General features: G+C 66.4%; 133 protein-coding genes, 2 tRNA genes and 1 other RNA gene (2 of these 136 running past the window's edge). 55 read left to right on the top strand and 81 right to left on the bottom strand.

The genetic code is table 11. The features are described 5' to 3' along the window. From J3A72_RS15810 to J3A72_RS15910, 21 genes are all read right to left on the bottom strand, one after another. Positions 1 to 390, bottom strand: the 5' end (the start) of a protein-coding gene (locus J3A72_RS15810; protein ID WP_088475845.1) for a hypothetical protein. The gene continues 597 nt to the left of window position 1, outside the view; only the first 390 of its 987 coding nucleotides appear in the window; it begins with the start codon at positions 388 to 390; its stop codon lies beyond the left edge, outside the window. Next, positions 377 to 2548, bottom strand: coding sequence for a hypothetical protein (locus tag J3A72_RS15815; protein WP_088475846.1), 2172 nt, complete (start codon positions 2546 to 2548; stop codon positions 377 to 379). Before J3A72_RS15815 ends, J3A72_RS15810 begins: the two co-directional genes overlap by 14 nt. Then, positions 2548 to 3021 carry a hypothetical protein gene (locus J3A72_RS15820; RefSeq protein ID WP_088475847.1) on the bottom strand — a complete coding sequence of 158 codons (474 nt, stop codon included), beginning with the start codon at positions 3019 to 3021 and terminating at the stop codon, positions 2548 to 2550. The genes J3A72_RS15815 and J3A72_RS15820 overlap by 1 nt, the downstream gene beginning before the upstream one ends. After that, entirely contained in the window at positions 3018 to 3206 is a 189-nt protein-coding gene (locus tag J3A72_RS15825; protein ID WP_088475848.1) for a hypothetical protein, read from the bottom strand. Before J3A72_RS15825 ends, J3A72_RS15820 begins: the two co-directional genes overlap by 4 nt. Before the next feature lies 1 nt (position 3207). Continuing rightward, complete coding sequence (locus tag J3A72_RS15830; RefSeq protein WP_032977712.1) at positions 3208 to 3486, bottom strand: hypothetical protein; 279 nt, start codon at positions 3484 to 3486, stop codon at positions 3208 to 3210. After that, entirely contained in the window at positions 3483 to 5036 is a 1554-nt protein-coding gene (locus J3A72_RS15835; RefSeq protein WP_088475849.1) for a DNA packaging protein, read from the bottom strand. The genes J3A72_RS15830 and J3A72_RS15835 overlap by 4 nt, the downstream gene beginning before the upstream one ends. Positions 5037 to 5039: 3 nt before the next feature. Next, the gene (locus tag J3A72_RS15840; protein ID WP_088475850.1) at positions 5040 to 5648 is read right to left on the bottom strand and encodes a terminase small subunit; all 609 of its coding nucleotides are present in this window, start codon (positions 5646 to 5648) and stop codon (positions 5040 to 5042) included. A 24-nt stretch (positions 5649 to 5672) separates the two neighbouring features. After that, on the bottom strand, positions 5673 to 6137 hold the full coding sequence (locus tag J3A72_RS15845; RefSeq protein WP_088475851.1) for a hypothetical protein: 465 nt from the start codon (positions 6135 to 6137) through the stop codon (positions 5673 to 5675). A gap of 1 nt (position 6138) precedes the next feature. After that, positions 6139 to 7215: a hypothetical protein gene (locus tag J3A72_RS15850; protein ID WP_088475852.1), complete on the bottom strand. Its 1077-nt coding sequence runs from the start codon at positions 7213 to 7215 to the stop codon at positions 6139 to 6141. Further along, entirely contained in the window at positions 7215 to 7418 is a 204-nt protein-coding gene (locus J3A72_RS15855; protein ID WP_088475853.1) for a hypothetical protein, read from the bottom strand. Before J3A72_RS15855 ends, J3A72_RS15850 begins: the two co-directional genes overlap by 1 nt. A 1-nt stretch (position 7419) precedes the next feature. Beyond that, positions 7420 to 7947, bottom strand: a complete 528-nt coding sequence (locus J3A72_RS15860) for a hypothetical protein (RefSeq protein ID WP_088475854.1) — start codon at positions 7945 to 7947, stop codon at positions 7420 to 7422. Positions 7948 to 7951: 4 nt separating this feature from the next. Then, the gene (locus tag J3A72_RS15865; protein ID WP_088475855.1) at positions 7952 to 8491 is read right to left on the bottom strand and encodes a hypothetical protein; all 540 of its coding nucleotides are present in this window, start codon (positions 8489 to 8491) and stop codon (positions 7952 to 7954) included. Next, the gene (locus J3A72_RS15870; protein WP_049407760.1) at positions 8491 to 8895 is read right to left on the bottom strand and encodes a hypothetical protein; all 405 of its coding nucleotides are present in this window, start codon (positions 8893 to 8895) and stop codon (positions 8491 to 8493) included. The genes J3A72_RS15865 and J3A72_RS15870 overlap by 1 nt, the downstream gene beginning before the upstream one ends. Beyond that, positions 8892 to 9176: a hypothetical protein gene (locus J3A72_RS15875; RefSeq protein WP_088475856.1), complete on the bottom strand. Its 285-nt coding sequence runs from the start codon at positions 9174 to 9176 to the stop codon at positions 8892 to 8894. The genes J3A72_RS15870 and J3A72_RS15875 overlap by 4 nt, the downstream gene beginning before the upstream one ends. 29 nt (positions 9177 to 9205) lie before the next feature. Beyond that, entirely contained in the window at positions 9206 to 9502 is a 297-nt protein-coding gene (locus J3A72_RS15880; protein ID WP_088475857.1) for a hypothetical protein, read from the bottom strand. A 4-nt stretch (positions 9503 to 9506) separates the two neighbouring features. After that, positions 9507 to 9836 (bottom strand): hypothetical protein, encoded by a 330-nt coding sequence (locus tag J3A72_RS15885; protein WP_088475858.1) that lies wholly within the window; start codon positions 9834 to 9836, stop codon positions 9507 to 9509. Beyond that, complete coding sequence (locus J3A72_RS15890) at positions 9833 to 10150, bottom strand: hypothetical protein (protein WP_141098681.1); 318 nt, start codon at positions 10148 to 10150, stop codon at positions 9833 to 9835. The genes J3A72_RS15885 and J3A72_RS15890 overlap by 4 nt, the downstream gene beginning before the upstream one ends. Before the next feature lie 53 nt (positions 10151 to 10203). Next, positions 10204 to 10746: a lysozyme gene (locus J3A72_RS15895; protein WP_088475860.1), complete on the bottom strand. Its 543-nt coding sequence runs from the start codon at positions 10744 to 10746 to the stop codon at positions 10204 to 10206. After that, on the bottom strand, positions 10739 to 10993 hold the full coding sequence (locus tag J3A72_RS15900; RefSeq protein WP_254918035.1) for a hypothetical protein: 255 nt from the start codon (positions 10991 to 10993) through the stop codon (positions 10739 to 10741). The genes J3A72_RS15895 and J3A72_RS15900 overlap by 8 nt, the downstream gene beginning before the upstream one ends. 132 nt (positions 10994 to 11125) lie before the next feature. Beyond that, positions 11126 to 11202 (bottom strand) — tRNA-Met (locus tag J3A72_RS15905). A gap of 192 nt (positions 11203 to 11394) precedes the next feature. After that, positions 11395 to 11742, bottom strand: a complete 348-nt coding sequence (locus tag J3A72_RS15910) for a hypothetical protein (RefSeq protein ID WP_032977745.1) — start codon at positions 11740 to 11742, stop codon at positions 11395 to 11397. A 72-nt stretch (positions 11743 to 11814) separates the two neighbouring features. Here J3A72_RS15910 and J3A72_RS15915 point away from each other — a divergent pair, with 72 nt between their 5' ends. Next, positions 11815 to 12282, top strand: coding sequence for a hypothetical protein (locus tag J3A72_RS15915; RefSeq protein WP_088475862.1), 468 nt, complete (start codon positions 11815 to 11817; stop codon positions 12280 to 12282). Here the strand turns inward: J3A72_RS15915 and J3A72_RS15920 are convergent. From J3A72_RS15920 to J3A72_RS15960, 9 genes are read right to left on the bottom strand one after another with little or no spacing between them, the layout of a single operon-like run. Further along, the gene (locus J3A72_RS15920; protein ID WP_088475863.1) at positions 12266 to 13213 is read right to left on the bottom strand and encodes a hypothetical protein; all 948 of its coding nucleotides are present in this window, start codon (positions 13211 to 13213) and stop codon (positions 12266 to 12268) included. The genes J3A72_RS15915 and J3A72_RS15920 overlap by 17 nt on opposite strands. Then, entirely contained in the window at positions 13210 to 14037 is an 828-nt protein-coding gene (locus J3A72_RS15925; RefSeq protein WP_088475864.1) for a hypothetical protein, read from the bottom strand. The genes J3A72_RS15920 and J3A72_RS15925 overlap by 4 nt, the downstream gene beginning before the upstream one ends. Next, positions 14034 to 14357, bottom strand: coding sequence for a hypothetical protein (locus tag J3A72_RS15930; protein ID WP_088475865.1), 324 nt, complete (start codon positions 14355 to 14357; stop codon positions 14034 to 14036). Before J3A72_RS15930 ends, J3A72_RS15925 begins: the two co-directional genes overlap by 4 nt. After that, positions 14354 to 14887, bottom strand: coding sequence for an NUMOD4 motif-containing HNH endonuclease (locus tag J3A72_RS15935; protein WP_176422001.1), 534 nt, complete (start codon positions 14885 to 14887; stop codon positions 14354 to 14356). Before J3A72_RS15935 ends, J3A72_RS15930 begins: the two co-directional genes overlap by 4 nt. Before the next feature lie 14 nt (positions 14888 to 14901). Next, positions 14902 to 15390: a DUF1064 domain-containing protein gene (locus J3A72_RS23120; protein WP_245336376.1), complete on the bottom strand. Its 489-nt coding sequence runs from the start codon at positions 15388 to 15390 to the stop codon at positions 14902 to 14904. Beyond that, on the bottom strand, positions 15387 to 15926 hold the full coding sequence (locus J3A72_RS15945) for a hypothetical protein (protein WP_088475867.1): 540 nt from the start codon (positions 15924 to 15926) through the stop codon (positions 15387 to 15389). The genes J3A72_RS23120 and J3A72_RS15945 overlap by 4 nt, the downstream gene beginning before the upstream one ends. Next, positions 15923 to 16477 carry a hypothetical protein gene (locus J3A72_RS15950; protein ID WP_088475868.1) on the bottom strand — a complete coding sequence of 185 codons (555 nt, stop codon included), beginning with the start codon at positions 16475 to 16477 and terminating at the stop codon, positions 15923 to 15925. Before J3A72_RS15950 ends, J3A72_RS15945 begins: the two co-directional genes overlap by 4 nt. Continuing rightward, the gene (locus J3A72_RS15955; RefSeq protein ID WP_088475869.1) at positions 16470 to 17516 is read right to left on the bottom strand and encodes a helix-turn-helix domain-containing protein; all 1047 of its coding nucleotides are present in this window, start codon (positions 17514 to 17516) and stop codon (positions 16470 to 16472) included. Before J3A72_RS15955 ends, J3A72_RS15950 begins: the two co-directional genes overlap by 8 nt. Positions 17517 to 17533: 17 nt before the next feature. Beyond that, on the bottom strand, positions 17534 to 18061 hold the full coding sequence (locus tag J3A72_RS15960) for a hypothetical protein (protein WP_088475870.1): 528 nt from the start codon (positions 18059 to 18061) through the stop codon (positions 17534 to 17536). An 82-nt stretch (positions 18062 to 18143) separates the two neighbouring features. Between J3A72_RS15960 and J3A72_RS15965 the strand changes: the two genes are divergently transcribed. Next, positions 18144 to 18449 (top strand): hypothetical protein, encoded by a 306-nt coding sequence (locus J3A72_RS15965; RefSeq protein WP_088475871.1) that lies wholly within the window; start codon positions 18144 to 18146, stop codon positions 18447 to 18449. A gap of 229 nt (positions 18450 to 18678) precedes the next feature. Then, positions 18679 to 19020 carry a hypothetical protein gene (locus J3A72_RS15970; RefSeq protein ID WP_088435592.1) on the top strand — a complete coding sequence of 114 codons (342 nt, stop codon included), beginning with the start codon at positions 18679 to 18681 and terminating at the stop codon, positions 19018 to 19020. Positions 19021 to 19152: 132 nt separating this feature from the next. On the opposite strand, the gene J3A72_RS15975 is transcribed toward J3A72_RS15970, so the two are convergent. Next, positions 19153 to 19392, bottom strand: a complete 240-nt coding sequence (locus J3A72_RS15975; protein WP_088475872.1) for a hypothetical protein — start codon at positions 19390 to 19392, stop codon at positions 19153 to 19155. Further along, positions 19392 to 19712: a hypothetical protein gene (locus J3A72_RS15980; protein ID WP_088475873.1), complete on the bottom strand. Its 321-nt coding sequence runs from the start codon at positions 19710 to 19712 to the stop codon at positions 19392 to 19394. The genes J3A72_RS15975 and J3A72_RS15980 overlap by 1 nt, the downstream gene beginning before the upstream one ends. Between J3A72_RS15980 and J3A72_RS15985 the strand changes: the two genes are divergently transcribed. The 26 genes from J3A72_RS15985 (at position 19711) to ssrA (ending at position 31980) form a co-directional block, all read left to right on the top strand. Next, the gene (locus J3A72_RS15985; RefSeq protein WP_141098682.1) at positions 19711 to 20166 is read left to right on the top strand and encodes a helix-turn-helix transcriptional regulator; all 456 of its coding nucleotides are present in this window, start codon (positions 19711 to 19713) and stop codon (positions 20164 to 20166) included. The genes J3A72_RS15980 and J3A72_RS15985 overlap by 2 nt on opposite strands. Before the next feature lie 418 nt (positions 20167 to 20584). Continuing rightward, a complete protein-coding gene (locus J3A72_RS15990; RefSeq protein WP_245336377.1) occupies positions 20585 to 21076 on the top strand; it encodes a hypothetical protein in 492 nt (163 codons plus the stop codon). Beyond that, positions 21076 to 21495, top strand: coding sequence for a helix-turn-helix domain-containing protein (locus J3A72_RS15995; RefSeq protein WP_088475877.1), 420 nt, complete (start codon positions 21076 to 21078; stop codon positions 21493 to 21495). The genes J3A72_RS15990 and J3A72_RS15995 overlap by 1 nt, the downstream gene beginning before the upstream one ends. Then, positions 21492 to 21755 carry a hypothetical protein gene (locus J3A72_RS16000; protein WP_088475878.1) on the top strand — a complete coding sequence of 88 codons (264 nt, stop codon included), beginning with the start codon at positions 21492 to 21494 and terminating at the stop codon, positions 21753 to 21755. The genes J3A72_RS15995 and J3A72_RS16000 overlap by 4 nt, the downstream gene beginning before the upstream one ends. After that, entirely contained in the window at positions 21752 to 22165 is a 414-nt protein-coding gene (locus tag J3A72_RS16005; protein WP_088475879.1) for a hypothetical protein, read from the top strand. The genes J3A72_RS16000 and J3A72_RS16005 overlap by 4 nt, the downstream gene beginning before the upstream one ends. Further along, positions 22162 to 22290 carry a hypothetical protein gene (locus tag J3A72_RS23185; protein WP_254918036.1) on the top strand — a complete coding sequence of 43 codons (129 nt, stop codon included), beginning with the start codon at positions 22162 to 22164 and terminating at the stop codon, positions 22288 to 22290. Before J3A72_RS16005 ends, J3A72_RS23185 begins: the two co-directional genes overlap by 4 nt. Next, positions 22287 to 22535, top strand: a complete 249-nt coding sequence (locus tag J3A72_RS16010; RefSeq protein WP_141098683.1) for a hypothetical protein — start codon at positions 22287 to 22289, stop codon at positions 22533 to 22535. The genes J3A72_RS23185 and J3A72_RS16010 overlap by 4 nt, the downstream gene beginning before the upstream one ends. Beyond that, positions 22532 to 22795, top strand: coding sequence for a hypothetical protein (locus J3A72_RS16015; RefSeq protein ID WP_088475881.1), 264 nt, complete (start codon positions 22532 to 22534; stop codon positions 22793 to 22795). The genes J3A72_RS16010 and J3A72_RS16015 overlap by 4 nt, the downstream gene beginning before the upstream one ends. After that, positions 22792 to 22950 (top strand): hypothetical protein, encoded by a 159-nt coding sequence (locus J3A72_RS16020; RefSeq protein WP_154344339.1) that lies wholly within the window; start codon positions 22792 to 22794, stop codon positions 22948 to 22950. The genes J3A72_RS16015 and J3A72_RS16020 overlap by 4 nt, the downstream gene beginning before the upstream one ends. Then, positions 22950 to 23852, top strand: coding sequence for a recombination-associated protein RdgC (locus J3A72_RS16025; RefSeq protein ID WP_088475882.1), 903 nt, complete (start codon positions 22950 to 22952; stop codon positions 23850 to 23852). Before J3A72_RS16020 ends, J3A72_RS16025 begins: the two co-directional genes overlap by 1 nt. Positions 23853 to 23859: 7 nt before the next feature. After that, positions 23860 to 24105 carry a hypothetical protein gene (locus J3A72_RS16030; protein WP_065195855.1) on the top strand — a complete coding sequence of 82 codons (246 nt, stop codon included), beginning with the start codon at positions 23860 to 23862 and terminating at the stop codon, positions 24103 to 24105. Further along, positions 24102 to 24818, top strand: a complete 717-nt coding sequence (locus J3A72_RS16035) for a hypothetical protein (RefSeq protein ID WP_254918037.1) — start codon at positions 24102 to 24104, stop codon at positions 24816 to 24818. Before J3A72_RS16030 ends, J3A72_RS16035 begins: the two co-directional genes overlap by 4 nt. Positions 24819 to 24821: 3 nt before the next feature. Continuing rightward, the gene (locus J3A72_RS16040; RefSeq protein WP_088475883.1) at positions 24822 to 25544 is read left to right on the top strand and encodes an HNH endonuclease; all 723 of its coding nucleotides are present in this window, start codon (positions 24822 to 24824) and stop codon (positions 25542 to 25544) included. Then, a complete protein-coding gene (locus J3A72_RS16045) occupies positions 25525 to 25782 on the top strand; it encodes a hypothetical protein (protein ID WP_049406742.1) in 258 nt (85 codons plus the stop codon). The genes J3A72_RS16040 and J3A72_RS16045 overlap by 20 nt, the downstream gene beginning before the upstream one ends. A 2-nt stretch (positions 25783 to 25784) precedes the next feature. Further along, positions 25785 to 26093 carry a hypothetical protein gene (locus J3A72_RS16050; RefSeq protein ID WP_088475884.1) on the top strand — a complete coding sequence of 103 codons (309 nt, stop codon included), beginning with the start codon at positions 25785 to 25787 and terminating at the stop codon, positions 26091 to 26093. Continuing rightward, positions 26080 to 26820 (top strand): hypothetical protein, encoded by a 741-nt coding sequence (locus J3A72_RS16055; protein WP_088475885.1) that lies wholly within the window; start codon positions 26080 to 26082, stop codon positions 26818 to 26820. Before J3A72_RS16050 ends, J3A72_RS16055 begins: the two co-directional genes overlap by 14 nt. Continuing rightward, the gene (locus J3A72_RS16060; protein WP_088475886.1) at positions 26813 to 27433 is read left to right on the top strand and encodes a hypothetical protein; all 621 of its coding nucleotides are present in this window, start codon (positions 26813 to 26815) and stop codon (positions 27431 to 27433) included. Before J3A72_RS16055 ends, J3A72_RS16060 begins: the two co-directional genes overlap by 8 nt. After that, complete coding sequence (locus tag J3A72_RS16065) at positions 27430 to 28422, top strand: hypothetical protein (protein WP_088475887.1); 993 nt, start codon at positions 27430 to 27432, stop codon at positions 28420 to 28422. Before J3A72_RS16060 ends, J3A72_RS16065 begins: the two co-directional genes overlap by 4 nt. After that, positions 28419 to 28868, top strand: a complete 450-nt coding sequence (locus tag J3A72_RS16070; RefSeq protein WP_088475888.1) for a hypothetical protein — start codon at positions 28419 to 28421, stop codon at positions 28866 to 28868. Before J3A72_RS16065 ends, J3A72_RS16070 begins: the two co-directional genes overlap by 4 nt. Next, the gene (locus tag J3A72_RS16075; protein WP_176422002.1) at positions 28861 to 29037 is read left to right on the top strand and encodes a hypothetical protein; all 177 of its coding nucleotides are present in this window, start codon (positions 28861 to 28863) and stop codon (positions 29035 to 29037) included. Before J3A72_RS16070 ends, J3A72_RS16075 begins: the two co-directional genes overlap by 8 nt. Next, positions 29030 to 29590, top strand: coding sequence for a hypothetical protein (locus J3A72_RS16080; protein ID WP_088475889.1), 561 nt, complete (start codon positions 29030 to 29032; stop codon positions 29588 to 29590). The genes J3A72_RS16075 and J3A72_RS16080 overlap by 8 nt, the downstream gene beginning before the upstream one ends. Further along, positions 29587 to 29856 carry a hypothetical protein gene (locus J3A72_RS16085; protein WP_088475890.1) on the top strand — a complete coding sequence of 90 codons (270 nt, stop codon included), beginning with the start codon at positions 29587 to 29589 and terminating at the stop codon, positions 29854 to 29856. The genes J3A72_RS16080 and J3A72_RS16085 overlap by 4 nt, the downstream gene beginning before the upstream one ends. Continuing rightward, a complete protein-coding gene (locus tag J3A72_RS16090) occupies positions 29849 to 30079 on the top strand; it encodes a winged helix-turn-helix domain-containing protein (RefSeq protein ID WP_088475891.1) in 231 nt (76 codons plus the stop codon). Before J3A72_RS16085 ends, J3A72_RS16090 begins: the two co-directional genes overlap by 8 nt. After that, on the top strand, positions 30072 to 30320 hold the full coding sequence (locus J3A72_RS16095) for an excisionase (RefSeq protein WP_088475892.1): 249 nt from the start codon (positions 30072 to 30074) through the stop codon (positions 30318 to 30320). The genes J3A72_RS16090 and J3A72_RS16095 overlap by 8 nt, the downstream gene beginning before the upstream one ends. Next, positions 30317 to 31492, top strand: a complete 1176-nt coding sequence (locus tag J3A72_RS16100) for a site-specific integrase (protein ID WP_254918038.1) — start codon at positions 30317 to 30319, stop codon at positions 31490 to 31492. Before J3A72_RS16095 ends, J3A72_RS16100 begins: the two co-directional genes overlap by 4 nt. Positions 31493 to 31626: 134 nt before the next feature. Further along, positions 31627 to 31980: a transfer-messenger RNA gene (gene ssrA / locus J3A72_RS16105) on the top strand. Positions 31981 to 32155: 175 nt separating this feature from the next. On the opposite strand, the gene J3A72_RS16110 is transcribed toward ssrA, so the two are convergent. Next, a complete protein-coding gene (locus tag J3A72_RS16110) occupies positions 32156 to 32572 on the bottom strand; it encodes a hypothetical protein (RefSeq protein ID WP_075076050.1) in 417 nt (138 codons plus the stop codon). Positions 32573 to 32775: 203 nt separating this feature from the next. On the opposite strand from J3A72_RS16110, the gene J3A72_RS16115 reads away from it, so the two are divergent. Together J3A72_RS16115 and J3A72_RS16120 are read left to right on the top strand one after the other, a co-directional pair. Continuing rightward, on the top strand, positions 32776 to 33222 hold the full coding sequence (locus J3A72_RS16115; protein ID WP_075076051.1) for a lipoprotein: 447 nt from the start codon (positions 32776 to 32778) through the stop codon (positions 33220 to 33222). A gap of 27 nt (positions 33223 to 33249) precedes the next feature. Next, complete coding sequence (locus tag J3A72_RS16120) at positions 33250 to 33732, top strand: hypothetical protein (protein WP_075076052.1); 483 nt, start codon at positions 33250 to 33252, stop codon at positions 33730 to 33732. Positions 33733 to 33746: 14 nt separating this feature from the next. On the opposite strand, the gene J3A72_RS16125 is transcribed toward J3A72_RS16120, so the two are convergent. Then, positions 33747 to 34208, bottom strand: coding sequence for an isoprenylcysteine carboxylmethyltransferase family protein (locus tag J3A72_RS16125; RefSeq protein WP_049420521.1), 462 nt, complete (start codon positions 34206 to 34208; stop codon positions 33747 to 33749). Between the two features lie 146 nt (positions 34209 to 34354). Between J3A72_RS16125 and J3A72_RS16130 the strand changes: the two genes are divergently transcribed. Next, positions 34355 to 36376, top strand: coding sequence for an alpha/beta fold hydrolase (locus tag J3A72_RS16130; RefSeq protein WP_049439207.1), 2022 nt, complete (start codon positions 34355 to 34357; stop codon positions 36374 to 36376). Between the two features lie 18 nt (positions 36377 to 36394). On the opposite strand, the gene J3A72_RS16135 is transcribed toward J3A72_RS16130, so the two are convergent. Then, positions 36395 to 37618: a cytochrome P450 gene (locus tag J3A72_RS16135; protein WP_075076053.1), complete on the bottom strand. Its 1224-nt coding sequence runs from the start codon at positions 37616 to 37618 to the stop codon at positions 36395 to 36397. Between the two features lie 379 nt (positions 37619 to 37997). On the opposite strand from J3A72_RS16135, the gene hchA reads away from it, so the two are divergent. Together hchA and J3A72_RS16145 are read left to right on the top strand one after the other, a co-directional pair. Further along, on the top strand, positions 37998 to 38870 hold the full coding sequence (gene hchA / locus J3A72_RS16140) for a glyoxalase III HchA (RefSeq protein ID WP_049404683.1): 873 nt from the start codon (positions 37998 to 38000) through the stop codon (positions 38868 to 38870). Between the two features lie 4 nt (positions 38871 to 38874). Beyond that, positions 38875 to 39579, top strand: coding sequence for a PA1136 family autoinducer-binding transcriptional regulator (locus J3A72_RS16145; RefSeq protein WP_075076054.1), 705 nt, complete (start codon positions 38875 to 38877; stop codon positions 39577 to 39579). A gap of 20 nt (positions 39580 to 39599) precedes the next feature. On the opposite strand, the gene J3A72_RS16150 is transcribed toward J3A72_RS16145, so the two are convergent. Beyond that, positions 39600 to 40826 carry a cytochrome P450 gene (locus J3A72_RS16150; protein WP_075076055.1) on the bottom strand — a complete coding sequence of 409 codons (1227 nt, stop codon included), beginning with the start codon at positions 40824 to 40826 and terminating at the stop codon, positions 39600 to 39602. A 401-nt stretch (positions 40827 to 41227) separates the two neighbouring features. On the opposite strand from J3A72_RS16150, the gene J3A72_RS16155 reads away from it, so the two are divergent. Next, on the top strand, positions 41228 to 42085 hold the full coding sequence (locus J3A72_RS16155) for an endonuclease/exonuclease/phosphatase family protein (RefSeq protein WP_075076056.1): 858 nt from the start codon (positions 41228 to 41230) through the stop codon (positions 42083 to 42085). Between the two features lie 19 nt (positions 42086 to 42104). Here the strand turns inward: J3A72_RS16155 and J3A72_RS16160 are convergent, their stop codons facing one another. Further along, the gene (locus J3A72_RS16160; RefSeq protein WP_032959134.1) at positions 42105 to 42368 is read right to left on the bottom strand and encodes a hypothetical protein; all 264 of its coding nucleotides are present in this window, start codon (positions 42366 to 42368) and stop codon (positions 42105 to 42107) included. A 140-nt stretch (positions 42369 to 42508) separates the two neighbouring features. Here J3A72_RS16160 and J3A72_RS16165 point away from each other — a divergent pair, with 140 nt between their 5' ends. Beyond that, positions 42509 to 42886 carry a VOC family protein gene (locus J3A72_RS16165; RefSeq protein ID WP_014646791.1) on the top strand — a complete coding sequence of 126 codons (378 nt, stop codon included), beginning with the start codon at positions 42509 to 42511 and terminating at the stop codon, positions 42884 to 42886. 40 nt (positions 42887 to 42926) lie between these two features. Here the strand turns inward: J3A72_RS16165 and J3A72_RS16170 are convergent, their stop codons facing one another. From J3A72_RS16170 to J3A72_RS16195, 6 genes are all read right to left on the bottom strand, one after another. Next, positions 42927 to 44348: an efflux transporter outer membrane subunit gene (locus J3A72_RS16170; protein WP_014646790.1), complete on the bottom strand. Its 1422-nt coding sequence runs from the start codon at positions 44346 to 44348 to the stop codon at positions 42927 to 42929. Beyond that, complete coding sequence (locus tag J3A72_RS16175; protein ID WP_014646789.1) at positions 44342 to 45079, bottom strand: SDR family oxidoreductase; 738 nt, start codon at positions 45077 to 45079, stop codon at positions 44342 to 44344. Before J3A72_RS16175 ends, J3A72_RS16170 begins: the two co-directional genes overlap by 7 nt. 64 nt (positions 45080 to 45143) lie before the next feature. Then, positions 45144 to 48314, bottom strand: coding sequence for a multidrug efflux RND transporter permease subunit (locus J3A72_RS16180; RefSeq protein WP_053495139.1), 3171 nt, complete (start codon positions 48312 to 48314; stop codon positions 45144 to 45146). Positions 48315 to 48441: 127 nt separating this feature from the next. Beyond that, positions 48442 to 49665 carry an efflux RND transporter periplasmic adaptor subunit gene (locus tag J3A72_RS16185; protein ID WP_075077054.1) on the bottom strand — a complete coding sequence of 408 codons (1224 nt, stop codon included), beginning with the start codon at positions 49663 to 49665 and terminating at the stop codon, positions 48442 to 48444. Positions 49666 to 49756: 91 nt separating this feature from the next. Continuing rightward, positions 49757 to 50527: an SDR family NAD(P)-dependent oxidoreductase gene (locus J3A72_RS16190; protein ID WP_075077055.1), complete on the bottom strand. Its 771-nt coding sequence runs from the start codon at positions 50525 to 50527 to the stop codon at positions 49757 to 49759. After that, positions 50524 to 50751, bottom strand: a complete 228-nt coding sequence (locus tag J3A72_RS16195; protein ID WP_041863314.1) for a hypothetical protein — start codon at positions 50749 to 50751, stop codon at positions 50524 to 50526. Before J3A72_RS16195 ends, J3A72_RS16190 begins: the two co-directional genes overlap by 4 nt. A gap of 147 nt (positions 50752 to 50898) precedes the next feature. Between J3A72_RS16195 and J3A72_RS16200 the strand changes: the two genes are divergently transcribed. Continuing rightward, positions 50899 to 51930, top strand: coding sequence for a LysR family transcriptional regulator (locus tag J3A72_RS16200; protein WP_005416157.1), 1032 nt, complete (start codon positions 50899 to 50901; stop codon positions 51928 to 51930). A gap of 264 nt (positions 51931 to 52194) precedes the next feature. Here the strand turns inward: J3A72_RS16200 and J3A72_RS16205 are convergent, their stop codons facing one another. The 6 genes from J3A72_RS16205 to J3A72_RS16230 form a co-directional block, all read right to left on the bottom strand. Continuing rightward, complete coding sequence (locus tag J3A72_RS16205; protein ID WP_014646784.1) at positions 52195 to 52890, bottom strand: OmpA family protein; 696 nt, start codon at positions 52888 to 52890, stop codon at positions 52195 to 52197. A 140-nt stretch (positions 52891 to 53030) separates the two neighbouring features. Further along, entirely contained in the window at positions 53031 to 54446 is a 1416-nt protein-coding gene (locus J3A72_RS16210) for a deoxyribodipyrimidine photo-lyase (protein ID WP_075077056.1), read from the bottom strand. Positions 54447 to 54535: 89 nt separating this feature from the next. After that, a complete protein-coding gene (locus tag J3A72_RS16215) occupies positions 54536 to 55150 on the bottom strand; it encodes an inorganic diphosphatase (RefSeq protein WP_014646782.1) in 615 nt (204 codons plus the stop codon). Between the two features lie 10 nt (positions 55151 to 55160). Continuing rightward, entirely contained in the window at positions 55161 to 56528 is a 1368-nt protein-coding gene (locus J3A72_RS16220; RefSeq protein WP_053496001.1) for a metallophosphoesterase family protein, read from the bottom strand. After that, positions 56525 to 57640 (bottom strand): phytase, encoded by a 1116-nt coding sequence (locus tag J3A72_RS16225; protein ID WP_075077057.1) that lies wholly within the window; start codon positions 57638 to 57640, stop codon positions 56525 to 56527. The genes J3A72_RS16220 and J3A72_RS16225 overlap by 4 nt, the downstream gene beginning before the upstream one ends. Next, positions 57640 to 60201: a TonB-dependent receptor gene (locus J3A72_RS16230; RefSeq protein ID WP_075077058.1), complete on the bottom strand. Its 2562-nt coding sequence runs from the start codon at positions 60199 to 60201 to the stop codon at positions 57640 to 57642. The genes J3A72_RS16225 and J3A72_RS16230 overlap by 1 nt, the downstream gene beginning before the upstream one ends. A gap of 169 nt (positions 60202 to 60370) precedes the next feature. Here J3A72_RS16230 and upp point away from each other — a divergent pair, with 169 nt between their 5' ends. Beyond that, a complete protein-coding gene (upp, locus tag J3A72_RS16235; protein ID WP_005409099.1) occupies positions 60371 to 61003 on the top strand; it encodes a uracil phosphoribosyltransferase in 633 nt (210 codons plus the stop codon). Positions 61004 to 61117: 114 nt separating this feature from the next. Here the strand turns inward: upp and J3A72_RS16240 are convergent, their stop codons facing one another. Then, positions 61118 to 61597, bottom strand: a complete 480-nt coding sequence (locus J3A72_RS16240) for an SRPBCC family protein (RefSeq protein WP_075077059.1) — start codon at positions 61595 to 61597, stop codon at positions 61118 to 61120. Continuing rightward, on the bottom strand, positions 61578 to 62003 hold the full coding sequence (locus J3A72_RS16245; protein WP_230374613.1) for a metalloregulator ArsR/SmtB family transcription factor: 426 nt from the start codon (positions 62001 to 62003) through the stop codon (positions 61578 to 61580). The genes J3A72_RS16240 and J3A72_RS16245 overlap by 20 nt, the downstream gene beginning before the upstream one ends. A gap of 57 nt (positions 62004 to 62060) precedes the next feature. On the opposite strand from J3A72_RS16245, the gene J3A72_RS16250 reads away from it, so the two are divergent. Beyond that, positions 62061 to 62354, top strand: a complete 294-nt coding sequence (locus J3A72_RS16250; RefSeq protein WP_046430010.1) for a PsiF family protein — start codon at positions 62061 to 62063, stop codon at positions 62352 to 62354. Positions 62355 to 62439: 85 nt separating this feature from the next. On the opposite strand, the gene J3A72_RS16255 is transcribed toward J3A72_RS16250, so the two are convergent. From J3A72_RS16255 to rsmD, 6 genes are all read right to left on the bottom strand, one after another. Continuing rightward, complete coding sequence (locus tag J3A72_RS16255) at positions 62440 to 63327, bottom strand: MBL fold metallo-hydrolase (RefSeq protein ID WP_019338337.1); 888 nt, start codon at positions 63325 to 63327, stop codon at positions 62440 to 62442. Positions 63328 to 63447: 120 nt separating this feature from the next. Beyond that, complete coding sequence (ggt, locus tag J3A72_RS16260; protein WP_014646774.1) at positions 63448 to 65178, bottom strand: gamma-glutamyltransferase; 1731 nt, start codon at positions 65176 to 65178, stop codon at positions 63448 to 63450. Next, positions 65175 to 65456 (bottom strand): YfhL family 4Fe-4S dicluster ferredoxin, encoded by a 282-nt coding sequence (locus J3A72_RS16265; RefSeq protein ID WP_004153175.1) that lies wholly within the window; start codon positions 65454 to 65456, stop codon positions 65175 to 65177. The genes ggt and J3A72_RS16265 overlap by 4 nt, the downstream gene beginning before the upstream one ends. 132 nt (positions 65457 to 65588) lie before the next feature. Next, complete coding sequence (locus J3A72_RS16270; protein WP_075077061.1) at positions 65589 to 66080, bottom strand: hypothetical protein; 492 nt, start codon at positions 66078 to 66080, stop codon at positions 65589 to 65591. A gap of 60 nt (positions 66081 to 66140) precedes the next feature. Beyond that, on the bottom strand, positions 66141 to 66650 hold the full coding sequence (gene coaD, locus J3A72_RS16275) for a pantetheine-phosphate adenylyltransferase (RefSeq protein WP_014036814.1): 510 nt from the start codon (positions 66648 to 66650) through the stop codon (positions 66141 to 66143). A 26-nt stretch (positions 66651 to 66676) separates the two neighbouring features. Beyond that, positions 66677 to 67255, bottom strand: a complete 579-nt coding sequence (gene rsmD, locus J3A72_RS16280) for a 16S rRNA (guanine(966)-N(2))-methyltransferase RsmD (protein WP_014646773.1) — start codon at positions 67253 to 67255, stop codon at positions 66677 to 66679. A gap of 824 nt (positions 67256 to 68079) precedes the next feature. Here rsmD and htpG point away from each other — a divergent pair. Further along, positions 68080 to 69972, top strand: a complete 1893-nt coding sequence (htpG, locus tag J3A72_RS16285) for a molecular chaperone HtpG (protein ID WP_075075796.1) — start codon at positions 68080 to 68082, stop codon at positions 69970 to 69972. 217 nt (positions 69973 to 70189) lie between these two features. Here the strand turns inward: htpG and J3A72_RS16290 are convergent, their stop codons facing one another. Continuing rightward, a complete protein-coding gene (locus J3A72_RS16290; protein ID WP_075075795.1) occupies positions 70190 to 70489 on the bottom strand; it encodes a hypothetical protein in 300 nt (99 codons plus the stop codon). Between the two features lie 129 nt (positions 70490 to 70618). On the opposite strand from J3A72_RS16290, the gene ftsY reads away from it, so the two are divergent. From ftsY to J3A72_RS16305, 3 genes are all read left to right on the top strand, one after another. Continuing rightward, positions 70619 to 71935: a signal recognition particle-docking protein FtsY gene (ftsY, locus tag J3A72_RS16295; protein WP_075075794.1), complete on the top strand. Its 1317-nt coding sequence runs from the start codon at positions 70619 to 70621 to the stop codon at positions 71933 to 71935. Between the two features lie 82 nt (positions 71936 to 72017). Then, the gene (gene mutY, locus J3A72_RS16300; RefSeq protein WP_075075793.1) at positions 72018 to 73142 is read left to right on the top strand and encodes an A/G-specific adenine glycosylase; all 1125 of its coding nucleotides are present in this window, start codon (positions 72018 to 72020) and stop codon (positions 73140 to 73142) included. 5 nt (positions 73143 to 73147) lie between these two features. Next, entirely contained in the window at positions 73148 to 73417 is a 270-nt protein-coding gene (locus J3A72_RS16305; RefSeq protein WP_032958626.1) for an oxidative damage protection protein, read from the top strand. Between the two features lie 73 nt (positions 73418 to 73490). Here J3A72_RS16305 and J3A72_RS16310 read toward each other — a convergent pair whose 3' ends face one another. The 10 genes from J3A72_RS16310 to J3A72_RS23190 form a co-directional block, all read right to left on the bottom strand. Further along, positions 73491 to 73940, bottom strand: coding sequence for a DUF6491 family protein (locus J3A72_RS16310; RefSeq protein ID WP_075075792.1), 450 nt, complete (start codon positions 73938 to 73940; stop codon positions 73491 to 73493). 107 nt (positions 73941 to 74047) lie between these two features. After that, on the bottom strand, positions 74048 to 74761 hold the full coding sequence (gene lolD / locus J3A72_RS16315; RefSeq protein ID WP_075075791.1) for a lipoprotein-releasing ABC transporter ATP-binding protein LolD: 714 nt from the start codon (positions 74759 to 74761) through the stop codon (positions 74048 to 74050). Then, complete coding sequence (locus J3A72_RS16320) at positions 74754 to 75995, bottom strand: lipoprotein-releasing ABC transporter permease subunit (RefSeq protein ID WP_014646767.1); 1242 nt, start codon at positions 75993 to 75995, stop codon at positions 74754 to 74756. The genes lolD and J3A72_RS16320 overlap by 8 nt, the downstream gene beginning before the upstream one ends. A 23-nt stretch (positions 75996 to 76018) precedes the next feature. Further along, positions 76019 to 76468 carry a hypothetical protein gene (locus tag J3A72_RS16325; RefSeq protein WP_041863309.1) on the bottom strand — a complete coding sequence of 150 codons (450 nt, stop codon included), beginning with the start codon at positions 76466 to 76468 and terminating at the stop codon, positions 76019 to 76021. Then, complete coding sequence (locus J3A72_RS16330; protein ID WP_005409080.1) at positions 76419 to 76667, bottom strand: succinate dehydrogenase assembly factor 2; 249 nt, start codon at positions 76665 to 76667, stop codon at positions 76419 to 76421. Before J3A72_RS16330 ends, J3A72_RS16325 begins: the two co-directional genes overlap by 50 nt. Before the next feature lie 98 nt (positions 76668 to 76765). After that, positions 76766 to 77551: a succinate dehydrogenase iron-sulfur subunit gene (locus tag J3A72_RS16335; protein ID WP_005409079.1), complete on the bottom strand. Its 786-nt coding sequence runs from the start codon at positions 77549 to 77551 to the stop codon at positions 76766 to 76768. A gap of 66 nt (positions 77552 to 77617) precedes the next feature. Beyond that, the gene (sdhA, locus tag J3A72_RS16340) at positions 77618 to 79408 is read right to left on the bottom strand and encodes a succinate dehydrogenase flavoprotein subunit (protein WP_014646765.1); all 1791 of its coding nucleotides are present in this window, start codon (positions 79406 to 79408) and stop codon (positions 77618 to 77620) included. A gap of 31 nt (positions 79409 to 79439) precedes the next feature. Beyond that, the gene (sdhD, locus tag J3A72_RS16345; protein WP_005409077.1) at positions 79440 to 79826 is read right to left on the bottom strand and encodes a succinate dehydrogenase, hydrophobic membrane anchor protein; all 387 of its coding nucleotides are present in this window, start codon (positions 79824 to 79826) and stop codon (positions 79440 to 79442) included. Beyond that, complete coding sequence (gene sdhC, locus J3A72_RS16350; protein ID WP_024958620.1) at positions 79823 to 80215, bottom strand: succinate dehydrogenase, cytochrome b556 subunit; 393 nt, start codon at positions 80213 to 80215, stop codon at positions 79823 to 79825. The genes sdhD and sdhC overlap by 4 nt, the downstream gene beginning before the upstream one ends. 56 nt (positions 80216 to 80271) lie before the next feature. Beyond that, on the bottom strand, positions 80272 to 80442 hold the full coding sequence (locus J3A72_RS23190; RefSeq protein ID WP_005409075.1) for a DUF1674 domain-containing protein: 171 nt from the start codon (positions 80440 to 80442) through the stop codon (positions 80272 to 80274). A gap of 39 nt (positions 80443 to 80481) precedes the next feature. Between J3A72_RS23190 and J3A72_RS16360 the strand changes: the two genes are divergently transcribed. Beyond that, the gene (locus J3A72_RS16360) at positions 80482 to 81357 is read left to right on the top strand and encodes a folate-binding protein YgfZ (protein ID WP_209572052.1); all 876 of its coding nucleotides are present in this window, start codon (positions 80482 to 80484) and stop codon (positions 81355 to 81357) included. Between the two features lie 103 nt (positions 81358 to 81460). Here J3A72_RS16360 and ugpC read toward each other — a convergent pair whose 3' ends face one another. Then, positions 81461 to 82543, bottom strand: a complete 1083-nt coding sequence (ugpC, locus tag J3A72_RS16365; RefSeq protein WP_014646762.1) for a sn-glycerol-3-phosphate ABC transporter ATP-binding protein UgpC — start codon at positions 82541 to 82543, stop codon at positions 81461 to 81463. A gap of 352 nt (positions 82544 to 82895) precedes the next feature. Here ugpC and zwf point away from each other — a divergent pair, with 352 nt between their 5' ends. The 5 genes from zwf to J3A72_RS16390 all read left to right on the top strand — a co-directional run bounded on the left by zwf (position 82896) and on the right by J3A72_RS16390 (position 88809). Further along, a complete protein-coding gene (zwf, locus tag J3A72_RS16370) occupies positions 82896 to 84332 on the top strand; it encodes a glucose-6-phosphate dehydrogenase (protein WP_075075790.1) in 1437 nt (478 codons plus the stop codon). Then, the gene (gene glk, locus J3A72_RS16375; protein WP_014646760.1) at positions 84329 to 85336 is read left to right on the top strand and encodes a glucokinase; all 1008 of its coding nucleotides are present in this window, start codon (positions 84329 to 84331) and stop codon (positions 85334 to 85336) included. The genes zwf and glk overlap by 4 nt, the downstream gene beginning before the upstream one ends. Further along, positions 85333 to 86058: a 6-phosphogluconolactonase gene (gene pgl / locus J3A72_RS16380; protein WP_014646759.1), complete on the top strand. Its 726-nt coding sequence runs from the start codon at positions 85333 to 85335 to the stop codon at positions 86056 to 86058. The genes glk and pgl overlap by 4 nt, the downstream gene beginning before the upstream one ends. A 58-nt stretch (positions 86059 to 86116) precedes the next feature. Next, positions 86117 to 88033 carry a phosphogluconate dehydratase gene (gene edd, locus J3A72_RS16385; RefSeq protein WP_075075789.1) on the top strand — a complete coding sequence of 639 codons (1917 nt, stop codon included), beginning with the start codon at positions 86117 to 86119 and terminating at the stop codon, positions 88031 to 88033. Between the two features lie 116 nt (positions 88034 to 88149). Beyond that, positions 88150 to 88809 carry a bifunctional 4-hydroxy-2-oxoglutarate aldolase/2-dehydro-3-deoxy-phosphogluconate aldolase gene (locus J3A72_RS16390; protein ID WP_014646757.1) on the top strand — a complete coding sequence of 220 codons (660 nt, stop codon included), beginning with the start codon at positions 88150 to 88152 and terminating at the stop codon, positions 88807 to 88809. A gap of 159 nt (positions 88810 to 88968) precedes the next feature. Here J3A72_RS16390 and J3A72_RS16395 read toward each other — a convergent pair whose 3' ends face one another. Further along, entirely contained in the window at positions 88969 to 89616 is a 648-nt protein-coding gene (locus J3A72_RS16395) for a response regulator (RefSeq protein ID WP_075075788.1), read from the bottom strand. A gap of 104 nt (positions 89617 to 89720) precedes the next feature. Between J3A72_RS16395 and J3A72_RS16400 the strand changes: the two genes are divergently transcribed. Further along, on the top strand, positions 89721 to 90701 hold the full coding sequence (locus tag J3A72_RS16400) for an IS5 family transposase (protein WP_075076136.1): 981 nt from the start codon (positions 89721 to 89723) through the stop codon (positions 90699 to 90701). A gap of 278 nt (positions 90702 to 90979) precedes the next feature. Here J3A72_RS16400 and J3A72_RS16405 read toward each other — a convergent pair whose 3' ends face one another. After that, entirely contained in the window at positions 90980 to 91729 is a 750-nt protein-coding gene (locus J3A72_RS16405; RefSeq protein WP_032958602.1) for a phosphatase PAP2 family protein, read from the bottom strand. Then, the gene (ispG, locus tag J3A72_RS16410) at positions 91710 to 92975 is read right to left on the bottom strand and encodes a flavodoxin-dependent (E)-4-hydroxy-3-methylbut-2-enyl-diphosphate synthase (protein WP_041863307.1); all 1266 of its coding nucleotides are present in this window, start codon (positions 92973 to 92975) and stop codon (positions 91710 to 91712) included. Before ispG ends, J3A72_RS16405 begins: the two co-directional genes overlap by 20 nt. A gap of 114 nt (positions 92976 to 93089) precedes the next feature. Here ispG and J3A72_RS16415 point away from each other — a divergent pair, with 114 nt between their 5' ends. Together J3A72_RS16415 and J3A72_RS16420 are read left to right on the top strand one after the other, a co-directional pair. Next, entirely contained in the window at positions 93090 to 94316 is a 1227-nt protein-coding gene (locus J3A72_RS16415) for an ATP-binding protein (RefSeq protein WP_032960817.1), read from the top strand. Continuing rightward, complete coding sequence (locus J3A72_RS16420) at positions 94313 to 94882, top strand: response regulator transcription factor (RefSeq protein WP_012510702.1); 570 nt, start codon at positions 94313 to 94315, stop codon at positions 94880 to 94882. Before J3A72_RS16415 ends, J3A72_RS16420 begins: the two co-directional genes overlap by 4 nt. A gap of 235 nt (positions 94883 to 95117) precedes the next feature. Here the strand turns inward: J3A72_RS16420 and pgi are convergent, their stop codons facing one another. The 6 genes from pgi to pcnB all read right to left on the bottom strand — a co-directional run bounded on the left by pgi (position 95118) and on the right by pcnB (position 100725). Continuing rightward, entirely contained in the window at positions 95118 to 96632 is a 1515-nt protein-coding gene (gene pgi / locus J3A72_RS16425) for a glucose-6-phosphate isomerase (protein WP_075077234.1), read from the bottom strand. Continuing rightward, the gene (gene panD, locus J3A72_RS16430) at positions 96629 to 97009 is read right to left on the bottom strand and encodes an aspartate 1-decarboxylase (RefSeq protein ID WP_014646751.1); all 381 of its coding nucleotides are present in this window, start codon (positions 97007 to 97009) and stop codon (positions 96629 to 96631) included. Before panD ends, pgi begins: the two co-directional genes overlap by 4 nt. A gap of 161 nt (positions 97010 to 97170) precedes the next feature. Then, positions 97171 to 98010, bottom strand: coding sequence for a pantoate--beta-alanine ligase (gene panC, locus J3A72_RS16435; RefSeq protein WP_075077235.1), 840 nt, complete (start codon positions 98008 to 98010; stop codon positions 97171 to 97173). Continuing rightward, on the bottom strand, positions 98007 to 98822 hold the full coding sequence (panB, locus tag J3A72_RS16440; RefSeq protein WP_014646749.1) for a 3-methyl-2-oxobutanoate hydroxymethyltransferase: 816 nt from the start codon (positions 98820 to 98822) through the stop codon (positions 98007 to 98009). Before panB ends, panC begins: the two co-directional genes overlap by 4 nt. Before the next feature lie 34 nt (positions 98823 to 98856). Then, the gene (gene folK, locus J3A72_RS16445) at positions 98857 to 99342 is read right to left on the bottom strand and encodes a 2-amino-4-hydroxy-6-hydroxymethyldihydropteridine diphosphokinase (RefSeq protein ID WP_032960824.1); all 486 of its coding nucleotides are present in this window, start codon (positions 99340 to 99342) and stop codon (positions 98857 to 98859) included. Between the two features lie 3 nt (positions 99343 to 99345). Continuing rightward, the gene (pcnB, locus tag J3A72_RS16450; protein WP_032960826.1) at positions 99346 to 100725 is read right to left on the bottom strand and encodes a polynucleotide adenylyltransferase PcnB; all 1380 of its coding nucleotides are present in this window, start codon (positions 100723 to 100725) and stop codon (positions 99346 to 99348) included. 52 nt (positions 100726 to 100777) lie between these two features. On the opposite strand from pcnB, the gene J3A72_RS16455 reads away from it, so the two are divergent. Both J3A72_RS16455 and J3A72_RS16460 read left to right on the top strand, forming a co-directional pair. Next, positions 100778 to 100850 (top strand) — tRNA-Glu (locus J3A72_RS16455). Between the two features lie 56 nt (positions 100851 to 100906). Next, positions 100907 to 101887, top strand: a complete 981-nt coding sequence (locus tag J3A72_RS16460) for an IS5 family transposase (protein WP_075076136.1) — start codon at positions 100907 to 100909, stop codon at positions 101885 to 101887. A gap of 498 nt (positions 101888 to 102385) precedes the next feature. On the opposite strand, the gene J3A72_RS16465 is transcribed toward J3A72_RS16460, so the two are convergent. Beyond that, positions 102386 to 103810 (bottom strand): sugar porter family MFS transporter, encoded by a 1425-nt coding sequence (locus J3A72_RS16465; RefSeq protein WP_075077236.1) that lies wholly within the window; start codon positions 103808 to 103810, stop codon positions 102386 to 102388. 180 nt (positions 103811 to 103990) lie between these two features. On the opposite strand from J3A72_RS16465, the gene fdxA reads away from it, so the two are divergent. Continuing rightward, complete coding sequence (gene fdxA, locus J3A72_RS16470) at positions 103991 to 104314, top strand: ferredoxin FdxA (protein ID WP_005409054.1); 324 nt, start codon at positions 103991 to 103993, stop codon at positions 104312 to 104314. A 255-nt stretch (positions 104315 to 104569) separates the two neighbouring features. On the opposite strand, the gene J3A72_RS16475 is transcribed toward fdxA, so the two are convergent. Further along, positions 104570 to 105085, bottom strand: coding sequence for a hypothetical protein (locus J3A72_RS16475; protein ID WP_032960832.1), 516 nt, complete (start codon positions 105083 to 105085; stop codon positions 104570 to 104572). 32 nt (positions 105086 to 105117) lie between these two features. Beyond that, positions 105118 to 105510 carry the 3' end of a 4-hydroxy-tetrahydrodipicolinate synthase gene (gene dapA, locus J3A72_RS16480; RefSeq protein WP_014646744.1) on the bottom strand. It continues 501 nt past the right edge of the window, so the window shows 393 of its 894 coding nt (coding positions 502–894); the start codon falls outside the window, past its right edge — the gene reads right to left on this strand; the stop codon is at positions 105118 to 105120.

The raw sequence follows: 105510 nt of genomic DNA on the forward strand, positions 1-105510 counted from the left end.
CAGGGCCTGCAGCTTGCCGTTGATGTCCCCGATTTCCTTGCCGTAGTCGCGCTCGTCGGCCGCGTACGTGGGAACGAACGGCGTCGCAGGGGCCGGCTCGGATACTGCAGCCGGTGCTGCCGGCGCGCCTTCTGCTGCGCCTCCAGCGGCTGCAGCCGCCGGCGCATCAGGCGGGGTCGCTCCTTCAACGGGAGCGGCAGCAGCTGAGGCGCCAGCTGCCGGCGTCGCTGCACCGCCAGCGGCGGCGGTCGGGTCGGCCGCGCCGGTTGCCGCGGCTGCGGCGCCAGGGGCGGTCTCGTCAGCGCTGGCCAGCGCCGCGCGCTCGCCCTCGGTCATTTCCAGTTCGTTCGCTGCCAGCGACTGCTGGCCCGCGTTGTCAGGCTGCTGCATGAGCGGTTTCCTCGGGGGGCTGTTGGGTGCTCAGGAGGCGGTCTGCCGCCGGAGCGAGGGGGAGCAGGATCTCGATCAGCTCGGCGACGTTCAGCGCGTCGCCCTTGGTCTTGATTTGCAGGGCCTTGGCCTTGGCCATGACTTCTTCGCGCTTGGCTTCATCCAGGCCCACCTTCGCCATGCGCTCGCGCAGGGCCACGTCTCGCTCCTGCGATTCCTGCTGCTGGCGGGCCTGCGCCTCGGGACTGTCGACGTCCTGGTCGTTGTCCGACTGGCCGGTGATCTTCCGGATGCGCTGCACAACCTCGTCCTTGCCGGGCATGTCGATCATGTCGAAGGCGAGGTCCAGCAGCTGGATGGACATATCCGGTGGCAGCTTGCCCAGCATGTCGAAGAACTGCTCGGCGAAAGCCTGGCGCATGGATTCGCGGAAGTCCTGCTGGTCCACGATGAAGTCGGCCTGGTTGCGGCTGATGTCGTTGTCGACCACCCAGACGTTGTTGAGCGTGTCCAGGCGCAGCTGGTTGATCACCCGCCAGTCCAGACCCTTGCGTTCGCCGACGATCCGGAACTGCCGTTCCTCGGTCATGAACTGCTCGGTCAGCGACAGCTGCTTTTCGCCGCTGAGCTGGATTCCCAAGCGGTAGTTGTCAAACAGCTCCGCAGTGCCCACCGCGCCTTCCTGCTGCTTGGCAAGGATTGCACGGCCGCTGGCCGCGTTGGTCTCGCGGCCCAAGAGCTCGCGGTTCACGCCGGTACCATCGTGGATGTGAGCGGCGTCCAACTCGAGCAGCTGGATCTGCGCCTCGGCCACATCGAGGTTTCGCTCCACCTTGATTTTTTTCAGACCGCCAGTGTTCAGTGCAATCACACCGTTGGGCTTGGCGATCTCGCGTTTCACTTCCTCGATGCGGTCCTCATCGATGGCGCCATCCTCATAGAACAGCTGGTTCGTGCTCAGGGCCCACAACAGCTTGCTCATCCGCTTGTTCAGATCTTCCTGCGAGTCGCGCACACCGCGGACCAGGCCGTACTCCATGCCGTCCCGGTTGCGGCGATAGCACCAGTACGGGGTGTAGGGGAACTTCCCGTGTCGGAACGGGCTGCGCTTGAGTTGCAGCAGGCCGCCCTCGGTGAAGATCGCGCACCACATTTCCTCGACCACGGCGTCGGACAGGGAGTAGACCGGCGCAGCTTCGCTCTTCATCGCCGCCAGTGCCTGCTGGTGCTGGGCGTTGCTCGGGTCGAAGCGATCGCCGCGGTACTCGCCACCCCACAGCCTCTTATGCGCTACGGGGCGTTTGAACCAGCACTCGATCAGACGCACCCGCAGCCGGCAGCGGCTGTCCAGGGACGCCCGGCCTGTGATGCGACGGCCGGTAACCGTGTGACCACGGCTGTCGTAGCGGCGGAATACCTGCGGCAGGTCCAGTTCCTCGTCGAACGCACCGTTGTCGCCGTCGTAGTGGTCCTGGGCTGCTCGATTCACCAGCTCGACCCGGTCGGGGAACATGGCCTCCGCATAGTCCAGGTCTGCGAACTTCTCCCGCAGCAGGAAGCGGCAGTCGCTCAGATCGAGGGCGCGGCTTACCGGGTCTCGACGCATCTGGCGCCACGGGATATGCCCGATCATCACCGGCTCTTCAGCACGGTCCGTCCGGATCGATTCCTCGGTCCACCCGCAGCCGGCGATCGCGGCGTCTTTGAACGCCTGGCTGCGCGCCCAGGGCACACGGTTGGTGTCGCTGAGGTATTTCATCAGCTCCGACTTGACCGCGGCGATATCGACATCGTCCTCGGCTCGCGGATGTACCACTCCGTCGATGCGGGTGCGGCGTTCCGTGCCGATGACCCAGTCGATGGCCATCTTGATCTTGTTGTAGGTCAGCGGCGCCTGGTGCCGGGCTGCCAGCACAGCGCGGTCTTCCTCCGACCACTGGATGTGGTCGTAGAAGTCGTAGTCGAGCATTTGCTCGATGCGGTTGTCGTAGAACGCATCGAGGGCGGTGTACCAGTAGTCCAGCACCTTCGCGTGGAGGCGGCGGTTCTCCAGGCTGTCGAGCGGGTGTCCTTCCACATCGGGCGGTGCCGCGCTGGCCAGGTCTACGGCACCAGGATCGTAGGCCGGCTCGCTGCGCAAGTTCTCGATCGTCTGCATCAGTTCACCTTCTGCCCATTGATCTTGATCTGGATCCCCATGCTGGCCATCTCGCCAAGCCACTGCTCGCGGCTTTGCTCCGCCGGCGGGCGCAGGTTCTTCACGTCGTCGCAGAATTCGAGGATGGCGTCGTGGATGCGGTGCCGGTAGGCCGGAACGTCCAGGCCATAGAGCGCGACCGAGGCGTTCTGCAGGCGGGCAACCATGTCGCCGATGTGGTGATGCCGGCCACGGTCCTTGTCTTCCGGCCGGAAGATCCAGAAGTCGCGGAACGGCACCAGGTATGCTGGGCTGCCGTAGGCGATCGCCCCGGTCACCGGGTTCACGCCCTCGACCCGGCGGTTCTCGTTGCGGATGTAGAGGGCGGCATCGTCGTCGCCGTCGCGCACGATGTGGGTCAGGTAGAGGGTGAGATCCCCCTTCTTGCCGCACCACACGAAGCCATCCGGGGCGAGCTCGACCTCGGTGCTCATGCCTCAGCTCCCAGCAGCTGCAGTGCGGCGTCCAGTTCTTCCACCACGGCCGCGGCGGCCTGGTCGGGCGACAGGACATGGTCCTCGACAACGGTGCCGTGGTTCTCGCCACCTGGCAGGTAGCGCGCGTAGCTGCGGGCCTGCTGCAGGTGGATGGCCAGCTGCTCGACCGTGCGATTGTTCACGTCAGTTCGCCTTCCTACCGAGATCGGAGTGGATCTGGGCGGCGATCGCCGGGTGGGTGCCCGCTACGTCCTGGGCAATGCGCTGCAGGACCGTTCGGGCCGTAAGCTCGCTCAGCTCGTGGCTGCCCCGGTAGTCGACCATCGTGTCGCCGGACGGCGAGCGCAGCATGAATGCAATGCTGACCAGCTGCCCCTCGTCTGCGGCGGCGACCAGCAGTGACAGCAGGTCGACCAGCTCGACCGCCGTGGGGGTGTTCCGCTCGCGCGGGGAAACGTTCATGCAGTTCTCCAGTTGTCGTTGGCCGTGCCGCGCGACTCGCCGACGCGACGGCCGCTGCTGCTGACGTAGCCCTGAGCCGCCTGCCGGATCGCGTCGGCGGGATTGCTGGCCCAGTTGTGGAATGGGAGGTCGGAGTACGTTTCAGTCTTGTCGTTCCAGACCTTGGTGTAACGGCGCAGGGCCTCCAGCCCGCCTCGGCCCTCGCCCGCCTTGGGCGGACCGCAGCGAACCCTGTCGAACCTGCAGCGCGGCAGCATGTTGCGGACCATGTCGATGCCCTCGGTGATGTCGTTGATCCGGGGCACGACGACAACTGGCTTGACCCCCAGCTTGCCGGCGACCTGCACGCGGTTCTCGTTGGCCGACCAGTCCTCGTTGGCACCGTCATGCGGCCAGTAGTGCTTGCCGTATAGGTAGCCGCGCTCCTTCAGCACCTTGGCGTAGTGCGCCACGCCGAAGCCAGAGTTTTCGTAGAAGTCGACGAAGTCCAGCCAGGGCCCGTTCTCCTGCATGAACCAGATGCTCGTTGCATCGCTGCGACCGATGTCCCAGAAGGTGTGGATCGGTACCTGCGGGTTGATCGGGAGGTCGGTGATCCGCCCGCTGCTGTCGGCGGCGGCCATTTCCTTGCCGTAGTAGGCACCTTCCGTGCTCGCCTGGAATGCCTCTTCCGGCGTGCTGGGGTGTTCCCGCTTCATCTTGTCGCGCTGCTCGGCCGCCTTCTTGACGTACCAGGCCTTCTGCTCGGGCCGCAGCGTGTAGTTCATCTCCGCCTCGACCTTGGCGAAGTAGGCCTCGTCCTCGGCGGTCAGGGTGACGCCGTCCGGGTCGAGCTCGTTGATCGGATCCCGGAACCACGGATAGAAGTGGAAGCGGTAATCCATCGCCGTCAGCTTGGCGGTGCCGGCGCGGATCTGCCGGTCCAGCTCGATCGCCGTCTGGCAGCGCTCGTAGAAGTCGCCGGCGGCGCCATAGGCGGTCGACTCGATCACCACGATGTTGCCGGAGGCGATCGCATTCAGCGCGCCGGAGGCCACCTCCCCTGCCCGCTCCGGGTACATGGCGCACATCGGGCCGTACTCGGAGATATGCAGGAACGTGAGCGTTCCGCCACGGTGGGACACCGAGACCTCGATGCTGGAGCCATTGGCCAGCTCCAGGACGCCGTCGCGCATGTCGCGCCGGACTGCCGGTCGGATCTTCTTCAGCCAGTCCGGCAAGTTGTCGTAGGCGTAGAGCACCTTGCTGCGGAAGAACTTGGCGGCATCGCCGGCGGTATGGGCGACCACACCGGCCTTGGTGTTCTTCTTGAACAGCGCCATGTCCAGGGCGCGGATGCAGGCCCAGGTCGTGATGCCGTGCTGGCGCGACTTCAGTGCAAGGTTCAACGTGTGCAGGTTGTCGTCGAGGTCCGCCTGCACCTCGTTCAGCTTGAACTGCACCCGTCGACCGAACTTGTCGGTGATGTAGTACAGGTTGTTCAGCCGCCACCACCGATCGCCCAGCTTCTCGATGATTCGGCTGGCGTCCTGGTCGCTCAGTTCCTCCACGGCTTACTTGCTCCGTGAGCTCGAAGGACCGGGGCCGGTGTCGGAGCCATCGATGAGATCCATCACATCGCCCAGGATCCGGGTCTGGCTCTCGATCGGGCCACCGTTCTTGCCGGTGTGCTCGACCTTCTTGGCGAACATGCCGAAGTGAGTGCCCAGGGTCTTCACCGCATCGAGGCGGCTTACCAGCTTGACCTTCTTGGTCAGGCCAACCGCGCGCCGCTCGTCGCCTCGCCCCTCCCACTCTTCAAAGACCTCCACGCCCTGGACGAGGCTGGCCTCTTCCACCGTGAGCTCGCTCATCGGCTTCAGGTTGCCGTGCTGGTCGAACAAGGTGCGGATGTCACCCAGCGCCATGAACGCCAGCCGGGCCAGCACCGCTTCCTGATCGACCCGCTGCGACAGCAGCAACTCTTCCTTCCTGCTGGCCAGGTAGGTCTGCACCTTGGGGTTGGCCAACAGCCTCGCGGCGGCAGCGCTGGCCGCGGCGCCGGTGGCCTTGTAGCCCGCGCGCACGTAGGCCGCGGTGCCATTGAAGTCGACCAGGTACTCGTCCGCGAACCGCCGTTGCTGGTCCTGCAGGCCCGTCGCCGGGTCAATCTTTCCGGCCACAGGCTGGGTTCCTCGGAGGTGGTGTCAAAGCAGAACTGCGGGGCCGTCACCTACCCCAAGGGGGAGCTCTACGCTGGACGGCCAATTGAACTTGGAGGGTTGCGGCAGCAGCGGACGCACCTGTTCCCAGGTCTCGATGTTGGCTGGCGGGCTTACCACCAGCGCCTCCAACGCCTGATTCACAGCGTCGCGCCACGCGACCATTGCGCGGGCTTCGAGGCGGTAGCGCTCCACACCGCTGTCGAAGTAGCTGCAACAGCTCTCGATCGTGTCGTAGCGCCGTTCCTGCACGAACTCTGTCATCCACTTCCACGCGTACGCGCGGATGGCGCGGTAGTGCTCAGGCGTGTGCAGCTCGTAGGGCGGCGGGATCGGCAGCGGCGTGTTCGTCTTCAGCCACTCGGTCGGCCACAGATAGTGGCCGCGCGGAATGAAAGCGCCGGTTTCGATGCAGCGAAGAATGTCAGGATCATTGGTAAGGCGGTACAAATCAAATCTCCGCGTCCGCAACCCAGTGGAACCATGCGCCAAACTTACCGGCTTGATTGCTCCATGCAACCTGGACACCGTAGCTACCAGCGTTCTCGACCGCTGCACCTGTAATAGATCCATCATTCTGCGCAACGTTACCGGGGCTTCCGCCGCTGGTGTTCGCCGGATAGATAGTGACGGCCGGCGTCGTGCGCTTTCGCTGAGAAAACCGCACAGTCGCCCAGCCGGTATTCGCTTGGACGCCGGTGTACGCGTGCGCCTCGCGGCCTTGGTTCACGCTAGCGCCTGGAGTATCCGACAGGTTGTAGGATTTCTCGTAGTAACGCTGACACATCACAAGCTCGATGGCCGGATGCCGCCTTTCAAAACCTGTTGCAGTAGAGCCGGATTCCAGCTGCACTTGCGTGAAATGTACGTCGCCAGTTTGCGACCCAAGGCTACCCGAACGGGTGTTCCAGTTGGACCCAGCCGACACCCAAAACGTGCAGGCAAGGGAATTGTTCGCTCCGGCCGTTTTGCCTGAAACCGACGGCAGCGTAAAGGTGTGCGTGCAGAAGTTCAGGCCCGCAGCCAGTGTGAACTTCTTGACCCCGAGGCTGTCGACGGTGGAGGAACCGCCGACGCCGAAGCCCTGCCGGAACTCCACGGAAATCTGTCGCCCTGCCGCTCCGCTGTTATAGACGTAAAACTGCATCGACACGGTTTCGGCAGCGAAGGTGCTCACGTCTTCGATAAGCTGCTCGAACACCACGAAGTGCGCGGCGGCGTCCGTGATAGCGCCGTAGCTCACGCGCGCCAACGCAGGTGCGTTCACGCCGGGGAATTGCTGCGGGGTCATAGTGTTTCGCCACACATTCGGCGACGCAACTCCACCAGCATTGAACGTCCAGCGGTCGGCCGTATAGCCTGGGGCAGTAAAGTTCGTGCCTCGCTGCCAGATACTGAAGTCGCCGTTTATGAGCGCGTTTTTGCCGGTGTAGCCTTCAACGAACGTGCCAGGGATGATGTCGCCTACGGACAACTCTTCGACCCGGGCCGTGACCTGGTTGAGGATCAGTGGAGTTCGGGTAGCCATCAGGTGGTCGCCTGTACGTTGAACGTGCCACCTGCGCGCAGGCCGATCGTCATCGCGTAGGTCGAGGTCAGGGCGACGTTGAACACCCCGCCAGCCCGGAGTCCGACCGCGAGCTGCAGCGGAACACCGATCAAGATGTCACCGGCGGGCAGCTCCCTGGTGCGGTTGCTCGCATCGAGAACAAGCGGACGGCGCGCTGCCATATCAGGCCCGGACCACCGGATAGCCGATCTCGGCGTTGATCTCTCCCACGTCGGTGGCCACGCCCAGGATCTGCAGGATGTGGCCCGCCGTCGTGGTGCCAGACGCCAGCGGCACAACACCGCCTGGCGTGGTGTGGCTCAGCACGTAGGTCGCGCCTGGAGTCAGGCCCGAAAGCGAGCTGTTCGGCCCTTCGAAGTACACGGTGGCGTCGCTGCCGATGGTGCCCACGCCGGCGCGCACGAAGCCATGGGCTCGCTTCCCAGCGTTCGCGGCGCTGGCATCAGCCTTGCGCACCTTGGCCGTGCCGGCGTCGTCCCAGATGTTCACGTAGTCGCCGGCGGCCAGCACCTCGCTGGCCGGGTAGATCTTGGTGTCCGCACCGATGCCAGCAGGCAGCAGCGAGTCATCGAAGCGGCCATCAGGGCCGAGGGCCGCGATCTTGCCTGCGTCGGAAGCGCCCGCCGAGGCGGTGACGCCTTCGACCTCGGTGGTGATGTTGTTCTTGAGCTGCAGGGTCTTGTCGGCCATGGGTTCAGATCCGAGCGATGGGTGAGTCGAAGTCGATCATCAGGGTGGTGGCGTTGAGCGCGCGGCCGACGCACAGCAGCCATCCGGTAGTGCCTGGGTTCTGCGTCGGCGCGCCGTCGACGCCGCACCACACCGCGCCTTCGGTCCAGGTCCAGCTGGCTTCCACGATCGTGCCGGCCAGGCGCACGGCGACTTCGCCGGTGTTGGCCGACTGCAGGGCGATGCCGATGCAGGCCTGCGCGTGTTCCAGCACGGCTGTGTCGGGGTGGTAGGCCTTGCCGTTGTCCAGGCGGACCACGCGGTGCCCATGGATCGGCTGGCCAACTGGGTACGTCGCTTCTGGCGAGGTGCCGGCCGGACCGGCCGGGCCTTGCGCGCCGCGCGCTGCAACCTCAACTGTCCGCGTATCTGCCTGGATTGCCTCGACATGCGTCGGCCGGGCCGTAGCGACAATCGGCGTGCGGGGGTCGCGGATGGCGACGGCGCCGCGGCGCTCGACCACGATCACGCGTGCCGCGCCCTCGCTGGCTCGGATCACAGGCATCAGCGTGTCGTCTCGCCCTGGACAGTGACCTTGCCGGCCACGAGCGGGATCACGTACTCAGGATCCGCGCCTGCGGGCTTGAACAGCTCCAGGCTGTAGCAGTGCTTCACCTTGCGCGCATTCGCCGGGTTCAGCACTTCGGTGGCTGCCGCCGGCACCGTGATCGCGACCACGCCGTTCTCTGGCTCCGCGATGACGAGCGAGCCGGCCGCAGTGCTGAGCTCCAGCACCAGGGTGTCGGCCTGGGTCAGCCCGAATTGGCCCGCCAGCGTCCGCACCTGCATCCGCGCCTGGTAGCCGGTCAAGTCGAACGGGCTCCCATCCGGGTTGGTGTAGGTGAAGTCGTCCTCCCACGTCGCGCCACGCACGACCGTGAGGCTGAAGCTGGCGGGTGTCCGGCTCACAGGGTCAGCTGGGCGTGCAGTGCGTTGACGGCGGCGAGGGTCTGCGCAGCTGCGTCTCGCCTCTGGAACAGGTCTTCGAGCAACGGGGACGCGCCGACGGCACGTCCGGTGGATGCCGCCGAGTCGGGCTTCGCCTCTGCCAGCACTGGCGCAAGACGCCGCGCAAGCTGCTCGACAGCGATGTGCAGATCCTGCTGCGCCCGGGTCAAGTCATTCGTGGCGGATTCGATCGGGGTCTGCGGCTCCGCCAGTGGGGTTGTGCCGGCTTGCTGGTTCAACATGCTGCTCTCCTATGGCGCCGGGATGGCGCTCAAAGCTGGATTACGTTCTTGGCGTCGAGCCGGCGCAGGCACTGTTCGCAAGCCTTTCGCCGCGCGTCGCAGGTACGGAGCTTGTCGGCCAGCTGGCCGACCACGTCCCCGCCGATGTTGTCCCAGGCGTCAGCGGCGGCAGGATCTGCAGTCACACGCACGCCGGTGTCTTCACCTGCATCGACGCACGGGCGGAAGCACATCGCGTCGCACTGGGCCGGCACGCGCTGCAGGTGCTGTGCGCAGCCGGCCAGTACCATCAGTGCCGCGATCGCGAGAGCGTGGCGCAGCTGCATGACGTCAGCGCTGCGGCCAGTTCCAGCGACCGGGGTGGCTGCCGGATTCGTCGCTGGCCTCGTCCCGGCTGGTGACCCACAGCACGTCATTGCCATCCAGGAACACCTGGGCGTTGATCTGGCCATTCGGCTGGACCGCCACAACCATTGCGGGCAGCACGTCGCCGGCGGCGGCCTTGTTACCAATGTGCGGCTGGGCACCCACTGGCCAGGTGTTGTCGAGCAGGCGTTCCTGGATGGCCGGGCCATCGGTACGGCGCGCATTGATGCGGAGCGCGTCGGTATCGCTCAGGGTGTAGTGGACGATCCGCCCGGTCGATGGTTGCTGGGTCACTTCGCGGTCCCGCTGGTCGGCCCGAGGGCCTGGTTGATGGCATCGACCCGGACCTGACCCGGGGCGCAGTTGGCTGGCAACGGCTGCGCTGCAGCTGCTGCTCGGTAAATCGTTCTGGTTCGCTCGCCGCGTGCGGCGATCGTCTCGAGCCGCTGCAGCAGCTGGGCGTTGTCGGTCTGAGCCTGGCGCGCGATCTCCGCCGTCACCCCGAGCGTGTCTTCGAGGGTGGCGGCGCGCGCTGCAGCTGCAGTCTCGCGGCGATCGCCGTACTGCCTGACGTTGAGCCACAGCGACAGGACCAGCAGGCCGGCCAAGATGGCCACCCACTTCCAGGCTGCCCACCAGGCACTGACCGCCGCCCTGGTGATCACTGCAGGCGGCCCTGGCAGGTGGCCATTTCCCATTGCCGGCGATCGATGATTCCGCCGCACTTCGAGCTCCACTGCGGCAGCGCGCAGTCACGTTTCGCGCCGCCGATGGTGACGTACCTCCACTTCCACATTTCGGCGCAAGCAGGCTGGCGCTCGCCGGCGTTGAGCCGTTTCGCCGCGGTGCTGGCGCAGAAGGCCGGTGTGCCGATGTTGTAGGCGAAGTGGCCCCAGGCCTTGATCTCGTGGAATTCGAACTCGCCGCGGACGCACTGCCCCATGTGGCCAAGCATGGTGCGCACGTAGGCCGTCTCCAACCGGGTGCACTCGTCGTCGGTGTAACGCTTGCCCTTCACCACCGCCGGGCCCGTGATGCCTGCGCAGACAGTCAGGATGCCGGCCGAGTCGTAGTACGGCGTGTAGCGGCGTCCTTCGTGCGCCGAGTCGTTCGTGCCAAGGGCGGCCACCAACGCGCCGATCAGCGCCAGCGGTGCGGCGGCGAAGCCGATCCGCTGCTTGGTGCTGAGCGTGCTGTCAGCCACGGCGGCGGATCCACGCCCAGAAGCGCCTGGCATTGCCCATGCGCGCGGACCACCAGGCTGACCAGTCGCCCCAGTTCTTCACCATGACGGTGAACGTCTGGACGATGGTGAAGATGATCGTGCCGATCAGGGCCCAGTCGCTCAGGGTGTAGCCCGGCGAGTACGTCGCTGCGGTGACGCTGGCTGCCGCTCCGATCTTCGAACCCGCGACCGCCAGGTCCGTAGTGATCTGCTCTTTGATGCCCACCGCGGTTCCCCCAATGAAAGGAGGCCGGCATGGCCCACCACTACCGCGGTTGCAAGGTCGCGCGGACACCAGCAGCGCGTCTCACGACGGCCTATGTGCTGGCTTGAGTGGTGGCCATGACTACCGGCCGTTTGGTAGCGGGAGGTGGATTCGAACCACCGACCTCGTGGTTATGAGCCACGCGAGCTGCCGGACTGCTCTACCCCGCAAACAAGAAGGCCGCTGATCGACCAGTGGACTCCCACGTCCTGGTCAATCAACGGCCTTTGAATTGAGGCGCCCACAAGAACGCCCACTGTAGGAATTCAAACCTACTTTCGGTTCCCGAGGCAACTGCGGTTCCTCATGAGGAAGAAATCCTCCTCATGAGGAACAAGTGAGGTCAGGTAGGTGAACGTTTGTCAGGCGCCGCGGCTGCCTTCGACCAGCGCCACGACTAGGCCACCGATCATCGTCGTGTAGATAACCGACGTGCCAATGGCCACGAATGCCGCCGTGCGCCGGTGGGCGAATGTTCCCCCTAGGCTCCACCCCGCACCAATGCATATCCTCAACGCCAGAAAGGCAACGGCAATCGCTACGACGTAGTTCAGTCCTGGAATTGGGAACAACCGAGCCGGAGCAGCGAACATTGCACCGGCTGCGGTCACCAGGCCCGCAGTGATGGCCAGGGCCTCACCAAACTCGTACCACTTGTCCTTTCCGCTCAACGATCTACCCCTCTCGGCGCAAGCAATGGGCGCAGCCATGGGTCTGTCCATCAGCCCCTAACAAACCTTAACAAATGTGATAATCCCGGCCAATACAGGGAGGGTGTCGCAATGGTTGAGACGGTTTGGGGAATGACGGACCTACAGATCAAGCTTTTCACCGCGATCGGGCAGATCCTTGTCGCGATAGCTGTCGGTTTCATTGCATGGCGCCAATGGAGCACCGCCAGAAACAAGCTGAAGGCGGACCTGTTCGACCGTCGCTACTCGCTCTATGTCGATTTCCTGCGAGCACTGAACCGCCTTCATGGCGGTGACGCAGACGCAATGCGCGAAGTGCAGCGGATCCTTGCAGAATCGAGGTGGCTATACGGCGAAAAGGTTGCCGATAAGCTGCGAAAGGAGGTCGCCAACCCATTCCAGGAGTTGGTTGCCTCAATGGACGCAAGACGGAAGCAAGCTGCAGCCGGGAATGAGGAAGAACTGAAGGCAAGGTATCAGGCAGCTCTTGGGGCCGCCTCGAAGGCTACTCTGGTGCTTCCAACCATCGTTGCGCCGCACCTCACTCTGCAGCACTAGAGTAGCTTTCTCCTGCCCACATCGCCTGCCGGAATCCCCGTCTGCCTCCGTGCAGCGCCTCCTGCAGGACGGCGGTGGCGCACTTGTGCGCCTTGATGTAGTTGCCCTTTCGCATTTTGGCCGACTTGGCCAGGCCGGCGAATGGCTGCCGCCGCTCCGGCCAAACCAGCTCGTGGGCTGCGTCGTAGATCACCAGGCGAAGGCGCCAGCGATCGGCGGGCTTGCCGAGGTCCAGCGGCCGCGGCCGCATTGCACGCACGTCCTTGGCCACCTGACGATAGGCAGCGAGGGAGAGCCGTGCGATCGCGGCGGGGCCCATCCTCGTCGCTACGGCTAGCGCGGTGTGCTTCTCCAGCGGATTGCGCATATAGCCGACCGCGCCGGCGATGTCGCTGCTGCCCAGCGGCGCCAAGGTGCTGCGGCCTTCAACGGGCATGCGGTAGCTCCCGCCGACCAGTAGGCGCGACAGCAGCTCCAGGACGTCGCCCTTGCCCTCGTCATCGAATCCATCCGGCGCTGCGCCGCGGCGCCGCTGGCCTGCACTGTCGTCCGCCGCCGCTGGAAGAACCGGTGCACGGCGGCACCAGGCATCCAGCGCCGCCGCCAGAGCACCGGCAGGATCCTGGCCAACGAACACTGCTGAGGATGCCCCGCAGCTGCAGCACTGAATCTGCGCGCCGCGCGGGAACAGGCCGGTCGGGGCGTCACCACAGCGGCCGCATTGGACTGGCGCGCTGCTGTCGAAGATGGCTCCGCGCGGCCCACAGTGTCGGCATTGGAGCTGCACAAGCTGCGACTCGCGGCCAGGCCAGCACACCCTCGCCTTGCCGTTGCAGTTGGCGCAGGACGGGATCTTCTTCCCCTTGAGGAACGCCACTTCGAGCTCGCGCGCGGCAGCGAGCGCATTGGTACCGACTGCAGTTTCGTTCATGGCGTCTGTACCTGGGTCTTCGTTGGTGCCGCTGCAGCGCGCGCGGCGCGCGCCTGGGCCAGCACCCGGGCATAGGCCTCGGGGTGCTGGTCCTCGAAAGCAGGGAGGGTTCCGCGGGCCCATTTCCCGCCGCCCAGTTGCTTCAGCCATCCATCTGTTGCACAGAAGCGGCGCGGATCCACGCCATGGGCCCGGACACCCTTCGCCGTCGTGAATCCATCGAGCTCGAGATCGGCCAGCACCTTCAGCGCGCCCACCTTCCAGGGCGTCAACTGCAGCGGCGCCGGCACGCCTGCGGCCACCTTCGGCACAAACTCAGGCAATTCACAGCGTTTGGTGGGGTTCCAGTCGAACCATGCTGTGGGTCCCCACTCGCGGAGATCGCCGGATGCGCAGTCCCATGGGGCGGCCTGGTGCAGGCCATGCCGATGCACCACGCGCTGAATCTGCTGCCCGGGCTCCGTCTTCCACCGGGCGGTGCAGCTGTCCGGGACCAGGACCTGTACGCCCAGCGCATCGAGCATCCGTGCGATGCCGTAGTTGGCTGCCGTCGTGCAGGGCACCAGCACGGCCCTGAAGTCCGGGCCCCGCTGGTCGGCGTTGCTCCAGTGCGCCGGCAGGATCTGATCGGCCACCTTGGCGTTGAGCTGCAGCTTTGCCTCAATGCCGAGCTGGTGCCCGGTGGCCTTCCACACAGCCAGGATGTCGAAGCCGGCCGTCTCAGGGTATATCTCCCAGCCTGCCGCCGCGGTCAGGCAGTCGATCAGGCACGTGCACAGGGCAGCCTCGGTTGGGAACCGCGCCTTGAGCTCTGCAGGTTTCATTGACCCTTCCTCGCGAATGCCTTGGCCATGCCGTCGTACTTGACGACGTCGGCAACCAGTTGGGAGTCCTGAGCGGAACGAGCAGCGCGCTCAGCCTCGCAGGCTGGGACTGGCAGCGCGCGGAGCTCCGCGAGGCGGGCACGTGCCTGGTTGACCTTGTCCTGGGCCCAGAGCGCCTTTGTCGCGAACGGCCGTTCCTTGGCCGGCCGATCAACTTTGGGCGGTCCGGCAGCCGAACACCGGCGCTCGATTTCCTGCAGCAGGGCGGTGGTGGACACCGCGCTGAGGTCGACGCGGGTGCCGGGCCTCCAACTGCTCATTGGGTTCCCTCAACGCTTCCCGGTGCCCGCCAGGTCACGCCGCTGACCGCATCACGCATCGTTTCCTCGGCAACGCAACATAGGCGGCTAAGTGACCGGATGCTGACCCCATTCGCTGCGCACCTTCTTGCTTCCTCAACCTGAACGGAGGTCAGCTTCGCCCAAGGCGTGGCCTCTCCCCTTCGAAATCTTCCCGTGTCCCGGTTCAGTTGGTTCTCGCTTGGCGTGACCCAGCGGAGATTCTTTACCGCGTTGTTGGATGGATTGCGATCGATGTGATCCGGGACCATTCCCTCCGGTTTTTCTCCAACGAATACCTCAAGGACTAAGCGATGCACGAACAGCCTCTCCTGGCGCTCTCCATGCTTGAGGTGGACTCTCGCGTACCCGCCTTTAGAGTGATCAGGGGACAGCGTGCGAGTTTTCAATCGACCAAGCGTGTCGACGCCAACACGCCGCACTGATCCGCGATCACTAACCTCGTAGCAGCCTTCCCAGCCCGGCACCGACGCCCATCGTTCTTCGTTCATGCGTTCCACCATAGTCAAAACAGTTCCTCCCTCCAGACACCGCCGGCGCCAGGCCACACGACCTTCACGCGCCAGAACGGGAAGGACTCAGCTGCGAACTTCACTTTCAGCTTCGCATCCTCTTCTGCCCAGTACCGTTCCCCCTTTCGACCCTTCACCTCATGGAGCTCGATGTGACCGTCCACATATCGCACGACGAAGTCGACCGTGAACCATGCACGCTTCGCCAGTCGTAGCTTTACTGACTCGAATGCCCACCAATCGACTTCACCAGCTGTCTTCAACGCGTCCAAGTACTGTGCGTATCGAGCCTCGGTTTTGTTCATTTCTCCTGCCGAGTGTTTCGCATGCCTGTCTAATCCAGGCCGCTTCTCCACCGGTGAGTGTTCCTGGTGCTCGGCCGGCCCGCGCTTAAGCGCGACTTGGCCAGCCTTGTGCACCAGCTGCTGCATGCCCTGCGGCATGTCCTCGATGCGGTTGTAGCGAAGTCCGCGATTGCTCATTGACCACCGTCCCGCGGCAGACCGAGCAGCCGTGCAGCGCGCGCTTCGAACGCCTCCAGCTGGTTTCGAACCCGGAGCTCGAACGCCGCATGTTCCTTTGTCACGTCCGCCAGCAGCGCGGCGCACTCGGCCTGCAGGAATGCCAGGCGCTGATCAATGGTGATCTGGCGGAGCTGAGTGCCCTGCCCCGCCATCGGTGACGCGGCAGCCATCGCGGCCGTGCCCCTGCCCGGAGCCGACGGCTGCAGGACCCGCGCCTGGCCAGCAGCGATCGACCAGGTCGGCTCGGCACGCCCGTAACGACGATTTGTCCTGTCGCCACCCTGGGTGACCAGTTGCTCGCCAAGCATGCCGCGCAGAATCCCGGCCACAGCCGCTGGGGTGATCGCCGCGCATTCCCGAGGGTGACCCATGGCCAGCGCCAAGGTTGTCATGCCTTCGTGCACTTCCGAAGCCGTCATCGGCTCGCTCGCCTGCTGCAGGGCATACAGCACCTGCTGCCGGTGGTAGTTGCGCAGTTGCTCCTGGTCGATCATCGATCCAGTCCTGCTGCTGCCATCTTGCCCGTCGCCGGCGGGTGGTCATCATTGCCGGGCTCTGCAGATCCCTTGCCGAAGATCTCCGCGATCTCGCGCTCAGCACGGCGGAGGGCTTCAGGGCTGGCCGGTACCGGCGTGGCCACCACGGCCTGGCCGAGGACCGCCACCGGCTCTTCCGGCAGCTTCCCGCCGCGCATCACGTATTCGCGCGCCTGGTCGTAGGCCTCGCGCAACAGGCGATCGCCCTTGTCGGCGCTCGACGTGCGGTAGCGATGGCCATCCAGGTACTGCCACACCAGGCGCGTGAAGCCATCCTGGCGGCCGGTGTCGTTGCGGACGGCGGCGAAGCTCGGCACGCCGAGGCAGCGCAGACGGAATTCCGGCAGGGTCGGTGGCCACGGGTCAGCCGAGGCGATGCTCGAGCCCAGGCCCGCAGCCAGCTGCTCACCGGTGAGCCCGGCAAGCCCCTTCGCCCACGTCGCGGCGGCGCCGCCGCTGGGATCCTCGCCGTAGGCGCTGGTCCAGCGGTAGCCGTAGATCTCAGCCATGCGCACCCACAGCGTTCGCGTAGCCCGGGCCGTCAAGGGCGCCTGCTGCGCCGGCGGCTGCGTCTGCCTCTGCAGCGGCGTCACGGAGCTCGTCCTCTTCTGCTCGACGTCGGACGCGTTCGGCAGCAGAGCCTGAATTGTTGGCATGATCGGTCCCCTCGGGTTTCGGTGTTACGGGCAGTGCCAGACCTGCAGCCATCGTCTGGCGCAGGGAGCGGTTGAGGTCGTGGCCGTCGGCGGCGAGCTGGCGGAATCGCGGCTGCAGCTCCAGCCAGCTGCTGATCGTCATCGGCTTGCCCAGCACACGGCGGTGCCGCACGAACCTGGCCAGGACTTGCGGGTCCAGACCCGCCGGCAAACGGGGGATGCCCATCAGCTCGCGCTTGACCTCGTCGGCGCTGAGCTGCGGCATCACCGCGTCGTCGTCGCGCGCCTGCGCGTTTGACGATTCAATGACCTTTACTGACCTTTCATGACCTTTAGGGTCCGTCTCGCGGACCGGTTGAGTACGCGAGACGGACCGGTCAGGTCCGCCAGACGTACCGGTCGAGTCCGCGAGACGTACCGGTCGTTCTTGCGTACCGGTATTTCCCGCGTACCGGTCGGCGCCTTCAGTCTCTTCCGACCCGTCCGCGACGCGTACCGGTTCGGCATCCGTACCGGTGTTCGTGGCGGACCGGTCAACCCCTTCGCCGCTCTCAGACCGGTCCGTCTGCCGCACCGGTTTGGATGGGCGCCGGGGCTTCGACGCGAATGCGTTCTTGTCCAGGCGGCTGAGGTTGAGGCTGTACCGGTTGCTGTACTTCGTCCCGCCGGCGTCGCTGCCGCCGCGGCGAATGGTCAGCACTTGGTTGTCTTCCAGCCACGCGATCGCGCTGAGCAGTGCTGTCTTGCTCAGGCAGGTCTTCTCGATCAGCGTGGTGAAGCCCGGGAAGGCCATGCCGAAGTCGTCTGCGTGCCACGCGATCGCCATCAGCACCGCCTTTGCGGGCGGCGGCATCTGCAGTGGCCAGCAGAGCTTCGTGATTTCGTTGCTCATTACGCAGGCCTATCCCGTTACGGGCAGCCCACGCTTTGGACGGCGTTGCCCCTGGTGGGCGCGCTCCAATCGCTCGGGCTGGTGCTGAAATGCGCGCGACCCTGTCCATGGACGGCACCTGGGCGCGGCTCCGGCGCCGGCGTGTTGAGGCGTTCCAGCTGGCCTGCGACGCGCTCCGTGGCGGCGGCACACTGCACCTGGGCGTCGAGCAGCTGCTGCATCAGCTCCTGCCGGCGATGCTCGGTAGGGATCGGGCGGACCTCGTAGCCGAGATCCGCGGCCATGGCCAGGAAGAGCTGGTGGCGGCCGAAGCGGCGCATCAGCGCCCACAGTTCGCCGATCTTGAAGAACTCGGCCTTGTTCGGATTGAGGCAGCTGTTGAACTTGGCAACAGCGCTGGTCCAGTCCTTCAGTTTCTCTTGGTCCCAGAAGCCGTTGTCCAGCAGGAACTGAATCATCGCGTTGCGGGTGTGTGCGTCGACCTCGCACGTGGCCTTCAGGGCCGCCAGTGCGTCCTGCAGCCAGGTTTCATCGATCCAGGGCATGGGAGTCCTCGGTAGTAAGGGCGGGTCCTCCGGCTGGCAGAATGGCGGTGCAACCCAACCCAAACACCAACCGGAGACACCCATGGCAGATTTGCAGCAACTTGCAATTGACTTTGACGGCTTCCAGCACCGCGTCCGCGGACAGTTCGAGGCGGTCGCTCAGGACATGCACGTACTCCATGGTGAGAAGGCAGCCATGGACCTATGGATTCATGCGCTGATCGCTACTCATCCAAACCCAGCCGCTCTGAAGGCTCGGGTCCAAGACCTTGTCGGACAGGTAGAGAAAGCGGGTACGCCAGACTGGGCGGTTCAGAGACGAGATTCCCTGACCCGGATGCTTCAGCGGTATGGCGCCTTCTTCGATCAGATTCATCCGGGGGTCTGATTTCCCCGGAGTTGTCGTCGAAAACCGGCGCCCAATGCCCTGGTCGACTCGGATCTCGAGTTTCGGCGGTAAACACCAGGTCCGATGCGCCGACATGCTTGTCGGCCATCGGCTTGCAATCGCCAGACATCACTCGGCACCTCCAGATGAACGTGGCACACCCTTGTTCGTAGGCATCAGTTGCCGACTACTGACAGAATCGACCCCCGCCCAAAGGACAATCTCCCCCATGACCCCATCCGAGCTGGAAGCCCGGTTCGCCCAATACGACGAACGAATCGCCGCCTTGGAGGCTGAAAAGCAGGCGAACAGCTGGTTCACGCTGGCCGTCATTGGCAGTCATCCCGACACAGAAATGCTGCTGGAGGTGGTTCGCGCCGCCATCCAAACACTGCGCGGCAAAACCTCGCCCGAAGCCCCAGCCGGCGTGGCCGCTGCGACCGTGCTTCGCCTGTTGGAGATCGAGCGTCAGATCCTGAAGGCGCAGCAGAGCCGCCAGGAGCTGGCGGAGGCGGCGGAAGCGGAGCGGCTGTTGGAACAGCAGCGCGCTGGTTCTGAGCAGGAACGCTAGACGCCGGCTGCCGCTGCTCCAGCGCGCGCACTCGGCGCTCCAGCGCTCCGATGCGCTTCAGCGCCGCGGTCATGACGGTCGGCGTGCTCGCAGGCAGCGCGTTCGACCGGCCTGCGGTATTGCGGCCGCTGTTCATCGCGCCCCCTTACCGAACACCACCAGAAGGCGGCCCCAGAATCCGACCGGCGGCGGCGGCGCTTTCGTCGCGGTCCGCATGGAATCTTCGTGCTGCTGGACGCGCCAAGCGCTGAGGTCGTCGACCTGGCGCTGGAGGTCCCGGACCTGGTTGCGCAGCGCGCGCAGCTCACGGATCTCACGCCCGTGGCCTTGGCCCTCCCCTTCGCGAGGATTGCTGAGGTGTCGACGGGCCATCAGGCTGTCTCCAGCGGAACGATGCGGCCGGCGTCCACGTCGCCGCTCGGTTCGGCGCGCAGTTCCATAACCGGATCCATAACCGGATCGGCCTGCGCCACCAGTTCGGCCGGGCCGCCCCGCTCCAAGCCTTCGAAGGCATTCAGCGCCTCGATCAGCTGCTGCAGGCTGGCGATCGTCGGGTTCGTGATCTGCCCGTGCGCCAGCTTCGTCAGCCACGAATAGCCGATGTCCGGGTTCTGCCGGGCGATCTCGGCGTACTTCCCTTCATGCGCACGCAGGCGCACCACGGTTTGATGCAAGAGGGTATCGGCGTCCATGAGTGAAGAAATAGCAAACTTTTGCTCATATTGGAAGCAATACTTTGCGAGCGGCGCTGAATACTCTGCTTGGATGGGTACCGATTCAAATTTGATCCTGGCCGATAACGTCCGTCGCCTCATGGAGGCTACCGGCGATTCTCAGGTGAAGGTCGCCAAGCGCGCAGGTCTGTCGCAGCGAAATGTGGGCAACGTGATGACCTATGGGACTACGCACGAGACGTCGCCAACGGTGAGGACTGTGGACGGGTTGGCTGCGGCCTTCGGAATCCCAGCTTGGCTTCTGTTCGTACCCGACGTCCCGCTAGAGCTTCTGGTGTCACCGCGGCTCTCCACTCTGATCAGCACCTACGTGAAGATCAGCGAGACGGGGCGGGAAACCGTTGATCGCGTAGCAAGCGCAGAGGAACGGTTCTCAGAGATCAGTAGCCCGCAGGGCAAGAAGTCCGCCTAACCTCTCCTTCCGACAAGGAACTGTCGTGTCAATCAAGTGCACCCTAGGATTGGTCGCCTGCCTCACATACGGAGGCGCATCCGTTACCGCCCAGGATGCAGTGGACGTGCTGGATAGCTGCGAGCTGGTCCGTAGCGCGCCGCGGGACTCCCTCATTGAGTCGATCGCCGACTCGATTGCGGCGAAGACGGGCAAGCGAATCACATGGCCCGCGGGGTCAGGAACTCCCGTCAAGCGCCAGGCAATCTTGCGGGAATGCGCTGCCTTTTCCCGGAAGTTCAACGACGACACCGCGTGGAAGAACCTCGATAAGTGGCCCTTCTGAGTAGCCCTCCCGAGGATTAAGCAAACTTTTGCTTGACACGTTAATTATTGCGCAATACTTTGCTCAACATCCCAAGCACGGATGGTTGAGCACATGTCTGCACTGTCTTCGTCGCTGTACCTGGCACTGGGGGCTCTTGGAGCCACCGGCGTCGGCGCCCTCTTCTCCCCATCGTCCCCTTCCACAGACGATCCCGGCCAGGCCGTCCGGGCACCAGCTGCACTGGTGATCACCAGCCCGCGCATCTGCGCGGCGCTGGAGGTCTACACCCTGGCCAACGAGAACGACTGGGGCCTGCGTACCACCATCGCGCAGGCCGTGCTCAACGGCTTCAACGAGGCCGGCCGCGTGCCGGACTGCGCCGCCGGCGTGTCAGCCGCGCTGGCCAAGGACTTCTCCCCCTACCGCTGGCAGCTCGCGCTTGACGCTGTCGACGCCGTTGTCGGCGGTACCTATTCCGTTTCCCCCGACGCCTGCGCCCGGGCCAATACCGTCGTCCCCCTGTCGACGGGTGAAGCCACCTCCCCTGTGGTGGCCCGGGCGCAGTGCGTCATCTATGACCTGGCTTTCCTGGAGGTGCACTGATGGCCTTCACCGAACGCCGCTGCCGCATCTGCGGCTGCACCGAGCTGCAGGCCTGCCGCGGCGGCTGCTCCTGGATCGACAAGGATCTCTGCAGAAGCTGCGGCGAGGCTGCCAGCCACACCGCGCCCGTCGTCATGGGGCAGCGCCTGCTGATCGCCGGCAGGGCCATCAAGCTGAGCCGCACCGAGACGCTGGTCATGCAGACGCTGATCTCGGCGTCGGACCGCCTGGTCGAGATCGGCACGCTGCATGCCGCGATGTATCCGGACAGCAAGCCACCGTCGCGTGAATCCAACGTCCTGCAGGTGCTGGTGTCGCGCGTGCGCCGCAAGCTCGCCGCCGAGGGATTCCAGCACGCGATCGAGACCATCCGCCTGCGCGGCTACCGCTTCGTGATGCCTCAAGGGGGTGCCGCATGAGCGCCGCTGCTGAAGTGCTGGCGGCGAAGCTGGCCGGCCGCTGTGCAAACGGCCTCGAGCGGGGACAGGGCACCAACCTGCACGCGATCCCGTCCTCGCAGGTGCGGCGCCATGGCGGACATGTCGAAGCCACCGGCAAGGCGCTGTGCGGAGCAGCACCAGGCCGCCGATCCGTGGGCTGGACCGCCTGCGAATCGCATCCTGTGACCTGCCCTCGCTGCCAACGCGCCCTCGCGCGCGGCAAAGGCGGTGCCGCATGAGCCGCAGCGGATACAGCGACGACTGCGACTCCTGGCCGCTCATTTGCTGGCGCGGCGCGGTTGCTTCCGCACTTCGGGGCAGGCGGGGTCAGCAGTTCCTGGTGGAGCTGCGAGAAGCACTCGACGCGATGCCAGAAAAGCGACTGATCGCCGAACAGCTGCAGGACAACACCGGCTGCCACTGCGCGCTTGGGGTGATCGGTTCCAAGCGTGGCCTGGATATGACCGGCCTAGACCCCGACGACCGCGCGGCAGTGAGCAAGGCGTTCGGTATCGCCGAAGCAATGGCAGCGGAGATCGTTCATGAGAACGACGGCGAGTGGCGATGGGACAACGAAACGCCTGAGCAGCGATGGACGCGCATGCGCGCGTGGGTCGACCAGCACATCACTGAATCGGAGGCCGCATGAACGCGGAAGACATCATCGCCGAGGCCACGGCAGTGCTGTTCCGGCGGGTGCTGGCCATTGGTGGCACGGCCGGCTTCTTGGTGGGCGTGGCAGTAGGGTTCGGATCCCGGGCGGTGCTGTCATGAACCTGGTGACCATGAACGTCGACGCGGAGATCGACCTCGATGACCTGGTCGGGAACCTGGGGCCTCTCAGCAGGGACTACCTGGCCCGCCTCCTGAAGGTTGAAGGCGAAGCCGCGCGCGCGCCAGATGGCCGCAGCTTCGAACAGATCATCGAAGCTGCGTTCTATGAGACGCGGGCAATGCCCTCAGTACCGCGGGCACTGGCCGACCTCTTCTGGGTGGTGCACGGGAGGGCCATGTCATGACGGCAGACCTGCACCTGCTGGGCCACGGCCTCGACGCGATCCTGCAGCACGACCTGGACCGCATGCCGCCGGCGATCACCCCCGCAGCGCGCGTGCAGCGCTACCAGCGCGCGGTCTCCATCGCACCGCCGGACCAGTGGCGCGCGCTGCGGATCCGCTTCGGCACGATCTTCCAGATCGCCTGGCGCGCGGGGATGAAGCCCGACCTGGCCACCTGGGCGCGGAAGTTCCAGCGCATCGCCGAGGCCTGCCGTCCATGAGGCTCTTCCACGTCCACATCCCGGGCGTGGCTGGACCGCACAGCGTCATCGCAGAAGCCGAGCAGGCCGCGATCGACGACGCGCTCTACACCCTGGGCCTTTCCGAGCTGCCCGAAGGCAGCAGCGTCACCTCTGAACAGACCGGAGACACCTGATGTTCTTCCGCAACCTCACGATGTTCACCTACCCGCAGCTGCAGATGTTCGACTGGCAGGACGGCCTGAAGGCGAGCGCTCTGAAGCCGGTAGGCCCCCTGGAAATGTGCTCCGCCGGCTTCATTTCGCCGTTCGGCCGCGAAGAGAAAGAGCTGCTGTCGCACGAGATCGGCCGCTGCATGTGGATGGCCATCGGCGCCGAAGAGAAGATCCTGCCGCCGGCGGTGGTGAACAACCTGCTCGAGCTCAAGCTGCTGGAGATCGAGGAACGCGACGGGCGCCGCCCCGGCGGCCGTGAGCGGAAACGCATCAAGGACGACCTGCTGCACGAGCTGCTGCCGCGGGCCTTCGTCCGCCCGTCCCGCACGGATCTCTACCTGGACCACCAGCGCGGCGTGGTGTTCGTCGACACCAGCAGCCGCAAGACCGGCGAGGCCGCCATGAGCCAGCTGCGCAACGTGGTCGGCAGCTTCCCCGCCCTGCCCCTGAACGCCGAGGTTTCGCCACGGGCGATTCTGACCGGTTGGGTTGCCGGTGAGCCCCTGCCCGACGGCCTCAGCCTGGGCGAGGAATGCGAGCTGCGCGATCCGGTCGAGGGCGGCGCAATCGTTCGCTGCCAGCACCACGAACTGCGCTGCGACGAGGTCGACCTGCACCTGGAGACAGGCAAGCAGGTCACCAAGCTCGCCCTGGTGCTGGAGGACCACCTCTCCTTCGTCCTCGGTGACGACCTGATCGTCCGAAAGCTCCGCTTCCTTGACGGCGCCGTGGAGCAGTTGCAGCACGGGGATGAAGACGGCCGGCGCGCCGAGTTCGATGCCCGCTTCGCCCTGCAGATCGGCGAAGTCGGCCGGCTCTACGACCTGGTCCGCGAGCACTTCCGCCTTACCACCTACGCATGAGGTCTCCATGAATCCGCATCTTCTCGGCACTGGCCGCTTCTCCCTCGACGTCCTGCTGCCCGCCCTGCTGGCCCAGCCGAAGCGCGCTGCGAGCGCTGTCCCTGTCCGTCGCATGCCGGCACGCCACCGCACCACCTGGGCACCGGCCGGCGGTGGCCGGGCCGAACGTGCTCGCCGCCTGCGTCAGATCGAAGCCGGCACCTTGACCACTGCCGGCGGCTTGGTCCCGACCTACAGGGGCGAGCAGCCGTGAGCCGCGTGCGCGCCTTCATCTGCGCCCTGTTCGGCTGCGCCCGTGACTGGCCGGATATGGAATCGTGCGGGCGCTGCGGCAGCTACATGGATCTGCAGGCGCCGCCGCGCACCATGGGCCGCCGCGTATTGGATCGGCTGGCCACCGCACTGATCCAGCGCGGCACCCGCACCCCCTACTTCCACCTGGCCAACGCCGACGGCACGCCGTACATGGATCGATTCTGGCTGCTGCGCATCGGCCGCGCCGGCGTCGACGACCGTGGCCAGCCCCGGCCTTGGCTGGCCCTGCGCCTGCACCACATCCGCAGCAGCGACCACGGCGGCATCTTCCATGATCACCCCTGGTCATTCTTCAGCCTGATTCTGCGCGGTGGGTACTTCGAGCATCGGCCCTTCGACGGGCCGCTGCCGGCGGTACCGGACGCGGTGCCGTCGGCGATCGCAGAGGAACCGTATTCGTCGACCTGGTACGGCGCTGGCCAGCTGCTGTTCCGGCGCGCCGAGGGCTGGCATCGCATTGCCCTTGTCGAGGACCTGCAGGCCGAAGGCACCTGGACCCTGGTGCTGACGCTGCCGCCGCGCGCCTTCAGCTGGGGCTTCCGCGTCCGCGGCCAGAAGATCGAGCACCGCGAGTACTTCCGGAAGGAAGCCGTTCGGCAGCGCGCGCGGCAGCAGATCCACGCACCGAAGCGCTCGGAATGGAATCCATGAGCCATGCCGCGGAAGTCACACCCCAACGCGCGTCGGCCCTGGACGGCCGACGAGGACGAGACGCTGCGGCTGAACTGGCCGCGGTTCCCCGCCTTCCTGATCGCCCATGTGCTGAAAAGGCCGAAGACCGCGGTGTATCGACGGGCATCGGCGCTTGGCCTGCAGAAGGCAGACGACTTCCACACACAGCCACTGGCGTCTCTATGGAACGGGACACAGGAACCGGGATCGATCGCGGCGCGCTTCAAGCCCGGCTATGTGGCGCCGAACAAAGGGCTGCGCCGACCTGGTTGGTACGCCGGCCGAATGCGCGAAACCCAGTTCAAGAAGGGTCGGCCGGCGAGCGAGGCGCGCAACTACGTGCCGATCGGGACCGAGAAGGTGGATCCGAAACGGAAGGTGCTGATGCGCAAGGTCACCGACGATCCAGCCATCTTCCCGACCCAACGCTGGCGCCCAGTGCACGTCCTGGTCTGGGAGGTGGCAAACGGCCGGGTACCGGAGGGACACATTGTGGTGTTCCGGCCCGGGATGAAAACGCTGGTCGCCGCCGAGATCACTGCTGATCGCCTCGAGGCCGTAACCCTCGCAGAGAACATGCGGCGCAACAGCTACCACAACCGGTACCCGCCGGAACTGAAAGAACTTGTCCACCTGAAGGCGCGAATCACCCGCCGGGTCAGGAGGCGAACCAAGGAGCAAGAAGATGAAGAACAAGGTCAGTGACGTCCGCGATCACCTGGTCGCCATGCTCGAACGCCTGGGCGACGACGATCTGAGTGCCGAACAGATGGGCCAGGTCATCGAGCGCGCCAAGGCCTCGACCATTGTGGCCACCACCTACATCGGCGCGGTGAAGGTCGAGCTCGACGCAATCCGGTTGGCCCATGAAACCGGAAACCTGACCGCGGCAGTTGCCGAGCCCCAGCAGCTCCCCACGTTGCCACCCGGCCAGAGGCGCTGACGATGACCGCCAAACGACCCACACCGACCATCGGCTGTGACATGGCAACGGGCCCTGACCTCACCTCCGTCGCGGAGATCGTGGACGGCAAGGTCATTAACGTCCGCCATCTGCCTCGCCAAGACCCGCTCACAAAAAAGTCGGAGGTGCTCCAGGTGCTGCAGGCCGGCGGCCGCATCGCCGCGGGCCACCGGCCCGGCCTGTTGCAGCTGCTTGGCGCCGACGACAGCCCAATACCCGCGTGGCAAACCGCCCTGAAGGCCGCCCAGGCCTCGACCGCACAGTCCGGAGATCACCATGAACCGCAGTGACGTCCTCCCCCGCTTCCTCGCCGATACGGCCAGCCACGAGCTCCGGATCGTGGTCAACGATGGCGTGCACCGGCACCTGCAGTTCCGTCGCCCGGGAACCTATTGCTACGGCTTCGACATCGTCACCTGGCCCGGGCACCTGGCGATCTCCGGCGACATGGGCACGGCCGTCTTCAGCCGCCTGCACGACATGTTCGAGTTCTTCCGCGCCAAGCCGGCGGAGCACGAAAAGGCCGGCGGCCTGTTCGTGAACGATGGCTACTGGGCCGAGAAGTGCGTGGCCAACGACGGCGCGAAGCAGGAATTCAGCGCGCGCCTCTTCCGTGACCTGGTGACGCGACTGTTCAAGGAACACGTCGAGGAACGCGTGGACCCAGACGACCTGGCGGATCCGGACACGTCGGCGCCGGAATGGGTGGCCCGGCTGTGGCAGGAGCTCGAGCTCGAGGTGCTGAGTGAGTCGGAAGACCACGATGCCCTGAGCAACGCTATCAGCTCGATGTCGGACTTCAAGCCGAGCGACCCCGACTACAGCGACTTTCAGATCACCGACGCCTGGGAGTACGCATCGTCCCTGCAGCAGTACACGTTCCACTTCGTATGGCGCCTGTACGCGATCGCTCGAGCGGTCCGCGCCTACGACGATGCTGCCGGCGCTGCCGAGCCAACCGGCCTGCCCAGCGACATTGCCGCGCCGGCACCGCTCGCGGAGGCCGCACATGCGTGAGCGTCCCATCCATTTCACCGACCCCATGGTGCGCGCGCTCGTGGCCGGCACGAAGACGCAGGCGCGACGGGTCTGCAGACACCAGCCTCATGTGACGGTCACTGATACCTACGGCGTCGCATGGCCAGACGGCAACGGCACCGATACGATCACCGCGGGAGGCGCTCCGGGCTGCTACCTCGATCGATCGCCCTATCGGGTAGGCGACCGCCTATGGGTTCGCGAGGCGTTCTACCCAGTCCACTCGACCACAGATGGGCGAATCATCGAGGTGGACTATCGCGCGGACTACAGCCGCGGATCCCGTATGGGCGATTACCTCGGCCTCGAAAGGAAGTGGCAGCCCGGCGTCCGCATGCCTCGTGAGGCTTGCCGCCTCACGTTGGAGATAGCCGCAGTCCGCGTGGAGCGGCTGCAGGAAATCAGCTACCAGGACGCCTACGCCGAAGGTATGCGACGCCCGCCCGGACTGCGCGAATGGAGCGCGGGCGATGGAAGCGGCTTGCACGCCACACCACAACTGGCCTTCGCCCACCTGCGGAACACGGCCTGCGGCGACTGGAACAGCAACCCCTGGGTCTGGGCCATCACCTTCAAGAGGATCGAAGCATGAACGACGTCAACAAGGCCTGCTCCTGCCCGAGCGGTGACGGCTCCCTGCGTCACCCGTGTCCGGTCCATCCGCCCCTGGCGGATGTGCAGCCCGGTGGGAGGGTGAGGCTGGGGGATCAGGCCGAGCGGGCGCCGTGGCGCTCGATGGACACGTGCCCGCGCGACGGAACCGTGGTTCGTCTGCGGTGGGGTGAAGACCATGTATCGCCAGGCTGGTGGTCTGCGCCGGTGGCGCCGGTGCAGAACGACGATGGAACCTGGCCGACCGATACGGGTGGATTCCCCTGGGCATTCATTGATTTCAACAACGGATCCGCGTTCATCAACCATGCCGTAGACACTCAGTGTGGGCCGACGCATTGGGCTCCCTATGTCGCCCTATCCGCCCAGCCCTCCCAGGGTGGTCAGGGGGATGCGCTTTTGGAATCGCTGGTCGCCCGCTGGCGCAGGGACGCCGACGAGATTGGAATCAGCGACAACACGCTCTGCCAGAAGATCGCGAACTGCACCATGCGACACGCGGCCGAACTGCAGGCCGCCCTCGGCGCCCGCCAGCCGGTGGCTGGACTCTCATGGGCTGACTACTGGTTGGAGCGCGGACAACCCGACGTGGCCCACGACTTCGACGCGTTTTCTCGCGCTGAGGCTTGGGCGCTCCAGCGCTTCCCAAGCGCCGGCCAACCGGTGGGGCAGCTCTCCGATGCCGAGATCGACGCGCGCCTCAACACCCTGTACCGCGACTTGGTAGCCAGCGGCCAGCACAACGGCGGCATGTCGGGCGTTGCGTGGGACCGGTCCGTCTATCGCATGGCATCGAGCCAGCCCGCGCCGGCAGTGGACCTCGGGGAGTTCCTCCCAGCCGTGCGCATGCTGGTAGTGAGCGCCCGCACCTCGGGTGGCACCGCTGGGCGTGACGCTCACCTGTGTGAAGCGCTCGACCGCGTAGAGGCGCTGTTGCCGAACGTCGACAGCCAGGCGGTGGGCAAATGAGCCTCCCCTACGAGAACGCAACCAGCGGCAACAACGCGATCAATGACATCCAGAAGATGCTGCGGTCCTTCGGGTGCCAGCGCTTCGCCACCGGTGAGGACTACGAGACCGGCGAACTGTTCATCCAGTTCGAGCACCGCGGGCGACAGGTGCAGCTCAAGGCCAGCGCGCGGGGCTACGCAGCCGCCTGGTTGCGCGAGCACCCTTACGGCCCCCGGATCCGGGCCACTCGAGCCGAACACGAAGCCAAGGCGCTCAAGATCGGCGGCGTGGCCGTCTACTCGATCCTGCGCGACTGGGTGAAGGGCCAGGTCACGGCAATCGAGATCGGCATGCTGACGTTCGAGGCCGCATTCCTGTCGCACATCCTGCTGTCAAGCGGCCAGACGGTGATCGAGCACGTGCAGCAGCAGAAACTCCTGCCCCAAGAGGCCGATCATGGCTGACCCCATCAAGGTAACTGTCACCGACCCCACTACGGGCGAAGTCCTGCAGGAGCGGATCCTCGTGAACGACTATGCGGTGATCTGCGCCGGCGACCGGTACGTCAAGAGCGTTCAGATCATGGGTTCCACGCACATGATCGCCGTCGCGAAGGAGAAGCCCAATGGCTGACCCAGCAGCGCGCGCCAACGCCACCGACCACAACATCCACCCAGATCTGGCCATGGAATTACGCGCGATCGCGGCGGTACCCATGGATCTCCGCCGGCCGGCGCTGCGGCGCCTGGCCGCGCGGATCGGCACCCGCGCTATGGCCGACCTGTTCGGCGAGTTCATTGGCCTGGCCAACCAGGTCGCTCGCAACGCCCGCGAGCAGGCCGAGGACCTGCTGGTGCTGCAGGGCCACGTGTGGCCGCACGAGGCCGAGCGCGTCAACATGCCCTGCATCCTGGGCGCGCTCAACGGCATTGTGCTGGCCGCCGGCATCGACCCTGGCCCGCTCTGCGGGGGCTGTGCGTTCCGTGCCGGCACCGTGGCCAACCAGTGCCTCCCGACCACGGAGGACGCCGACTACTGCTCCACCCCGGGCGAGCGCCCCTTCCTCTGCCACGAAGCCGTCGACGAGCACGGCAACGCCATCAGCGCCTGCCGCGGCTTCGCCCAGCGGCGTGCCGCCTTGAATGCTGCCGAGCGCAGCACCGAACACCAGGAGCCCGACGCATGAATACCTTTGACCGCGTTCCCGTGCACTACCACGTGCACCTGGACGTCGCCGGCGCACTGATCAACATGACCGACCGGGATCTGGACGGACTTTTCCAGCGCAATCCGTCTGGGGAGCCACTGACTGCCGCTGAAGCTCGTCGGGTGCTGACCGACCACCTGGCCAACGGCCGCCACGTCATCCCCCTCGCTCCCTGTGAGGGTTTCGACTACAGCGGTACCGGCTGCCCGGGCCACCTGGCAGAAGCTGAGGCAGACCATGGCTGATACAGGCACTGCCGACGGCACTGCCACCCGGATCCTGCAGCTGCTGCAGGAGGGGCCGGGCCTGGCCGGCGAGCTGGCCGCCGAACTGCAGCTGCCTTCGAACCGGGTCAGCAGCTACCTGCACCAACTGGCCAAGACCGGCCGCGTGCGACGCGCGCCCTTCCACGGCCCTGACGAACGCCCGTCAGTCCTCTGGAGCCTGCAGGCGGTGTCCCATGAGTAGCCACGCCCCCTCAGCGCGAGGATTGTCGAGGGGCGCATCCCCCGCGAATCTGCGCCCGGTCCGATTCGTCACGCTCAAGCAGTTCGAGACGCTGACCGGCTACACGGTCGACGCGGTCAACTCGAAGATCAAGCGTGGTGACTGGCTGGAGGGCGCCGTGTTCCACAAGGCGCCAGATGGAAGAAACCTGATCGATTTGGAGGGGTACGAAACGTGGGTAATGCACGGCAAGGCGGGGTGAGGCCAATCACCAAGGTCAGCATCGAGATTGACTTCCGGTACCGCGGCAAGCGCTGCCGGGAGCGCATCAAGCTGGCTCCCACACCGCGGAACCTGCGGTACTGCGAAAACCTGCTTGGCCAGATCAAGATCGAGATCGAGAAAGGCACCTTTGACTACGCCGCACACTTCCCCGACAGCAAGCGGGCGGTGCAGGTGGTGGCCAAGCCGGCCGCCCTGGACACACTGGAGCAGGTGCTGAAACGTTGGCTGGCGCTGAAGGAGCCGGAGCTCGAGCACAGCAGCATGATCGGGTACCGCCGGATCGTGAACAACATTCTGGTGCCGCGCTGCGGCGCGATCGCCTTGCGCGACTTCGACCGCCTGGCGGTAAAAGACCTGGTGGCTACCTTCGACGAGTCGACCTCGGCCAAGCGCATCAACAACGTGCTGGGCCCCCTGCGCGGCGCCCTGGACGAGGCGGTGGCCGACGACCTGATCGCTACCAACCCGCTCGACGGGTTCAAGGTGAAGCGCCGTGCAAAGGCAAACGCCCGGGAAGAGGTGGATCCGTTCACCCCGCTCGAGGTGCAGGCGATCCTGGCCGCGTGCCGCGAAGACCAGGTGCGCAACTACTGCCAGTTCAACTTCGCCACGGGCCTGCGCACTTCGGAAATGATCGGTCTCTGCTGGTCGGACATCGACTTCCGCAGCGGCAAGGTGAAGATCCGTCGGGCCTGGGTGATGGGGCAGATGAAGGCCCCCAAGACCGAGTCCGGCGTGCGCGAGGTGCAGCTGCTGCAGCCGGCGATTGATGCCCTGAAAGCCCAGCGTGCCCATACCGCCACTGCCGGCGAGTTCGTCTTCCACGATCCCAGGACGAACGCACGGTGGGGGTCGGATCAGAGCATCCGCGCCGGTGAATGGCAGCGCGCGCTGCGCAAGGCCGGGGTCCGGTACCGGTACCCGTATCAGATGCGCCACACCTTCGCCTCCCAGGCGCTCAGCGCCGGCGAGAACGTCATGTGGGTGGCGAGGCAGATGGGCCACCGCGACTGGACGATCACCGCCAAGAAATACGGCCGGTGGATCCCATCGATGGTCCCCGATGCCGGCGCCAAGGCCGCCGCGGTCTGGAGCCCGCTCACGGCCCCCCTGCCCCGCAGCCTGCTGCTGGATGGCAGCGGCGACTGAACCGATTCGCTGGCAACCCTGGCCACGCGTGACTGTTCAGGAAGATTGCCGTAACATTCGCGTCGTTGGGCAGGGTCCTTTGCCAGCTTTTGGTCAGCTTTGGACCCCAAAGCCTTGCAGCACTTGAAGAAACCGGGGGTGCATTGGTTTCGACGGGGGTTGTGAAGTCGCCTGGCGCATGCCGAGGGGGTAGCTTTCCTCGTAAATCCAGCTGCAAAACTCTAGTTGCCAACGACGACAACTACGCTCTGGCCGCTTAAGGCCTAAGCCTCGAAACCGCTTGTGTCCATGCTCGCGGTGTAGAGTCACTATCATGGAATCGCGCTGGATGGCTGCCTGTCAGTCCGGCACTAGAACACAACAGGCTGGTTCCCGGATGCGCTTTGCGCACCGTGCTGTTCGGGGACGAGATCCAACGGTGAGCTAAGCATGTAGTGCTGGGGATGGAGTGCCTTCGGACGGCGGTTCAATTCCGCCCACCTCCACCATTTGCCGGTCCAGTCGGGACCAAAACGAAGCCGGAACCCGAGGAAATCAAGGGTCTCCGGCTTTTTTTTGTCCAATGTTGCCCAGGTTCCCATTGCAGGCCGTACGACCTCGGGGCACATCCAGCGCCTGGAATGCGTCGCTTAGAAGTACTGCAAATCTTAGAGGAGAGGCAGCCTATTGCCGCTCCATCGTTGGCCGTCCACCGGCAGGCCAGGCGATGCGATAGGCCAAGACATCGCCAGCAGCGACCGTCAAGTTCTGGAACGTTGAGACGTTCTGGCAAAGACCGCCACCGGCTTCAAGCTTCAGGAAGTAAGTTCCAGGCACCACGTGCATGCTGACCGATTCGCCTGGCTTCAACGCAACGACCTTCTGGTTGTCTATCAGGATGTCGAACGAGCAGCCACCGCCCGCAAATCCTTTATCACGAGTCACGTTGATTGTGGCAGAGCGATCGGGACTGCTTTCAAGGTAACTGGCGTCGTACAACCGACCGGCTGACACAGCCTTCGCTGTCCCCGGGGCTACTGCCGTTGAGGAACATCCGGTGGCGAGTAGGACCAAGAACCCCAGAGCCGAAACCTTCTTCATGCGTCCTCCCTGTAGGCCTGCGAGTCTACCCGGCCGACAAGTTCAAGGAAAATCTGCCCGTCCGAGGCAAGAAGCCGGATCCCGTTACGACCGGGGTTCCGGCCATCTTCGTCCCTGCACGCCTGGAAGGCTGTAACTCCAGGCCCTTTTCATTGCATCATTCCGGCCATCGAGACCCCGATCTCCGCCAAGGAAGAACTGTGATGAAGAAGCTGCTCGTCCCTGCCCTGCTGATTGCCGCATTGTCCGGCTGCATGCCGACCAAGCAGGCGTCGCCCGAGCAGATCAAGGACGCTCCGGCCGCGCGCATTTTCCCGATCGATGCCCAGGGTGAACCCACGGGCACCATCACGGTCACCCGCGATGTCGGATTCGTAGGCAGCGGCTGCTACATGGGCGTCATGGTCGACGGCAAGATGGCCGCACATCTCGACCCCGCCGAGCGCCTGTCCCTTGTCCTGGCCGAGGGGCGCCACGTACTGACCGCCACGCCTGTCCAGGGGCGGGGCCTGTGCGGCGTGCTGCAATCGGAGAAGACCAACAACTCCCGTCGGCGCTCGACCGAAATCAACGTCCGTGCCGGTGCCACGCAGGCGTATCGCCTCTACTCCTCCGCTGAAGAGTTCCCGGTAATCGAACCGGCGTTCTGATTCCTGCTCCCATCAGAAGGATCTGCCATGAAAGCTGCCCTAACGGTTTCCCTGCTCCTCACTGCCCTCGCCGCAGTTCCAGTCGCGCACGCTGCGGCGCCGGCCATCGCGCCCCCCGGCACCGCCACGCTGGAAGCGCTGCTGGCCTGCAAGGCCGGCTCGAACTTCAGTGCGGCCGACGCCATCGATGCGCTGCAGGCCGCCGGCCTGGCCAAGAAACCGGGCGGCACCTTCGAGCCGGAGGACAAGCCGGTCGCGCTGTTTGGCGGCACGGTCACCAGTGCCGATGTAAACGTGGCCGAAGGCGAGAAGAGCCTCTTCGTGTACTTGAACGGCGTCGATTCCAAGCGCCTGGCCAAGGCCTGGTCGGTGACCGAGGTCAACGAGCATGCCAACACCGAAGAGCCGTCGTACGTGAAGCGCATCGACAAGCGCCACACCCTGCACGTGATCGCGGGCGACGACTACGAGGGCTATTCGGCTGCGGTGAAGTGCCAGATCAGCCGCTGATGGCGTAGCCGACGCTACAGCCAGCGCGGCACGCGATGACGGTATTGCGCGTACGCCTCGGGAAAGCGGGCCATCAGTGCCCGCTCCTCCGGCAGGATCTGCAGCCGGGTGATGTACACCAGGAACAGCGGCACCACCAGCAGCGCGATCAGGTTCTGCAGGTACACCATGGCGCCAAGCAGGACCAACGCCTGGCCCAGATACATCGGATTGCGCGTGCGGCGGTAGATTCCGCTGGTAACCAGCGCGCTCGACGCCGAAGGTCGCAGAGGATTGACGGTGGTACCGGCGCGCTGGAAAGACAGCTTGGGCAGCAGATTGAGCACGACACCCAGCGTCACCGTCACGCCTGCGAGCAGAACCGGCACCGGCACCCGAAGGTGGAAACCGGGCCACAGCCAGCGTGCTGCAAAGCCCGCAGCGGCGCACAGCAGCATCACCACGGGCGGGGGAATGCGGGTTTCCAGCCAGGCCATCGCGATCACCGTGTCCCTTCCATTCGCCGCAGTGTCACACGGGAATGGCTGAATCGCCCACGGCGGCCAGGCCCAAACCGACCGTTCGGTCTATTCCGCTTTGACAGGCCGGCCGCTAGAGTGACGCCACCGCGCAGGAGCATCGTATGGCTACCACGGGCATGGGCTTCATCGGCCGCACGACCCTCATCATCACCGTGCTGCTCACCCTGGGGGGCTGCGCGACGCTGCGCCAGTTCGGACCGTCGGTGCAGGTCGCCTCGGTCACGCCCGGCCAGTACATCGCGCTCAAGCGCGGTGACATCCTCACCTCCGGCAAGCTCAGCGCGGCGACCACCGAGACCCTGCGCGTGGCCGGGCTCGATGAGGGCGTCTGTGCCAAGCCCGGCCTGCCCTGCATCGAGGCCATGGAAAGCAGCATCGTGGTGCGCGAGGAAGACAAGCGCTCCAGCCTGGCCGAGTTGTGGCTGCAGCATGCGATGACCCTGCCGGCACCGAAGCGCGAGTACTCGGCATCCGGCCGCGCCAAGACCGCGATCACCGAACTGGATGCCGACTTCCAGCCGCGCCTCGATGCGTGGATGCAGGTCGCGCGCCAGGCCTATGCCTATCTGTTCTTCACCGAGCGCACCGCCAATCAGCGTGGTTTCGAGGACCGCCAGACCCAGGTGCGCGACTACTACAACCTGGCTGTGCAGGAAGCCTCGGTGCAGCTGTACAACGCGTACGCCACCGGGCGCGTGCACAGCCAGGCCAGCCATTTCCAGCTGGGCCGCTGGACCTTCGTGCTGGCCCCTTCAGGCGAAGCATCGCCGCTGGACACGCGCACCCCCACCGAGCTGGTACCGGCGGCCTCGCTGTCGTTCACCGGTACGCTGCGTAGCGTGCATCGCCGCGATGGCTTCGGTGCCGAGCTGGTGGCGGTGATGGACGATCCGGCTGGCAGCACGGCCACCCCGCCTTCGGCAGCGACGCCCGCCGCGCAGGCAAGCACCCCGGCCGCGCAGAGCTGGAGCGAGATGCCCTCGCCTTCGATGACGGTGCTGCTGCGCTTCTCGGGAAAGAACCTGTGGGAAGTGCTGCACGACGACGAGCCGGAACTGGAGATCCACGATCCCTACCAGGTCTCGGAAGTAACCCTGCACGGCCAGCAGGTGCCGTTGGCGGCCAACTTCACTGCGGGCTACGCACTGTGGCTGGCACGCTCCAACTTCAGCCACCAGTCGCTGCGCTCGCTGTTTGGTGGCAAGGGCGGCATCGACGCGCCGCATCTGTACATGATGCAGCCCTACGACCCGAACCGCCGCGTGCTGTTGATGATCCATGGCCTGGCCAGCAGTCCCGAGGCCTGGGTGAACGTGGCCAACGAACTGATGCGCGACGACGAGATCCGCCAGGACTTCCAGGTCTGGCAGTTCTACTACCCGACCAACATGCCCATCGCGATGAGCCACGATGCGATGCGCCACACGCTGGCCGAAGTGCTCAAGCACTTCGACCCCAGCGGCAAGGCGCAGGCCTCGCATGACATGGTGCTGGTCGGGCACAGCATGGGCGGGGTGATCGCGCGGTTGATGGTCTCTTCCTCCGGCGACCACCTGGTCGACACCCTGCTGGCCACCGCGCAGATGACGCCCGCCCAGCGCGAGCTGCTGCGCACCAAGGGCGCGCCAGTACTGACCTTCCTGCCGGAACCGGAAGTATCGCGGGTGGTTTTCATCGCCACACCGCATCGCGGCACCGACGTGGCCGGTACCCGCCTCGGCCGCTGGATCGGCCGCCTGGTACGGCTGCCGCTGACCGTGCTGGAGGACGTGGCGACGCTGGCCAACGACGGCCAGATCGATCGCAACGATGGCAAGCACGGCTACCAGATGAACAGCATCCAGAACCTGGACAAGGACGACCCGTTCGTCCGCGCCGTGGCCGACCTGCCGATGTCACCGAAGGTGCACTACCACTCGATCATCGCCCGCGCCAAGGCCGATGGCCCACTGGAAAAAACCGATGACGGGCTGGTGCCCTACTGGAGCTCGCACCTGCCACACGCCGTTTCGGAGAAGGTGATCGTGTCCGGTCACAGCGTGCAGGAAGCCACGCCGGCCATCGTCGAGCTGCGGCGGATCCTGCATGAGGACATGCAGGAACATGGGCGTACGGCAAAGTAAGCCGCCCGCCCCTGCAGATCAGGCACCGGCCGTATGGCGCGAGAACGTGCCGTGCAGCGCCGCAGGAATCGCGAAGCCTTCCATGCGCACCTCGGGCCGGTAGTCGGCGCTGGGGGTGAAACGGAATTCGCGCGCCAGCAGCGCGCACAGCAATACCAGCTGTGCATTGCCGACCGCCGATCCCACGCAGGAACGCGTGGGGAAGCCGTAAGGCACATAGATGCCGGCGGTGCGCTTGCGCCTTTCGGGCAGCCAGCGATCGGGATCGAACAGCAGCGGGTCATCCCAGTATTTCGCCGAGCGATGCTGGATGAACGAGCTCAGCTCGAACACCGTGCCCTCGGCGATGGCCTGCCCTTCCACCTGCAGATCGCAGGCGGCCACCCGACGGTTGTTGAAGGGCGTGGAATACAGTCGCATCACTTCCTTCAGGAAGCGCATCGTGCAGGGAATCCTGGCCATCGGCAGCGCATGGATCTCCGCATCCGAGAGCGGCGCGAATTCCTCCTCGATGCGCTGGCGCCAGCGCGGATGCATCTGCATCGCCAGCAGCAGGCAGGCGGCCATCATGCCAGGCACGCCGGAAATGGCGATCAGCTGCACGGTGACCAGGTAGGTGACCTTGTCCAGGCCGATGCGCTCGCGCAGGCTCAGCAATGACTGCGCGTAGTCCAGCGCCGAACGTCCGCTGCGGACCCGGCGCTTGAGTTCGGCGGCGATCGCCCGCGATTCGCCGCGACCGATGAGGAAGTTGCGCAGCAGATGACGCCGATGGATGACCTGCTCGACCTGGGTGGTATAGCGCAGATGCAGGGCGCGTTCGATGGCCGCGGTGCCGCGCGCGTCGAGCCCATCGATCACCAGTGGCACCAGCGGATGCGCCATCACCTTCCACACGGCTGGCGTGGCATCCAGCTCGCGCCCGCACAGTGCGTCCAATGCCTGCCGCATGCGCGACTGCAACGCCTCCAGAGTCTGTGCACTGGTGAGCTCAGCACTGCGCGTGGCAATCAGGCTGCGCACTTCGGTCCAGCGCACGCGTTCGTGCCGGCGGAACAGGTCGGCCAGCGACTCGACCACGAACAGGTGCTCGGAATTCTCCTTGTCGACCTTGCCGGCCAGCTCTGGGCAGAACACCCCGATACCGCCGGTTTCCAGTTTCAGCACCGGTCCTTCGCGCTCCACCCGCGCAGCCAAGCGCTCGGCAGCAATGGCACTGCCTTCATTCGACATCCCTTGCATGCAGTGCGTCTCCGGCAGGAAGGGACTCGAAAGACGAGTCCCTTCGTCTTGCTACCGCTCAATGGCGGGGTTGCCCCGCGGGATCAGAACTCGACCCAGAGCGGCCAGGTATTCCACACACTGCTCTTCTCGTTCGGATGGATATTCAGAGTGACGCGCAATGCTCGGGCGAATCTTTTCATTTTCATTCCTTTGCTTGCTGTGTGGTTATGCCGGGATTATCCCGGCACCGGCTAGATAACACGACATAATCCCGCTGTCCAACCGGGCCGGTGGCGCGATGCAGCATCCGGGTGGTGGTCCATTGAGGGGAATCCCTCATCGCGCCTGCGCACGCGGCCTCCTATGCTGGGCTCACTTTCCCCCAACGGAGGTCCGCATGAACACGCAAGAGCCCAGCCGCCAGCCCAGCCCCGATCCGGCCGAGCGCGATGCCTTCTTCCCGTCGCCGTACTCGCTGTCGCAGTTCACCTCGCCCCAGAGCGACCTGTCCGGGGCCGACTATCCGGATGCACGCCGCGACGGCCGCTGGAAGGTGCTGATGATCGCCGCCGACGAGCGTTATCTGCCGACCGCCAATGGCCATCTGTTCTCCACCGGCAACCACCCGGTGGAAACCCTGCTGCCGATGTACCACCTGGACAAGGCCGGCTTCGACATCGACGTGGCGACGCTGTCCGGCAACGCCGTCAAGTTCGAATGGTGGGCCTTCCCGCGCGAGGACCGCGAGATCGGCGCCCTGTACGAACGCTATGAGGCGCGCTTCCGCCAGCCGTTGCAGCTGGATGAGGTGGTGGCCGGCCTGGGAGCCGATTCGGACTATGCCGCCATCTTCATTCCAGGTGGCCACGGCGCACTGATCGGCCTGCCGGAGAGCGCGGCGGTGAAGGCCACGCTGCAGTGGGCCATGGCCGGGCAGCGCCACATCATCACGCTCTGCCATGGCCCGGCGGCGCTGCTGGCGGCGGGCGTCGACGAAGCCGACGGTGGCTCGCTGTTCCGTGGTTACCGCATCTGCGCCTTCCCCGACGCAATGGACCGGCAGACACCGGAGATCGGCTACATGCCGGGGCAGCTGCGTTGGTTCTTCGGTGAACGACTGGCCCAGCAGGGCGTGCAGATCGTCAATGAGGGCATCGATGGCAGCGTGCTGCAGGATCGCCTGCTGCTGACCGGCGACAGTCCGCTGGCCGGCAACGCGTTGGGCAAGCTGGCCGCGCGTACGCTGCTCGATGCACTGGCGGGGCGCTGAGCACATGCCTGCGCTGGTGCCCGCGCTGCTGGAACTGGAACAGGCGCGGTCACTGCCCGCGGTGGGCGGCGTGCTGCGCGCCGCCGCCTCACCCCTGGGCTACGATCGACTGCTGGTGTTTGCCACCGGGACCGGGCTGGAACGCGACGCGCAGCGCGTGTACTGGATCGAGGGTGACTGGTTCGGCGACGGCAGCGATACCGGACTTGCCCGCTACCTGCATGCCTGCCCGGTCAACCGCCATGTACTGGACGGCAATGCACCGTTCTTCTGGAGCAAGCGCCAGGGCGTGCGCGGCGAACGCTATCAGGTGGTGAAGCAGCCGCGCGGCGATGGCCTGCATGGGTTGCAGGTGCCGGTGTTCGGCCCGACCGGCCTGGAGGGTGCGGTCAGTTTCGCCGGCACCTCGATTGATGCATCCGCCAGCGCGCGCCTGCTGCTGGAAATGGTCGGAACGTCAGCCTTCCGTGCGGCGCGCCAGTTCGCCGAGGCGCCTGCGGATATCCCCGCAGGCGCGTTGAGCGCACGCGAACGCGAGGTGCTGCGCTGGGTCGCCGCTGGACGGCGCCAGGCGGAGATCGCGGCCACGCTGGGGCTGTCTGCACGCACGGTGGAGAACCACCTGCGGCGAGCGCGACAACGGCTCCGCGTGGCCACCACCGCGCAGGCGGTGCGCGCGGCAGGCCGCCGTGGCGAGATTGAAGACTGAGCCAGGCAGTACAGATGCTGTCAGGCGCGCCGCGGCGTCAGCGTACCGATGAAATCGACCGGAATGGCAAAGCCTTCCAGCTGCATCCACGGCGTGGGCTCATCCTGTACCGTCAACTCGAAATCGCGGGTCACCAATGCGCAGAACAGCAGCAGCTGCGCGTGGCCGACCGCACTGCCGATGCAGGCCCGCGAGGAAAATCCGAAGGGCACGTAGGCGCCCTTGTTGGCCTGGCGTCGCTCCGGCAGCCAGCGATCAGGATCGAAGCTGTCCGGGTTCTGCCAGTACTCCGGCGAATGATGCTGGAAGTAGGACGACAACTCGTATGCCCCGCCCTTGCGGATGCACACGCCCTCGATATCGATATCATGCGAGGCCGGACGATGCAGGGCGAACAGTCCCGGCCACAGCCGCAGGGTTTCCTTGACGAAACGCGACGTGCACGGCAGCGACTTGATCGGCAGCGCATACAACTGCTCCAGGCTCAGCGCCGAGGTTTCCTCGCGGATGCGCGCCTGCCAGTGCGGAAATCGATGCATCGCGTACAGCAGGCTGGCCGCCGTGATGCCCGGCAGGCCCGACATGCCGGCCAGCACCATCGACACCAGATAGGCCACGCGGTCCACCCCGACCCGCTGCACCAGCGGCAGCAGGGATTGCAGGAAGTCCTCGCGTGGCACGGTCTGGCGCGCACGACGCCGGATGTGCCGCGACACCGTGCGCGCCGCGCGGCGGGAAAGATGGAAGTCGATGATCCGCCGCCAGAACGAGAAGTTCTGCAGCACGATGGCGTTGTATCGGGTCTTCTGCTCACCGATGAGCGCATCGACGTCGGATCGACTGAGGCCGTCGATCAGCATCGGCAACAGCGACTGCGAGATCGTCCACCAGCTCAGTTCGCTGAGGTCATGCGGCCTGTCCGCGCGCTGGGCAAGGAAGCCATGCATGCGCGTGTAGAGGTCGCGCATGTGGCCGGGACTGGCCAGCCGCCCGGCCTGCTCGCTCAGCAACGCCCGCACCTCGCGCCACGCAACGGGGTCCCTGCCACTGCGCAGCCCAAGAAAATCAATCAGTGAATCCGGTACGGTGTGCTGGTCGGTGTTGGCCTTGTCGATCCTGACCGCCAAGGCCGGATCAAAGATGCCGACAACATCATTGTTGAAGCGCAGTACCGGCCCTTCGCGACGCACGCGTTCGAGCAGGTCGTCGATGGAAACCACTTCCGCATCCGCTGCACGCTCATCCATGCCCTGCCTCCAATGCCAGGGAAGATCATCGACCTTCCCTGGCGATGTCATCGAATACGTGGAGTCCTTCCGGTCAGAAGATATTCCAGTAGCGATACTTGGAACGGATGCACTGCGTGGAATTGTCCGAACGCAGGTTCAGCGACACCTGCAGGGCGCGAATCAATCGTGTCATGGCACAGCTCCTTGTGGTTCCGTTGATGGTTGCTGCGGTGCCGGGTTCAGTGGCCGGCAGCGCCGTTCTAGCACGCAGGCCCGCGCGGGCGGGTCAATGCGCTGTCAAAGGCCCTGCTGAATACGCCGCGGCGACCGGCGGATACCGCCAGCGCGCGCACAGCCATGAACAGGCAATCCGTGCGATGCTCCATGAAACCGTTTTCATGGAATGGAGGGATTCCACGATGTTGTCGCGTTTCCGTCGCCCTGTACTGTCTGCGCTGCTGGCGCTTGCCCTGCCTGCGACCAGCGCCTGGGCCGCAGCCCCCGCGCCGTTGAAGGTGATGTCGTTCAATGTGCGCACCCCGGCCGATACCGAGCCGGGCAAGCGCTGGCCCGACCGTCGCGACGCGATGGTGAAGGTCATCCTCGATGCGCACCCGGCGGTGATCGGCACCCAGGAACTGGTGCAGGAGCAGGCCGAGTACCTGGCAGGACACCTCCCCGGCTACCGTTGGTTCGGCGAGGGCCGCCGCGGCGGCAGCGGCGACGAGCACATGGGCGTGTTCTACGACAGCAAGGTGCTGGCGATCGAGGAATCAGGCAACTTCTGGTTGTCCGATACGCCCGATGTGCCCGGCAGCATCACCTGGGGCAACCTGTATCCACGCATGGTCACCTGGGCGCTGTTCCGCCGCATCGACGACGGCCGCCGCTTCTACTTCATGAACACCCACCTGCCCTACCGCGACGAAGACGAGCCGCGGCGGGTCAAGGGTGCCGAACTGATCGGCAAGCGCGTGGCCAACCTGCCGGCCGATCTGCCCGTCGTGCTGACCGGCGACTTCAACAGCGAACCCGGCGGCGACACCTACAAGGCATTCACCCGCGTGCTGCAGGACACCCGTACCCAGGTGAAGGCTCCGCAGGGCCCGCGGCTGACCTTCCACGATTTCACCGGCAAGGCCACCGTGCAGCTGGACTGGGTCCTGGTGCGCGGCTTCCATGCGCGCAGCTTCCTGACCGATGACCGCCGCATCAGTGGCGTGCTGCCATCGGATCATTTCCCGCTGGTGGTCGAACTGGACTGGCCCAGGCACTGAGCAGCCACGGCAGCCGCCGCTACGGCGGTGGCTGCCGCGACAGCAGGCGATACAGCGCCTGATGCTGGTCGCGCGCCTGGCAGATGCGGGCCCCGATCGCCAGGAACACGGCCACGCCAATCAGGCCCAGCCCCAACATCGAATCCTGCAGGCGCAGGAAACCGACCGCCGCCGCCATCGTCGCCAGCACCAGCAGCACCACGACCGCCACTGACAGACCCGCACCGGGTGGACCCGGATCGCCGAACAACATCCGTTGGGTATCCCGCCTTCCATCCGCCATCGCCTGTCCTCCCGAGTGCCTGACCCACTTGTTACACGTCGGGCCGGCATTCCGGCAGAGTCAGAAACGTCACGAAGGTGAAGATGTACGCGGAACGCATCGCGTTACCCTGCCTCCTCCCCCCAACTGCGGAGCAGGACATGGCCCACCAGAGCCGGCTGGCTGGATTCATCATCGACTGCCAGGACCTTCCCGCCGACGCAGGTGCCGGCTTCTGGGCCGCCGCGCTCGGCCTGCAGGCACAGGCGGCGCGTGTCGAAGGGGGCGCCGAGTATGCCGACCTGCTGGGTGCACCGGCGGGCTTGAACGTGGAAGTCCAGCGGGTCGATCACCCGTCACGGGTGCACCTGGACATCGAGAGCGACGACATCGATGCCGAGGCCGACCGCCTGGAGAAGCTCGGCGCGCGCCGGATAGGCTTCGTCAAACGCTGGTGGGTGATGGAAGCACCGACCGGCCATCGCTTCTGCATCGTGCGCATGCGCGAGCGCGAGGTGCCGGCCAATCAGTGGCCCTGAAAGCAGGAGGGGACGGAAGCACTGCCTCCGTCCCCTGCGGTTACTGCACCTGCGCCACGCTCGGTTGCTGCGGTGATTGCCCCCAGCCGCCCAGCGCCTTGTACACGCCCACCACGCTGACATTGACTTCGGACTCGGCCGCCGCCAGGGCGTCATCGGCCGCCAGCTGCGTGCGCTGCGCATCCAGCAGGGTCAGGAAGTCTTCCGAGCCTTCGCGATAGCGGATCTGTGCCAGTGATTCGGCACGCCGTGCGGCCTGTGCCTGCTCGACCACGATCGCCAGCCGTGCCTGCTGCTTGGAATAGCGGGTCAGCGCGTTCTCGGTATCTTCCAGCGCCAGCAGCACGGCCTGCTCGTACTGCGCGGCCACGCCTTCGGCTTCAGCCTTGCTGGCACGCAGGCGTGCACGCACGGTACCGAAGTCGAATGCCGCCCAGCTCAGCGACGGGGTCAGCGACCAGGCCTTGTTGTTGCCATTGACCAGGCCACTGGCATCGCCGCCGAGGAACCCGACGAAGCCGGACAGCGACAACCGCGGGAACAGGTCCGCGGTGGCCACGCCCACGCGTGCGGTCGCAGCGGCCAGGCGACGCTCGGCCACGCGCACGTCGGCGCGCTGGCGCAGCAGTTCGCGGGTATCGCCCAGCGGCAGCGCCTTGGCGAAGGCCGGCACGTCGTGCGGCGCGAGCATGTCGGTCAGCACTTCCGGGCGCTGGCCGAGCAGCACGGCCAGCCGGTTGCGCGACTGCGCCTCGGCCACTTCCAGCAACGGGATGTCGGCCTCGATCGCCTTCAGGCGGGCGCGGCTGCTCTGCACATCCAGCTCGCTTCCCGCGCCCAGTTCCCAGCGCGCCTCGGTCAGCTTCTGCGTATCGCGCAGGTTTTCCAGCGTGTGCTGGGCCACCGCGATGCGCTTCTGCGTTCCGCGCAGCTCGAAGTAATTGCGTGCCACTTCGGCGGCGACCAGTACCTGCGCATCGGCCAGGTTGGCCTGCTCGGCACCGAGGTCGGCGCGTGCGGCCTCAGCGGCACGGCGCTTGCGGCCGAACAGATCCAGCTCCCAGCCGGCGTCGAAGCCGAGCTGGTAGCTTTCACTGAACACCCGCTGCCCACCCAGCTGCGGATCGGGTTGCTTGCGGCGGTCGTAGCTGCCGCCAGCGGTGATGTGCGGCGCCTGGTCGAAACGGCTTTCGACGAACACCGCGCGGGCCTGGCTGACGCGGGCCACGGCCACGCGCAGGTCCAGGTTGTCCGACAGGGCGCCATGCACCAGCTGTTCCAGCACCGGATCATCGAACTGCGCCCACCAGCTGGCCACCGGCGAAACGGTGCTGAAGACCGGCTGCTGTGCGCTCTGCAGGACCACCGGTTCCTGCACCGGGGCCTTGTAGTTCGGGCCGACGCTGACACAGCCTGCCAGCACCAGGCTGGAGACGGCCATCGCCAACGTGCGGATCACCATGGCAGCACCTCGCCCAGGTAGGTGAAGCTGCCGCTGGCACCGGATTCGCCGATCAGCGCCATCTGCACGCTGGAGCGCGCGCCTTCGGCGATTTCGATTTCGCCGTTGCCGCCGTTCATGTCGGTCTTCACGTAACCCGGATGCACGGTATTGACCTTGATCGGGGTGTTGCGCAGCTCGTAGGCCAGGCTCAGGGTCCAACTGTTCACCGCGGCCTTGGACGCGTTGTAGGCGGGAATCTTGAAGTCGTAGATGCCCGATGAGGGATCCGCGTGCAGGGTCTGCGAGCCGAGCATGCTCGACACGTTGACGATGCGCCCGGACTTGGCCTGCTTGACAAGCGGCAGGAATGCCTGGGTTACTGCGACCAGCGCATACACGTTGGTGTCGAAGGTACGCTTCCAGGTGTCGAGCGACTGCTCCGACGGCGCCTGCGCCGGGTTCTCGATCATGATGCCGGCATTGTTGACCAGGATGTCGAGGCGGCCGTGACGCTGGCGCACCTGCTCGACCGCTTCGGCGATGCTGGCCGCGTCGGTCACGTCCAGTTGCAGGGCTTCGACCGGCAGGCCTTCAGCCTGCAGCTTCAGTGCCAGCTCCACCGCCGTATCGCGCTTGCGACCGGCCAGCAGCGTATGCACACCTGCCTGGGCCAGCTGGCGCACGGTTTCCAGGCCGATGCCACGGGTGGCGCCGGTGACCAGCGCGATCTTGTTCTGATGGGTATTCATGGATGCATGCCTTGTGAGGGGAAAGCCGCCGCCGGCCAGTGACCGGCGGCGACGGGGTTCCATGTCAGTGGTGGATGGTCGGCTCGCCGTGCTGCACCAGCTGGCCACCGCCGTTGCGGGTGACGAACTTGCGCAGGGCCACGTAGAACACCGGGGTGAGGAACAGGCCGAACAGGGTCACGCCCAGCATGCCGGCGAACACGGTGATACCGGTCACCGAGCGCACCTCGGCACCCGCGCCGTGCGACAGCACCAGCGGCACGGTACCGGCGATGAAGGCGATGGAGGTCATCACGATCGGGCGCAGACGCAGGCGGCAGGCTTCCAGCGCGGCTTCAACGATGCCCTTGCCGCCCATCTCCAGCTCTCTGGCGAATTCGACGATCAGGATCGCGTTCTTGCACGCCAGGCCCATCAGCACCACCAGGCCGACCTGCACGAACACGTTGTTGTCGCCACCGGTCAGCCACACGCCGAACAGCGCGGACAGCAGGGTCATCGGCACGATCAGGATCACCGCCAGCGGCAGCGACCAGCTCTCGTACAGCGCGGCCAGCACCAGGAAGGCCAGCATGATCGCCACCGGGAACACGATGAAGGCCGCCTTGCCCTGGGTCGCCTGCTGGTAGCTCAGGTCGGTCCATTCGGTGGTCATGCCCACCGGCAGCACCTTGCCGGCGATCTCGGTCAGCTTGTTCATCGCCTCGGCCGAGGACAGCAGGCGCGGGTCGGCCTCACCGGCCAGGTCTGCTGCCGGATAGCCATTGAAGCGCAGCACCGGGTCCGGGCCGAAGGTCTGCTTGATGGTGACCATCGAACCGATCGGCACCATCTCGCCGCGGTCGTTGCGGGTACGCAGCTTGCCGATGTCCTCGACCGTCTCGCGGAACGGACCGTCGGCCTGGGCGATCACCTGCCAGGTACGGCCGAACTGGTTGAAGTCGTTGACGTAGGCCGAACCGAGGTAGGTCTGCAGGGTGTCGAACAGCTCGGTGAGCTGCACGCCCTGCGCCTTGGCCTTGACGCGGTCCACTTCGGCATCCAGCTGCGGCACGTTGGCCTGGTAGCTGCTGATCGGGAAGGCCATGCCCGGCGTCTGCGCAACGGTGCCCTGCATTGCCTGCACCGCGTTCTGCAGCGCGCCGTAACCCAGGTTGCCACGGTCCTCGATGAACATCTGGTAGCCGTTGCCGTTGCCCAGGCCGAGGATCGGCGGCGGCATCATCGCGAACGCGAAGCCTTCCTGCAGGCCGGCGATCTTCTGGTTGATCTCGGCATTGATCTGTGCGGCGGTGCGGCCATGGCGCTCGGCGAACGGCTTGAGCGGGATGAACGCCACACCGGTGTTCGGCGTGTTGGTGAACTGCAGCGCGTTCAGACCCGGGAACGAGATGGTGTGGGCCACGCCATCGGTTTCCTGGGCGATCTTGGCGACCTTGCGCAGCATTTCATCGGTGCGCGCGATCGACGAACCTTCCGGCAGCTTTACACCGGCGATCAGGTACAGCTTGTCCTGGGTCGGGATGAAGCCCGGCGGCACCAGCTTGAAGATCACGCCGGTACCGACCAGCAGGATCGCGTAGACCACGAACACCGCGCCACGACGGCCGAGGATGCGGGCCACGCCACGCTCGTACTTCTCCGAGCTGGACTTGAAGAAGCGGTTGAACGGACGGAACACCCAGCCGAACAGGCGGTCGATCAGGCGGCTCGGCGCATCCTTCGGAGCACCATGGGCTTTCAGCAGACGCGCGGCCAGGGCCGGCGACAGGGTCAGCGAGTTGATCGCCGAGATCACCGTGGAGATGGCGATGGTGACTGCGAACTGCTTGTAGAACTGGCCGGTGACGCCGGACAGGAAGGCCATCGGCACAAACACGGCACACAGCACCAGCGCGATCGCCACGATCGGGCCGGACACTTCACGCATGGCCTGGTGGGCCGCAGCGGTGGGTGACAGGCCTTCCTCGATGTTGCGCTCGACGTTCTCCACCACCACGATCGCGTCGTCGACCACGATGCCGATCGCCAGCACCAGGCCGAACAGGCTCAGCGTGTTGATCGAGAAGCCCAGCAGGTACAGCGCGGCGAAGGTACCCACCACCGACACCGGCACCGCGATCAACGGGATGATCGAGGCACGCCAGGTCTGCAGGAACAGGATCACCACCAGCACCACCAGGGCGATGGCTTCCAGCAGCGTGGAGACCACGGCCTTGATCGAGTCGCGCACGAAGATGGTGGTGTCATACACCGCTTCGTACTTCACGTCGGCCGGCATGGTCTTCTGCATCTCGTCCATCGTCGAGATGACCTGGTCACGAATCTCCAGCGCATTCGCACCGGGCGACTGGAAGATACCGATACCGACCGCGTTCTTGCCATCCAGCTGCGAGCGCAGGGTGTAGTCACCGGCACCCAGTTCAAGGCGGGCCACGTCGGCCAGGCGCACGATCTCGCCATCGGTGCCGCTCTTGAGCACGATATCGCCGAATTCCTTTTCGGTCTTCAGGCGGCCCTGGGCGTTGATCAGGGTCAGGAACTGGCTGTTCGGCAACGGTTCGGCACCGAGCTGGCCGGCCGACACCTGCACGTTCTGCTCGCGCATGGCACGCACCACATCGCTGGCGGTCAGGCCGCGCGAAGCCACCTTGTCCGGATCCAGCCAGGCACGCATGGCGTAGTCGCCGCCGCCGAAGATCTGCGCGTCACCCACGCCCGGAATACGCGCCAGCGCATCCTTGACGTGCAGGCGGGCGTAGTTGCGCAGGTACAGGGTGTCGTACTTGCCTTGCGGCGAGGTCAGGTGCACCACCATCAGGAAGGTTGGCGACTGCTTCTGCGTAGTCACGCCCTGCCGGCGCACGTCCTCGGGCAGGCGCGCCTGCGCCTGCGCCACGCGGTTCTGCACCTTCACCGCCGCCGCGTCCGGATCGGTACCGGGGCGGAAGGTGACGGTCATCTGCAGCACGCCGTCCGAGCCGGCAACCGACTTCAGGTACATCATGCCTTCGACGCCGTTGATCGCTTCTTCAAGCGGCGTGGCGACGGTCTCGGCAATGACCTTGGGGTTGGCGCCCGGATACACCGTGCGCACGACCACCGACGGCGGCACCACTTCGGGGTACTCGCTGATCGGCAGGATTGGAATCGTGATCAGGCCTGCGGCGAAGATCACGATCGACAGCACCGCCGCGAAGATCGGCCTGTCGATGAAGAAACGGGAAAAGTCCATGGAGGAATTCCTGGGAAAGGCGTCCGGCGGGCAACAGCCACCCTGCCCCTCGCCGGGATGACGAAGGCAGGGAAGGCTGCCGCTGGCGCCGGCAGCTAAGCGGGGACGCGGATCAGGAGCCGGCGGATCAGTGGTTCAGGGAGGCGGTGGCATCGCGGCCCGGTGCCGGCGCAGCCTGCGGCTGCATCGCCACGGCCTTGGCCTGCACCGGCATGCCCGGCATGAAGACCTTCTGCACGCCGTCGATGATCACCTTGTCGCCGGCGGCAAGGCCGTGCTCGACAATGCGCAGGCCGTCGGCGGTGCGGCCGAGCTGGATGTCGCGGCGCTGGGCCTTGCCATCCTTGTCGACCACGTAGACGTACTTGCGGTCCTGGTCGGTCAGCACGGCCTTGTCATCGATCAGCATGGCCTGGAACTGGCCGCTGCCGAGCAGCTGCACGCGGGCGAACAGGCCCGGCGTGAACTGGCGGTCGGCGTTGTCCAGCAGCGCACGGACGCGGATGGTGCCGGTGCTGCGGGCCACCTGGTTGTCGAGGAAGTCGACCTTGCCCGCATGCGGGTAGCCCTCTTCCCCGGACAGGCCGACCTTCACCGGCAGCGCGCTGTCACGCTCGCTGGGGCGCTCGCCCTTGCGTGCCATCTGTGCATAGCGCAGGAAGGTGCTTTCGTCGGCATCGAAGTAGACGAACACGGTATCCAGCGAGACCAGCGTGGTCAGCACGCTGGCGCTGTCGCCGGCGGTGACCAGGTTGCCGGCGGTGACCATCGCGCGGCCGGCACGGCCATCGATCGGTGCACGCACCTTGGTGAACTCCAGGTTGAGGCGGGCTGCATCCAGAGCCGCCTGCGCGGCCTGCACGGCGGCGCCGGACTGGTCGGCAGCCGCGCGGCGCTGCTCGGCGGTCTCGGTGGAGATCGCCTGCTGCTCGGACAGCCGCTTGGCACGCTCGGACTCGCTGCGGGCCAGCGTGGCCTGGGTGCGGGCGCGGGCCAGCTCGGCGGCCGCGCGATCGTACTCGGCCTGGTAGCTGCGCGCGTCGATGGTGAAGAGCACTTCGCCCTTCTTTACTTCCTGGCCTTCGACGTAGTTGACCTTGTCGATGTAGCCGGACACGCGCGGGCGCAGTTCGACGCTCTGCACCGCTTCGACGCGGCCGCTGAACTCGTCCCACTGGCTGACCTGCTTGACCAGCACCGGCGCGGCGCTGACCTGCGGCGGCGGCGGAGCACCGGCCTCTTCGGCATGGCCGCCGCTGCAGGCCGCAAGCAAGGCCGCGGCGAGGATCGACACGCCGACCATCGCGATGCGATGGCCGAAACGATGTGGGGTGGTATTGGGGGAAGTCATGGCATGCATCCGTACGGAGGGGTGGTACAGCTATATGAGAACGTGTTGCAAAAATCGGCGGCGCATACTGCGACCTCAACCATGGTCGAGGTCAAGCGATGCCCGCGGTATCGCGCCACAGTGGAGGGACATCCAGGTGCAGCAGGCCGCGCGGCAGTTCGGCATCGCTGCTGTCGCAGCGGACGATGGCGCGGTTGTCGCGGCAGCCGTCCAGCAGGGAGACCACACGACGACCGACCAGCAACGAGCTTGGCCACTCGATGCACGCATTGGCCGCGTTGGCCGGGGTGCACACCGGACTGCAGACTTCCAGCATCTGCGCGCGCACACCCAGTGCCTGCGCTTCCTGGTGCACCACCTGCGCGTACATGCGCAGCGCGGCGGTGGTGATCGAGGTCTCGCCGTAACCCGCCCAGGGCTTGGCGTTGGCGGGGCTGCCGATCATCACGTAGCGGCGCGCATGCACGTTGTCCTGCAGCAGCGGCAGCAGGTGACGCACCGCGTGCACGTGCGGCATCAGATCGGCCTGCATCGCCCCCAACAGCTCTTCGCCATTGCGGTCGGTCACCCGGCCGCGACGGTAGGGGCCACCCATTGCGGCGATGACCGCCGCCAGCGGACGGGGGCGCTGCGCGATGCGTTCGGCCAAGGCACGCGCCGAGCCGTCATCGCTGAGCGAGCCCAGCAGCGTCTCCAGGCCGGGCTCGTCGGCGAACTGCTCATGCAGCGCCGCCAGCCGACCCGGGTCGCGGCCAACCACCAGCACCGGGCTGCCGGCTTCCAGCAATGCGCCGACCACGCCCTGGCCGACGGCACCGGTGCCGCCGAGGACCAGGACTTCGGGCGTCAGTATCCCATTCACGGGACATTTCCTCCCAAATCCGGGATAGTCCCGATCCGGCGCAGCCGGTCACCCTTGTGCGGGGCCAGGCGGATGGCACCGCCACGCTGCTGACGCATGGGCGCGGTAAACTCACGAAAGTCCTTGTGTACCAAGGAACTCGGACGGGCTTCGACGGTCATCGCCAGGTCCAGGGTGTTCTGGCCGACATGCCGGAAGCGGGCAAGAATGTTGCGCAGGCTCATGGCGAGGGGGCTCCATTTCACGAATGGCGCCACGATAGACCTCAAACCTTTACTTGATTAGTCCTGATTAAGGGGAATAATCATCCCGCTCCCGGTCCAATCGTTCTGTCACGATTGTCCCATCCCCGACGTCCAGGATCCCCGACCATGTCCCACGATCTCAACGAGACGCTGATCTTCGTCAAGGTGGTCGAGCAAGGCAGTTTCATCGCCGCTGCCAAATCGCTCGGCCTGCCCAAGACCACGGTCAGCCGCAAAGTGCAGGAGCTGGAAACGCGCCTGGGCGCGCGGCTGCTGCACCGGACCACCCGCCGCCTCGGCCTGACCGAAGCCGGCTCGATCTACCACGAGCATTGCCAGCGCATCGCGCGCGAGCTGGAAGAAGCCGAAAGCGCGGTGAGCCAGTTGCAGTCCGGCCCGCGCGGCTGGCTGCGCTTCACCGTGCCCTATTCGATCGGCATCACCTGGATCGCCCCGCTGCTGGGCCAGTTCCATGCGCAGTATCCGGAAATCCGCCTGGACATGCACATGGGCAACGAGAAGCTGGACCTGATTGCCGGCGAAGCGGATCTGGCGCTGCGTGTGGGCGCCCTGCCCGATTCCAACCTGGTCGCGCGCAAGCTGGGCAGCCTGCGCACGCAGGTGTTCGCCAGCCCGGCCTACATCGAGCGCTATGGTGAGCCGCTGCATCCGGAAGAACTGCAGTTCCATCGCATCCTGGCGATGCGCAAGCCGTATCACACTGGCAATTCACCGCGCTTCACCTGGCAGCTGGGCGAGAACGGCGGCGAACTGCGTGACTTCCCGGTCACCCCGCTGATGACCGCCAACGACATGTCTGCGCTGAATGGTGCGCTGGTCTGTGGCGAAGGCCTGCTGCTGACCGGTGATGTGATGGCCAAGCCGTTCGTGGAGTCCGGCATGGTACGGCGCGTGCTGGCCGGCTGGACCGGCCCGGAAGTGGACTTCAACGCCGTGTTCGCCGGTGGCCGCCTGGTCTCGCCGAAGGTGCGGGCGTTCGTCGATTTCCTGGTGGAAAAGCTCAACTTCGACGCCAACTACATGCTGGCGCAGTGCCCGGGTGCGAAGCTGGCACAGCAGCAGAAGGCCCAGGAAGACGCGGCGTTGGAGAGCAGCGGCAAGCGCATCCTGGAGAAGGTCGCCGCCTCGGCGGCGTAACCGGATTTCGTAGAGGCGAGCCATGCTCGACTGCGGTTGGAACCGCGCCGACCAAGGTCGGCATCTACCAGGAGATGAGTTGCGGCATTTCCTTCCCGCTGCGCCGGGCGTCCGGTAGATGCCGACCTTGGTCGGCGCCGTTCGGAGAAGCCGCAACCGGAAGCGCTATCAGCGTGCCGAGCAAGCTCGGCACCTACAGAAAATGCCGCCTGCAAGGGCGGCATTTTCGTTCCGGCCAGGCCGGAACAGCAACAACGCTACGCGTTATTGCTTGAGCGGAATCACGCGGATCTCGACGCGGCGGTTTTTGGCACGGCCGGCATCGGTGCTGTTGTCGGCAATCGGATACGACTTGCCAGCCCCCAGCGTTTCGATGCGCACGCTCTGCACGCCTTGGCCGATCAGGTACTGCGCCACCGAATCGGCGCGTTCCTTCGACAGGCGGTTGTTGACCGCGTCGCTGCCGATGCTGTCGGTGTGGCCCACCACTTCGATCATGGTCTGGTTGTACTCGCGCAGCGTACCGGCCACACCGTTGAGCGAGCCGTAGAACTGCGGCTTCAGGGTGGCCTTGCCGAAGTCGAAGGTGATGCCGTCCGGCAGGTTCAGCATGATGTTGTCGCCCTGGCGCTGCACATCGATGCCGGTGTTGGCGGTGCGCTCGCGCAGCGCGCGTTCCTGGCGATCCTGGTACTGGCCGACGGCGGCGCCGCTGAGCGCACCGATACCGGCACCGATCAGTGCGTGCTGACGACGCTCGGTGGCGCTGTCACCGGTCAGAAGGCCGGCAGCCACACCGATGGCGGTACCGATCAGCGCGTTGCGGCCGGTACGGTTCTGCTGTTCGGTCGGGTTGCCGTACTGGTCGCTCTGCACATAGGAGCCGCCGGTGGCGCAGGCCGACAGGACGGCCGCACTCATCAGGGCCAGTGCGACGTTGCGGGTGGTGTTGCGGATCATGTGGTTCTCCTTGTTTTCCGGTCGGGTCGGCGGCTTACGGGCGCAGAGAGAATAAACAGCCCGATGCGATGTCGGGATGATGATCGGTCGCGGCAACAGGGCCGCGTTCAGCTAACTGACTGGAACGCTCAGCCCGCGCTTTACCCAGCCCCCGTCTGCCGGTAGGCGGCCAGCGCAGCATCGCGGCCGGCGGCCAGATCCACCAGCGGCGTACGCGGATAGCCCGGGGCATGCGCCGCCAGCAGCAGCGGATGCTGCCACGGCGCGAAGCGCGCCTTCACCGGCAGCGCCGCCAGTTCGGGCACCCAGCGGCTGATGTAGCGCGCCTGCGGGTCGAACTTCTCCGCCTGGGTGACCGGGTTGAACACCCGGAAGTACGGGGCCGCGTCGGCGCCGGTGCCTGCCACCCACTGCCAGCCCATCGTGTTGTTGGCCAGGTCGGCATCGACCAGGGTGTCCCAGAACCAGCGCGCGCCCTGCAGCCAGTGCGCACGCAGGTGCTTGCACAGGTAGCTGGCAACAATCATCCGTACCCGGTTGTGCATGTAACCGGTGTGCCACAGCTCGCGCAGGCCCGCATCGACGATCGGCACGCCGGTGTTGCCGCGCTGCCAGTCATGCAGTTGCGCTGCAGTGGGCGTGGCCCAAGGGAAGCGGTCGAAACGCGGATTGAGGTTGTCGGTCGGCGTCTTCGGGAAGTGATGCAACAGGTGGTAGGCGAAATCGCGCCAGCCCAGTTGCCGCAGATAGCCGTCGATGTCGGCATCAGTGCCGGCACTGCGCAATCTCTCCAGCGCATGCGCGATGCGCCACGGTGCAATCTCGCCGAAATGCAGATGCGGCGACAGCCGCGAGGTGCCGACCCGGTCCGGCAGGTCACGCTGCTCGCGGTAACCGCGCAACGCGCCGTCCTCGAACACGAACAACGCCTCCAGCGCGCCGGCCTCGCCCGGCTGCCAGTGCTCCCAGAAGCCGGAATCCCAGTCCAGCGTGGGCGCCAGCCGCAGCTCGTCCAATGCGAGGCCGTCGACCGAGTGCGCGGTCAGTGCCTTCGGCGCGGCACTCAGCGTCGGCAGGCGCCAATGACTGAGTACGTTGCGCCAGTACGGAGTGAACACCTTGTACGGCTGACCCTGCTGTGTCGCGATGTCCCAGGGCTCGAACAACAGGCTGCCATTGCAGCTCTGTGCGTCGATGCCCTGCTCGCGCAGCGTGCGCTTGATGGTGGCGTCGCGTGGCTGGGTGGCCGGCTCGTACTTGCGGTTCCAGTACACCGCCTCGGCGCCGGTCTGCTCGACCAGCAACTGCAGGGCCGGCAGGCTGTCACCGCTACGCAGCACCAGCGAGGAACCGCGCGTGCGCAGGTCGGCGTCCAAGGCACCCAGTGAACGGTGGCGCCACGCATCGGAGGCCGCGCCAGGCACCCACTCGCCTTCCTCGTGCGGCGCGTGGAGATAGACCGGCACCACGTCGTGACCCGCATCCAGCGCGGCCTGCAGGGCCGGATTGTCCTGCAGCCGCAGATCACGGCGGAACCATACCAACGCTACCGACACATGCACCGCCTTCGATGTGGAAGGCGGACATGATAGCCAGGGGCGGTGAAGGTGATGCGCGCGTCCGGCCACCCACCCACGGCGGGGTTCTAGCGCTTGAACCGCTGCATGGCCTCGCGGATCACTGACCGTGCCTCGGCGGCGTTGCCCCAGCCATTGAGCTGCACCGGGTTGCGCCCGGCCGGCAGGTCCTTGTAGACGCGGAAGAATGCTTCGATCCGCTGCCGTTCGGCCTCCGGCAGGTCCGCCAGGTCGCGGATACTGGCGTAGGTCGGGTCGACCTTGTCGGTCGGCACCCCGATGATCTTCTCGTCGTGCTCGCCGCCATCGATCATCTTCAGGTAACCGATCGGCCGGAAACGCACGATCACGCCCGGATGCAGCGGTTCGCGGGTCAACACCAGCGCATCCAGCGGATCGTTGTCGCCGGCCAGGGTGCGCGGCATCGAGCCGTAGTTGGCCGGATAGGCGACCGGCATCGACTGGAAGCGGTCCACGTGCACCAGGCCGTCTTCCTTGATCTCGTACTTGGTGAAGCTGCCGGCCGGGATCTCCACCGCCAGGTTCACTTCCTGCGGGGCCTGCGCCGGCTGGGCGACCAGGAAGGGATGCAGCACGGTATCGGCGGCGGTTACCGCACTGGCCAGCAACAGCAGGGACGCGCCGATGGCAGCCAATGGAATGATGCGGCGGGGTGTGGTCATCGGCGTCTCCTCATTCCCAGCAGCGGTCGGCGCGACCCTTGGCGGTCTGCGCACGCGGGCAGTCGCGTGGCGTGATGCGGCCTTCGGTCAGCTCCGTGCGCTGCTTTCCACCCTTGGCATCACGACGCAATTCGAAGGCATCGTAAAGACGGCCGGTCACGGTGCGTGCTTCATAGCGCAGGTGCTGCGGGTCGATGTTCAGCACCTGGAACAGCTGGGTATCCTCGGCCACCGGGTCCATCGTCCTGCGCGCTTCGTCGGAAAGGCGGTACTGCTTCGGTCCGGCCACGGTCACCACATACTGCGGCGTCGCGGCCTGCCCTTCGCCACGGCGGCCATAGGTGTGGTCATGGCCCTGCAGCACCAGATCGACGTTGTGGCGGCGTACCACCGGCAGCAGCACGTCACGCAACGCGGCGTTCTCGCGCCCTTCGCGCGGCGAGTAGAACGGCTGGTGCAGCAGCACGATGGTCCACGCCTGCCGATTGCCGGTCAGCACCTTGTCCAGCCACTGTGCCTGTGCCTTGGCGGTGCCGAGGTCGAGTGCCGATGTGCCATCGACCACGGCCACGCGCACGCCCTGCGCATCAAACCAGTAGCTGGTCTGCTGCGCGGCGGTAGCGCCATTGCCCGGCAGCGCGAACGTCACCGGCCAGTGGCGGCCCAGCACGCGGCGCTCCTGCGGGGTGTCCTCGAATTCCTCGAAGTACTCGTGGTTGCCGATGGCCGGCGCCACCAGCGTTTCCTGCGCCAGCCAACTGGTCGCAGCGAACCACTCACCCCACTCGCTGTCATCCATGTTGTCGCCACCGCTGACCAGGTCGCCGGCAAACAGACTCATGCGCGCCTGCGGCGCGGCCTTCTGCGCGGCGCGCACCACGCGGCTGACATGGCTGACGTTCTTGTTCTGGGTATCGCCGAAGTACAGCAGGGTCAGCGGCTGATCGGCGCTGGCCAGCGTGCGCAGCTGGTTCCAGGCGCTCCAGCTGCCATTGCCCTGCACACGGTAGACGTACTGGGTATCCGGCTGCAGGCCATCGATATCTGCCCGATGGTGGTGCGACAGACCGTTCTCGGTCTGCAGCGCGCGGGTCGTCGCACGCACCTGGCGGATGCCTTCAATGGCCGGCGAATCTGCGGCCAGCGCGATTTCCAGCAGCGGCGCCTGCACGCTGTCGTCGGTACGCCAGGCCACGGCGAACCCATGGCTGGAATCAACCGCCGGCGAGGCGACGATGCGGTCCGGCACCGTCGTCGCCGCGTAGTGGCGGCTACCTGCCGGCACCTGGGTATTCGGTTCGGCCGCCGCGAACGACAGCGACGGCAGCGCCAGCAGCAGGCCCAGCGCCAGCGCGCGCATTACGCACTGCCCGCTCATGCGCCACACTCCAGCGGCAACGCCAGCTGCTTGGCGATCCTCTCCCAGTCGAAGGCCACCACGCCCTGGTCGTCATGTACTGCATACAGCGCACCGTGTGGGAAGCGCGCGCTGGGCTGCTGCATCATCCAGATGCCATCGGTGTTGGCCACGGTATTGCCCTGGAACGCGCCGACCGGCTTCAGCGTGTGCCGGTCGAACAGGTGGAACACGCTGCGCTGCTTGCCCTGTTCGGTGGTGATCCACCAGCCGTCCTTGCCGCAGGTGCGCAGGGTCACGCCTTCGGCCTGGGCCTTGAACACGTCGCGGCCAAAGGTGGTGCCAGTGAAGCGGCCCGCCAGGGTGTAGACCTTGAACTCGCTGGCGTAGCGCTCGTCCTCTTCGGCAATCAGCAGCCGGTCGTTCTCGGGGTCGCCCCAGATCGACTCGACCACGCGCAGTGCACCGGCCTCGGTGGTATCGCCGATGCTGGCCACCAGCTTCGCCTCGACCTTCGCGCCGTCGCGGGTCACATGGTACTGGCGCACGCGCTTGTCCAGCTCGGCCAGCGGCGGCAGGATGTCACGCCCCTGCGCATCCTCGCCGTTGTCCCAGGAATCGGTGACGTAGACGCTGTAGCCATCGGCACCGCGGTCGACCCACAGACCGTACGGCTTGCGCAGGTCGTCCGCAGCGAAGGTCGCCAGCGGCGCGAAGTCCGGCAGGCTCAGCACCTGCACGCGGTGATTGTCGCGCTCGACGATCCACAGCAGGTCGTCGGTCACCGCGATGCCGTTTGGGCGGTCGAACTGCCCCGGTGCGGTGCCGCTGCTGCCGACGTCACGCAGGTGCTGGCCGGTGCTGCCGTCGTAGACCACCAGCTTGTCGGTGGCCTTGGCGGTGGCGATCAGCCACAGCGCGCCGTCCGGCGCGCGCCAGGCCGCCGGCGAGTCGATGTTGTCGGCCGGGGTCATCGGTGACAGGAACGCTTCGGCGATGGTGCTCACCACGCGCTCGCCATTGGCGGCCGGCGCGGCCGCTCCCGCAACCGGATCGTTGCCGGTGGCCGGCGTGCAGCCGGCGACCAGCGTAGCCGCCAGCGCGGCGGCCAGGACAGTGACGGCACGCCCCATCACAGCGCCACCTTCAGGCCCAGCGCATAGGTGCGGCCGTACTCTTCCATCTGCAGGGTGCGCGAGCGGGTGCCCTGGTACAGCTCCAGCGGCTTGTCCAGCAGGTTCTGCGCTTCGAAGTACATGCTCACGCGCGGGGTGAACTTGTAGTCCAGCGAGAAATCGAGCTGGGTGTTGGGTGCCACGTAGATGTCGAATGCACGCCCCTTGCCGATGCTGTCCAGATACTCGCTGCGGTACACGGCCGCCAGACGCGTGCTTACACCGTACTTTTCATAGCCGATGTGTGCGCTGTAGACATGCTTGGAAGCGCGCGGCAGGGTGAAGTCCTCGCCCTCACGTCCCTTGATGCCGGCATCGAACGTGGTGTCCAGCCAGGTGCCACTGGCACCGACCAGCAGGCCATCCAGGCCCTCCGGCAGGAAGGCCAGCTGCTGCTGCCAGTTGAACTCCGCGCCACGCACGGTGGCCTTGCGACCATTGATCGGCTGGGTCACGTCGAATCCACCGTAGGCCGGATCATTGGTCCGCACGGTCTCCACGATGTAGCCATCGATCGACTTGTGGAACAGTCCCAGCGAAACGATGCCGCTGCTGCCGATATACTTCTCCACCGACAGGTCGATGTTCTTCGACTCGTACGGATCCAGTTCGGGGTTGCCCAGGCGCACTTCCTCGTCACCGCGGCTGTAACCCACGCGCGGCGAGACGTCGCCGAAGGACGGGCGCGATACGGTCTTGTTGGCCGAGGCGCGCAGCACCCAGTCATCGGCCGCGTCATAGCGCAGATGCAGGCCCGGCAGCACGTTGGTGTAGCTGCTGTTGGCCACGCGCGGGGTGACGGTGAAGCTGCGGCCGTTGGCGGCCACGTCCACCTGGTTGCCGACTGCCTTGAAGCGGGTGTTCTCCACGCGCACGCCGCCGATGATGCGCAGCGCGCCCACATCCCAGGTACCCATGGCATAGCTGGCGAAGATGTCCTCGCTGGCCACGTAATCCTCTTCCAGCGACGTCATCGCATTGCCGCCGACATCCTGCGGGCGGGCGCTGTACTGGCCACCATTGGCGGCCCAGAACGCGCGCATCGCAGCCGAGTCCATGCCATCCCCCATGTTGCCGTGGCGATGCTCCGGCGAAGAGGTGGTCCAGCTCGACAGCACCACCTTCGGGCCGACGCGCAGTTCGCGCTCATCGACATTCACGTCGCGGTCGCGCCAGCGGCCGAGCAGGCCGAACTTGATGCTGCTGCTGTCGCCGTCGAAGCGCACGTTGACCTGCGCGCTGTGTTCCTTGTCGTTCACCTGCTTGGGCGAGAGCACGACGCGGTCGAACGCGTAGTTGCCGTTGTCCAGCCACTGCGGGTTATCGAAGCTGTAGCTGGGCAGGCGGCTGCTCTGGTCCAGGGTGCCATTGAAGGCCTTGCCGTTGAGCTTGAAGCGCGCCTCCATCTCGTCGTTCACGCGCTCTTCGGTACGGGTGTAGCCGATCCGGTAATCGACCACGGCGTTGGTCAGCTTGTTCTCGCCACCAAGACTGGCCGCAAAGGTGTTCTCCTTCTTGGTGCGGTAGCGCATGCGCTTGTCGATCGAGTCCTTCGGCATGCCATCGAGCCGGTACTGGTCGGTGCCGGTCTTGACCATCTTCGCGTCGTCGAAGTTGAAGATCACGCGCTGGCGGGTCTCCGCATCGTCGAACTGGCTGTACAGCGTGCGCAGGTAGTACTTGCTGTCTTCGTTGGGGCGCCAGTCGAGGTTGAGGTTGGCACCGATGCGCTTGCGCTCGATCTCGTACTTGCGGTGCTGCAGGTTGATCGCGGTCACGTCACCGGGGGCGGCATCGTCCTCGCCGTCATATTCCACTTCGGTGTTGTCCGACTCGAACTTCCGCTTCTGGTAGTTCACGCCCAGCGCCACGCCGAACGTGTCGTTGAACACTTCGCTGTAGTTGAAGGCGGCCTTGGGGCTGGTCTCGCCGGACAGCTGCTGGTGGCTGCCCTCGATCTTGCCGCGCAGGCTGCGGCCGTCGCGGTCGAAGGCCGACGCCGATTCGACCAGCACGGCGCCGCCGATGGCATCACCGGGCATGTCCGGGGTCGGCGACTTGACCACGCGCAGGCGCTCGGTGGAGTCCGATGGGATCACGTCCAGCGGCGCGGCGCGGCTGGAATCTTCCGGCGTACCGATGGCGATGCCATCCACGCTGACGCTGTTGAGATTGGCATCCAGGCCGCGAATGACCACGAAGCGGCCTTCGCCCTGGTCGCGGGTCACGCTGACGCCCGGCAGGCGCTGCAGTGATTCGGCCACGTTCTTGTCCGGATACTGGCCCAGGGCATCGGAGGACACCGCGTCCTCGATGGCGTCGCTGCTGCGCTTGAGGTCGACCGCGCGGATCTGCGATTCGAGCTGGGCGCGCACTTCGATACGGTCCAGGTCGACCGCGTCGGCCGCCACGGCGCCGGTAGCGGCTACCGCCTGTTGCCCGGCAGCCTGCAGCGGTGCCGCGGCCCCCATCGCCAGGGTCAGGGTGATGGCAACGGCCAACGGAGTCTTGATATGCACTGGGAATCCCCATTCCTGTTAAGAATGGGTCTGCACGGTATGTCCGCAAGGTTGCATGGCCGTGACATGCGCCTGCACATTTCATGTACATCAGATCCAGGCCCGGTTTGGGGTTCGACACGCCAATCCGGCAAAATGGCCTCCTCTCTCCTTTCCCCCCTTCCCGACCATGAAGATCGTCGAAGTGCGCCACCCGCTGGTGCAGCACAAGATCGGCCTGATGCGCAACGCTGCACTCAGCACCAAGGATTTCCGCGAACTGGCCAACGAGCTGGGTACGCTGCTGGCCTACGAGGCCACCGCCGACCTGGACACCGAGCCGCACACCCTGCCCGGCTGGGCCGGTCCGGTCACCGTGCAGCGCATCGCCGGTGCCAAGATCACCGTGGTGCCGATCCTGCGTGCCGGCCTGGGCATGCTCAGCGGCGTGCTGTCGCTGATCCCGGCGGCACGCGTCAGCGTGGTCGGCCTGCAGCGCGATGAGGAAACCCTGCAGCCGGTGCCCTACTTCGAGCGCCTGACCGGCCGCCTGGAAGAGCGCGACGCGCTGATCCTGGACCCGATGCTGGCCACCGGCGGCACCCTGATCGCCACCATCGACATGCTCAAGCGTGCCGGTGCCCGCCGCATCAAGGGCATCTTCCTGGTGGCCGCGCCGGAAGGCATCGAAGCGGTCAAGGCCGTGCACCCGGACGTGGAGATCTACACCGCAGCCATCGATGCCCAGCTCAACGACAAGGGCTACATCCTGCCGGGCCTGGGCGACGCCGGCGACCGCATCTTCGGTACCCGCGTCGGTTGATCCGGTGAACCGGGGTCAGAGCCCTTTCACAGCGAAAGGGATCCGACCCCAACATCGCGGGGGTCGGACCCCTTTCGCAGAAAGGGCTCTGACCCCACCACCCCGCATTCCGGCCTACAGCCCGGCGGCGAAGGCTTCCAGCTGGTCGATGGCGGTGTTCCAGCCGTCGAAGAAGCCCAGCTGCTCATGCTGGTCACGCAGGGCCTTGTCCGGGTGCATCACCCGCGCGGTGTAGCGGCAGCCCTGCCCCTCGTCCTCCATCGTGATCACGGCGGTAAAGCCCAGCCAGGGTGACTGCGGTCGCCAGCCCGCACCCAGCATCGAGGTGAACACCAGGCGCTGCTGCGGCACGATCTCCAGGAAACTGCCCGGATTGTCACTGCTGCCGCCATCGGGACCCTGCATGAAGGTGTGGAAGGCCCCGCCGGGGCGCAGGTCGAATGCGCGTACCTCGGTGGTCCACGGCTTCGGGCACCACCACTGGCGCAGCAGTTCCGGGTCGGTCCACGCCCGCCACAAGGCGGCGCGCGGTGCGTTCAGCACACGGCTGATCACCAGATCGGTGTCGGGGTTGTTACCTGCGTCTACGGCCATGGGCCTGCTCCTGTCGGTGAAAGGTTTCGACGAAATCGACCATGCGGTCGGAACGCGCTTCCCAAGCCGCACGCTGTTCTGCGAGCCATTGTTCGGCCTGGCCCAGCCGCGCCGACACCAGTTCGCAGGTGCGTGTGCGCCCCTGCTTGTGGCTGCGCACCACGCCGCTGCGCTCCAGCACGGCCAGGTGTTTCATCAGCGAGGGCAAGGCCATCTCGAAGGGTTCGGCCAGCATCGACACCGTGCGCGGTCCCTGCCCCAGCGCCGCTACGATCGCGCAACGGGTCGGGTCGGCCAGTGCCTGGAAGACCTCTTCAATGGCGGGATAATACTTACCCATATGGCTAAGTAATACGCCGGTCTGAACGTTGCCGCAAGCAGGCGCGGCACTGGCGTGATTCTTCACGTGGCCTTGCCAGCCCGAAGCGAATGCTCCGCGCACCCGCCACCCTTGGAGCTCCCGATGAAAGCCTCTTTCCTGCTGGCCGCCGTCCTGCTGGTCGGCCTGCCCCTGGCTGCCAACGCCACCACCCCGCAGCAGCAGCGCATGGCCGAATGCTCGGCCAAGAACAAGGGCTTGAAGGGTGATGCCTACAAGACCGCGCAGAGCTCCTGCCTCAGCGGCCACGCCGCCGAGACCAAGGCGGTCAATCCGCAGCAGGAACGGATGCGCAAGTGCAACGCTGACGCGGGCGCGAAGAAGCTGGCCGGTGATGCGCGCAAGACCTTCATGAGCAGCTGCCTGAAGTCGTCATAATCGTCGCGTCCGTATCGAACGCCATCCACGCATGGCGCGGATCTACCACCGTCAGTGAAAGGCCGGGCATTGCCCGGCCTTTTCATTACCCCAGGGCGCGCGCCTTCAGCTCGCCCTGTTCGTGCAGGGTCACGAAACGTCCCTTGTCATCACGGCCCAGCTGCGCCAGCGCCACCTGCGGGTCGTGGGTGAAGAACAGCCGCACGTTGCGCGCCAGCTTGTCTTCAAGGAACTGCCGCTTCTCGTCGATCAGCAGCTCGGCGTTGCGGTCGTAGCCCATGGTGATCGGCACGTGTACCCATGAGCGCCCCGGGATCAGGTCGGCACAGAACACCACGCCACCATGCGCACTTTCGCCGGCATGCGCGTGACCGACGATCTCGGCCAGCATCAGTCCCGGCGTATGCCCGTCGCTGTAGCTGAAGCGCACACTGCGGCCAAGTGCCTTCGAGTACTCCCCGTCCACCACTTCCAGCCGGCCACTGGCCTGCAGCAGGCCCGGCAGTTCCGGAATGAAGCTGGCACGGTCGCGCGGATGCGGCTGCACGGCGCGCTGCCAATGCTGCGCACCGACCACGTAGGTCGCGTTGGGGAACAGCAACTCGGGTTCACGCCCTTCGCTCCATGCCGCCAGCAGGCCGCCAGCATGATCGAAATGCAGGTGGCTGAGCACCACCACATCGATATCCTCGTGCTCGAAGCCGGCTTCGCGCAACGAATCGATCAGTACGTGCTGGCTTTCCTGCACGCCGTAGCGCTCGCGCATGCGCGGATCGAAGAACGCCCCGATACCGGTTTCAAACAGCACGGTCTTGCCTTCCAGCGGACTGGCAAGCAGTGCGCGGCAGGCCAGCTCGATGCGATTGAGCTCGTCGGGTGCCGCCCATTTTTCCCACAACGCACGCGGTGCGTTGCCGAACATCGCACCGCCATCGAGGCGCTGCGAGTTTCCACGAATAGACCAGAGTTTCATGCGTCGATTATCGGCGCCGGCCCGTTAAATAATCGCTAGAAAGGAAACAGAAAACCCCGCCGGCAAAGGCGGGGTTTCGGTAATCTGCCGGATTGCCGGCCAGCAGCCGGCGCTACCGGATCAGCGTGCCGGCACGACCTGGGCGCTGCCCACCGGGTTGCGGGGGTCGCTGCCGCCGAACAGCTTGTTCGCCTTGCGGTCCCATTCCACGGTCTGCAGGTTGCCCCACACGTGACTGGAACCGCGGCCGCCTGCGGCGACGTCACCCGGCAGGTCGATCTTGTGGCCCATCGCCTGCAACTGCTTCACCGTCGCCGCGTCGAACGCATCGTCCTCGGCTTCGATCAGGTCCGGCAGCCACTGGTGGTGGTAGCGCGGCAGCGCGGCAACCTGCTGTGCATCCAGGCCGTCGTCGTAGCCGAGGATGCCCAGCAGCACCATGGTGATGATGCGGCTGCCACCCGGGGTGCCCAGCACCACGACCTTGTCGGCGTTCTCCATGAAGGTCGGCGTCATCGAGCTGAGCATGCGCTTGCCGGCCTTCGGCGCATTGGCCTCATAGCCCATCACGCCGAACGCATTGGGCGTGCCCGGCTTCAGCGCGAAGTCGTCCATCTCGTTGTTCAGCAGCACGCCGGTGCCCTTGGGAATCAGCCCCGAGCCATACAGCAGGTTGACGGTCTGGGTGGCGCCGACGCGGTTGCCGTCGCGGTCGATGATCGAGAAGTGCGTGGTCTCGTCGTCTTCCAGCGGCGTCGGATTGCCCGACAGCAGGTCGCTGGGCGTGGCCTTCTCCGGATGGATGGTCGCCCGCAGGCCCTGCGCATAATCCTTGCTGGTCAGCACTTTCTGCGGGATCTGCACGAAGTCCGGATCGCCGAGGAAGAAGGTGCGGTCGCGGTAGGCGCGGCGCATCGACTCCACCACCAGGTGGGTGCGGTGGGCCGGGTCCATCTTCCTGATGTCCCAGCCTTCCAGGATCTGCAGCATGCTCGCCAGCGCGATGCCACCGGACGACGGCGGCGGCGCGGTGGTGATCTTCCAGCCGTTGTAGTTGAACACGATCGGCTCGCGCTGCTTGACGCGGTAACCGGCCAGTTCTTCAGCGGTCCACTTGCCGCCAGCCTGCTTCACGCCCGCCAGCAACAGCTTTCCGGTCTGGCCCTTGTAGAAGCCATCAAAGCCCCCCGCGGCCAGGCGCTCCAGCGTCTGCGCCAGTTCCGGCTGCTTGAACAGGTCGCCGCTGGCGATCGGCTTGCCATTGCGCAGGTAGACCTCGCGCGTGCCGGGATAGCGCTCCATCACTTCACGCCGCGACGCGTAGCCCTTGGCCATGCGGTCGTACACCGGGAAACCTTCGCGCGCGATGCGGATCGCCGGCTGCAGCGAGGCCGACAACGGCAGCTTGCCATGCTTGGCCGACAGCTCGACCAGCGCTGCGGGCAGGCCGGGAATACCCGCCGACCAGGCACCGTTGACCGAACGATCACGGTCCAGGTTGCCCTGCTTGTCGAGGAAGGCCTGCGGGGTCGCCGCGGCCGGGGCGGTCTCGCGCGCATCCAGCATCACATCCTTGCCGGTGGCCGCGTCGTGCAGCAGGAAGAAGCCGCCGCCGCCCAACCCGGAACTGATCGGCTCGACCACCGCCAGCGTGGACGACACCGCCACTGCAGCGTCGAAGGCGTTGCCGCCCTGCGCCAGGATGTCGATGCCGGCCTGGGTGGCCAGTGCGTGGCCGCTGGCAATGGCCGCGCCATCAGGGCGATCGGCACGGGCCGGGCTGTCAGCCCAGGCCATGGGGCTCAGCAGCAGGCCGAGCAGCAACAGGGGGCGGACGATCAGCGTCTTCATTCGGATGGGGGCTCCGCGTAGAGTTCGGGGTGATCGTGCTGCAGCTGGCGCAGCTTGGCCAGCAGCTGGTCTTCCGTTTCCACGATCTCCGGGTCCGGGTCGATGCACTCGACCGGGCAGACGACCACGCACTGTGGCTCGTCGAAATGACCCACGCATTCGGTGCAGCGCGCAGGGTCGATCACGTAGATGGTTTCACCCATCGCAATGGCCTGGTTGGGGCAGGCCGGCTCGCACACGTCGCAGTTGACGCAGAGCTCGTTGATTTTCAGCGACACGGCGATACTCCTCGCCCGCGCCCTGGGACAAAGGACCGGCCAGCGCGGGCGCGCGGGCCGGTCAGGTCATCAGCGGCGCCCTTGCAGGATGCCGCCCGGGCCATGCCGGAGCATGGCCGCCATGGCTCGGTATTACTTGGCTTCGACGAAAATGTACTCGGCACCGGTCGGCTGGATCGCAGCCTGCACGCGGGCGTTGTCGGCCGACTGGCCAATGAAGACGACGCGCACGCCCTTCATCGAATCCGGCGACACGTCCTTGAACACGGCCTGGATCATGTCAGCCATCTTGCCCGAGGCCGACGAACCGAAGGCCAGCATGTTGCCCGGCTGCACGCCACGGGCCACGGCCTGGGTCGCGCTTTCGGTCTGGCGCTCGTACTTGGCCTGGAAGTCCGGGTCCGATTCCGGCGAGAGGTAGTACAGGAACGGGCTGTTGGCGATGTTGCCCATGTTCTGGATCGCCACTTCCTGCAGGTACTTCTTCCAGCCTGCATCGTCGTCCTTGGCCGGGGCGACCAGGGCCGGCTTGGCCTCGTCGACCGGAGCGGCCTCTTCCTTCTTGCAGGCGGTGAAGGCCAGGGCCAACGAAGCGATCAGCATCGCGCGCATGGTGGTGTTCATGGGTTTCCTCCCGGAATGGTGCGTGGTGGTGTACGTAATGGGGTGCGGGTACAGCGGGGCTTACGACTGTGCCGACTTCGCTTCGCGGACCTTGCGCAGGGCTTCGAGCACCGCGGCCGGCACGAAACCGGACACGTCGCCGCCCAGGCGCGCGATCTCGCGGACCAGCGAGGACGAAATGAAGCTGTGCTGCTCGGCCGGGGTCAGGAACAGGGTCTCGACCTCGGGGATCAGGTGGCGGTTCATGCTGGCCATCTGGAATTCGTACTCGAAGTCGGACACCGCGCGCAGGCCGCGCAGCAGCACCCCGCCCTGCACCGAACGTACGAAATGGGCCAGCAGGGTATCGAAGCCGATGACCTCGACGTTGCCGTGGTGGGCCAGCGCGCCACGCGCCAGCTGCACGCGCTGCTCCAGCGGCAGCGCCGGGCCCTTGGACGGGCTCTGCGCCACGCCGACCACGACCTTTTCGAACAGCGGCGCGGCCCGGCTCACAAGGTCGATATGACCGTTGGTGATGGGGTCGAACGTGCCGGGGTAGACGGCAATGCGGCGATTGGCCACGGTCATGGGCGGATGCAGATGTTCAGATGAGGTCAAAGTGTAGCAGTGGCACGGCGGTACAGGGCAAAGCGCACCTCGCGGGTGCCACCCTCGCGGTGCAGCAGCCAGTCCGGCGGCAGCACCGGCACGTGGCCGGCTGGCGATTCCAGGTACAGCCAGGCGTCGGCGGCCAGGTGCCGCGGCAGCTGGGCCAGCACGTCCTGCCACAGGCCATCGGCAAACGGCGGGTCGATGAAGACCAGGTCGGCCTGCTGCGCCTGCGCCCCTTGCAGCCAGCGCAGGGCATCGGCCTGCACGACGGTGATCTGGTCGCTGGCCTGCAGCCTGGCGACGGCGGCGGTCAGGTTGCGTCCCAGCTGCGCATCGCGCTCGACCAGGGTGGCGTGGGCAGCGCCACGCGAGACCGCCTCCAGGCCCAGCGCGCCACTGCCAGCGAACAGGTCCAGCACGCGGGCGCCGCCGAGCTTGGGCATCAGCCAGTTGAACAGGGTCTCGCGCACGCGGTCGCTGCTGGGGCGAAGGCCCGGCAGGGTCGGCACCGGCAGCCGGGTATTGCGCCAGCGCCCGCCGATGATGCGGACCTGGCCGTCATTGCCACCGCGGCCGCTCATCGGCGCCCCCGGCGGGAGGAATTCGAGAAATTCAGCATGAGCGGGATTGTAGTTCGGCCGGGCTTTGCCCGGCACCCGTCGAAGCCACGGCAACGGCCGAAGCAACGGCAAAAGCCGGCTATCCGTGGCTTGGCGGGGTGGGTCCGGTCGAGGGGGACGCTGCAAGTACGTCCATGTAAGCTCGGTCGCCGCATCCATGCGGCTCACGCCCCCTCAACCGGACCCACCCCGCCTTCGACAGTTTCCTGCGATCTGTCGGGACGGCTCTTGGGGTCAGATCCGTTTTCCTGCAGAAAACGGATCTGACCCCATTGGATGCACCCCGCCTTCGACAGTTCCCTGCGATCTGTCGGAACGGCTCTTGGGGTCAGATCCGTTTTCCTGCGGAAAACGGATCTGACCCCAGATTTATTTCGATGTCTGACAGATGTGTCGACCAAGGTCGACACCTACCAACAGCCGCGTGAACCTGTCTGAGGCGGGGCGGTGTGGGGTGGCAGGACCGTTGGCGCCATGGATGGCGCCATCGAGCCCCCATGGGTGAGGGCGCTTTGCTTGCGAAGCACTGCTTCGCAAGCGCCCGAACGCACAGCCGCCAGCGGCTGGGCCGGCCCCCGGAGGGGGGTTTACGGCGTGTCCTGCCAACCCACACCGCCCCGCCATCCCACGGATCGCCCCCTGTTGCTGTTGCTGTTGCTGTTGCTTCGGCCTCTGCAGGTGCCGGGCGCCGCCCGGCCGACCAACCCCTTGATTTCGGGACAATCAGCCATACCCCTTGGCGAGGCCGCACGCGCTGGCGCGGCATTGCACATGGAGCCCTATCGATGACCGAGACCACCCAGACCGAAACCCTTGGCTTCCAGACCGAAGTCAAGCAGCTGCTGCAGCTGATGATCCACTCGCTGTACTCCAACAAGGAGATCTTCCTGCGCGAGCTGGTCTCCAACGCCGCCGACGCCGCCGACAAGCTGCGCTTCGAGGCCCTGACCCAGCCGGCCCTGCTGGAAGGCGACAGCGAACTGCGCGTGCGCGTCAGCTTCGACCCCGCCGCCCACACCATCACCATCGAAGACAACGGCATCGGCATGAGTCGCGCCGAGGCGATTGCCCATCTCGGCACGATCGCCAAGTCCGGCACCGGCGATTTCCTGCGCCAGCTGTCCGGCGACCAGAAGAAGGATTCGCAGCTGATCGGCCAGTTCGGCGTCGGCTTCTACAGCGCCTTCATCGTTGCCGACGAGGTCGAAGTGACCTCGCGCCGCGCCGGCTTGGCCGCAGGTGAAGGCGTGCGCTGGACCTCGCGCGGCGAAGGCGATTTCAACGTCGCCACCGTCGACAAGGCCGAGCGCGGCACCCGCATCGTCCTGCATCTGAAGGATGGCGAGCATGATTTCGCCGACGGCTGGCGCCTGCGCAGCATCCTCAAGAAGTATTCGGACCACATCGGCCTGCCGATCCAGATGCCGAAGGAAGGTGGCGAAGAAGGCGCCACCGTCGAGTGGGAGACCGTCAACCGCGCCAGCGCGCTGTGGACCCGTCCGCGCACCGAGATCGGCGACGCCGAGTACACCGAGTTCTACAAGCACGTGGCGCACGACCACAGCGATCCGCTGGCGTGGAGCCACAACAAGGTCGAAGGCAAGCTGGAGTACACCTCGCTGCTTTACGTGCCCGGCCGCGCGCCGTTCGACCTGTACCACCGCGATGCGCCCAAGGGCCTGAAGCTCTATGTGCAGCGCGTGTTCGTGATGGACCAGGCCGAGCAGTTCCTGCCGCTGTACCTGCGCTTCATCAAGGGCGTGGTCGACTCCAACGACCTGTCGCTGAACGTCTCGCGCGAGATCCTGCAGTCCGGCCCGGTCATCGATTCGATGAAGGCGGCGCTGACCAAACGCTCGCTGGACATGCTGGACAAGCTGGCCACCGACAAGCCGGAGCAATACGCCACGTTCTGGAAGGAATTCGGCCAAGTGCTGAAGGAAGGCCCGGCCGAGGACTACAACAACCGCGAGAAGGTGGCCGGGCTGCTGCGCTTCGCCTCCACCCGCGGCGACGGCGATGCGCAGACGGTGTCGCTGGCCGATTACCTCGGCCGCATGACCGAAGGCCAGGACAAGATCTACTACCTGACCGGCGAGAGCTACAGCCAGGTGCGCAACAGCCCCCACCTGGAAGTGTTCCGCAAGAAGGGCGTGGAAGTGCTGCTGCTGACCGACCGCATCGACGAGTGGCTGATGGGCTACCTGACCGATTTCGACGGCAAGGGCTTCGTCGACATCGCTCGTGGCGATCTCGACCTGGGCGCGCTGGAAACCGAAGCGGACAAGCAGGAACAGGAAGCCGCGGCGAAGGACAAGCAGGGCCTGGTCGAGCGCCTGAAGACCGTGCTGGGCGATGACGTGGCCGAAGTGCGCGTGTCACACCGCCTGACCGATTCGCCGGCGGTACTGGCCATCGGCGAACAGGACCTGGGCCTGCAGATGCGCCAGATCCTGGAAGCCAGCGGGCAGAAGGTGCCGGACAGCAAGCCGGTGCTGGAAATCAACCCGGGCCACCCACTGATTGCCAAGCTGGATGCCGAAGCCGATGGCGCGCGTTTCGACGACCTCGGCCGGGTGCTGTTCGACCAGGCCGCGCTGGCCGCCGGTGACAGCCTGAAGGACCCGGGTGCCTACGTGGCGCGGCTGAACAAGCTGCTGCTGGAGCTGTCGGCCTGATCGACAGGGTGGTCGCCGGGCATGGCCCGGCTTACCCGGCGGTGCTCTGGTAGAGGCCGACCTTGGTTGGCGCCCAAAAAGCGTGCCAACCAAGGTTGGCACCTACCGGGGCGGATCGAGCGTGCCAACCAAGGTTGGCAGCTACCGGCGCGGGTGGAGAGTGCCAACCAAGGTTGGCACCCACCAGGGGCGGCGGTTGGCGCCTGCCGAAAGGGGTTCAGGCGTCGCGATCCAGCAGCGAACCCAGCATCTGGTCCTGGCGGCGAATCACCGCGGCATTGGCGGCGAAGGCCACCACCTCGGCTTTCGCGGCCAGCAGGTCACCCAGCGGCGCGCCGGCATCGGCGCCGACGGGAATCACCGCGGCCTGCACCCCACCCTGCCCGGCAGCACTGCGCTGCAGCTGCAGGCGCTGGGCATCCGGGGTCGCCAGGTTGGCCACGTTGTGCGCAGCCACCTGCACGCCCTGCTGGGCCGCACGCATCCCGCCGAGGGCAATTCCCATCACGTTGTCCATGGCGGTCTCCGGGCCGCACGACGCGGCCCTCCGGACCGGTTAACGGCCGGCGGGCCGCGACCTTGAGTCCACATCGGCCCGACAGGCCCGAGTGGTAGCATATCCCCCTGATTTCAGCGCCTTTTGCCAATGCTCAGTTTTTTCCGCCGCAAGAAGCCCCAGGATGCCCCCGCAGCGGAGGCACCCAAGACCCAGCACTACTCGGCTGAAGAGCTGGCGGCGGCGTTCCCGTCGGCCGCGCCGGTCGAGGACAAAGAGCCAGCACCGGTAGCCGTACCGGCCGCGCCTGCGCCGGTCGAGCCGCCGCCGGCAGCCGTCGTTCCGGTCGCTGTCGAGCCCACCCCGGTGGTTCCGGCACAGGTCGTTCCCGCTCCGAGCGCTCCGCAACCGGCCGCCCGGATCGACGTCGCCCCGGTGGCGGCCCTGGCCATCGAACCGGCACCCGCACCAGTGCCTCAGCCCACCCCGGCACCGGTCACCGACGACCTGCCTGCCGCCGCCTCGATCGATGCCGTTCCGGCGCCTGCCGGCAAGCCCGGCTGGCGCGAACGCCTGCGCAACAGCGTCATCGCGCGCAGCTTCGGTGGACTGTTCTCGCGCAACCCCAAGCTCGACGACGATCTGCTGGACGAGCTGGAAACCGCACTGATCACCGCCGACGTCGGCGTGGGCGCCACCACCGATCTGGTCGAGGGCCTGCGCAAGCGCATGAAGTCGCGCGAGTTCGCCGACGCCAATGCGCTGCTGGCCGCGTTGCGCGCCGAGCTGATCGCGATCCTGCAGCCGGTGGCTAAGCCGCTGGTGATCGACCGCAACGCCAAGCCCTTCGTGGTGCTCACCGTCGGCGTGAACGGCGTCGGCAAGACCACCACCATCGGCAAGCTGGCCAAGCGCTTCAAGGATGACGGCCACAGCCTGATGCTGGCTGCCGGCGATACCTTCCGCGCCGCCGCCGTGGCCCAGCTGCAGGCCTGGGGCGAGCGCAACGGCGTAGCCGTGGTCGCGCAGGGGCAGAACGCCGATGCCGCTTCGGTGGCATTCGACGCGCTGCAGGCCGGCAAGGCCCGCGGCACCTCGGTGCTGATCGCCGATACCGCCGGCCGCCTGCACACCCAGTCCGGCCTGATGAACGAGCTGGGCAAGATCCGCCGCGTGCTCGGCAAGATCGACCCCACCGCCCCGCACGAAGTGCTGATGGTGATCGACGGCACCACCGGCCAGAACGCGCTGTCGCAGTTGCGCCAGTTCAATGCCGCAGTGAACGTGACCGGCCTGGTGGTGACCAAGCTGGACGGCACTGCCAAGGGCGGCGTGGTGTTCGCGCTGGCCCGCGAGTTCGGCATCCCGATCCGCTTTGCCGGTATCGGCGAGCGCCCGGAAGACCTGCGCGTGTTCGATCCGGAAGCGTTCGTCGACGCCCTGCTGCCCGAAGCGCTGGGCGCCTGATACACCGCGCAGCCACGCATGGGGTGGCTCTACCGCAGCCTGGTAGAGCCACCCCACGGTTGGCTGCCTCTCTGGAACTCCAATGCCCCGCCAGTCGCACGCCAGCGCCGCAACCACGCAGACCGACGACTTCGTCGCCCGCCTACTGCACTGGTTCGACGACCATGGTCGCCACGACCTGCCCTGGCAGCACCCACGCAGCCCCTATCGGGTCTGGCTGTCGGAAATCATGCTGCAGCAGACCCAGGTAGCCACGGTCATCCCGTACTTCCAGCGGTTCCTGCAGCATTTCCCGACGCTGCCCGACCTCGCCGCCGCCAGCAATGACGCGGTGATGGCGCAGTGGGCCGGGCTCGGCTACTACGCCCGCGCACGCAACCTGCATGCCGCCGCGAAGCGCTGCGTGGAACTGCACGACGGCGACCTGCCGCGCGATTTCGATGCCTTGCATGCCCTGCCCGGCATCGGCCGCAGCACCGCAGGTGCGATCCTCAGCCAGGCCTGGAACGATCCGTTCGCGATCCTCGATGGCAACGTCAAGCGCGTGCTCAGCCGTTACCACGGCATCGACGGCTTTCCCGGCCTGCCGGCCATCGAGAAACAGTTGTGGTCGATTGCCGAGGCGCACGTGGCGCAGGTGCCGGCCGGGCGAATGGCTGATTACACCCAGGCCCAGATGGACCTGGGTGCGACGGTGTGCAGCCGCGCCAAGCCAGCCTGCGTGATCTGCCCGCTGCAGGACGCGTGCGCGGCGCGCCACGAAGGCCGCACCGCCGAACTGCCCACGCCCAAGCCCAGCAAGGCCCTGCCCGAGCGCGAAGCGATGGCCCTGCTGCTGCGCGACGCCCAGCAGCGCGTGCTGCTGCAGAAGCGGCCGGACACCGGCATCTGGGCACAGTTGTGGACGCTGCCGCAGGCCGAGGCCGGCAGCGAACTGCAGGACTGGTTCGACGCGCACGTTGACGGCACGCTGGAAGACGCCGAGGAGCTGCCCGTGCTGCAGCACACCTTCAGCCACTACAAGCTGCACCTGCAGGTGCTGTCGCGGCAGGTGCACGGCCTGCGCGTGGAAGAACCCACGCTGCGCTGGGTCGCCACCGACGAACTGCCCGCGCTGGGCCTGCCGGCCCCCATCCGCAAGCTGCTCGATGGCGCCACGATCAAGGCGCCGAAACGAACGCCCAAGAAACCCCGCAACCACGAGTGAGTACCATGTCCCGAACCGTCTTCTGCCAGTACGAACAACGCGATGCCGAGGGCCTGGACTTCGTGCCCTACCCCGGCGAACTGGGCCAGCGCATCTTCAGCAACATCGGCAAGCAGGCCTGGGCGGCGTGGCTTGCGCACCAGACCATGCTGATCAACGAAAACCGCCTGTCGCCGCGTACCCCGGAGCATCGCGCGTTCCTTGAAGGCGAACTGGTCAAGTTCCTGTTCGAGAAGGACGCGGAAAAGCCGGCTGGCTTCACTCCGGAAACCTGACGCACGGGTAGTGCCGGCCGCTGGCCGGCATCGCGCAGATGCCAGGTTGCCGGCCAGCGCCGGCACTACCGCGCTATTTCGTATTTTCCTCGCGCTCCTGCACCTGCGCCTGGCGCAGCTCCTGCTCGGAGGCACGCAGTGCCTTCACGTCCAGCTTGCGGATGCTGTTGATGAAGCACGGCATGCGCGGGCCATCGGTCGGGTCGCGCACCAGCACCTTGTCGAAACGCGATGACACGCGGCCCATGCTGCTGGTCAACCCGATGGCGGTGGCGTACGACAGGTCCGGGCACGGACCACTCAGTTCCAGCAGGTAAGCCTCGCTCGGCCGGGTCCACACCGCCAGCGCGCTGTCACCCAGTTCGGTCCAGCCATTGAGGCTGCCGAAGAACTGCATGTCGTTCTGCGGCGCGCCGGCGTGGGCGCGGTACAGATCCAGTTTCTCGGTACTGCTGAGCCGGCCGGTGGTCGCGCAGGCGGCCAGCGCCAGGCAGAGTCCGGCGATCAGGATCGGGGTCTTCATGGCGATCTCCTCGGGGAACCTGCTGCGATCATGCGCCGGCCGATGTGCGGCCGGCGCGAGGGCAGGTAAACCCGTTCAGGCACCGGGAGGCGGCCGTTGCCGGCCGCTCAGACGTCGGTGTGGGCCAGTGCGTGCAGGCGCCCTTCGCGCAGCTCCAGCACCCGGTCCAGGCGCCGCGCCAGGCTGCGGTCGTGGGTGACCAGCACCAGGCTGGTATGACGCGCGCGGTTGAGTTCCAGCATCAGCTCGAACACGGTGCCCGCGGTGCGGTCATCCAGGTTGCCGGTCGGCTCGTCACCGAGCACGCAGGCCGGATGATTGACCAGCGCACGTGCCACCGCGGCACGTTGGCGTTCGCCGCCGGACAGCTCGCCCGGCTTGTGGTCCAGGCGATGTCCGAGGCCGACCGCTTCCAGCAGCGTGGTGGCCCGGCTGCTCGCTTCGGCCACGGCAGTGCCGGCCAGCAGCACCGGCATCATCACGTTTTCCAGCGCGGTGAATTCCGGCAACAGGTGGTGAAACTGGTAGACGAAGCCCAGCGCCTGGTTGCGCAGCAGGCCGCGCGCGGTATCCGACAGCGCCGACATGCGCTGGCCCGTGACGTACACCTCGCCTGCGGTCGGAACATCCAGCCCGCCCAGCAGGTGCAGCAGCGTGCTCTTGCCGGCACCGGAGGCACCGATGATCGCCACCGTCTCGCCGGCGGTCACGGTCAGGTCCAGTCCATCGAACACCGGGGTCTGCATGCGCCCTTCGGCGTAGGTCTTGCCCAGTGCTTCGGCGCGGATCACCTCATCGCCGCGGTTGAAGACCTTATTCATAACGCAGGGCCTCCGCCGGCTGGGTGCGTGCTGCCCGCCAGGCGGGATACAGGGTGGCCAGGAAGCTCATCAGCAGCGCGACCACGGTGATCGCCACCACGTCGCCGGTCTGCATGTCGGTCGGCAGGCCGGTGATGTAGTACACATCCTCCGGCAGCAGCTTGACGTTGAACACGCTCTCGATGGCACCGAGGATGCGTTCCAGGTTGAGGGTCAGGGTGATGCCGCCGATCAGGCCGGCCAGCGTGCCGAAGATGCCGATCAGCGAACCCTGCACCATGAACACCTGCATCACCCCGCCCGGGGTCAGGCCGAGGGTGCGCAGGATGGCGATGTCGGCCTGCTTGTCGGTCACCAGCATCACCTGCGAGGACACCAGATTGAACGCACCCATGGCGATGATCAGCGACAGCAGGATGCCCATCACCACCTTCTCCATGCGCAGCGAGTGGTAGAGGTTGGCGTTCTGCTGGGTCCAGTCACTCACGCGGTAGGCACCACCCAGGCTCTGCGCCAGGTCCACGCCCACTTCCAGCGAGCGGTCCATGTCGTGCAGTTTCAACCGCACGCCGGTGGCACCGTCGCTGCGCAGCACGCGCTCCAGGTCCTGCATGTTGGCGAAGCCTACGCCCCGGTCGACCTCGTTGTAGCCGGCCTCGAAGATGCCGCTGACGGTGAAGCGTTTCATCCGCGGCACGGCACCGGCAGGCGTGCCCTGCACTTCGGCGAAGGTCACCAGCACCTGGTCACCGACGTCGACGCCGAGCCAGATCGCCAGTTCCTTGCCCAGCAGCAGGTTGAAGCTGCCCGGCGTCAGGCTGGCATAGCTGCCCTTGGTGACCTTCTTGTCGATCACCGATACCTTCGGCTCCAGCGCCGGATCGATGCCCTGGATGATCGCGCCCTGCACGCGCGGGCCGCTGATCATCGACTGGATCTCGATGTACGGCGCGGCACCGGCCACGCGCGGATCCTCGCGGGCCACGTCGACCACCCGCATCCAGTCCGGCATCGGCTCGCCGTCGCGGCTGATGGTGGTGTGCGCGGTCATCTGCAGCAGGCGGCTGCGGATTTCCTTCTGGAATCCGCTCATCACCGCCAACGTGGTGATCAGCACCGTAACGCCGAGCGCGATGCCCAGGATCGATGCCATCGAGATGAAGGAGATGAAGCCGTTGCGGCGCTTGGCGCGCAGGTAGCGCAGGCCAATGGCCACGGGAATGGGTTTGAACATGCAGGCACGCCGGTCAATTCAGCTTATGGTGCCATCGTCCGGGGCTGACGGGAAACGGCGCGTGCGGCTACGGCCAGTCGCAGTTCACGTCGCTGCCCGGAATCGAGCACATCCGGCCAGAACAGCAGGCGCTGGCGGCGCCGATCCTCACGCCACAGCAACAACAGCCATGGGCCACGCACCACCAGCCGTGGCGTATCAACGTCCTGCCCGGCCACCTGCAGTGGCTCGGGAAGCGGCGGCAGAAGCACCTGCACGCGCGGCCTGCGCTGGCGCCAGGCCAGTTCGGCCAGGCCCGTGCACCAGGCCAGCACCACTGCGGGCATCAGCAGCCGTGAAGGCAGATCCGATGCGCGCAGCAGCCACGGCGCAGCCAGCAGCACCGCCAGCTGGGCGGCGGCCTGCAGCCGCGAGGGGCGCCACTCAAGGCTTGAGGGCGAGGATCTTCTGCATGAGGGGGATCGCGTGCGCATGCGGGCAGGCCTCGTAGCCCATGAACCAGCGCCACAACTTATCGTCCTCGCAGTCGAGCAGGAACAGGAAAACCTCGCGCTCTTCGGTCGGCGCAGTGCTCCACTCGTGGTCCAGGTAGCGGCCGAACAGCTGGTCCAGCTCACGCATGCCGCGGCGACAGCGCCAGCGCAGCTTCTTCAGCAGAACGTCTTCTTCCATCGTGTTTCTCCAGATACAGCAAAGCCACGCATGGCGTGGCTCTACTGGGGTGGCACAGCCACGCGTGGCGTGGCTCTACCCGGTACAGCCGGGCCTGATCAGGCGCGGCGTTCCATCATCAGCTTCTTGATCTCGGCGATCGCCAGCGCCGGGTTCAGGCCCTTCGGGCAGGTCCGGGCGCAGTTCATGATGGTGTGGCAGCGGTACAGCTTGAACGGATCTTCCAAATCATCCAGGCGCGCACCGGTGTCCTCATCGCGCGAGTCGATGATCCAGCGGTAGGCCTGCAGCAGGATCGCCGGGCCCAGGTAACGCTCGCCGTTCCACCAGTAGCTCGGGCAGCTGGTCGAGCAGCAGGCGCACAGGATGCACTCGTACAGGCCGTCCAGCTTCTTGCGGTCTTCCGGCGACTGCAGGCGCTCGCGGTCCGGCGGTGCCGGGGTCTGGGTACGGATCCACGGCTTGATCGACGCGTACTGCGCGTAGAAGTGGGTCAGGTCCGGAACCAGATCCTTGACCACGTTCATGTGCGGCAGCGGGTAGATCGGCACTTCCTTCTTGCCGCAGTCCGAGATGGCTCGGGTGCAGGCCAGGGTGTTGGTGCCGTCGATGTTCATGGCGCACGAACCACAGATGCCTTCGCGGCACGAGCGGCGGAAGGTCAGGGTCGGGTCGATCTCGTTCTTGATCTTGATCAGGGCGTCCAGGACCATCGGGCCACAGGCGTCCAGATCGACTTCATAGGTATCGGTGCGCGGGTTGCTGTCGTCGTCCGGACTCCAGCGGTAGATCTTGAAGGTGCGCACATTCTTGCCGCCGTTCTTGACGGGGAAATGCTTGCCCTTCGTGATCTTGGAATTCTTGGGGAGTGAAAACTCGGCCATGGCTGCTCTCGTTGGCTCAGGCGGCCCGCGCCCGTGGGCGCGGATTGCATGGTAGGCGGGGTCGGATCAGTACACGCGCGGCTTCGGCGGCACCACGGACACGTCGTCGGTCAACGTGTACATGTGCACCGGACGGTAGTCGAAGCTGCACTTGCCCTTCTCGTCGACGCTGACCAGGGTGTGCTTCTGCCAGTTGACGTCGTCGCGGTCCGGGAAGTCCTCGTGCGCATGCGCGCCGCGGCTTTCCTTGCGCTGTTCGGCCGAGTTGATCGTCGCCACCGCATTGAGCAGCAGGTTGTTCAGCTCGTAGGTCTCGATCAGGTCCGAGTTCCACACCAGCGAACGGTCGGAGACCTTCACGTCCTGGAACGAGTCGAAGATCTTGTCCATCTTCTCGCAGCCTTCCTTCAGCGTCTGGCTGGTGCGGAAGACCGCCGCGTCGGCCTGCATGGTGCGCTGCATGCGATCGCGGATGACCGAGGTCGGGGTATCGCCGTTGGCGTGGCGCAGCTTGTCCAGCAGGCCCAGCGCCTTGTCGCAGGCATCGGCCGGCAGCGGCTTGTGCGCGGCGCCCGGCTTGATGGTCTCGGCGCAGCGGTTGGCCACGGCACGGCCGAACACCACCAGGTCCAGCAGCGAGTTCGAGCCCAGGCGGTTGGCGCCATGCACGGACACGCAGGCCGCTTCGCCGATGGCGTACAGGCCCGGCACCACGGCATTGTCGTTGTCGCCGACCTTCTGCACCACTTCGCCGTGGTAATTGGTCGGAATGCCGCCCATGTTGTAGTGCACGGTCGGGATGACCGGAATCGGCTGCTTGTGCACGTCGACGCCGGCGAAGATGCGGGCGCTCTCGGCGATGCCCGGCAGCTTCTCGTCGATCACGCCCGGGCCGAGGTGGGTCAGGTCGAGCAGGATGTGGTCCTTGTGCTCGCCGACGCCGCGGCCTTCGCGGATCTCGATGGTCATCGAACGGCTGACCACGTCGCGCGAGGCCAGGTCCTTGTAGTGCGGCGCGTAGCGCTCCATGAAGCGCTCGCCGCTGCTGTTGCGCAGGATGCCACCTTCACCGCGGACACCCTCGGTGATCAGGCAGCCGGCGCCGTAGATGCCGGTCGGGTGGAACTGCACGAACTCCATGTCCTGCATGGCGATGCCGGCACGCATGGCCAGGCCGCCACCGTCGCCGGTGCAGGTGTGCGCCGAGGTGGCGCTGAAGTAGGCACGGCCGTAGCCGCCGGTGGCCAGTACCACGCCCTGGGCGCGGAACAGGTGCAGGGTGCCGTCGGACATGTCCAGGGCCAGCACGCCGCGGCAGGCGCCTTCCTCGTCGAAGATCAGGTCGAGCGCGAAGTACTCGATCATGAAGCGCGCGTCGTGCTTCAGCGACTGCTGGTACAGCGTGTGCAGCATCGCGTGGCCGGTACGGTCGGCCGCCGCGCAGGTACGCTGCGCCGCCGGGCCTTCGCCATACTTGGTGGTCATGCCACCGAACGGACGCTGGTAGATCTTGCCTTCGGCGGTGCGCGAGAACGGCACGCCGTAATGTTCGAGCTCGATGATGGCCGGGATGGCCTCACGGCACATGTACTCGATGGCGTCCTGGTCGCCCAGCCAGTCCGACCCCTTGATGGTGTCGAAGAAGTGGTAGCGCCAGTCGTCCTCGCCCATGTTGCCGAGCGCGGCCGAGATACCGCCCTGGGCGGCAACGGTGTGAGAACGGGTCGGGAAGACCTTGGTCAGGCACACGGTCTGCAGGCCCTTGGCGGCCAGGCCGAACGTGGCGCGCAGGCCGGCACCGCCGGCGCCGACCACGACCATGTCGTACTTGTGTTCGGTGATCTTGTAAGCGGACATCTAATCTGGATTCCTGTGTAGGTGCCTGGGCTCAGGCAACGCCGAGGGCGATGCGGCCCACCGCAAACACACTGACGATCATGCCGAGCACGGCGACGAACTTCACCGCGGTCTGCAGCACCAGGGCCAGCAGCGATTCGTGGATGTAGTCTTCCAGCACGACCTGCATGCCGAGCTGCGCGTGCCAGAACATGGCGATCAGCAGGCCGATCAACGGCACCGCGTTCCACGGCTTGGCCACGGCGGCGGCGGCGGTGGCGTAGTCCGAGCCCAGCAGGCCCAGCACGAAGACCAGGAACCAGATGCCCAGCACCACCAGTGCGGCGGCGGTCAGGCGCTGGTGCACGAAGTGCTCGGTGCCGGTCTTGGCCGAGCCAAGGCCGCGCACGTTCTTCAACGGGGTACGGAACTTGCTCACGCGGCACCTCCGAACATCACATAGGCCCACACCAGCAGGGTGATCACCAGGCTGCCGATGACCGACAGCCAGCTGCTGCGGATGAAGGCGGGGATGCTGAAGCCGATGGCGAAGTCCTGCACGACGTGGCGGATGCCATTGCACAGGTGATAGGCGAACGACCATGTCCACGCGAACAGGAACACGCGGCCATACCAGGCCCCGGCATGGCCGGTGAAGCAGTTCCAGGACTCGGGCCCCATCATCAGGGCCAGCAGGCCGGCGGCGATGATGAGGGCACCAACAGACAGAAAGACGCCAGTGGCTCGATGCAGGATCGAGGTGGCCATCTGAATCTGCCAGCGATACACCTGAAGGTGCGGGGAAAGTGGGCGTTGTCTGGTCGCCATTCGCTGGGCTCGTTGTCTCGGCTGGGCGGCACACGGCCGCGTTGGCTCAATGCTGATCAGAAATCGATGCAGCGTCCGTTTTTCTCCCAATCGCCATACCGCACCGGATCAAGTCCGCCGCGGCCGCCGAATTCTTCCGCTTTTTCCTGTTCCACGGGCACGGGTGCCGCGGGGACCAGCGGGGCTTCAGATTCGTCGTCGGGAGTGGGGGTTGTTTGGCCTATCATGTTCGGTCTCGCAACGCACAAATTTTAGACCTCGTTCACGTGCCTGACAACCTGCCCCCTGCTTTCGTCGGATATCCGCGCCTGCCCGGCCACCAGCTGCTGAGCCTGCAGGGCCCGGATGCGGCTGTCTTTGCCCACGCCCAGTTCAGCAGCGATGTCACCGCCCTGCCCCTGCAGCACTGGCAGTGGAGTGCCTGGCTGAGCGCCAAGGGCCGTACCCTGGCGGTGTTCCAGCTGCTTCGCCTGGCCGACGACCACGTGATGCTGGTGCTGGCTGACGGCGATGCCGATGCGATTGCGTCGCAACTGCAGCGCTTCGTGTTCCGCCGCAAGGTGAAGGTGCAGGTGCGCAGCGATCTGGCGGCGGCTGGCGCGTTCACCGCGCCCGAGGCCGCCAGCAGCGCGGCGATTGCGCAGACCGCAGGCGACGGCTGGGAGCTGGACCTGGGCAGCGATGCCCTGCCGCGCACCCTGCGCATTGGCAGCGCCGACGCGTTCGCTGCCGGCAATGAAGCCGATGAGGCCGCTTTCGCCCTGGCCTGGCGCCAGGCCGACCTGCGCTACGGCCTGCCGCGGCTGGAAGAAGGCCAGCGCGAAGTGTGGACCCCCCAACAGCTGGGCCTGGACCGCCTGAACGGCTACAGCGTGAAGAAGGGCTGCTATCCCGGCCAGGAAATCGTCGCCCGCACCCACTTCCTCGGCAAGGCCAAGCGTGCGGTGCAGTTGCTGCATACCGCAGCACCGGCACAGGCCGGCGATGGCGTGCAGCAGGATGGCGCGGGGCTGGGCACGATTGCCAGCGTGGCCGGCGACCTGGCACTGGCGGTACTGCCACTGGAGGCCAGCGACGCTGACCTGCAGGTGGGCGATGCCATTGCGCAGCGCGTGCCGTTGCTGGATGGCCTGGCCCGCTGAAGCAGGCGGGGACCTGCACGGGTGGGTGCAGGAATGGTAGTGCCGGCCGCTGGCCGGCAACCATGCAGGGTTGAGGTTGCCGGCCAGCGGCCGGCACTACCCCTTACAGGCGCGCGCCGGTTTCCGGGTTGAAGAAATGCAGGCCCTGCGGATGGATCGCCACGCGGATCTGCTCGCCCACCTCGGGCAGCGCCTGCGGCGCCACGCGCATGGTCAGCGCGTGCTGGCCACTGCTCAGGTTGACGAAGATCTCGTTGCCGACCGGTTCGATGCCTTCAATGCGTGCGACGAACGCATGCGCATCGTCGGCGGCCGCCGGCTGCAGGTGCTCCGGACGCACGCCCACCGCGATCGGCTTCTGCAGCCAGGCCGGATCGATGGTGGCCTGGCCCAGCGGTGCACGCCACTCACCATCGACCACGGTCACGCCACCGGCATCGCCCTGCAGCGTACCGCGCAGCACGTTCATCGCCGGGCTGCCGAGGAAGCCGGCCACGAACAGGTTGGCGGGGCGATCGTACAGCGCCATCGGCGTATCGATCTGCTGGATGACGCCATCCTTCAGCACCACGATACGCTGGCCCAGGGTCATCGCTTCGACCTGGTCGTGCGTCACGTAGATCATGGTGGTGCCCAGCTTGCGGTGCAGCTGCGCGATCTCGGTACGCACGCTGTGACGCAGCTTGGCATCCAGGTTGGACAGCGGTTCGTCGAGCAGGAACACCGCCGGCTCGCGCACCAGCGCACGGCCCAGCGCGACACGCTGGCGCTGGCCACCGGACATCGCCTTGGGCAGCTTGTCCATCATCTCGGTCAGGCCCAGCGTCTGCGCCGCCTCGGCGATGCGCTTGTCGATGGTCGCCTTGTCGTGACCGCGCAGCTTCAGGCCAAAGGCCAGGTTCTCGGCCACGGTCATGTGCGGGTACAGCGCATAACTCTGGAACACCATCGCGATGTCGCGATCCTTCGGCGCCACGTCGTTGACCACGCGATCACCGATGGTCAGCGTGCCGCCGCTGATCTCCTCCAGGCCAGCCACCATCCGCAGCAGGGTCGACTTGCCACAGCCGGACGGGCCGACCAGCACCATCAGCTCGCCATCGGCGACCTCGAAGCTGGCGTCCTTCACCGCGACCTGGCCGTTGTCATAGACCTTGCGCACACCCTGCAACTGCACTTTTGCCATATCACCTATCCGGTCCGCCCGAAGCCGGGCTGTCTTTTGGGACTGCCTCGGCCCTCCCGATGGCAGTGATGATTGCGCGCTTGCCGCATGACGGCGAGCACTGCAATCGAATACAGTTGCCCATTCTGCCATGTAAACGTTTTCACGTGGCACTATCCGATGATCGGTGCGCACCGATCTGCGTCGGCGGTTGAACGAAGGTTCCGCCGAGGCAGTGGTTTCGAATGGAACGGTCTTCCGGCACCCCGGAGAACGCCCCTGACGAACCTCGGACAGGCAGTTGCGCGGATGTCCCCCGAACCCAGCCATGAAGCGATTGACAACGATGTCACCCGGATCTGAAACTCGAGCGATGCACGACACCCTCTTCCTGTTCGGTGCCACAGGTGATCTGGCCCAGCGCTACCTGTTCCCTTCGCTGCTTCGCCTGCTTGGCGACGGCCTGCTGCCGGAGGACTTCCGCATCCGTGCGCTGGCCCTGTCCGGGCATGACACCGAAGCCTTCCATGACATCCTGCGGCCGCGCCTGCAGCAGGCCATGCCGATGGCCACGCAGGACGACATCAGCGCCCTGCTGCGTCGCATCGACTACCGCTCTGTGGACCTGCGCGACGTCGACTCGGTTGCCGCCGCGGTCGCCGACCTCGTGCACCGCAAGTGCGTCAGCTACCTCGCCATCCCGCCGGGCCTGTACATCTCCACCTGCGAAGGCCTGGCCAAGGGCGGCGCCCTCGCCGCGCCGGCACGCCTGATGCTGGAAAAGCCGATCGGCAGCGACAGCGAGAGCGCCGAGGAAATCATCCGCACCATCGGCCAGTGGATCGACGAGGACCGCGTGTTCCGCCTCGACCACTACCTGGGCAAGGCCGCGGTGCAGAACCTGATCGCACTGCGCTTCGGCAACACGCTGCTGGAAGCGGTGTGGAACCGCAACTACATCGAATCGGTGCACATCCTGGTGGCCGAAAGCGAAGGCGTGGATGGCCGCGATGCCTATTACGCCCGCTCCGGCGCACTGCGCGACATGGTGCAGAGCCACATCCTGCAGCTGCTGTGCATGGTGGCGATGGAACCACCGGCATCGCTGGAAGCCGATCGCATCCGCGACGAGAAGGTCAAGGTGCTGCGCGCCCTGCGCCCGCTCGATGCCAAGCACGCCGCGCGTGACAGCATCCGTGGCCGCTACACCGCCGGCACCATCAATGGCCAGCCGGCACAGGCCTACCAGCCGCCGGAAGGCAGCGACGTGGAAACCTTCGCCGGTGTCACCGCGCATATCGACAACTGGCGCTGGAGCGGCGTGCCGTTCCACCTGGTCACCGGCAAGCGCCTGCCCGAGCGCACCACCCGCGTGGTGGTAACGCTGAAGCCGGTCACCCACTGGCTGTTCGAGCGCCCGCAGCGCGCGCAGGCCGCACCGAACCGCCTGGTGTTCCAGCTGCAGCCGCAGGAAAACATCGAACTGGGCCTGATGAGCAGCCTGGCAGGCCCGGAATGGGGCGCGCTGGAGCTGCATCCGCTGGAGCTGGAACTGTCGGTGCCGACCGGCCTGCACCGCCGTATCGCTTACGAACGCTTGTTCCTGGATGCCTTCAACGGCAACCACACGCTGTTCGTGCGCGATGACGAAGTGCGTGCGGCCTGGGCCTGGATCGACAGCGTCGCCGACGCCTGGAAGGACGCCAAGCTGCCGCTGGAGCCCTACCCCGCCGGCCAATGGGGCCCGGGCAATGCGGGCGGGTTCCTGCCGCAGGACCTGGACGCGCCCGACAGCGGAGCGTCGGCATGAGTGCCAGCTCGCAGCCAGTGCTGGTCGCCGACATCGGTGGCACCAACGCGCGCTTCGCCCTGGCCGACACCTCGCTGGACGCACCGCTGCAGAAGGACAGCATCCGCGAGTACGCGGTGGCGGAGTTCCCGTCGCTGGGTGATGCCGCGCGCCACCATCTCGAACAGATCGGCGCCACGGCAAGCCGCGGCGTGTTCGCCGTGGCCGGTCGCGTGGATGGTGATGAAGCACGCATCACCAACCATCCATGGGTGATCTCGCGCAGCCGCACCGCTGCCATGCTCGGGTTCGACGAACTGCACCTGATCAACGACTTCGCCGCGCAGGCGATGGCGATTTCGCTGCTTCAGCCCGATGACGTGGTCCAGGTCGGCGGGGCTGCCTGGGTACCGGGCAAGCCCGGCCAGCCACGCAACTACGCGGTGATCGGGCCCGGTACCGGTCTCGGCGTCGGCGGCCTGATCATGCGCCACGGCCGTTGCTATCCGCTGGAAACCGAAGGCGGCCATGTCAGCTTCCCGCCGGGAACCCCGGAAGAGATCCGCATCCTGGAGATCCTGTCCGAGCAGTTCGGCCGCGTCTCCAACGAGCGCCTGATCTGCGGCCCCGGCCTGGTCAACATCCATCGCGCCGTGTGCGAGATGGCCGGCATCGATCCGGGCCAGCTGCAGCCGGTGGACGTGACCGCCCGCGCCCTGCACGGCGATCCGCAGGCGATGCGCACCGTGGATGTGTTCTGCGCCGTGTTCGGCGCCATTGCTGGCGATCTGGTGCTGACCCAGGGCGCCTGGGACGGCGTGTTCCTGACCGGCGGGCTGACCCCGAAGATGCTCGATTCGCTGCAGCACTCCGGTTTCCGCCAGCGCTTCGAGCACAAGGGCCGGTTCTCTTCCATCATGGCGCGCGTGCCCTCGTTGGCGGTGATGCATCCCCACGCAGGACTGCTGGGCGCCGCCGCCTATGCCGCCGACGCCGAACGTGACGCACCTGGAGTTGCCGCATGAGCCCCACCACCTTCCACGACGACCGCATCGAGTTCATCAACCATGGCGATGCCGATGGCTGGATCGAAGCCGTTGCCGCCGAGATGGCGCACACCCTCAACCACGACATCAACGAAGTGGGCCGCGCCCGCATCCTGCTGTCTGGCGGCACTACACCGGCGCCGGTCTACCAGGCGCTGGCCGAGTTGGACGTGCACTGGGACCGGGTGGAAGTGAGCCTGGCCGACGAGCGCTGGCTGTCGCCGCAGGATCGCGACAGCAATGCCTGGCTGGTGCGCGAGCACCTGCTGAAACGCGCCGAGGGTGCGCATTTCGATCCACTGGTGCGGATCGGCAAGCCCCTGCCCGAATGCGTGTACACCGCCAACCTGCAGGCACAGCACAGCCAGCCGCCGAGCCTGGTGGCACTGGGCATGGGCAACGACGGCCACACCGCCTCGCTGTTCCCGGGCTCGAAGGACCTCGCCCGCGCACTGGAAAGCACCCTGCCCTATGCCGCGCTGGATGCCACCGGCTGCCCGGGTGCGAACCAGTGGCCGCTGCGCATCACGCTGACCCCGCATGGGCTGCGCCAGTGCCGACAGCGCCTGCTGCTGCTGCGCGGCAAGCAGAAGCTGCAGGTGCTGCGCCAAGCGTTGGACAGCAACGACGCCCAGCAGTATCCGATCCTCAACGCGATCAACCTGGAAGGCGCGCGCCTGCGCGTCCACTGGGCTGATTGATGTCGGCGGCGGTGCCCTGCCGCCGCTTGCCTCTCGCCACCTTGAACGCCGGTAGCCAATGAGCCTCCATCCGCAATTGCAAGCCATCACTGAGCGTGTCATCCGCCGCAGCGCCGCCTCGCGTGCCGCCTACCTGGCCGCGATCGACGCCTCCCTGCGCGAAGGCCCGTTCCGCAGCCGCCTGAGCTGCGGCAACCTCGCCCATGGATTCGCCGCCTGTGGCGGTACCGACAAGAGCCGCCTGCGGGGCGGCGTGACGCCGAACCTGGGCATCATCACCGCCTACAACGACATGTTGTCGGCGCACCAGCCGTTCGAGACCTATCCCGAGCAGATCCGCGAGATCGCCCGCGAGCTGGGTGCTACGGCACAGGTGGCCGGCGGCGTGCCGGCGATGTGCGACGGCGTCACCCAGGGCCGCGGCGGCATGGAACTGTCGCTGTTCTCGCGCGATGTGATCGCCCAGGCCACTGCGATCGGCCTCAGCCATGACATGTTTGATACCACCGTCTACCTCGGCGTGTGCGACAAGATCGTGCCGGGCCTGCTGATCGGCGCGCTGGCCTTCGGCCACCTGCCGGCGGTGTTCGTGCCGGCTGGCCCGATGACCCCGGGCATCCCGAACAAGCAGAAGGCGGAAGTGCGCGAGCGCTATGCCGCCGGCGAAGCCACCCGCGAAGAGCTGCTGGAAGCCGAGTCCGCCTCGTACCACGGCGCCGGCACCTGCACCTTCTACGGCACCGCCAATTCCAACCAGGTGCTGCTGGAAGCGATGGGCGTGCAGCTGCCGGGCGCATCGTTCGTCAATCCGGGCACGCCGCTGCGCGACGCCCTCACCCGCGAAGCCACCGAACGTGCACTGGAGATCACCGCGCTCGGCGACGACTTCCGTCCGCTGGGCCGGATCATCGATGAGCGCGCGATCATCAACGCGGTCATCGCGCTGATGGCCACCGGCGGTTCGACCAACCACACCATCCACTGGATCGCAGTGGCGCGTGCCGCCGGCATCGTGCTGACCTGGGACGACTTCGACGAACTGTCGCAGCTGATTCCGCTGCTGGCCCGCGTCTATCCGAACGGCGAGGCCGACGTGAACCGTTTCGCGGCCGCTGGCGGACCGGCCTTCGTGTTCGGCGAGCTGATCAGGGCGGGCCTGATGCACGGTGACCTGGTCAGCGTGGCGCGCGGCGGCATGGCCGACTACGCGCGCGAGCCGCAGCTGCGCGACGGCCAGCTGGTCTACCTGCCGGGCCTGCAACACAGCGCCGATGACGAAGTGGTGCGTGGCGTCGACAATCCGTTCGAGCACCAGGGCGGCCTGCGCCTGCTGCGCGGCAACCTGGGCAAGTCGCTGATCAAGCTGTCGGCGGTGAAGCCGCAGTACCGCACGATCGAAGCACCGGCCGTGGTGGTCGATGCGCCGCAGGTGCTGAACAAGCTGCATGCCGGCGGCCTGCTGCCCGAGCACTTCGTGGCGGTGGTGCGTTACCAGGGCCCGCGTGCCAACGGCATGCCGGAACTGCATTCGCTGGCGCCGCTGCTGGGGCTGCTGCAGAACCAGGGCCGGCGCGTGGCACTGGTCACCGACGGCCGCCTGTCCGGTGCCTCGGGCAAGATTCCGGCGGCGATCCATGTGACGCCGGAAGCGGCACGCGGTGGTCCGCTGGCCAAGGTCCGCGAAGGCGACATGATCCGCCTCGATGGTGAGGCCGGCACGCTGGAAGTGCTGGTGGACGCGGCCGAGTGGGCCGCGCGTCCGCTGGCCCCGAACACGGCGCCTGCCGCGCATGACCTGGGCCGCAACCTGTTCGCGATCAACCGACGCGTGGTGGGGCCGGCCGATCAGGGTGCGATTTCGATTTCGTGCGGGCCGGCGGCGGCCGATGGCGGGCCGTGGGAATACGACGCAGAGTACGAGCTGGGGCACGATGCCGCAGCGGCGGCGGCGCCGCATGAGGCAAAAGACGCCTGAAGCAAAAAGCCGCGGCAGGCTTCCCGGCCTGGGCAGTAGAGCGCCCTGGACAATTCCCGGCGCGTCATTTGCGCTGCGGCCACTGAATCAAGAAGAGCAAAGGCAAGGGCAAAAGCATGGGTATCGAACAACATCAGGTGAAGGCGGCGGAGCTGTTGCGTGCGGCGGGCATCCTGCCGGTGGTGACGATTCATACGCTGGACCAGGCGCGTGCGGTCAGTGCGGCGTTGCTGGAAGGTGGCCTGCCGGCGATCGAGTTGACGCTGCGTACGCCAGTGGCGATGGAAGCATTGGCGATGCTCAAGCGCGAGCTGCCGGACGTGGTGGTGGGCGCCGGCACGGTGCTGACCGTGGAGCAGATGCAGCAGTCGATCGATGCGGGCGCGGACTTCCTGGTGACCCCGGGTACGCCACCGGCGCTGGCCGATGCGCTGGCGGCGGCACCGCTGCCGGTAGTGCCGGGTGCGGCCACGCCGACCGAACTGCTGTCGCTGTATGCGCGCGGCTTCCGCGTGTGCAAGCTGTTCCCTGCCACCGCCGTGGGGGGGCTGGCGATGATCAAGGGTCTGGCCGGCCCGGTTGCCGACCTCAAGCTGTGCCCGACCGGCGGCATCACCGAAAACACCGCCGCCGAGTACCTCGAGCAGAAGAACGTGGTCTGCATCGGCGGTTCGTGGATGGTGCCGGGCAGCTGGATCGCCGACGGTCAGTGGGACAAGGTGCGCGCCAGCGCCGCCGACGCCGCGAAGATCATCAAGCGCGTACGCGGCCACTGAGCCCGACACAGCTGTAGAGCCGAGCCCACGCTCGGCTCCGCGCCCGCAGGCCGGAAAGCAGCCGAGCATAGGCTCGGCTCTACATTTCCTCTATCGGCAGTGACGGCGCACGGAACCTGTCGGTGGCCCTGCGGAGGGCTCAGCCGTTGGCCGAATCCCTTACAGCGGCCGTGCCGGATCCACCAGCCCGTACTGCCTGGCCATGCGCGCCAGCGCGATGTTGTCGTGGATCCCCATCTTCTCGAACAGCCGCGCCTTGTGCGTGTTCACCGTCTTCGCACTCAGGCTCAGGCGCCGCGCGATGTCTTCCTGGCGCAGGCCCTGGGTCAGCAGCAACGCCACTTCCAGCTCGCGCGGCGACAGGCTGTCGAATGGAGAGCCGTTGCCTTCAACGGTCGACAAGGCCAGGTTCTGCGCGATGCTGGTGCCCAGGTAGCGACGGCCCATGGCCACATCGCGCACCGCACGCAGCAGCTCCTGTGCATCGCAGCCCTTGCCGATGTAGCCCGCAGCCCCGGCTTCCAGCAAGCGCTTCGGCAGCGGACCGTCTTCCAGCACCGACACGATCACCACGCGGGTGTTGCGATGGCTGCGGACGATGCGCTCGGTCACCTCCATGCCACTCACGCCGGGCAGGTGCAGGTCGCACAGCACCACGTCCGGCAGCAGCTGGCGGACGTCGCGCAGCGCATCTTCGCCGGTCTCGGCTTCGCCCACCACCTCGATGTCGGTCTCCCCCGACAGGATCATCTTCATCCCGGTGCGGACCAGTGCGTGGTCATCCACCAGGTAGACTCGAATCGTCATTCACGTACCTCTTCGAATGCGGCCATTGCAGGTCAAGCTAGGGAAGGTCTGAACAACTCCGCTGCTGCAGGCGACAATAGCGCACCAGATTGGGGTGACGATCGATGCAGCTGACGTTCGGTGATGCCGAGACCCTGGGCCAGCGCAAGCGCACGCGGCGGGAGATCTTCCTGGCCGAGATGGAGCAGGTGGTGCCGTGGCAGGCGCTGCTGGCGCTGATCGAGCCGCACTACCCGAAGCTGGGCCGTCCCGGCCGCCAGCCGTACCCGCTGGCGACGATGCTGCGCATCCATTTCCTGCAGCAGTGGTACGCGCTCAGCGACCCGGCGATGGAAGAGGCCTTGTACGACACGCCGGTGATGCGCCGGTTCGCGCGGTTGGGCGGCGTGGACGCGATTCCCGACGAGACCACGATCCTCCACTTCCGCCGGTTGCTGGAAACCCACGGCCTGGCCGGGCGGATCTTCGAGCGGGTGAATGCGCATCTGGCGCGCAAGGGCCTGAGCCTGCACGCGGGCACGATCGTGGACGCGACGATCATCGCCGCGCCGAGCTCGACGAAGAACGCCGAAGGCAAGCGCGATCCGGAAATGTGCCAGACGAAGAAGGGCAACCAGTGGCACTTCGGCATGAAGGCGCACATCGGCGTCGATGATGAATCCGGCCTGGTGCACCACGTCGAGTGCACGGCGGCGAACGTGGCCGACGTGACCCGGGTACACAGGCTGCTGCACGGCCGGGAAGACACGATCTGTGGCGACAGCGGCTATACCGGTGCCGACAAGCGTGAAGAGTTGAAGGATGTGGAGGCCGGCTTCCTGATCGCGGAGAAGCCGTCGAAGTTGCGGGCGATGAAGAACCCGCGCGAGCGGCGTTACACCGAGCGCTGGGAGCGGTACAAGGCGAGCCTGCGCGCGAAGGTCGAGCATCCGTTCCGGGTGATCAAGCGCCAGTTCGGCTACACGAAGGTGCGCTACCGCGGCCTGGCGAAGAACGCGGCGCAGGTGCTGACGCTGTTCGCGCTGTCGAACCTGTGGATGGCGCGCCGGCGCCTGTTGCCGGCGATGGGGGTGGTGCGCCTGTAAGGCGGGAAAACCCGCCAGAAACCGCCTGAAAGGGCGGGAAATTGATCAAATCGACGCTGGTCCGGCGCTCTGACGCTGAAATCCAAGTGTCAGAGTGCGTTGTTCAGACCCTCCCTAGGCAGGGCGCCGATACCCCTGCAAGCGCGTTCGAGATGCGACCCGGGCATTCTGCCTTGCGCATCACAGTACCGCGCGTTGTGCTTGCCCCCTGTCTTGCAGAACCTGCTGCAACGAAACAACTGATCTATTACGTAGACGCCCCGGAGGGGCCATCCACGTCAATCCCCCTGTGATGATGCTTCGCTGGCCGTCGCTGGCGGCGAATCCTGACGTCGCCAAGGATGCCGGCGACTGAACATGACCAGATAGCACCCTACCACCCAAACCAGCGCGGCACACCATCCGGCCAGGATATCGGAGGGGTAATGCACGCCCAGATAGACCCGGGAGACGCTGACCAGCAGGCTGAACGCGGGCGCCAGCAGCAGCACCGGCCAGCGCCAGCGGGTGTTCCAGGCCAGCAGCACCAGGGTCACGGCCAGGGTCATCGAGCCCATCGCGTGGCCGCTGGGAAAGCTGAACGTCGATTCCGGCGCGATCGATTCCCACAGGCTGGGGCGCTGGCGCTGGAAGAAATGCTTGCTGCCCATGTTCAGCAGCGCCGAGCCGACGAAGCTGACCGCCACGAACGTGGCCTCACGCCAACGCCGGTAGCCCAGCAGCACGCCGATGATCAGCACGTCGGCAGGAATCAGGAACCATTCGTAGCCCAGCCTGGAAATGAGCACGAAGAAGCGGTCCAGCAGCGGTGAGTGCAGGCCATGCATCTGCCACAGCAGCGGCGCATCGAAATGGAACGATTCAAACTCGTGCACTTCGTCGGCCAGGGCGACGAAACCCGCCAACGGCAGCAGCACGCCACCGAACAGCAGCACCAGGCGCCAGGCATTGTGCGCCATCCAGTGGCGGAAACCGGAGGCGGACTCCGGCGCAGCGAGGATCGCAGGCTTATCCGGCGCTTCGGACATATTTGTGTTCGACGTAATCGTCGATCAGGGCGACGAACTCCTGGGCGATGTTCTCGCCACGCAGGGTCACCTTCTTCTCGCCATCGACGAACACGGGCGCGGCCGGGGTTTCGCCGGTGCCCGGCAGGGAAATACCGATGTTGGCGTGCCGCGACTCACCCGGCCCATTGACGATGCAGCCCATCACCGCCAGGGTCATGTTCTCCGCACCCGGATGGTGGATCTTCCACAGCGGCATCTTCTCGCGCACGTGGTTCTGCACCACCTTGGCCAGTTCCTGGAAGAACTCGGAGGTGGTGCGGCCGCAGCCCGGACAAGCCGTGACCAGCGGCGTGAAGGCACGCTGGCCGGTGGTCTGCAGCAGTTCCTGGGCGACGATCACTTCCTGCGTGCGCGACTGGCCCGGTTCCGGGGTCAGCGAGATGCGGATGGTGTCACCGATGCCTTCCTGCAGCAGCACGCCCAGCGCCGCCGACGAGGCGACGATGCCCTTGCTGCCGATACCGGCCTCGGTCAGGCCCAGGTGCAGGGCAAAATCGGAGCGCTGGGCCAGGTCGCGGTACACCGCGATCAGCTCCTGCACGCCACTGACCTTGGCCGACAGCACGATGCGATCGCGCGGCAGGCCGAGCTCCACCGCCTGCTCGGCCGAATCCAGCGCCGAACGGATCAGCGCCTCGCGCAGCACGCGACCGGCATCCCAGGGCTGCTCGCGCAGGTTGTTCTCGTCCATCAACTTCGCCGCCAGGGCCTGGTCCAGCGAGCCCCAGTTGGCACCGATGCGCACCGGCTTGTTGTAGCGGATCGCGAACTCGATCAACTGGGCGAACTGCAGATCCTTCTTCTTGCCGAAGCCGACGTTGCCCGGATTGATGCGGTACTTGGCCAGCGCTTCGGCACATGCCGGCTCGGCGGTCAGCAGCTGGTGGCCGTTGTAGTGGAAATCACCGATCAGCGGCACGTCGATGCCCATCATCGCCAGCTTGTCGACGATGCGCGGGATCGCCGCAGCGGCTTCCACGGTATTGACGGTCAAACGCACCATTTCCGAACCGGCCCGCCACAGCTCGGCCACCTGCTTCACGCTGGAGGCCACGTCGGACGTGTCGGTGTTGGTCATCGACTGCACCACGACCGGCTTGCCTCCGCCTACGGTGACCCCGCCGATCTGCACGGCATGGGTCTGGCGGCGGGGCCAGGAGGTGGCATCGGAGGGAGGAGTCGGGCGGGTGACGGCGTCGTGCATGGGCGCATTCTACCGCCCGCCCCCGCATTCCGGGTGACTCGCATTCAGCCGGTGTCACGGCTGCGGCCGATTGTCGCAGGCACAGCCGCCCGTGAACGCATACGATGAGCGTGAATGACCGGTCCCGACGCCCCGTTTCTCCGTACCCTGTGCAGCCTGCGCTGGCTTGCCGTAGGCGGCCAGGCCGCCACCATCCTGGTTGCCACCTGGGTGCTGGGCCTGCCGTTGCCGCAGCTGCCGCTATGGGCCGGTGTGGCGGTGCTGGCCCTGTTCAACATCTATACCCAGTTGCGTCCGGACGCGGCTGACACCGCACCGCTGACCGCGTTCGGCCACATCCTGGTGGACGTGATCATCCTGACCTGGATGGTCGGCTGGAGCGGCGGCATGGCCAACCCGTTCAGCTCGCTGTTCCTGATCCTGATCGCGCTGGCCGCGTTCGCCCTGCCCCTGCGCTGGGCATTGGCGGTCGCACTGGCCTGCCTGCTCGGCTACGCCGCCAGCGGCATCTTCGGCCAGCCATTGCCGGACGGTTATTTCCGCGCGCAGGACCTGAATCGCTGGGGCGTGGTCGCCAACTTCCTGATCTCCGCCGCGGTGGTACTGGCCTTCTCCACCCGGCTGGCGCTGGCCCTGCGGGAGCGCGAACTGGAACTGTCGGCACTGCGCGAGCGCTTCGCCCGCAACGAGGGCATCGTCGCGCTGGCCACCCATGCCGCCTCGGTGGCGCATGAACTGAACACGCCGCTGGCGACCATGACCCTGCTCGCCGACGATGTGGCCGAGCGCAGCGAAGAGCCGGAAGTGCGCGAGGACATGGAAACCCTGCGCGAGCTGCTGGTGCAGTGCCGGGAGCGCGTGCTGGCGCTGGCTGCTCCGGCCTCGGCCGACGCACCGGGCCGCAGCCATTCCAGCGCACAGCAGGTGCTGGAGCAATGGCGCCTGGTGCGGCCGACCATCGACCTGCACCGCAACGATGATGCGCCGCTGCGGCTGCCGCTGGACCCGGGCGTAGGCCATCTGCTGATGGTCCTGCTCAACAACGCCGCCGATGCCGGCGAGAAAGCCGGCCGGCCACGCGTGGACCTGGACCTGCGCATCGAAGGCGACGACCTGATCGGCGAAGTCCGCGACTACGGCCATGGCTTCGACGCCCGTGCCGCCGTGCTGCCGGGCAAGCTGTTCGGCAGCAGCAAGAGCGAGGGCATGGGCGTCGGCCTGGCCCTGTCCCATGCCACCATCGAACGCCTCGACGGCGAGATGTGGATGCGCCCGGCCCAGGGGGCCGGCAGCCGCGTCGGCTTCCGCCTGCCGCTGGCCCCACGCGAGGACACCCCATGAGCCTTCACCATTCCACCCTGGGCCTGCTGGTCGACGACGACGAGCTGTACCTGCGTACCCTGCAACGCAGCCTGGCCCGCAAGGGGCTTGAAACGCAGACCGCACAGGATGCCGCCAGTGCGCTGGCGCTGGCCCGGCAGCATCCACCGGCGTTCGCGCTGATCGACCTGAAGCTGGGCAGCGATTCCGGCCTGGCACTGATCCAGCCGCTGCGCGCGCTGCGCGCGGACATGCGGATCCTGCTGGTAACCGGCTACGCCAGCATCGCCACCGCGGTGGAGGCGATCAAGCTGGGTGCGGATGATTACCTGCCGAAGCCGGCCACGGTGCCGATGATCCTGCGCGCCCTCGGCGAGGAAGACGACGGCCCGGCCGACGATGGCGAAATGGAAGTGCCGGACGCGATGACGCCGATCAGCCGCCTGCAGTGGGAACACATCCAGCAGGCGATGCACGAGACCGGCGGCAACGTGTCAGCGGCCGCGCGCCTGCTCGGCATGCACCGGCGCTCGCTGCAGCGCAAACTGGCCAAGCGGCCAAGCCCGGAGCGCGACCCGAGCCGGTGACACGGTAGTGCCGGCCGCTGGCCGGCAACCCATCTGCTGCGGTAGTGCCGGCCGCTGGCCGGCAACCCATCTGCTGCGGTAGTGCCGGCCGCTGGCCGGCAACCCATCTGCTGCGGTAGTGCCGGCCGCTGGCCGGCAACCCATTCGCCGCGGTAGTGCCGGCCGCTGGCCGGCAACCTCATGAACGATTGAAGCATCACCTGGATGCCGGCCAGCGGCCGGCACTACCAGAGCATCAGCGCTTCAGCTGCGCCAGGATCTCGCGGGTCATCGGATCGGCAACCGCCACATCCTCGCCCTGCAGCGCCGGCAGCAGGCCACTGGCCAGTTGCTTGCCGAGCTCGACACCGAACTGGTCGAACGCGTTGATGTTCCAGATCACCGACTGCACGTACACGGCGTGTTCGTACATGGCGATCAGCGCACCCAGTGCCTGCGGGGTGAGCGCGTCGAGCAGGATCAGCGTGCTCGGCCGCCCGCCCGGGTAATCACGGTGCGGATCGTCGCTGCTCTGGCCATTGGCCAGCGCCTCGGTCTGTGCCAACAGGTTGGCCAGCAGGGCCTGGTGATTGGTCGTGTAGGGATCATCGTTGTGCACACAGCCGACGAAGTCGGCCGGAACGACGCTGGTGCCCTGGTGCAGCGCCTGGAAGAAGCTGTGCTGCACATCGGTGCCTGCCCCACCCCACCACACCGGCACGGTGTCGGTGGTGACCGGCGCACCATCACGCTGCACGCGCTTGCCCAGGCTTTCCATCACCAGCTGCTGCAGGTAGGCCGGCAGCAGCGCCAGACGCTGGTCGTAGGTCATCACCGCATGCGTGGCATGGCCCAGCAGGTTGCGGTTCCAGATGTCGGTCAGGCCATGCAGCACCGGCAGGTTGCGCTCCAGCGGTGCATCCAGCGCATGCGCATCCATCTGTGCGGCGCCTTCCAGCAGCTGCTCAAAGCGCTCGAAGCCGATCGCCAACGCGATCGGGAAACCGACCGCCGACCACAGCGAATAGCGGCCACCCACCCAGTCCCACATCGGCAGTACGCGATCGGCGGCGATCGCGAAGGCCTTGGCGGCGCGATCCGGATTGGCGCTGACTGCATACAGGCGCTCGCTGCCGCCCAGCCAGTCGTGCAGGATCTGGCCGTTGAGCAGCGTTTCCTGCGTACCGAAGGTCTTGGAGATGAGGATGCCGGCGGTCTTGGCCGGATCCAGCGTGGCCAGCGTGCGCTGCATGGCGGCGCCGTCCACGTTCGAGACGAAATGCACGCGCAGGCGCGCACCGCTGACCGGACGCAGCGCGTCGGCGACCAGGCGCGGGCCAAGGTCGGAACCACCGATGCCGACGCTGACCACATCGGTCACGCCACTGTCTTCCAGCGCGCGCACCAGCACGCCCATGCGCTGGCGGATCGCGCGCGCGGTGGCATAGGCCTCGGCCGCCACCGGCGCATCGACCACATCGCCGCGCAGCGCGGTATGCAGCGCGGCGCGCCCTTCGGTCAGGTTGACCTGTTCGCCGCGGAACAGGCGCGTGATGGCACCACCGACACCACGCTCGGCAGCCAGCGCCAACAGCGCCTGCAACGCCGCGGCATCGTATTTCTGCCGGGCGAAATTGACGTACAACGGACCGACCCGCAGCGCCAGCTCCTGTACACGGCCGGGTTCGGCGGCGAGCAGGCTGGGAATGCTTGCGCCCTTCAGGCGCTGGGCGTGGGAATGCAGCGAGTCGAATCCGTTGTTCGTTGTCATGCGGCCTGGGTCGGGATCGTGTCGTTGGTGTGGGTGATCTGGTTGTTGCCATCAACGTACACCAGCTTCGGCCTGAAGCTGTCAGCTTCCTGCTCGGTCATGCTGGCGAACGCGGCGATGATGATGATGTCACCGACCTGCACGTGGCGCGCGGCGCCACCGTTGAGCGAGACAACGCCGCTGCCGGCTTCGGCGCGGATGGCATAGGTCGAGAAACGCGCACCATTGGTCACGTCCCAGATGTGCACCTGCTCGAACTCGCGGATGCCGGTGGCAGCCAGCAGGTTGTCATCGATGGCGATCGAGCCTTCGTAGTTCAGCTCGGAATGGGTGACGGTGGCGCGATGGATCTTGGTCTTGAGCAGGGACAGGTGCATGGGGGCGCTGCAACGGCAAAGGAAAGAGCGGATTCTAGCACCCGCGCAGCGCGGGGCATCACGGCCGGCAACCTGTTCAGGTAGCCGGTGAAACCGGGGTCAGAACCCTTTTCCCCTGGAAAAGGGATCTGACCCCATGCATCGCGCGGCGCCGCCGGAACTCAGAACTCCAGGTTGTCGATCAACCGGGTGGTTCCCAGGCGCGCGGCAATCAGCGCCACGCGGCCACCGCCGTCGAAGGTCGGCTCGGCCAGCTCCGGGGTGCGCAGCACCGCGTAGTCGACCTGGAACCCGGCTGCCTGCAATGCGGCCGTGGCGTCGGCTTCGATGCGATCACATGCCTGCCCCGCCACGTAGCCCTCGCGCATGCCCAGCAGGGTGCGGTGGATGGTGGTCGCGACCGGGCGCTGTTCGTCGCTCAGGTACTGGTTGCGCGAACTCTTGGCCAGGCCATCCTCGTCGCGCACGATCTCAGCACCGACGATCTGGATCGGGAACGACAGCTCGGCCACCATCTGCCTGATCACGGCGAGCTGCTGGTAGTCCTTGCGGCCGAACACGGCCACGTCCGGCTGCACCTGCAGGAACAGGCGCGCCACCACCGTGCAGACGCCATCGAAGTGCCCCGGGCGGCTGGCGCCTTCCAGCACTTCACTGACACCCGGCGCGTGCATGCGCGTGGTCCTGTCCACGCCCAGCGGATACATCGTCTCCACGCTGGGCAGCCACACGGCATCGCAGCCGACCTGCTCCAGCCCGGCCACGTCGGCCTCGGGCGTGCGCGGGTAGCGACTGAAATCCTCGTTGGGGCCGAACTGGGTCGGATTGACGAAGATGCTCGCCACCACCTTGTCGGCGTACTGGCGGGCCAGGGTCACCAGCGAATGGTGCCCCCCATGCAGGTTGCCCATGGTCGGCACCAGCGCCACGCGCAGGCCCTCACGCTTCCACTGGGCGATCTGCTCGCGCAACGCGCCGAGCTCGTTGAAGGTCTGGATCATTGGGCGTAGGCGTGCTGTTCGTCGGGGAAGCTGCCGTCGCGCACCGCGTCGGCAAAGGCGCGGGTGGCACCGGCCACCGAGCCACCTTCGGCAAGGAAATCCTTGACGAACTTGGGACGGCGATGGCCACTGTCCAGGCCGAGGAAATCGTGCAGCACCAGCACCTGGCCATCGCACTGCGGGCCCGCGCCAATGCCGATGGTCGGCACATCCACCGCAGCGGTCACTTCGGCAGCGACCGGGGTCGGCACGCATTCAAGCACCATGATGCTGGCGCCTGCGGCGGCCACGGCCCTGGCGTCCTCCACCAGCTGGCGCGCAGCATCGCCGCGGCCCTGGATCTTGAAGCCGCCCAGTCGCAGCACCGACTGCGGGGTCAGGCCGAGGTGCGCGCAGACCGGAATCTCGCGCTCGACCAGGTAGCGGATGATGTCGACCTTGAAGCCGGCACCTTCGATCTTGACCATCTCGGCACCGGCCTGCAGCAGCTGCAGCGAGGCATCCAGCGCGCGTTCCGGGGTGGCATCGGCGCCGAACGGCAGGTCGGCCACCAGCAGCGCACGCTGCAGCACGCGGGCCACGGCCCGGGTGTGGTAGACCATGTCGGCCACGGTCACCGGCAGGGTCGAATCATGACCCTGCACGACCATGCCCAGCGAATCGCCGATCAGGATCAGATCGACGCCGTTGGCATCGAAGGTGCGGGCGAAGCCGGCGTCGTAGGCGGTCAACATGACCAGCTTCTGGCCATTGCGCTTGGCCTCGGCCAGGGCGGGAACGGTCCAGGGCTTGCTGTCTGCGTGGGTGCTCATGTGCTGATAACCGGGGGAGATAACCCGGGCATTATCACCCTATCGGCGCGATCCCGCAGGCATCGACCCGCATCACTGCATCCTGCACGCGTCCATGGCCAGGAATTGTCAGTTCCGGCGCGATTTCGGCCAGCGGCACCAGCACGAAGGCACGCTCGTGCAGGTACGGATGCGGCACCTTCAGCCCAGGCTGGTCGAGCGCCTGCGCGCCATACAGCAGCAGGTCCAGGTCCAGCGCGCGCGGGCCCCAGTGCACTGCCGGATCACGCGTGCGACCGAAGCGCTGCTCCAGCGCCAGCATGGCCTGCAGCAGCTCATCGGCCGGCAAGGTGGTTTCGACCGAGGCCACCGCATTGACGAACGGCGGCTGGTCTTCATTGCCCCAGGCCGGCGTTGCGTAAAGCCGCGAGGCCTGGCGCAGCCGGGTCCCGGGCAGGCCGTCCAGCGCGGCAATCGCCGCGCCGACGGTGGCGGCCGCGTCGCCGAGGTTGGCGCCGAGGCCGATCCAGGCAAGGGTCATCGCCTACTCGCCCGCTGCACCGGCCGCGGCACCCGGACGGCGGCGGCGACGGCGGCGCTTGCGCGGCGCTCCGCTCTCGTCATCGCCATCTTCGCTGTGCATCGCATCCAGCGACGACTCCAGCTCACGACCGGACTGCGCCTGCGCTTCGCGCCAGAACTCGACATCGGCGGCGTGCTCGGACGACGCCACCTGGCGCAGGCTGAGGAAATCGAACGCGGCACGGAAGCGCGGATGGGTCAGGGTGCGGAACACGCGCTTGCGCTGGCGCGAGCTGAAGCGCGACTGCAGCAGCCAGATTTCCTGCATCGGCAGCGAGAAGCGGCGCGGCAGCGCGATGGTGCTCAACTGCTGCACGGTGACGCGGTCGGCGGCGCGGCGCTGCGCCTCTTCCGGTGCCACGCCCTGCTTGAGCAGGGTCGCCTGTGCACGGCAGAACGCCGGCCACAGCAGCAGCGCGAACAGGAACGCCGGCGAGACCGGTTCGTCGTTGGCCACCCGCGCATCGGTATTGGCCAGGCCCTCGACCAGCATGCGGCGCAGCGCGCCGGTGCGGTTGGCTTTCAGCGCCTTGGCGCTTTCCGGGAACAGCACGTCGAGCAGGCCGTAACGCTCAAGGCCTTCGAAGCTGGCCACGCCGTGTCCGGACAGGAACAGCTTGAGCACTTCCTCGAACAGGCGCGCTGGCGCGGCTTCGTTGAGCAGGCCGGCCAGGTGCGGGATCGGCGCGGCAGTACCCTCTTCGATCTGGAAGCCGAGCTTGGCCGCCAGGCGCACCGCTCGCAGCATGCGTACCGGGTCTTCCTGGTAGCGCTGCACCGGGTCGCCGATCAGCTTCATCAGGCGCGCCTGCACGTCCTCGAAACCACCGGTGTAGTCGCGCACCGAGAAGTCCTCGATGGCGTAGTACAGGGCGTTGCAGGTGAAGTCGCGGCGGATGGCGTCGTCTTCGATGGTGCCGTACACGTTGTCGCGCACGAGCATGCCGTTTTCCATCTCGCGGTCGCCGCTGCCGTCATCGCTGTTGGCACGGAAGGTGGCGACTTCGATGATTTCGCGACCGAACACTACGTGGGCGAGGCGGAACCGGCGGCCGATCAGGCGGCAGTTGCGGAACAGCTGCTTGACCTGCTCGGGCGTGGCGTCGGTGGCCACGTCGAAATCCTTGGGTTGGCCATTGACCAGCAGATCGCGCACCGCGCCGCCGACAAGGTAGGCGCCGAAGCCGGCATCGCGCAGGCGGTAAAGCACGCGCAGGGCGTTCGGGCTGATGTCCTTGCGGGAGATCGTGTGCTGGTCGCGCGGGATGACGCGCAGGCTGAACGGTGATGTAGCAGAGGAAATGATGTTGGCGCTTCCGGTTGAAGTTTCGGGATTGCCCAATGGCATCGAGGTGCATATACTAGCGCTCCTGCCTCGGCAGCGACACAGTTACGCTCCCTTCGTCTAGTGGTTAGGACGTGGCCCTCTCAAGGCTAAAACAGGGGTTCGAGTCCCCTAGGGAAGGTCTGAACAACTCCGCTGCTGCAGGCGACAATAGCGCACCAGATTGGGGTGACGATCGATGCAGCTGACGTTCGGTGATGCCGAGACCCTGGGCCAGCGCAAGCGCACGCGGCGGGAGATCTTCCTGGCCGAGATGGAGCAGGTGGTGCCGTGGCAGGCGCTGCTGGCGCTGATCGAGCCGCACTACCCGAAGCTGGGCCGTCCCGGCCGCCAGCCGTACCCGCTGGCGACGATGCTGCGCATCCATTTCCTGCAGCAGTGGTACGCGCTCAGCGACCCGGCGATGGAAGAGGCCTTGTACGACACGCCGGTGATGCGCCGGTTCGCGCGGTTGGGCGGCGTGGACGCGATTCCCGACGAGACCACGATCCTCCACTTCCGCCGGTTGCTGGAAACCCACGGCCTGGCCGGGCGGATCTTCGAGCGGGTGAATGCGCATCTGGCGCGCAAGGGCCTGAGCCTGCACGCGGGCACGATCGTGGACGCGACGATCATCGCCGCGCCGAGCTCGACGAAGAACGCCGAAGGCAAGCGCGATCCGGAAATGTGCCAGACGAAGAAGGGCAACCAGTGGCACTTCGGCATGAAGGCGCACATCGGCGTCGATGATGAATCCGGCCTGGTGCACCACGTCGAGTGCACGGCGGCGAACGTGGCCGACGTGACCCGGGTACACAGGCTGCTGCACGGCCGGGAAGACACGATCTGTGGCGACAGCGGCTATACCGGTGCCGACAAGCGTGAAGAGTTGAAGGATGTGGAGGCCGGCTTCCTGATCGCGGAGAAGCCGTCGAAGTTGCGGGCGATGAAGAACCCGCGCGAGCGGCGTTACACCGAGCGCTGGGAGCGGTACAAGGCGAGCCTGCGCGCGAAGGTCGAGCATCCGTTCCGGGTGATCAAGCGCCAGTTCGGCTACACGAAGGTGCGCTACCGCGGCCTGGCGAAGAACGCGGCGCAGGTGCTGACGCTGTTCGCGCTGTCGAACCTGTGGATGGCGCGCCGGCGCCTGTTGCCGGCGATGGGGGTGGTGCGCCTGTAAGGCGGGAAAACCCGCCAGAAACCGCCTGAAAGGGCGGGAAATTGATCAAATCGACGCTGGTCCGGCGCTCTGACGCTGAAATCCAAGTGTCAGAGTGCGTTGTTCAGACCCTCCCTAGGGAGCGCCAGTCGCCGCAGCAGGAACCGAAAAAGCCCGCCTTGTGCGGGCTTTTCTGTTTTCCGGGATTGCAGTGATTGCGGTCGGGTTGGTCGCTCTGGCGCCTCCCTGCAATCGGCTCGAGCCGGTGGGGTCACCCAGGGCAGGACACGCCGTGAACCCATCCATGGGGGCTCGATGGCGCCATCCTTGGCGCCAACGGTCCTGCCCTGGGTGACCCCACCGACTCTGGACGGTTTCCCGCCAGCTGCGGCAACAACCGACCAGCGCTTCGCCGCATCCGCACGCACCATGAAACTGTCAGGAGGGGGCCAGATCAGCCTGCCCCCTCACACTCTGGACAAGCAGGCGCCAACGGAACGCAACCGAAGCCAGTCGCCGTCAGCCTTCCATCTGCTCCAGCTCCTTGCCCTTGGTCTCGCGTACGTAGCGGACCACGAAGACGATCGAGAGGATCGCCGCGACCGCGTAGATGCCATAGGCGCCGGCCAGGCCGATGCCGGCCAGCAGCATCGGGAAGGTCACGGTGATCGCGAAGTTCGAGGTCCATTGCGCCGCACCCGCCACCGCCAGCGCCGGGCCGCGGATCTGGTTGGGGAACATCTCGCCCAACATCACCCACATCACCGGGCCCCAGGACATGTTGAAGAACACCACGTAGACGTTGGCGGCGACCAGCGCCAGCCGTCCCATGCCATCGGACAGCTGCAGGCGCCCGCCGGCCAGGCTGCCGCTGGCAAACGCCACCACCATCAGCACCAGCGCCACCGACATGCCGACCGAGCCGACCCACAGCAGCGGCTTTCGCCCGATGCGGTCGATCAGCAGCACGGTGAGCAGGCAGGCGCCGATGCTCAGCGCGCCGGACAGCACATTGATCAGCAGTGCGTCGCTTTCAGAGAAACCCACCGCCTGCCACAGCACCGCGCCGTAGTAGAACACCACGTTGATGCCGACCAGCTGCTGGAACATGGCCAGGCCGATGCCCACCCAGAGGATCGGGCGCAGCCTGCCGGTAGCCCTGCTGCGCAGGTCGCCGAAGCGCGGCTTGTGCTGGTCCTGTGCCAGGCTGGCTTCGATCTCGGCCTGCTTGGCCCGGGCAGCGGCCTCGCCGTACAGTCGCGACAACACCGCCCTCGCCTGCCCCTGGCGGCCCTTCAGCACCAGGAAGCGCGGGCTTTCCGGAATCACCAGCAGCAACAGCAGGAACAGCGCGGAGGGCAGCGCCTGCATCCAGAACATCCATCGCCAGGCTTCGTGGCCCAGCCACAGCGGCTCGGTCGAGGCGCCGGCGGCGCGGGCCAGCAAGTAATTGCTGAGGAAGGCCGCGAACAAACCGCAGATGATGGCCATCTGCTGCACCGTGGCCAGCCGGCCGCGATAGCGCGCCGAGGCGACTTCGGCGATGTAGGCCGGTGACATCACGCTGGCCGCCCCCACCGCAAAGCCGCCCAGCACGCGGGCCGCGATGAACAGCCAGGACGCGTGGGCCGCCCCGGCGCCCAGCGCCGAGACCAGGAACATCAGCGCGGACACGATCAGGACACCACGGCGCCCCAGGCGGTCGCCCAACCAACCGGCCAGGAAGGCACCGATCGCGCAGCCCAGCAGCATCGAGGCAACTTCGAAACCCAGCGCCGCCTCGCTGGAGTTGAAGGCCTGGCGCAGGCCATCGACCGTGCCGTTGATGACACCACTGTCGAAGCCGAACAGGAAGCCACCAAGCGTGGCCACGCAACTGATCAGGACGATGAACGCCGTGTTTTCACCACCGTGGGAGGCGGTGCGGGACGGGGCCTGGGACATGGACGATCCTGCTGGGAAGGGAGCCCGGCCACCAGGACCGGTTGTCGCGCAGCCTCGCACACGCCCTGCCGTGCCGCCAATGGCCGCGCCTGCCAGACGCCCGTTTTCCGTCCCATCCCGACACCGGGGGCCAACCTGTTCTAGAATTGGCGGGTTCAGGAATCGATCCACCCCCAGCCCATGCCCTTTGTCGTCACCGAAAACTGCATCAAGTGCAAACACACCGATTGCGTGGAAGTGTGCCCCGTGGATTGCTTCCACGAAGGCCCGAACTTCCTGGTGATCGACCCGGATGAGTGCATCGACTGCACCCTCTGCGAGCCGGAGTGCCCGGTCAACGCGATTTTCCCCGAGGACGACGTCCCCGCCGGCCAGGAAGGCTTCGTTGCCCTCAATGCCGAGCTGGCGAAGGAATGGCCGGTGCTGACCGTGCGCAAGGACCCGCCCGCCGACGCCGGCGAATGGGACGGCAAGCCGGACAAGCTGAAGCTGCTGGAGCGCTGAGAAGCGCCCGCGGCGGCAACGGAAAAGGGCGCCCATGGCGCCCTTTTCTGTTCTCGGTAGGTGCCAACCTTGGTTGGCACAAAAGCGCCGACCAAGGTCGGCCTCTACCAAGGCACGTCTTCCGGTAGGTGCCAACCTTGGTTGGCACAAAAGCGCCGACCAAGGTCGGCCTCTACCAGGGCACGTCTTCCGGTAGGTGCCAACCTTGGTTGGCACAAAAGCGCCGACCAAGGTCGGCCTCTACCAGGGCGGCCCTTACTGAGCCAGCTTCGCCTTCAGCGCGGCGATCAGCTTCACCGGCGCTTCGGCGGTGGCCGGCAGGCCACGCGGGTCGACCGCGGAGATGTAGGCACCTGCATCAACCGCCACCACGCGGACCAGGAAGTTGCTGCCTTCGTAGGCCACGTCGTACGAGCCCAGCAGCTGCGCGCGGCTGGCAATGGTCACGCCTTCCACGCCTTCCAGTGCGGTACCGACCTTGGCGAAGGCTTCATCCTTGCCACCGGCAATGGTGAAACCGGTGTTGCCCACCGCCGGGGCTGCGGCGACCGGCGCCGCCGGCTTGGTGGCCGAGGCCAGTGTCGGCACCTTGTTGTCGGTAGTGGCGTTGGGCAGGTTCAGGTCCGGCGGTACTTCCAGCGGGCGCATTTCCGGGGCCAGGGCGTAGTCGCCCTTGACGCCACGCTTGAAGCACCCGGTGGTGCCGGCCGCAACAGCTACAGCAAGCAGGGCGTAGGACAGCACGCGGACAGTGGAAACGGATTGACGCATGTGAATCTCCTGGGTCAGACCAAGACGGAAGGTCAGTGGCTGGAAAGGGCTTCGAGGGCGGCGATGTCGCCGGCAAGGTGGTCGGCCGCGGGATGATGTGCTGCCGACAGCGGCAGCAGCGGCAGGCGCAGGTCATGGCCGATGCCGATGCGGCGCAGCAGCGCCTTGACCGGGATCGGGTTGGGTTCGACGCCACAGAAATCATGGAAGGGATGCAGGCGCGCGTCCCACGACTCGGTGGCTTCGTGGTCGTGCGCGGCAGCCAGCTCGCACATCCGGCGATACGCGCCCGGAAGCACGTTGGAACCGACCGAGATCAGGCCATCGATGCCGGCCCGGATCGAACGCGCGGCGGTGCCGTCGTCGCCACTGAGCACGGCGAACTTCGGGCTGCGCAGCGCCAGCAGCGCCTGCACCCGGCCGGT

Origin of the sequence: Stenotrophomonas sp. PvP093, assembly GCF_017876915.1 — a bacterium.
GTDB lineage: Bacteria > Pseudomonadota > Gammaproteobacteria > Xanthomonadales > Xanthomonadaceae > Stenotrophomonas > Stenotrophomonas muris.

What these genes read in the sequence shown, in the direction of transcription:
- J3A72_RS15815 (WP_088475846.1), bottom strand. Translation starts at nt 2,548, where the DNA reads ATGCAGACGATCGAGAACTTGCGCAGCGAGCCGGCCTACGATCCTGGT.
- J3A72_RS15820 (WP_088475847.1), bottom strand. Translation starts at nt 3,021, where the DNA reads ATGAGCACCGAGGTCGAGCTCGCCCCGGATGGCTTCGTGTGGTGCGGC.
- J3A72_RS15830 (WP_032977712.1), bottom strand. Translation starts at nt 3,486, where the DNA reads ATGAACGTTTCCCCGCGCGAGCGGAACACCCCCACGGCGGTCGAGCTG.
- J3A72_RS15850 (WP_088475852.1), bottom strand. Translation starts at nt 7,215, where the DNA reads ATGGCTACCCGAACTCCACTGATCCTCAACCAGGTCACGGCCCGGGTC.
- J3A72_RS15855 (WP_088475853.1), bottom strand. Translation starts at nt 7,418, where the DNA reads ATGGCAGCGCGCCGTCCGCTTGTTCTCGATGCGAGCAACCGCACCAGG.
- J3A72_RS15860 (WP_088475854.1), bottom strand. Translation starts at nt 7,947, where the DNA reads ATGGCCGACAAGACCCTGCAGCTCAAGAACAACATCACCACCGAGGTC.
- J3A72_RS15865 (WP_088475855.1), bottom strand. Translation starts at nt 8,491, where the DNA reads ATGCCTGTGATCCGAGCCAGCGAGGGCGCGGCACGCGTGATCGTGGTC.
- J3A72_RS15875 (WP_088475856.1), bottom strand. Translation starts at nt 9,176, where the DNA reads ATGTTGAACCAGCAAGCCGGCACAACCCCACTGGCGGAGCCGCAGACC.
- J3A72_RS15880 (WP_088475857.1), bottom strand. Translation starts at nt 9,502, where the DNA reads ATGCAGCTGCGCCACGCTCTCGCGATCGCGGCACTGATGGTACTGGCC.
- J3A72_RS15910 (WP_032977745.1), bottom strand. Translation starts at nt 11,742, where the DNA reads ATGGCTGCGCCCATTGCTTGCGCCGAGAGGGGTAGATCGTTGAGCGGA.
- J3A72_RS15915 (WP_088475862.1), top strand. Translation starts at nt 11,815, where the DNA reads ATGGTTGAGACGGTTTGGGGAATGACGGACCTACAGATCAAGCTTTTC.
- J3A72_RS15920 (WP_088475863.1), bottom strand. Translation starts at nt 13,213, where the DNA reads ATGAACGAAACTGCAGTCGGTACCAATGCGCTCGCTGCCGCGCGCGAG.
- J3A72_RS15925 (WP_088475864.1), bottom strand. Translation starts at nt 14,037, where the DNA reads ATGAAACCTGCAGAGCTCAAGGCGCGGTTCCCAACCGAGGCTGCCCTG.
- J3A72_RS15930 (WP_088475865.1), bottom strand. Translation starts at nt 14,357, where the DNA reads ATGAGCAGTTGGAGGCCCGGCACCCGCGTCGACCTCAGCGCGGTGTCC.
- J3A72_RS15935 (WP_176422001.1), bottom strand. Translation starts at nt 14,887, where the DNA reads ATGAACGAAGAACGATGGGCGTCGGTGCCGGGCTGGGAAGGCTGCTAC.
- J3A72_RS23120 (WP_245336376.1), bottom strand. Translation starts at nt 15,390, where the DNA reads ATGAGCAATCGCGGACTTCGCTACAACCGCATCGAGGACATGCCGCAG.
- J3A72_RS15945 (WP_088475867.1), bottom strand. Translation starts at nt 15,926, where the DNA reads ATGATCGACCAGGAGCAACTGCGCAACTACCACCGGCAGCAGGTGCTG.
- J3A72_RS15950 (WP_088475868.1), bottom strand. Translation starts at nt 16,477, where the DNA reads ATGGCTGAGATCTACGGCTACCGCTGGACCAGCGCCTACGGCGAGGAT.
- J3A72_RS15955 (WP_088475869.1), bottom strand. Translation starts at nt 17,516, where the DNA reads ATGAGCAACGAAATCACGAAGCTCTGCTGGCCACTGCAGATGCCGCCG.
- J3A72_RS15960 (WP_088475870.1), bottom strand. Translation starts at nt 18,061, where the DNA reads ATGCCCTGGATCGATGAAACCTGGCTGCAGGACGCACTGGCGGCCCTG.
- J3A72_RS15965 (WP_088475871.1), top strand. Translation starts at nt 18,144, where the DNA reads ATGGCAGATTTGCAGCAACTTGCAATTGACTTTGACGGCTTCCAGCAC.
- J3A72_RS15970 (WP_088435592.1), top strand. Translation starts at nt 18,679, where the DNA reads ATGACCCCATCCGAGCTGGAAGCCCGGTTCGCCCAATACGACGAACGA.
- J3A72_RS15975 (WP_088475872.1), bottom strand. Translation starts at nt 19,392, where the DNA reads ATGGCCCGTCGACACCTCAGCAATCCTCGCGAAGGGGAGGGCCAAGGC.
- J3A72_RS15985 (WP_141098682.1), top strand. Translation starts at nt 19,711, where the DNA reads ATGAGTGAAGAAATAGCAAACTTTTGCTCATATTGGAAGCAATACTTT.
- J3A72_RS15980 (WP_088475873.1), bottom strand. Translation starts at nt 19,712, where the DNA reads ATGGACGCCGATACCCTCTTGCATCAAACCGTGGTGCGCCTGCGTGCG.
- J3A72_RS15990 (WP_245336377.1), top strand. Translation starts at nt 20,585, where the DNA reads ATGTCTGCACTGTCTTCGTCGCTGTACCTGGCACTGGGGGCTCTTGGA.
- J3A72_RS15995 (WP_088475877.1), top strand. Translation starts at nt 21,076, where the DNA reads ATGGCCTTCACCGAACGCCGCTGCCGCATCTGCGGCTGCACCGAGCTG.
- J3A72_RS16000 (WP_088475878.1), top strand. Translation starts at nt 21,492, where the DNA reads ATGAGCGCCGCTGCTGAAGTGCTGGCGGCGAAGCTGGCCGGCCGCTGT.
- J3A72_RS16005 (WP_088475879.1), top strand. Translation starts at nt 21,752, where the DNA reads ATGAGCCGCAGCGGATACAGCGACGACTGCGACTCCTGGCCGCTCATT.
- J3A72_RS23185 (WP_254918036.1), top strand. Translation starts at nt 22,162, where the DNA reads ATGAACGCGGAAGACATCATCGCCGAGGCCACGGCAGTGCTGTTCCGG.
- J3A72_RS16010 (WP_141098683.1), top strand. Translation starts at nt 22,287, where the DNA reads ATGAACCTGGTGACCATGAACGTCGACGCGGAGATCGACCTCGATGAC.
- J3A72_RS16015 (WP_088475881.1), top strand. Translation starts at nt 22,532, where the DNA reads ATGACGGCAGACCTGCACCTGCTGGGCCACGGCCTCGACGCGATCCTG.
- J3A72_RS16020 (WP_154344339.1), top strand. Translation starts at nt 22,792, where the DNA reads ATGAGGCTCTTCCACGTCCACATCCCGGGCGTGGCTGGACCGCACAGC.
- J3A72_RS16025 (WP_088475882.1), top strand. Translation starts at nt 22,950, where the DNA reads ATGTTCTTCCGCAACCTCACGATGTTCACCTACCCGCAGCTGCAGATG.
- J3A72_RS16030 (WP_065195855.1), top strand. Translation starts at nt 23,860, where the DNA reads ATGAATCCGCATCTTCTCGGCACTGGCCGCTTCTCCCTCGACGTCCTG.
- J3A72_RS16040 (WP_088475883.1), top strand. Translation starts at nt 24,822, where the DNA reads ATGCCGCGGAAGTCACACCCCAACGCGCGTCGGCCCTGGACGGCCGAC.
- J3A72_RS16045 (WP_049406742.1), top strand. Translation starts at nt 25,525, where the DNA reads ATGAAGAACAAGGTCAGTGACGTCCGCGATCACCTGGTCGCCATGCTC.
- J3A72_RS16050 (WP_088475884.1), top strand. Translation starts at nt 25,785, where the DNA reads ATGACCGCCAAACGACCCACACCGACCATCGGCTGTGACATGGCAACG.
- J3A72_RS16055 (WP_088475885.1), top strand. Translation starts at nt 26,080, where the DNA reads ATGAACCGCAGTGACGTCCTCCCCCGCTTCCTCGCCGATACGGCCAGC.
- J3A72_RS16060 (WP_088475886.1), top strand. Translation starts at nt 26,813, where the DNA reads ATGCGTGAGCGTCCCATCCATTTCACCGACCCCATGGTGCGCGCGCTC.
- J3A72_RS16065 (WP_088475887.1), top strand. Translation starts at nt 27,430, where the DNA reads ATGAACGACGTCAACAAGGCCTGCTCCTGCCCGAGCGGTGACGGCTCC.
- J3A72_RS16070 (WP_088475888.1), top strand. Translation starts at nt 28,419, where the DNA reads ATGAGCCTCCCCTACGAGAACGCAACCAGCGGCAACAACGCGATCAAT.
- J3A72_RS16075 (WP_176422002.1), top strand. Translation starts at nt 28,861, where the DNA reads ATGGCTGACCCCATCAAGGTAACTGTCACCGACCCCACTACGGGCGAA.
- J3A72_RS16080 (WP_088475889.1), top strand. Translation starts at nt 29,030, where the DNA reads ATGGCTGACCCAGCAGCGCGCGCCAACGCCACCGACCACAACATCCAC.
- J3A72_RS16085 (WP_088475890.1), top strand. Translation starts at nt 29,587, where the DNA reads ATGAATACCTTTGACCGCGTTCCCGTGCACTACCACGTGCACCTGGAC.
- J3A72_RS16090 (WP_088475891.1), top strand. Translation starts at nt 29,849, where the DNA reads ATGGCTGATACAGGCACTGCCGACGGCACTGCCACCCGGATCCTGCAG.
- J3A72_RS16095 (WP_088475892.1), top strand. Translation starts at nt 30,072, where the DNA reads ATGAGTAGCCACGCCCCCTCAGCGCGAGGATTGTCGAGGGGCGCATCC.
- J3A72_RS16110 (WP_075076050.1), bottom strand. Translation starts at nt 32,572, where the DNA reads ATGAAGAAGGTTTCGGCTCTGGGGTTCTTGGTCCTACTCGCCACCGGA.
- J3A72_RS16115 (WP_075076051.1), top strand. Translation starts at nt 32,776, where the DNA reads ATGAAGAAGCTGCTCGTCCCTGCCCTGCTGATTGCCGCATTGTCCGGC.
- J3A72_RS16120 (WP_075076052.1), top strand. Translation starts at nt 33,250, where the DNA reads ATGAAAGCTGCCCTAACGGTTTCCCTGCTCCTCACTGCCCTCGCCGCA.
- J3A72_RS16125 (WP_049420521.1), bottom strand. Translation starts at nt 34,208, where the DNA reads ATGGCCTGGCTGGAAACCCGCATTCCCCCGCCCGTGGTGATGCTGCTG.
- J3A72_RS16130 (WP_049439207.1), top strand. Translation starts at nt 34,355, where the DNA reads ATGGCTACCACGGGCATGGGCTTCATCGGCCGCACGACCCTCATCATC.
- J3A72_RS16135 (WP_075076053.1), bottom strand. Translation starts at nt 37,618, where the DNA reads ATGCAAGGGATGTCGAATGAAGGCAGTGCCATTGCTGCCGAGCGCTTG.
- hchA (WP_049404683.1), top strand. Translation starts at nt 37,998, where the DNA reads ATGAACACGCAAGAGCCCAGCCGCCAGCCCAGCCCCGATCCGGCCGAG.
- J3A72_RS16145 (WP_075076054.1), top strand. Translation starts at nt 38,875, where the DNA reads ATGCCTGCGCTGGTGCCCGCGCTGCTGGAACTGGAACAGGCGCGGTCA.
- J3A72_RS16150 (WP_075076055.1), bottom strand. Translation starts at nt 40,826, where the DNA reads ATGGATGAGCGTGCAGCGGATGCGGAAGTGGTTTCCATCGACGACCTG.
- J3A72_RS16155 (WP_075076056.1), top strand. Translation starts at nt 41,228, where the DNA reads ATGTTGTCGCGTTTCCGTCGCCCTGTACTGTCTGCGCTGCTGGCGCTT.
- J3A72_RS16160 (WP_032959134.1), bottom strand. Translation starts at nt 42,368, where the DNA reads ATGGCGGATGGAAGGCGGGATACCCAACGGATGTTGTTCGGCGATCCG.
- J3A72_RS16165 (WP_014646791.1), top strand. Translation starts at nt 42,509, where the DNA reads ATGGCCCACCAGAGCCGGCTGGCTGGATTCATCATCGACTGCCAGGAC.
- J3A72_RS16170 (WP_014646790.1), bottom strand. Translation starts at nt 44,348, where the DNA reads ATGGTGATCCGCACGTTGGCGATGGCCGTCTCCAGCCTGGTGCTGGCA.
- J3A72_RS16175 (WP_014646789.1), bottom strand. Translation starts at nt 45,079, where the DNA reads ATGAATACCCATCAGAACAAGATCGCGCTGGTCACCGGCGCCACCCGT.
- J3A72_RS16180 (WP_053495139.1), bottom strand. Translation starts at nt 48,314, where the DNA reads ATGGACTTTTCCCGTTTCTTCATCGACAGGCCGATCTTCGCGGCGGTG.
- J3A72_RS16185 (WP_075077054.1), bottom strand. Translation starts at nt 49,665, where the DNA reads ATGACTTCCCCCAATACCACCCCACATCGTTTCGGCCATCGCATCGCG.
- J3A72_RS16195 (WP_041863314.1), bottom strand. Translation starts at nt 50,751, where the DNA reads ATGAGCCTGCGCAACATTCTTGCCCGCTTCCGGCATGTCGGCCAGAAC.
- J3A72_RS16200 (WP_005416157.1), top strand. Translation starts at nt 50,899, where the DNA reads ATGTCCCACGATCTCAACGAGACGCTGATCTTCGTCAAGGTGGTCGAG.
- J3A72_RS16205 (WP_014646784.1), bottom strand. Translation starts at nt 52,890, where the DNA reads ATGATCCGCAACACCACCCGCAACGTCGCACTGGCCCTGATGAGTGCG.
- J3A72_RS16215 (WP_014646782.1), bottom strand. Translation starts at nt 55,150, where the DNA reads ATGACCACACCCCGCCGCATCATTCCATTGGCTGCCATCGGCGCGTCC.
- J3A72_RS16220 (WP_053496001.1), bottom strand. Translation starts at nt 56,528, where the DNA reads ATGAGCGGGCAGTGCGTAATGCGCGCGCTGGCGCTGGGCCTGCTGCTG.
- J3A72_RS16225 (WP_075077057.1), bottom strand. Translation starts at nt 57,640, where the DNA reads ATGGGGCGTGCCGTCACTGTCCTGGCCGCCGCGCTGGCGGCTACGCTG.
- upp (WP_005409099.1), top strand. Translation starts at nt 60,371, where the DNA reads ATGAAGATCGTCGAAGTGCGCCACCCGCTGGTGCAGCACAAGATCGGC.
- J3A72_RS16240 (WP_075077059.1), bottom strand. Translation starts at nt 61,597, where the DNA reads ATGGCCGTAGACGCAGGTAACAACCCCGACACCGATCTGGTGATCAGC.
- J3A72_RS16250 (WP_046430010.1), top strand. Translation starts at nt 62,061, where the DNA reads ATGAAAGCCTCTTTCCTGCTGGCCGCCGTCCTGCTGGTCGGCCTGCCC.
- J3A72_RS16255 (WP_019338337.1), bottom strand. Translation starts at nt 63,327, where the DNA reads ATGAAACTCTGGTCTATTCGTGGAAACTCGCAGCGCCTCGATGGCGGT.
- ggt (WP_014646774.1), bottom strand. Translation starts at nt 65,178, where the DNA reads ATGAAGACGCTGATCGTCCGCCCCCTGTTGCTGCTCGGCCTGCTGCTG.
- J3A72_RS16270 (WP_075077061.1), bottom strand. Translation starts at nt 66,080, where the DNA reads ATGAACACCACCATGCGCGCGATGCTGATCGCTTCGTTGGCCCTGGCC.
- coaD (WP_014036814.1), bottom strand. Translation starts at nt 66,650, where the DNA reads ATGACCGTGGCCAATCGCCGCATTGCCGTCTACCCCGGCACGTTCGAC.
- rsmD (WP_014646773.1), bottom strand. Translation starts at nt 67,255, where the DNA reads ATGAGCGGCCGCGGTGGCAATGACGGCCAGGTCCGCATCATCGGCGGG.
- htpG (WP_075075796.1), top strand. Translation starts at nt 68,080, where the DNA reads ATGACCGAGACCACCCAGACCGAAACCCTTGGCTTCCAGACCGAAGTC.
- J3A72_RS16290 (WP_075075795.1), bottom strand. Translation starts at nt 70,489, where the DNA reads ATGGACAACGTGATGGGAATTGCCCTCGGCGGGATGCGTGCGGCCCAG.
- ftsY (WP_075075794.1), top strand. Translation starts at nt 70,619, where the DNA reads ATGCTCAGTTTTTTCCGCCGCAAGAAGCCCCAGGATGCCCCCGCAGCG.
- mutY (WP_075075793.1), top strand. Translation starts at nt 72,018, where the DNA reads ATGCCCCGCCAGTCGCACGCCAGCGCCGCAACCACGCAGACCGACGAC.
- J3A72_RS16305 (WP_032958626.1), top strand. Translation starts at nt 73,148, where the DNA reads ATGTCCCGAACCGTCTTCTGCCAGTACGAACAACGCGATGCCGAGGGC.
- J3A72_RS16310 (WP_075075792.1), bottom strand. Translation starts at nt 73,940, where the DNA reads ATGAAGACCCCGATCCTGATCGCCGGACTCTGCCTGGCGCTGGCCGCC.
- lolD (WP_075075791.1), bottom strand. Translation starts at nt 74,761, where the DNA reads ATGAATAAGGTCTTCAACCGCGGCGATGAGGTGATCCGCGCCGAAGCA.
- J3A72_RS16320 (WP_014646767.1), bottom strand. Translation starts at nt 75,995, where the DNA reads ATGTTCAAACCCATTCCCGTGGCCATTGGCCTGCGCTACCTGCGCGCC.
- J3A72_RS16325 (WP_041863309.1), bottom strand. Translation starts at nt 76,468, where the DNA reads ATGCGCACGCGATCCCCCTCATGCAGAAGATCCTCGCCCTCAAGCCTT.
- J3A72_RS16330 (WP_005409080.1), bottom strand. Translation starts at nt 76,667, where the DNA reads ATGGAAGAAGACGTTCTGCTGAAGAAGCTGCGCTGGCGCTGTCGCCGC.
- J3A72_RS16335 (WP_005409079.1), bottom strand. Translation starts at nt 77,551, where the DNA reads ATGGCCGAGTTTTCACTCCCCAAGAATTCCAAGATCACGAAGGGCAAG.
- sdhA (WP_014646765.1), bottom strand. Translation starts at nt 79,408, where the DNA reads ATGTCCGCTTACAAGATCACCGAACACAAGTACGACATGGTCGTGGTC.
- sdhC (WP_024958620.1), bottom strand. Translation starts at nt 80,215, where the DNA reads ATGGCGACCAGACAACGCCCACTTTCCCCGCACCTTCAGGTGTATCGC.
- J3A72_RS23190 (WP_005409075.1), bottom strand. Translation starts at nt 80,442, where the DNA reads ATGATAGGCCAAACAACCCCCACTCCCGACGACGAATCTGAAGCCCCG.
- ugpC (WP_014646762.1), bottom strand. Translation starts at nt 82,543, where the DNA reads ATGGCAAAAGTGCAGTTGCAGGGTGTGCGCAAGGTCTATGACAACGGC.
- zwf (WP_075075790.1), top strand. Translation starts at nt 82,896, where the DNA reads ATGCACGACACCCTCTTCCTGTTCGGTGCCACAGGTGATCTGGCCCAG.
- glk (WP_014646760.1), top strand. Translation starts at nt 84,329, where the DNA reads ATGAGTGCCAGCTCGCAGCCAGTGCTGGTCGCCGACATCGGTGGCACC.
- pgl (WP_014646759.1), top strand. Translation starts at nt 85,333, where the DNA reads ATGAGCCCCACCACCTTCCACGACGACCGCATCGAGTTCATCAACCAT.
- edd (WP_075075789.1), top strand. Translation starts at nt 86,117, where the DNA reads ATGAGCCTCCATCCGCAATTGCAAGCCATCACTGAGCGTGTCATCCGC.
- J3A72_RS16390 (WP_014646757.1), top strand. Translation starts at nt 88,150, where the DNA reads ATGGGTATCGAACAACATCAGGTGAAGGCGGCGGAGCTGTTGCGTGCG.
- J3A72_RS16395 (WP_075075788.1), bottom strand. Translation starts at nt 89,616, where the DNA reads ATGACGATTCGAGTCTACCTGGTGGATGACCACGCACTGGTCCGCACC.
- J3A72_RS16400 (WP_075076136.1), top strand. Translation starts at nt 89,721, where the DNA reads ATGCAGCTGACGTTCGGTGATGCCGAGACCCTGGGCCAGCGCAAGCGC.
- J3A72_RS16405 (WP_032958602.1), bottom strand. Translation starts at nt 91,729, where the DNA reads ATGTCCGAAGCGCCGGATAAGCCTGCGATCCTCGCTGCGCCGGAGTCC.
- ispG (WP_041863307.1), bottom strand. Translation starts at nt 92,975, where the DNA reads ATGCACGACGCCGTCACCCGCCCGACTCCTCCCTCCGATGCCACCTCC.
- J3A72_RS16415 (WP_032960817.1), top strand. Translation starts at nt 93,090, where the DNA reads ATGACCGGTCCCGACGCCCCGTTTCTCCGTACCCTGTGCAGCCTGCGC.
- J3A72_RS16420 (WP_012510702.1), top strand. Translation starts at nt 94,313, where the DNA reads ATGAGCCTTCACCATTCCACCCTGGGCCTGCTGGTCGACGACGACGAG.
- pgi (WP_075077234.1), bottom strand. Translation starts at nt 96,632, where the DNA reads ATGACAACGAACAACGGATTCGACTCGCTGCATTCCCACGCCCAGCGC.
- panD (WP_014646751.1), bottom strand. Translation starts at nt 97,009, where the DNA reads ATGCACCTGTCCCTGCTCAAGACCAAGATCCATCGCGCCACCGTCACC.
- panC (WP_075077235.1), bottom strand. Translation starts at nt 98,010, where the DNA reads ATGATCCAGACCTTCAACGAGCTCGGCGCGTTGCGCGAGCAGATCGCC.
- panB (WP_014646749.1), bottom strand. Translation starts at nt 98,822, where the DNA reads ATGAGCACCCACGCAGACAGCAAGCCCTGGACCGTTCCCGCCCTGGCC.
- folK (WP_032960824.1), bottom strand. Translation starts at nt 99,342, where the DNA reads ATGACCCTTGCCTGGATCGGCCTCGGCGCCAACCTCGGCGACGCGGCC.
- J3A72_RS16460 (WP_075076136.1), top strand. Translation starts at nt 100,907, where the DNA reads ATGCAGCTGACGTTCGGTGATGCCGAGACCCTGGGCCAGCGCAAGCGC.
- J3A72_RS16465 (WP_075077236.1), bottom strand. Translation starts at nt 103,810, where the DNA reads ATGTCCCAGGCCCCGTCCCGCACCGCCTCCCACGGTGGTGAAAACACG.
- fdxA (WP_005409054.1), top strand. Translation starts at nt 103,991, where the DNA reads ATGCCCTTTGTCGTCACCGAAAACTGCATCAAGTGCAAACACACCGAT.
- J3A72_RS16475 (WP_032960832.1), bottom strand. Translation starts at nt 105,085, where the DNA reads ATGCGTCAATCCGTTTCCACTGTCCGCGTGCTGTCCTACGCCCTGCTT.